This is a genomic window from Ruegeria sp. BHSC276 (genome assembly GCF_059612945.1).
On record NZ_JBXWRP010000003.1, the window covers coordinates 112599 to 226846 of the forward strand.

The 114248-nt window shown below is 64.0% G+C and carries 101 protein-coding genes, 1 tRNA gene, 1 pseudogene, 1 CRISPR repeat array and 1 riboswitch (2 of these 105 cut by a window edge); of the genes and pseudogenes, 38 read left to right on the top strand and 65 right to left on the bottom strand.

Annotated features, from left to right (window positions below; translation table 11 throughout):
• A protein-coding gene (locus AC2FMD_RS04245; protein ID WP_496794718.1) for a tyrosine-type recombinase/integrase crosses the window boundary here: on the bottom strand, positions 1-413 show its 5' portion. 751 nt of this gene lie to the left of the window's left edge; the window shows 413 of its 1164 coding nt (coding positions 1-413); its start codon is at positions 411-413; its stop codon lies off the left edge, out of view.
• Between the two features lie 555 nt (positions 414-968).
• Here AC2FMD_RS04245 and AC2FMD_RS04250 point away from each other — a divergent pair.
• Positions 969-1817, top strand: coding sequence for a fumarylacetoacetate hydrolase family protein (locus tag AC2FMD_RS04250; RefSeq protein ID WP_496742717.1), 849 nt, complete (start codon positions 969-971; stop codon positions 1815-1817).
• 135 nt (positions 1818-1952) lie between these two features.
• Here AC2FMD_RS04250 and AC2FMD_RS04255 read toward each other — a convergent pair whose 3' ends face one another.
• The 8 genes from AC2FMD_RS04255 to AC2FMD_RS04290 all read right to left on the bottom strand — a co-directional run bounded on the left by AC2FMD_RS04255 (position 1953) and on the right by AC2FMD_RS04290 (position 11228).
• On the bottom strand, positions 1953-3173 hold the full coding sequence (locus AC2FMD_RS04255) for an aminopeptidase P family protein (RefSeq protein WP_496713630.1): 1221 nt from the start codon (positions 3171-3173) through the stop codon (positions 1953-1955).
• Positions 3174-3336: 163 nt separating this feature from the next.
• Positions 3337-4548: an ABC transporter permease gene (locus AC2FMD_RS04260; RefSeq protein ID WP_496713628.1), complete on the bottom strand. Its 1212-nt coding sequence runs from the start codon at positions 4546-4548 to the stop codon at positions 3337-3339.
• Between the two features lie 5 nt (positions 4549-4553).
• Entirely contained in the window at positions 4554-5828 is a 1275-nt protein-coding gene (locus AC2FMD_RS04265; protein WP_496713626.1) for an ABC transporter permease, read from the bottom strand.
• 76 nt (positions 5829-5904) lie between these two features.
• Positions 5905-6999 carry an extracellular solute-binding protein gene (locus AC2FMD_RS04270; protein ID WP_496687336.1) on the bottom strand — a complete coding sequence of 365 codons (1095 nt, stop codon included), beginning with the start codon at positions 6997-6999 and terminating at the stop codon, positions 5905-5907.
• Positions 7000-7099: 100 nt separating this feature from the next.
• Positions 7100-8200, bottom strand: a complete 1101-nt coding sequence (locus AC2FMD_RS04275; protein WP_496678447.1) for an ABC transporter ATP-binding protein — start codon at positions 8198-8200, stop codon at positions 7100-7102.
• Between the two features lie 129 nt (positions 8201-8329).
• The gene (locus AC2FMD_RS04280) at positions 8330-9046 is read right to left on the bottom strand and encodes a maleate cis-trans isomerase family protein (RefSeq protein WP_496743578.1); all 717 of its coding nucleotides are present in this window, start codon (positions 9044-9046) and stop codon (positions 8330-8332) included.
• A complete protein-coding gene (locus AC2FMD_RS04285) occupies positions 9043-10188 on the bottom strand; it encodes a M24 family metallopeptidase (RefSeq protein WP_496712691.1) in 1146 nt (381 codons plus the stop codon). Before AC2FMD_RS04285 ends, AC2FMD_RS04280 begins: the two co-directional genes overlap by 4 nt.
• A complete protein-coding gene (locus tag AC2FMD_RS04290; RefSeq protein WP_496794719.1) occupies positions 10185-11228 on the bottom strand; it encodes a pyridoxal-phosphate dependent enzyme in 1044 nt (347 codons plus the stop codon). Before AC2FMD_RS04290 ends, AC2FMD_RS04285 begins: the two co-directional genes overlap by 4 nt.
• A 241-nt stretch (positions 11229-11469) precedes the next feature.
• On the opposite strand from AC2FMD_RS04290, the gene AC2FMD_RS04295 reads away from it, so the two are divergent.
• Positions 11470-11555 (top strand) — tRNA-Leu (locus AC2FMD_RS04295).
• A gap of 301 nt (positions 11556-11856) precedes the next feature.
• Here AC2FMD_RS04295 and AC2FMD_RS04300 read toward each other — a convergent pair.
• Positions 11857-12246, bottom strand: a complete 390-nt coding sequence (locus tag AC2FMD_RS04300; protein WP_496794720.1) for a helix-turn-helix domain-containing protein — start codon at positions 12244-12246, stop codon at positions 11857-11859.
• Between the two features lie 655 nt (positions 12247-12901).
• On the opposite strand from AC2FMD_RS04300, the gene AC2FMD_RS04305 reads away from it, so the two are divergent.
• The 9 genes from AC2FMD_RS04305 to cas2e all read left to right on the top strand — a co-directional run bounded on the left by AC2FMD_RS04305 (position 12902) and on the right by cas2e (position 21883).
• Positions 12902-13288 (top strand): terminase small subunit, encoded by a 387-nt coding sequence (locus tag AC2FMD_RS04305; RefSeq protein ID WP_496794721.1) that lies wholly within the window; start codon positions 12902-12904, stop codon positions 13286-13288.
• Positions 13289-13594: 306 nt separating this feature from the next.
• Complete coding sequence (gene cas3 / locus AC2FMD_RS04310; RefSeq protein ID WP_496794722.1) at positions 13595-16147, top strand: CRISPR-associated helicase Cas3'; 2553 nt, start codon at positions 13595-13597, stop codon at positions 16145-16147.
• Positions 16148-16215: 68 nt separating this feature from the next.
• On the top strand, positions 16216-17697 hold the full coding sequence (gene casA, locus AC2FMD_RS04315) for a type I-E CRISPR-associated protein Cse1/CasA (protein WP_496794723.1): 1482 nt from the start codon (positions 16216-16218) through the stop codon (positions 17695-17697).
• Complete coding sequence (gene casB / locus AC2FMD_RS04320) at positions 17694-18224, top strand: type I-E CRISPR-associated protein Cse2/CasB (protein ID WP_496794724.1); 531 nt, start codon at positions 17694-17696, stop codon at positions 18222-18224. The genes casA and casB overlap by 4 nt, the downstream gene beginning before the upstream one ends.
• Positions 18221-19288 carry a type I-E CRISPR-associated protein Cas7/Cse4/CasC gene (gene cas7e, locus AC2FMD_RS04325; protein WP_496794725.1) on the top strand — a complete coding sequence of 356 codons (1068 nt, stop codon included), beginning with the start codon at positions 18221-18223 and terminating at the stop codon, positions 19286-19288. The genes casB and cas7e overlap by 4 nt, the downstream gene beginning before the upstream one ends.
• Positions 19281-19982, top strand: coding sequence for a type I-E CRISPR-associated protein Cas5/CasD (gene cas5e, locus AC2FMD_RS04330; protein ID WP_496794726.1), 702 nt, complete (start codon positions 19281-19283; stop codon positions 19980-19982). The genes cas7e and cas5e overlap by 8 nt, the downstream gene beginning before the upstream one ends.
• Positions 19979-20677, top strand: coding sequence for a type I-E CRISPR-associated protein Cas6/Cse3/CasE (gene cas6e / locus AC2FMD_RS04335; protein ID WP_496794727.1), 699 nt, complete (start codon positions 19979-19981; stop codon positions 20675-20677). The genes cas5e and cas6e overlap by 4 nt, the downstream gene beginning before the upstream one ends.
• Positions 20638-21612, top strand: a complete 975-nt coding sequence (gene cas1e, locus AC2FMD_RS04340; RefSeq protein ID WP_496794728.1) for a type I-E CRISPR-associated endonuclease Cas1e — start codon at positions 20638-20640, stop codon at positions 21610-21612. The genes cas6e and cas1e overlap by 40 nt, the downstream gene beginning before the upstream one ends.
• Complete coding sequence (gene cas2e / locus AC2FMD_RS04345) at positions 21593-21883, top strand: type I-E CRISPR-associated endoribonuclease Cas2e (protein ID WP_104009060.1); 291 nt, start codon at positions 21593-21595, stop codon at positions 21881-21883. Before cas1e ends, cas2e begins: the two co-directional genes overlap by 20 nt.
• Before the next feature lie 90 nt (positions 21884-21973).
• Positions 21974-25789: a CRISPR direct-repeat array (repeat unit 29 nt; unit sequence GTGTTCCCCGCACCCGCGGGGATGACCCG).
• A gap of 57 nt (positions 25790-25846) precedes the next feature.
• Here cas2e and AC2FMD_RS04350 read toward each other — a convergent pair.
• The 3 genes from AC2FMD_RS04350 to AC2FMD_RS04360 all read right to left on the bottom strand — a co-directional run bounded on the left by AC2FMD_RS04350 (position 25847) and on the right by AC2FMD_RS04360 (position 28455).
• Entirely contained in the window at positions 25847-27067 is a 1221-nt protein-coding gene (locus AC2FMD_RS04350; RefSeq protein WP_496794729.1) for a tyrosine-type recombinase/integrase, read from the bottom strand.
• A 184-nt stretch (positions 27068-27251) separates the two neighbouring features.
• Entirely contained in the window at positions 27252-27749 is a 498-nt protein-coding gene (locus tag AC2FMD_RS04355; protein ID WP_496794730.1) for a hypothetical protein, read from the bottom strand.
• Complete coding sequence (locus AC2FMD_RS04360; RefSeq protein WP_496794731.1) at positions 27742-28455, bottom strand: response regulator transcription factor; 714 nt, start codon at positions 28453-28455, stop codon at positions 27742-27744. The genes AC2FMD_RS04355 and AC2FMD_RS04360 overlap by 8 nt, the downstream gene beginning before the upstream one ends.
• Before the next feature lie 645 nt (positions 28456-29100).
• On the opposite strand from AC2FMD_RS04360, the gene AC2FMD_RS04365 reads away from it, so the two are divergent.
• From AC2FMD_RS04365 to AC2FMD_RS04385, 5 genes are all read left to right on the top strand, one after another.
• On the top strand, positions 29101-31392 hold the full coding sequence (locus AC2FMD_RS04365; RefSeq protein WP_496678415.1) for a hypothetical protein: 2292 nt from the start codon (positions 29101-29103) through the stop codon (positions 31390-31392).
• 132 nt (positions 31393-31524) lie between these two features.
• Entirely contained in the window at positions 31525-33486 is a 1962-nt protein-coding gene (locus AC2FMD_RS04370; RefSeq protein WP_496794732.1) for a type I secretion protein, read from the top strand.
• Between the two features lie 194 nt (positions 33487-33680).
• Positions 33681-35807 (top strand): type I secretion system permease/ATPase, encoded by a 2127-nt coding sequence (locus tag AC2FMD_RS04375; RefSeq protein ID WP_496794733.1) that lies wholly within the window; start codon positions 33681-33683, stop codon positions 35805-35807.
• A gap of 12 nt (positions 35808-35819) precedes the next feature.
• A complete protein-coding gene (locus tag AC2FMD_RS04380) occupies positions 35820-37160 on the top strand; it encodes an HlyD family type I secretion periplasmic adaptor subunit (protein ID WP_496687347.1) in 1341 nt (446 codons plus the stop codon).
• A gap of 93 nt (positions 37161-37253) precedes the next feature.
• Positions 37254-37430, top strand: coding sequence for a hypothetical protein (locus AC2FMD_RS04385; RefSeq protein ID WP_496687349.1), 177 nt, complete (start codon positions 37254-37256; stop codon positions 37428-37430).
• A gap of 12 nt (positions 37431-37442) precedes the next feature.
• Here AC2FMD_RS04385 and AC2FMD_RS04390 read toward each other — a convergent pair whose 3' ends face one another.
• Positions 37443-38243: an alpha/beta fold hydrolase gene (locus AC2FMD_RS04390; protein ID WP_496712685.1), complete on the bottom strand. Its 801-nt coding sequence runs from the start codon at positions 38241-38243 to the stop codon at positions 37443-37445.
• 47 nt (positions 38244-38290) lie between these two features.
• Here AC2FMD_RS04390 and AC2FMD_RS04395 point away from each other — a divergent pair, with 47 nt between their 5' ends.
• Complete coding sequence (locus AC2FMD_RS04395; protein ID WP_496678406.1) at positions 38291-38665, top strand: hypothetical protein; 375 nt, start codon at positions 38291-38293, stop codon at positions 38663-38665.
• Positions 38666-38731: 66 nt separating this feature from the next.
• Here AC2FMD_RS04395 and glyA read toward each other — a convergent pair whose 3' ends face one another.
• Positions 38732-40027, bottom strand: a complete 1296-nt coding sequence (gene glyA, locus AC2FMD_RS04400) for a serine hydroxymethyltransferase (protein WP_496712684.1) — start codon at positions 40025-40027, stop codon at positions 38732-38734.
• Between the two features lie 169 nt (positions 40028-40196).
• Here glyA and AC2FMD_RS04405 point away from each other — a divergent pair, with 169 nt between their 5' ends.
• On the top strand, positions 40197-40958 hold the full coding sequence (locus AC2FMD_RS04405; RefSeq protein WP_496678402.1) for an NAD kinase: 762 nt from the start codon (positions 40197-40199) through the stop codon (positions 40956-40958).
• Positions 40959-41213: 255 nt separating this feature from the next.
• Here the strand turns inward: AC2FMD_RS04405 and AC2FMD_RS04410 are convergent, their stop codons facing one another.
• From AC2FMD_RS04410 to AC2FMD_RS04425, 4 genes are all read right to left on the bottom strand, one after another.
• On the bottom strand, positions 41214-42662 hold the full coding sequence (locus tag AC2FMD_RS04410) for an amidase family protein (protein ID WP_496742181.1): 1449 nt from the start codon (positions 42660-42662) through the stop codon (positions 41214-41216).
• A gap of 90 nt (positions 42663-42752) precedes the next feature.
• Positions 42753-44642 (bottom strand): propionate-CoA ligase PrpE, encoded by a 1890-nt coding sequence (prpE, locus tag AC2FMD_RS04415; RefSeq protein ID WP_496712683.1) that lies wholly within the window; start codon positions 44640-44642, stop codon positions 42753-42755.
• Between the two features lie 228 nt (positions 44643-44870).
• Positions 44871-45260 carry a GFA family protein gene (locus AC2FMD_RS04420; protein ID WP_496742179.1) on the bottom strand — a complete coding sequence of 130 codons (390 nt, stop codon included), beginning with the start codon at positions 45258-45260 and terminating at the stop codon, positions 44871-44873.
• Between the two features lie 46 nt (positions 45261-45306).
• A complete protein-coding gene (locus tag AC2FMD_RS04425; RefSeq protein ID WP_496678395.1) occupies positions 45307-47580 on the bottom strand; it encodes an NADP-dependent malic enzyme in 2274 nt (757 codons plus the stop codon).
• Positions 47581-47724: 144 nt separating this feature from the next.
• Between AC2FMD_RS04425 and AC2FMD_RS04430 the strand changes: the two genes are divergently transcribed.
• The 6 genes from AC2FMD_RS04430 to upp all read left to right on the top strand — a co-directional run bounded on the left by AC2FMD_RS04430 (position 47725) and on the right by upp (position 53439).
• Positions 47725-48810 (top strand): cupin domain-containing protein, encoded by a 1086-nt coding sequence (locus AC2FMD_RS04430; RefSeq protein WP_496742177.1) that lies wholly within the window; start codon positions 47725-47727, stop codon positions 48808-48810.
• A 106-nt stretch (positions 48811-48916) separates the two neighbouring features.
• Complete coding sequence (locus AC2FMD_RS04435; protein WP_496742175.1) at positions 48917-49300, top strand: cytidine deaminase; 384 nt, start codon at positions 48917-48919, stop codon at positions 49298-49300.
• A gap of 11 nt (positions 49301-49311) precedes the next feature.
• Positions 49312-50619 (top strand): thymidine phosphorylase, encoded by a 1308-nt coding sequence (locus tag AC2FMD_RS04440; protein WP_496712680.1) that lies wholly within the window; start codon positions 49312-49314, stop codon positions 50617-50619.
• A complete protein-coding gene (locus AC2FMD_RS04445; protein ID WP_496742173.1) occupies positions 50616-51827 on the top strand; it encodes a phosphopentomutase in 1212 nt (403 codons plus the stop codon). The genes AC2FMD_RS04440 and AC2FMD_RS04445 overlap by 4 nt, the downstream gene beginning before the upstream one ends.
• A complete protein-coding gene (locus tag AC2FMD_RS04450; protein WP_496742171.1) occupies positions 51824-52810 on the top strand; it encodes an adenosine deaminase in 987 nt (328 codons plus the stop codon). The genes AC2FMD_RS04445 and AC2FMD_RS04450 overlap by 4 nt, the downstream gene beginning before the upstream one ends.
• Positions 52807-53439, top strand: a complete 633-nt coding sequence (upp, locus tag AC2FMD_RS04455) for a uracil phosphoribosyltransferase (protein WP_490361960.1) — start codon at positions 52807-52809, stop codon at positions 53437-53439. The genes AC2FMD_RS04450 and upp overlap by 4 nt, the downstream gene beginning before the upstream one ends.
• A gap of 4 nt (positions 53440-53443) precedes the next feature.
• On the opposite strand, the gene AC2FMD_RS04460 is transcribed toward upp, so the two are convergent.
• Positions 53444-54460, bottom strand: coding sequence for a hypothetical protein (locus AC2FMD_RS04460; protein ID WP_496794734.1), 1017 nt, complete (start codon positions 54458-54460; stop codon positions 53444-53446).
• A gap of 131 nt (positions 54461-54591) precedes the next feature.
• Here AC2FMD_RS04460 and AC2FMD_RS04465 point away from each other — a divergent pair.
• Together AC2FMD_RS04465 and AC2FMD_RS04470 are read left to right on the top strand one after the other, a co-directional pair.
• Positions 54592-55239: pseudogene (locus AC2FMD_RS04465) on the top strand (sulfotransferase family 2 domain-containing protein).
• A gap of 177 nt (positions 55240-55416) precedes the next feature.
• Positions 55417-56193 (top strand): Hint domain-containing protein, encoded by a 777-nt coding sequence (locus AC2FMD_RS04470; RefSeq protein ID WP_496794735.1) that lies wholly within the window; start codon positions 55417-55419, stop codon positions 56191-56193.
• A 55-nt stretch (positions 56194-56248) separates the two neighbouring features.
• On the opposite strand, the gene AC2FMD_RS04475 is transcribed toward AC2FMD_RS04470, so the two are convergent.
• The 7 genes from AC2FMD_RS04475 to AC2FMD_RS04505 form a co-directional block, all read right to left on the bottom strand.
• On the bottom strand, positions 56249-58450 hold the full coding sequence (locus tag AC2FMD_RS04475) for a 3-hydroxyacyl-CoA dehydrogenase NAD-binding domain-containing protein (RefSeq protein ID WP_496742165.1): 2202 nt from the start codon (positions 58448-58450) through the stop codon (positions 56249-56251).
• 23 nt (positions 58451-58473) lie between these two features.
• Entirely contained in the window at positions 58474-59685 is a 1212-nt protein-coding gene (locus AC2FMD_RS04480) for an acetyl-CoA C-acetyltransferase (RefSeq protein WP_496742163.1), read from the bottom strand.
• A gap of 10 nt (positions 59686-59695) precedes the next feature.
• Positions 59696-60334, bottom strand: coding sequence for a glutathione S-transferase family protein (locus tag AC2FMD_RS04485; protein WP_496742161.1), 639 nt, complete (start codon positions 60332-60334; stop codon positions 59696-59698).
• Positions 60335-60470: 136 nt separating this feature from the next.
• A complete protein-coding gene (locus AC2FMD_RS04490; protein WP_005981899.1) occupies positions 60471-60683 on the bottom strand; it encodes a hypothetical protein in 213 nt (70 codons plus the stop codon).
• 56 nt (positions 60684-60739) lie between these two features.
• Positions 60740-62521, bottom strand: coding sequence for an acyl-CoA dehydrogenase C-terminal domain-containing protein (locus tag AC2FMD_RS04495; RefSeq protein ID WP_496742159.1), 1782 nt, complete (start codon positions 62519-62521; stop codon positions 60740-60742).
• Positions 62522-62570: 49 nt separating this feature from the next.
• Entirely contained in the window at positions 62571-62972 is a 402-nt protein-coding gene (locus tag AC2FMD_RS04500) for a MerR family transcriptional regulator (protein WP_005981908.1), read from the bottom strand.
• A gap of 261 nt (positions 62973-63233) precedes the next feature.
• On the bottom strand, positions 63234-63602 hold the full coding sequence (locus tag AC2FMD_RS04505; RefSeq protein WP_496678371.1) for a MerR family transcriptional regulator: 369 nt from the start codon (positions 63600-63602) through the stop codon (positions 63234-63236).
• 115 nt (positions 63603-63717) lie between these two features.
• On the opposite strand from AC2FMD_RS04505, the gene AC2FMD_RS04510 reads away from it, so the two are divergent.
• Genes AC2FMD_RS04510 through AC2FMD_RS04520 form a run of 3 tightly spaced genes read left to right on the top strand, consistent with a single transcriptional unit; the run spans position 63718 to position 65979 of the window.
• Positions 63718-64137: a PaaI family thioesterase gene (locus AC2FMD_RS04510; RefSeq protein WP_170358398.1), complete on the top strand. Its 420-nt coding sequence runs from the start codon at positions 63718-63720 to the stop codon at positions 64135-64137.
• Between the two features lies 1 nt (position 64138).
• Positions 64139-64657, top strand: coding sequence for a PaaI family thioesterase (locus tag AC2FMD_RS04515; protein WP_496687376.1), 519 nt, complete (start codon positions 64139-64141; stop codon positions 64655-64657).
• A 5-nt stretch (positions 64658-64662) separates the two neighbouring features.
• Positions 64663-65979: an MATE family efflux transporter gene (locus AC2FMD_RS04520; RefSeq protein ID WP_496794736.1), complete on the top strand. Its 1317-nt coding sequence runs from the start codon at positions 64663-64665 to the stop codon at positions 65977-65979.
• On the opposite strand, the gene arsC is transcribed toward AC2FMD_RS04520, so the two are convergent.
• The 4 genes from arsC to AC2FMD_RS04540 are packed head-to-tail and all read right to left on the bottom strand — an operon-like array spanning position 65976 to position 68135.
• Positions 65976-66317 carry an arsenate reductase (glutaredoxin) gene (arsC, locus tag AC2FMD_RS04525; protein ID WP_496794737.1) on the bottom strand — a complete coding sequence of 114 codons (342 nt, stop codon included), beginning with the start codon at positions 66315-66317 and terminating at the stop codon, positions 65976-65978. The two genes, AC2FMD_RS04520 and arsC, sit on opposite strands and share 4 nt — an antisense overlap.
• A complete protein-coding gene (locus AC2FMD_RS04530) occupies positions 66314-67372 on the bottom strand; it encodes a quinone-dependent dihydroorotate dehydrogenase (protein ID WP_496794738.1) in 1059 nt (352 codons plus the stop codon). The genes arsC and AC2FMD_RS04530 overlap by 4 nt, the downstream gene beginning before the upstream one ends.
• Positions 67369-67800: a DUF1330 domain-containing protein gene (locus AC2FMD_RS04535; RefSeq protein WP_496794739.1), complete on the bottom strand. Its 432-nt coding sequence runs from the start codon at positions 67798-67800 to the stop codon at positions 67369-67371. The genes AC2FMD_RS04530 and AC2FMD_RS04535 overlap by 4 nt, the downstream gene beginning before the upstream one ends.
• Complete coding sequence (locus AC2FMD_RS04540; RefSeq protein WP_496794847.1) at positions 67797-68135, bottom strand: DUF952 domain-containing protein; 339 nt, start codon at positions 68133-68135, stop codon at positions 67797-67799. Before AC2FMD_RS04540 ends, AC2FMD_RS04535 begins: the two co-directional genes overlap by 4 nt.
• Before the next feature lie 107 nt (positions 68136-68242).
• Here AC2FMD_RS04540 and AC2FMD_RS04545 point away from each other — a divergent pair, with 107 nt between their 5' ends.
• A complete protein-coding gene (locus tag AC2FMD_RS04545) occupies positions 68243-69820 on the top strand; it encodes a bifunctional metallophosphatase/5'-nucleotidase (RefSeq protein WP_496794740.1) in 1578 nt (525 codons plus the stop codon).
• A 60-nt stretch (positions 69821-69880) separates the two neighbouring features.
• Here the strand turns inward: AC2FMD_RS04545 and AC2FMD_RS04550 are convergent, their stop codons facing one another.
• Positions 69881-71533 carry a tetratricopeptide repeat-containing sulfotransferase family protein gene (locus tag AC2FMD_RS04550; protein WP_496742149.1) on the bottom strand — a complete coding sequence of 551 codons (1653 nt, stop codon included), beginning with the start codon at positions 71531-71533 and terminating at the stop codon, positions 69881-69883.
• Between the two features lie 50 nt (positions 71534-71583).
• Here AC2FMD_RS04550 and AC2FMD_RS04555 point away from each other — a divergent pair, with 50 nt between their 5' ends.
• Both AC2FMD_RS04555 and mnmH read left to right on the top strand, forming a co-directional pair.
• Positions 71584-72252, top strand: coding sequence for an SOS response-associated peptidase (locus tag AC2FMD_RS04555; protein ID WP_496684391.1), 669 nt, complete (start codon positions 71584-71586; stop codon positions 72250-72252).
• 51 nt (positions 72253-72303) lie between these two features.
• Positions 72304-73407, top strand: a complete 1104-nt coding sequence (mnmH, locus tag AC2FMD_RS04560) for a tRNA 2-selenouridine(34) synthase MnmH (protein ID WP_496742147.1) — start codon at positions 72304-72306, stop codon at positions 73405-73407.
• On the opposite strand, the gene selD is transcribed toward mnmH, so the two are convergent.
• The 7 genes from selD to AC2FMD_RS04595 are packed head-to-tail and all read right to left on the bottom strand — an operon-like array spanning position 73347 to position 81457.
• Complete coding sequence (gene selD, locus AC2FMD_RS04565) at positions 73347-75506, bottom strand: selenide, water dikinase SelD (protein ID WP_496742145.1); 2160 nt, start codon at positions 75504-75506, stop codon at positions 73347-73349. The genes mnmH and selD overlap by 61 nt on opposite strands.
• 5 nt (positions 75507-75511) lie before the next feature.
• On the bottom strand, positions 75512-75898 hold the full coding sequence (locus AC2FMD_RS04570) for a Na+/H+ antiporter subunit G (protein ID WP_496687391.1): 387 nt from the start codon (positions 75896-75898) through the stop codon (positions 75512-75514).
• Positions 75899-75905: 7 nt separating this feature from the next.
• Entirely contained in the window at positions 75906-76175 is a 270-nt protein-coding gene (locus AC2FMD_RS04575) for a K+/H+ antiporter subunit F (RefSeq protein WP_490359877.1), read from the bottom strand.
• Positions 76172-76669 (bottom strand): Na+/H+ antiporter subunit E, encoded by a 498-nt coding sequence (locus AC2FMD_RS04580; RefSeq protein WP_496794741.1) that lies wholly within the window; start codon positions 76667-76669, stop codon positions 76172-76174. Before AC2FMD_RS04580 ends, AC2FMD_RS04575 begins: the two co-directional genes overlap by 4 nt.
• Entirely contained in the window at positions 76669-78228 is a 1560-nt protein-coding gene (locus AC2FMD_RS04585) for a monovalent cation/H+ antiporter subunit D (RefSeq protein WP_496742143.1), read from the bottom strand. Before AC2FMD_RS04585 ends, AC2FMD_RS04580 begins: the two co-directional genes overlap by 1 nt.
• A complete protein-coding gene (locus AC2FMD_RS04590) occupies positions 78225-78584 on the bottom strand; it encodes a Na+/H+ antiporter subunit C (protein WP_496680150.1) in 360 nt (119 codons plus the stop codon). Before AC2FMD_RS04590 ends, AC2FMD_RS04585 begins: the two co-directional genes overlap by 4 nt.
• The gene (locus tag AC2FMD_RS04595; RefSeq protein WP_496794742.1) at positions 78584-81457 is read right to left on the bottom strand and encodes a monovalent cation/H+ antiporter subunit A; all 2874 of its coding nucleotides are present in this window, start codon (positions 81455-81457) and stop codon (positions 78584-78586) included. Before AC2FMD_RS04595 ends, AC2FMD_RS04590 begins: the two co-directional genes overlap by 1 nt.
• A gap of 258 nt (positions 81458-81715) precedes the next feature.
• On the opposite strand from AC2FMD_RS04595, the gene AC2FMD_RS04600 reads away from it, so the two are divergent.
• On the top strand, positions 81716-82150 hold the full coding sequence (locus AC2FMD_RS04600) for a rhodanese-like domain-containing protein (protein ID WP_496742139.1): 435 nt from the start codon (positions 81716-81718) through the stop codon (positions 82148-82150).
• Positions 82147-82965, top strand: coding sequence for a CE1 family esterase (locus AC2FMD_RS04605; RefSeq protein WP_496742137.1), 819 nt, complete (start codon positions 82147-82149; stop codon positions 82963-82965). The genes AC2FMD_RS04600 and AC2FMD_RS04605 overlap by 4 nt, the downstream gene beginning before the upstream one ends.
• On the opposite strand, the gene mdoH is transcribed toward AC2FMD_RS04605, so the two are convergent.
• From mdoH to AC2FMD_RS04625, 4 genes are read right to left on the bottom strand one after another with little or no spacing between them, the layout of a single operon-like run.
• Positions 82966-84837 carry a glucans biosynthesis glucosyltransferase MdoH gene (gene mdoH / locus AC2FMD_RS04610; protein ID WP_496742135.1) on the bottom strand — a complete coding sequence of 624 codons (1872 nt, stop codon included), beginning with the start codon at positions 84835-84837 and terminating at the stop codon, positions 82966-82968.
• Complete coding sequence (locus AC2FMD_RS04615; RefSeq protein ID WP_496794743.1) at positions 84834-86333, bottom strand: OpgD/OpgG family glucan biosynthesis protein; 1500 nt, start codon at positions 86331-86333, stop codon at positions 84834-84836. The genes mdoH and AC2FMD_RS04615 overlap by 4 nt, the downstream gene beginning before the upstream one ends.
• Positions 86330-87547 carry an OpgC family protein gene (locus AC2FMD_RS04620; protein WP_496794744.1) on the bottom strand — a complete coding sequence of 406 codons (1218 nt, stop codon included), beginning with the start codon at positions 87545-87547 and terminating at the stop codon, positions 86330-86332. The genes AC2FMD_RS04615 and AC2FMD_RS04620 overlap by 4 nt, the downstream gene beginning before the upstream one ends.
• A gap of 29 nt (positions 87548-87576) precedes the next feature.
• Positions 87577-88947 carry a tetratricopeptide repeat protein gene (locus AC2FMD_RS04625; protein WP_496794745.1) on the bottom strand — a complete coding sequence of 457 codons (1371 nt, stop codon included), beginning with the start codon at positions 88945-88947 and terminating at the stop codon, positions 87577-87579.
• 295 nt (positions 88948-89242) lie between these two features.
• Here AC2FMD_RS04625 and AC2FMD_RS04630 point away from each other — a divergent pair, with 295 nt between their 5' ends.
• A complete protein-coding gene (locus AC2FMD_RS04630; protein WP_496687404.1) occupies positions 89243-90034 on the top strand; it encodes an inositol monophosphatase family protein in 792 nt (263 codons plus the stop codon).
• Positions 90035-90037: 3 nt separating this feature from the next.
• Here AC2FMD_RS04630 and AC2FMD_RS04635 read toward each other — a convergent pair whose 3' ends face one another.
• The 5 genes from AC2FMD_RS04635 to AC2FMD_RS04655 all read right to left on the bottom strand — a co-directional run bounded on the left by AC2FMD_RS04635 (position 90038) and on the right by AC2FMD_RS04655 (position 96672).
• Complete coding sequence (locus tag AC2FMD_RS04635; protein ID WP_496742129.1) at positions 90038-90604, bottom strand: histidine phosphatase family protein; 567 nt, start codon at positions 90602-90604, stop codon at positions 90038-90040.
• Positions 90605-91678, bottom strand: coding sequence for an ABC transporter ATP-binding protein (locus tag AC2FMD_RS04640; protein WP_496742127.1), 1074 nt, complete (start codon positions 91676-91678; stop codon positions 90605-90607).
• A complete protein-coding gene (locus AC2FMD_RS04645) occupies positions 91675-93891 on the bottom strand; it encodes an ABC transporter permease (protein ID WP_496742125.1) in 2217 nt (738 codons plus the stop codon). The genes AC2FMD_RS04640 and AC2FMD_RS04645 overlap by 4 nt, the downstream gene beginning before the upstream one ends.
• Complete coding sequence (locus AC2FMD_RS04650) at positions 93892-94917, bottom strand: ABC transporter substrate-binding protein (RefSeq protein ID WP_496680169.1); 1026 nt, start codon at positions 94915-94917, stop codon at positions 93892-93894. It abuts the gene before it with no gap.
• A 93-nt stretch (positions 94918-95010) separates the two neighbouring features.
• Positions 95011-96672: a Na/Pi cotransporter family protein gene (locus AC2FMD_RS04655; protein WP_496680171.1), complete on the bottom strand. Its 1662-nt coding sequence runs from the start codon at positions 96670-96672 to the stop codon at positions 95011-95013.
• A 167-nt stretch (positions 96673-96839) separates the two neighbouring features.
• On the opposite strand from AC2FMD_RS04655, the gene AC2FMD_RS04660 reads away from it, so the two are divergent.
• Positions 96840-97655: a DeoR/GlpR family DNA-binding transcription regulator gene (locus AC2FMD_RS04660; RefSeq protein WP_496680173.1), complete on the top strand. Its 816-nt coding sequence runs from the start codon at positions 96840-96842 to the stop codon at positions 97653-97655.
• A gap of 130 nt (positions 97656-97785) precedes the next feature.
• Here the strand turns inward: AC2FMD_RS04660 and AC2FMD_RS04665 are convergent, their stop codons facing one another.
• The 3 genes from AC2FMD_RS04665 to AC2FMD_RS04675 all read right to left on the bottom strand — a co-directional run bounded on the left by AC2FMD_RS04665 (position 97786) and on the right by AC2FMD_RS04675 (position 101117).
• The gene (locus AC2FMD_RS04665; protein WP_496742123.1) at positions 97786-98970 is read right to left on the bottom strand and encodes a CaiB/BaiF CoA transferase family protein; all 1185 of its coding nucleotides are present in this window, start codon (positions 98968-98970) and stop codon (positions 97786-97788) included.
• On the bottom strand, positions 98957-100576 hold the full coding sequence (locus AC2FMD_RS04670) for a thiamine pyrophosphate-binding protein (RefSeq protein ID WP_496794746.1): 1620 nt from the start codon (positions 100574-100576) through the stop codon (positions 98957-98959). The genes AC2FMD_RS04665 and AC2FMD_RS04670 overlap by 14 nt, the downstream gene beginning before the upstream one ends.
• 79 nt (positions 100577-100655) lie before the next feature.
• Positions 100656-101117, bottom strand: a complete 462-nt coding sequence (locus AC2FMD_RS04675) for a DUF302 domain-containing protein (RefSeq protein ID WP_496742119.1) — start codon at positions 101115-101117, stop codon at positions 100656-100658.
• Between the two features lie 144 nt (positions 101118-101261).
• On the opposite strand from AC2FMD_RS04675, the gene AC2FMD_RS04680 reads away from it, so the two are divergent.
• Positions 101262-101606 (top strand): DUF1636 family protein, encoded by a 345-nt coding sequence (locus AC2FMD_RS04680; RefSeq protein ID WP_496742117.1) that lies wholly within the window; start codon positions 101262-101264, stop codon positions 101604-101606.
• Here AC2FMD_RS04680 and AC2FMD_RS04685 read toward each other — a convergent pair.
• From AC2FMD_RS04685 to cbiE, 9 genes are all read right to left on the bottom strand, one after another.
• Entirely contained in the window at positions 101594-102088 is a 495-nt protein-coding gene (locus AC2FMD_RS04685; protein WP_496711728.1) for a hypothetical protein, read from the bottom strand. The two genes, AC2FMD_RS04680 and AC2FMD_RS04685, sit on opposite strands and share 13 nt — an antisense overlap.
• A 64-nt stretch (positions 102089-102152) precedes the next feature.
• A complete protein-coding gene (locus AC2FMD_RS04690) occupies positions 102153-102851 on the bottom strand; it encodes a CbtA family protein (protein WP_496742115.1) in 699 nt (232 codons plus the stop codon).
• Between the two features lie 4 nt (positions 102852-102855).
• On the bottom strand, positions 102856-103026 hold the full coding sequence (locus AC2FMD_RS04695; RefSeq protein WP_496680184.1) for a CbtB domain-containing protein: 171 nt from the start codon (positions 103024-103026) through the stop codon (positions 102856-102858).
• Between the two features lie 36 nt (positions 103027-103062).
• Positions 103063-103271: riboswitch (cobalamin riboswitch) on the bottom strand.
• A 43-nt stretch (positions 103272-103314) separates the two neighbouring features.
• A complete protein-coding gene (gene cobF / locus AC2FMD_RS04700) occupies positions 103315-104058 on the bottom strand; it encodes a precorrin-6A synthase (deacetylating) (RefSeq protein WP_496794747.1) in 744 nt (247 codons plus the stop codon).
• Positions 104051-104779, bottom strand: a complete 729-nt coding sequence (cobA, locus tag AC2FMD_RS04705; RefSeq protein WP_496794748.1) for a uroporphyrinogen-III C-methyltransferase — start codon at positions 104777-104779, stop codon at positions 104051-104053. Before cobA ends, cobF begins: the two co-directional genes overlap by 8 nt.
• On the bottom strand, positions 104776-106092 hold the full coding sequence (locus AC2FMD_RS04710; RefSeq protein ID WP_496794749.1) for a cobyrinic acid a,c-diamide synthase CobB: 1317 nt from the start codon (positions 106090-106092) through the stop codon (positions 104776-104778). The genes cobA and AC2FMD_RS04710 overlap by 4 nt, the downstream gene beginning before the upstream one ends.
• Complete coding sequence (gene cobM, locus AC2FMD_RS04715) at positions 106085-106879, bottom strand: precorrin-4 C(11)-methyltransferase (RefSeq protein WP_496794750.1); 795 nt, start codon at positions 106877-106879, stop codon at positions 106085-106087. Before cobM ends, AC2FMD_RS04710 begins: the two co-directional genes overlap by 8 nt.
• Positions 106876-107244, bottom strand: coding sequence for a cobalamin biosynthesis protein (locus AC2FMD_RS04720; RefSeq protein ID WP_496794848.1), 369 nt, complete (start codon positions 107242-107244; stop codon positions 106876-106878). The genes cobM and AC2FMD_RS04720 overlap by 4 nt, the downstream gene beginning before the upstream one ends.
• Entirely contained in the window at positions 107241-108440 is a 1200-nt protein-coding gene (gene cbiE, locus AC2FMD_RS04725; RefSeq protein ID WP_496794751.1) for a precorrin-6y C5,15-methyltransferase (decarboxylating) subunit CbiE, read from the bottom strand. Before cbiE ends, AC2FMD_RS04720 begins: the two co-directional genes overlap by 4 nt.
• On the opposite strand from cbiE, the gene AC2FMD_RS04730 reads away from it, so the two are divergent.
• A complete protein-coding gene (locus tag AC2FMD_RS04730) occupies positions 108439-109188 on the top strand; it encodes a cobalt-precorrin-6A reductase (protein WP_496742103.1) in 750 nt (249 codons plus the stop codon). The genes cbiE and AC2FMD_RS04730 overlap by 2 nt on opposite strands.
• Here AC2FMD_RS04730 and cobJ read toward each other — a convergent pair.
• The 5 genes in view from cobJ to cobN are tightly spaced (each overlapping or abutting the next) and all read right to left on the bottom strand, a layout consistent with a single transcriptional unit that may run on beyond the window.
• A complete protein-coding gene (gene cobJ / locus AC2FMD_RS04735) occupies positions 109161-109913 on the bottom strand; it encodes a precorrin-3B C(17)-methyltransferase (protein ID WP_496688981.1) in 753 nt (250 codons plus the stop codon). The two genes, AC2FMD_RS04730 and cobJ, sit on opposite strands and share 28 nt — an antisense overlap.
• On the bottom strand, positions 109910-110638 hold the full coding sequence (locus AC2FMD_RS04740; RefSeq protein WP_496742101.1) for a precorrin-2 C(20)-methyltransferase: 729 nt from the start codon (positions 110636-110638) through the stop codon (positions 109910-109912). Before AC2FMD_RS04740 ends, cobJ begins: the two co-directional genes overlap by 4 nt.
• Positions 110635-111264 carry a precorrin-8X methylmutase gene (locus tag AC2FMD_RS04745; protein ID WP_496742099.1) on the bottom strand — a complete coding sequence of 210 codons (630 nt, stop codon included), beginning with the start codon at positions 111262-111264 and terminating at the stop codon, positions 110635-110637. Before AC2FMD_RS04745 ends, AC2FMD_RS04740 begins: the two co-directional genes overlap by 4 nt.
• Positions 111264-112391, bottom strand: a complete 1128-nt coding sequence (gene cobG, locus AC2FMD_RS04750) for a precorrin-3B synthase (protein ID WP_496742097.1) — start codon at positions 112389-112391, stop codon at positions 111264-111266. The genes AC2FMD_RS04745 and cobG overlap by 1 nt, the downstream gene beginning before the upstream one ends.
• Positions 112388-114248, bottom strand: the 3' portion of a protein-coding gene (gene cobN, locus AC2FMD_RS04755; protein WP_496742095.1) for a cobaltochelatase subunit CobN. The gene runs 1433 nt beyond the window's last position; only the last 1861 of its 3294 coding nucleotides appear in the window; its start codon lies beyond the right edge, outside the window; the stop codon is at positions 112388-112390. Before cobN ends, cobG begins: the two co-directional genes overlap by 4 nt.

Sequence of the window (114248 nt, forward strand, 5' to 3'; positions counted from 1 at the left end):
AGCTTGGGGAGAATGTATCTGTCCAGCATTGACCGATCATTCCGAACGCTACCGGGACGTTTCTTCGGTTCCGCATGTTCGGTCATGTATTGCGTGGCAAGTGAGTTCACCGTTGGTGAATGCCTTAGGCTTTGAGCATCGGCGACAGGATCTGCGCCACGTACCACGTCAGCAAGAAGCGCGCGTGCTATTTCGCGGGCGGCGCCCAAAGACAAGGTCGGCCCATATCGTCCAAGTGTCTTGCGTTTCGACCGACCGGTTTGTTTGTTGCGATATTGAACTAAGAAGCTTTTGACGCCGGTCGTTTTCACGCGAAGTCCAAAACCCGGCAGACCGTCGTCCCAATATATCGTGTCCCGGTTTGTTGCTGAAAGGCGATCGACAGTTGATTTTGTTAATCTGACGTTGGGCATATTGGTCTCGGACGGCTTGGGTAAGCACAAGGTAAGCAAAGTGCGGAGAGTTGGGAAGGGTCTTATAGAAACCTCTGCACGCAAAAACTTTTGTTATTTAAGAGAATATGCTGTCCAATCGAATTGGCTATAATGCTATCGAAAAAAGGGTGATAAGATTTGTAATCAGTAGGTCCGCGGTTCGAGTCCGTGTGGGGGCACCAGGATCTTTTCTCTGAGCCCCTGTACATATTGGCAACAACCTCCTGCTTTGTTGATGCCAAGCCATTTGGGAACATCTGCACTGCCTCCGAGCCGGCTTGCAGACCGGCAGTGATCTCTTCGACATTCAGGGTATTTAGCACGGTCTTGCCCGTCGCGTTGACAATCGGCACGCTGCAAATTGCAGCATGCGTCACTACCCGGGTCTTGCCGGAGAATAGCTCAATCCGCTCTGGAAGATCCAATCCGGACGAGTGGTTGACCACCATGTTCGAGGTGTGATTTTGGTTTCGTCGCATCCCATTCGGCAATATGGCAGAGGGGAGAAAAAAACGACGGTGGAGGGTCGGGCACATGAAACTTGTACGCTACGGAGATGCCGGGGCAGAAAAACCAGCGCTGTTGGACGGCGAAGGCAGATTGAGGGATCTTTCGGCGCATGTTGCGGACATCTCGGGGGACACTCTGGATGATGCCAGCCTGGCCCGGTTGAGCCGCCTGGACCCCGAGGCCCTTCCTTTGGTCGAGGGCAACCCGCGGATCGGCCCGTGCGTCGGGAATATCGGAAAATTCCTGTGCATTGGTCTGAACTACTCGGACCATGCCGCCGAAACCGGCGCAGCCATTCCCGAACATCCCATTCTGTTCCTCAAGGCAAATTCGGCCATCGTCGGTCCCTATGACGACGTGGTGATCCCGCGCGGGTCGACGCATACCGATTGGGAAATCGAGCTGGGCGTGGTGATCGGCAAGACGGCCAAATACGTCGGCCGTGAAAACGCGCTGGACCACGTCGCCGGATATTGCATCGTCAATGACGTGTCCGAGCGCCATTTCCAGATGCAGTTGACCGGACAATGGACCAAAGGAAAATCCTGCGACACGTTCGGGCCGACCGGCCCCTTGCTGGTGACGCGTGACGAAATCGCCGACCCGCAGACCTTGGGAATGGCGCTGGAAGTCAACGGCAAGCGCATGCAAACCGGAAACACGGCGACCATGATCTTTACAGTGGCCGAGATCATCGAGCATTTGAGCCAACTGTTCACTCTGCATCCGGGCGACGTGATCTCGACGGGTACGCCGCCGGGGGTCGGGATGGGAATGAAGCCTCAGCCGGTCTACCTGAGGGATGGAGACGTGATGGAACTGAGGATCGACGGTTTGGGGCATCAGCGTCAGAGGGTGCGCAGTGACGACTGATCCGGGCATGGATCAGCGCCGTGGCACGCGGGCGGCAGGCAGGGTACGCTTGCGCGCCGCAACCGGTCTGAACAAAGGCCCCTCTCGGACTGGCTTGGCCGGCGCGCGCTTCTCACGCGCCGGCGATCTTGGCTGTCACGCTGCGATGATGTTGTGTTCCGGTCCGTAAGGAAAGCCGGTGATATTCTCGGCCCCGTCCTCTTGCACCACCAGGATGTCATGCTCGCGATAGCCGCCCGCGCCGGGCTGACCTTCGGGAATCCACAGCATCGGCTCGATGGACACGACCATGCCCGGCTCGAGCACCGTGTCGATGTCCTCGCGCAGTTCAAGACCGGCCTCGCGGCCGTAATAGTGGCTGAGGATGCCGAAGGAATGCCCATATCCGAACGAGCGGTATTGCAGCAGGCCCTGATCGGCGAAGAACCGATTGATCTCGGCGGTGATGCTGGAACAGGTGGCGCCGGGTTTGATCAGGCTCAGCCCCAGTTCGTGGGCGGCGACATTGGCCTGCCAAAGGCGCAGGCTGTCTGCGTCGGGCTCGCCCAGGAACAGGGTGCGTTCCAGCGCTGTGTAATAACCCGAGATCATCGGGAAGGTGTTGAGTGACAGAATATCGCCTTTCTGCAACGCCCGTTTTGTGACCGGGTTGTGCGCGCCGTCGGTGTTCAGCCCTGACTGGAACCAGACCCAGGTGTCGCGGTACTCGGCGTCGGGATAGGCGCGGGCGATCTCGATCTCCATCGCGTCGCGGCCCGCCATGGCAATCTCGATCTCGGTGGCACCTTCACGGATCGCGGCATGGATGGCCGCGCCGCCCACGTCCGCCGTGCGTGCACCGCTCTTGATCAACTCGATCTCTTCGGCCGATTTGACCATCCGCGCGGCCATCGTGTCGGGGGCGATGTCCACAAGCTCGGGCTGGTTCAGCATGGACAGGGCCGTATCGCGTGCGGCCAGCGTCATGTGGTCGCTTTCGATGCCGATCCGGCGGGCATTCCCGATCAGGCTGGCTACGGCGCGCCAGTAGTTGTCGCGCTTCCAGTCGGTGTAGATCACGTTGTCCTCGACCGACCGGCGCCAGGGCTGGCCCGCGTCGATATTCGCCGACACGGTGGTGCAGCTGTCCTGCGTCACCACACAGCCATAGGGCCGGCCGAAGGCACAGTACAGAAAGCCCGAGTAATAGGCGATGTTCTGCATCGAGGTCAGCAAAACGACCGGGATGTCCCGCTGCGCCATGATGGCGCGCAGTTTGGTCAGCCGGCGGTCGTACTCGGCCCGGCTGAAGGGCAGGGGCGCCTTGTCGCCGTTGTGGCAGGTGAAGAATTCGGGGCGATTTGAAAGGTCTGTCATGTGCTCTCTCGTTTCTTTGCCGGACGTGCAAAGCCCGGCCACATGTCCCGGCGTACAGGACAGGCGGTCTCGGGGTCCGAGAGCCGATCACCCCTTTGGGTGCTGCGACGCCATCGCAGCAGAGGGTGAACAGAAAAATCGTTAGATCAGCAAATGCCGCCGGTCAAGCCGGTGTCAGCCCGCGCAGACGTTCTGACCGCCGCCGCAGCAGCTCGACCGTGGTCAGCAGCGCGATCGAGATGACGACGAGGATCGTGGCCACGGCCAGGATGGTGGGGCTGATCTGCTCGCGCAGGCCGGTGAACATCTGCCAGGGCAGGGTCTTCTGGCTGGCCGATCCGACGAACAGCACCACGACCACCTCATCGAACGAGGTGATGAAGGCGAACAGCCCGCCCGAGATCACACCGGGCAGGATCAGCGGCATCTGAATCTTGAAGAAGGTCCGCACCGGACCCGCGCCCATGTTCGCGGCGGCCCGCGTCAAAGACCGGTCAAAGCCCACCAGGGTGGCGGTCACGGTGATGATGACGAAGGGAATGCCCAGAACCGCGTGGGCCAGGATCACCTTGAGGTAGCCCACGAAGGTCTTGTTCATGCCCAGAGTGCCCTCGAGGAACCGCCCGATGTCGCTGTAGAAGAAGAACATGCCCGTGGCTGAGATGATCAGCGGCACGATCATCGGCGAAATCAGGATGGCCATGATCGCCCGCCGCCCGGGCACATGCGACTGGCTCAGACCGATGGCGGCCAGCGTGCCCAGCGAGACCGAGATGATCGTGGCGATGGGCGCGATGATCAGCGAGTTCTTGAAGCTGCGCTGCCATTCGTTGTTGGTAAAGAAGTCCTGATAATGCTTCAGCGAGTAGCCCTCGGGGTCCAGTCGCAGCATTTCCGGGGTGAAGGTAAAGAAGTCCTGCGCGTTGAACGACAATGGCAGTACCACCAGGATCGGGGTGATCAGGAATACGAAGATCGCGCCGCAGATCACTCGGAACAAGTAGTGATAGAACACCTGCTGCGCCGTCAGGTAAGGCAGCAGTTTGCGGCGATACCGGCCCTCGTACAGCCAGTATGTGAACCAGACAAAGAACCAGCCGCCCAGCAGACCCAGAATACCGCCCGCGATGCCCGCGAACAGAAAGCCAGCCAAGCCGAAGCCAAGGATGTTTATCCAATAGGCCAGCCGCTCGCTCTTCAGCAGCGCGATGTAGATCCAGGCAAGCCCGGCGATCAGAATGGCGCCGCCGATCATGCCGGTCGGCACCGAACCGTTGCCCGCGCCGACAAAGATACCGGCGAAGGCTCCGGCCAGGGCGACGCTGGGCAGGACCATCGACAGGGGTTTGCGCGAAATCGGAGTCAGAGCGGCCATGTCGGTTATCCCAGCTTCACGTTGTCGATGCCCACGATCTTGTCGTAGACCCAATAGAGGATCAGAACCACCGCCAGCAGGATCGTTCCCAGCGCCGCGGCCAGCCCCCAGTTCAGCGACGACGAGATGTGGTAGGCGATCCGGTTCGAGATGAAGACGCCCTTGGTGCCGCCGACGATTTCGGGCGTGATGTAATAGCCGATGGCCAGAATGAACACGAGGATCGAGCCCGCCCCGATGCCCGGAATGGACTGCGGGAAATAGATCCGCCAGAACGTGGTCCAGTTCGTCGCGCCCATGGATTTGGCCGCGCGAGTGTAGGATGGCGGGATCGTCTGCATCACCGAATACATCGGCAGGATCATGAACGGCAGCAGGATATGCGTCATCGCGATGATCGTGCCGATCTGGTTGTTGATGATGATCAATCGCGCGTCATCGGCCACAAGGCCCAGCCAGACCAGCGTGTCATTGATCACGCCCTGTTGTTGCAACATGACCTTCCAGGCGGAAGTTCGCACCAGAAGCGATGTCCAGAACGGCAGCAGAACCAGGATCATCAGCATGTTCGACACGCGCATCGGCAGCGTCGCCAGCAGGTAACTGACTGGATAGGCCAGCAGTATGCAGGCGCCGGTGATGACCAGCGACATGAACAATGTGCGGCCGAACAGTTTTACCAGAATGCGCTTGTCTTCGGGTTGAGGCTGCGCGCCTTCGGGGGTACGTCGCATGTCAATTGCGTTCAGGAAATACCCATTGGTGATCGGCACCGCGTGGGTCTTGATCACCTGCCAAGTCTTCACGTCACCCCAGCCATCATGGATGTCGATCAGCTTGTCCTTGAACGGCCCGTCGGTTTCGGGGTCCAGCTTTTTGATTTGCCTGCCCGAACGACGGAACAGCGACGACATGCCGGTCTCTTCATAGTTCAACCGCGTGCCAAGACGGGTATGTTCCTTGTTGTCGATCGCGACGATCATGTCGCGGACAAAGGCTTCGTAAACGTTTTCGTCCGGCAGTTCACCGCTTTTTTCGTCCCAGCTTTGCAAGGCCTCGACGGTCAGCGGCAGCGTGTCCTTTACGATGTTGTTTTCCACCGACCGGAACAGCATCGAGCCGATCGGGACGATAAACGAGACCAGAACGAAGATCAGCAAGGGGGCAATCAACAACAGTGCGCGCAGTTTCTGTCGCCTCAGCGAGCGCGCCAGAGACTGTTTCAGTGGCGTTCCATCCGCCGCCAGCATTGGCCCTGCGGTTTGGCTTGCGTCAGTCATTCGTGCCCCTTGGGTTAGCTTGGGTCGGGTTGGGGCGGCAGGCCGCCCCAACCGTTTTTAGTTGTGTAAGCTGCGCTTACTGCGCCAGCCACGCCTGAAATTTGGCGTCGATGTCATCGCGGTAGTCGGCCCAGAACTCGTAGTTGTACAGGAAAGTGTTCTGGGCGTTGTTCGGATCGGTCGGCATGTGCGGCGCCATGTCGATGCCCAGTTCGGCGTGTTGACCGACCAACGGGGCCGACGATTTGCGTGCCGGGCCGTACGAGATGTACTTGGCCTGATCCGCCAGACGCTGCGTGTCGGTCGCGAAGTAGATAAAGTCCAACGCGCGCTGCTTACGCTCGTCGCTGAGGCCCGCGGGAATGATCCATCCGTCCAGATCGAACACCTGCGCATCCCACAGCATTGCGACGGGCTGCTTCTGCTCTTCGATCAGGCTGAACAGACGGCCATTGTAAGTCGAGCCCATGACGACCTCGCCATCGGCCAGCAACTGCGGAGTGTCAGCCCCGGCTGACCACCACACGACGCTGTCCTTGATGGTGTCCAGCTTCTTGAGGGCACGGTCCTGACCTTCGTCGGTTGCCAGAACGTCATAAACTTCGTCCTTTGCCACGCCGTCGCACAGCAGCGCCCATTCCATGTTGTTGATCGGGCGCTTTTCCAGCGAGCGCTTGCCCGGGTAGGCCTCGAGGTCGAACACGTCGCAGATGTCGTCCGGCGGCGTGTCGCCGACCAGATCGGTGCGATAGCCGAAGGTGGTCGAATAGACGATCTGCGGGATGAAGCAATCACTGACCAGCAGATCGCCGAAATCCTCGGATGCTGTGGTGCCATCGGGTGCCGGGGCCAGTTGGGTGTCCGGGTCGATTTCCATCGCCAGACCTTCGTCACACAGGCGAATGGCGTCCGAGGCGACCACGTCGACCACATCCCATGTGATGTTGCCCGCCTCGTTCATGGCGCGCAGCTTGGCCACGGCCTCGGCCGAGCTTTCATCCCAGACGATGTTCACGCCCGGGTTCATTTCCATGTACGGCTCGGCATAGGCTTTTTGCTGCGATGCCTGATAGGCGCCGCCCCAGGACACGAGGGCCATGTCCTGGGCCGAAGCCGCGCCGGCCGTGATGGCTGCGGCCGCAGCCGACAGCAGGAATTTTGTTGGTTTCATGTTCAGCTCCCAGTTTTCCCCGTTGTTGTCACTGGTCGACCGACGCACGGGTTTTCGTCGGCCGATCCTTCCAAGTTGACCGTCTGGCGCGGCAGGACGCTCACGCGTCCAGCGCGCGACAGTCTCGTGCCAGCCAGCCGATCTCGATCTCCTGGCCGGGTTGCAGGCGGACCGCATCCGGGGCGTTGCGGGTCTTGACGATGAACTCGTCATTGCCGGCCACCGACATGCGGAAACGGAATACGTCGCCCATATAGATGAACTCGCGAACCACCGCCTTGAGCGTATGCGCGTCCGGGCTCAGACGATCCTTGTTGAACTCGACCCGCTCGGGCCGGATCGACACCTTGGTGCGCTCGCCGGGCTGGCGGACGTTGATCGGCACCGCGTCGATTTCCGATCCGTCGTCCAGGGTCACGATGCAAGTGTCCCCGTTGATGGACTTCACCACACCTTCCAAGGTGTTGTTTTCGCCGATGAATTGCGCGACGAAACTGTTTTCCGGTTCCTCGTACAGTCGATCGGGCGGGGCCAGCTGCTGGATGCGGCCGTCATCGAAGACTGCGACACGATCCGACATCGTCAGCGCCTCGGTCTGGTCATGGGTCACATAGACCGTGGTGATGCCCAGCTCGTGTGCCAGGCGGGTAATCTCGAACTGCATGTGTTCGCGCAGTTGCTTATCCAACGCGCCCAGCGGCTCGTCCATCAGCACCAGTTCCGGCTCAAACACGAGCGCCCGCGCCAGGGCGATGCGCTGTTGTTGGCCCCCCGACAACTGCGCCGGCCGGCGATTGCCGAATGCGCCCATCTGTACCATGTCCAGCGCCCGCTGCACCTTCTGTTCGCGCTCGGATTTGCCGATCTTGCGCACTTCAAGCGGGAACGAGAGGTTCTCGGCCACGGTCATATGCGGAAACAGAGCGTAGTTTTGGAACACCATGCCGATCCCGCGCTTGTGCGGCGGAATGTTGTTGATCGGCTTGCCGCCCAGAAGAATTTCGCCATGGGTGGCGGTTTCGAACCCGGCCAGCATCATCAGGCAAGTCGTCTTGCCCGAGCCCGACGGGCCCAGCATGGTCAGAAATTCGCCTTTCGGCATGGCAAGATTGAGATCTTTCACGACGAGCGTTTCGCCGTCATATGATTTTTGCACGCGCCGAAATTCGACAAACGCGGCGTCGCTGGTTGTTTCGGTCACAAGACCCCCTGTCGCGTCAATTCCAGATCCGGTTGGCCCGGATTCCATTGATCCTGCACCAAATTAAAACGTAGCGTCCGGCGGCTTGCAACCAATTTAATCGTCCCAGCGCGGAAACGGCCGTGAGTTTCAGGGGAACCGATCATCGTTTAGCCGTGCCATATGCCATGCAAGCGCCGTGTTGCTGGACAGGACCGGCTTGCGGATGAGGGCCTGAACGTGAGGGATCGCATCCAGGGTTCGCAAGTTCGTGCAACTCAGAAATACCGCATCAACCGCGCTGTCTTGCCCAAGTGCAACCGCCGCCTCGACGATCGACGAACACGAAATCCGCGCCACTTTCGACTCTTCTGCCACGCAGAAAGTGCCGAATACATCGGTCGAAAGCCCGGCGGTCGAGAAGGCTGTCCGCAACGAGTCGCTGACTTCCTCGACATAGGGGGACAACAGGGCAAACCGCGAAACGCCCAAGTCGCGGGCGCGGGCGATCGTCGCACGCAGTGGGTCGGTTACCGAACGGGTGACGCAGGATCCGCGGACAAGAGATTCGACCTCGGCCGATCCGATCACCGAACTGGCCGACGTGCAGCCATAGCCCACAACGCCGTATTCGCGGCCCTTCGGAAACAGGTCCGCGGCCGCCGGCAGGGCCTGCTTCATTCGGCTCAGCGTCTGGGTCGTCACCTCCAGCCCGCTGGGGATGCGCGCAACATGAAGCGGTGCGGAGCTTTCCGCGAACAGACGCCTGAAGTCGCCTTCGATGGTTTCGTCGGCCTGCAGAACGATCAAGCCCATCGGTCGGTTGGCGTGGTCTTCCACGTCGAGTGCGTAGGGCAATGTGGTCATATCCGGGGCACCTCGCGCCCGGCGCGCGGGCTAAGAAACCGGGCGCCGTTCTCGGTGATCACAATGTTTTCTTCGTGAACGAGAATCCCGCCCGGGACGGCGATACCCGGTTCGAGCGTCAGCACCATCCCTGACCGCAGAACCGTTGTGTCGGTGGGAATCAGCGATGGCCATTCGGTCAGGGACATGCCCAGCCCATGCCCCAGGCGCCCGGCCTGGGTGCCGGGTCCGCCATCGGTCAGAATGTCGTTCATCGCTTGGAACAGGTCTGCGGCCGTCGCTCCGGGCCGTGCCGCGCCAAAACCTGCTTCGATCGCGTCGACCAACCGCGCATGCGCCGTGCTGACGGCCGGTTCGGGCGGGCCGACCGACCAGTTGCGGTCGAAATCGCAAAAGTAGCCGTCCCATACCAGACCGGTGTCCAGCATCAGTATGTCCCCTGGCGCCAGGGGGCTCTCGGACGCGGGCGAGATCACGTCGCCATAGCCGCCATGGCCAGCCCCACCGGCAAGGTACGGCACCCAATCGGCCCCCTCCTCGAGGCACAGCATCTGGAAGGCGCGGAAAACCTGCGCCAGCGGCACACCTGCGGATGCAATTTCGGGCACCCGGTCGAAGGCGCGTCCGGCTATAGCGCAGGCGGTCTGGATCTTGGCGATTTCGGTGGCGGATTTAACCATCCGCAGGTCGCGCAGAATACCGTGATCGCCGGTGATCCGACGTTGGCCGATTTGGTCCTGCAACCGACGGAAATCGGACAGAGGCATGCGCAGATGGGTTTCGTGCCCGTCGGGGCAGCCGATCCGGCCCTTGTCGGCCACGACTTCGCGCAGCGTGTCGGCCAACAGCGATACGCCGTCGTCGGACAGGTCGGGTGCGCTCCAGGTGCGGATGTCTTTGATCCAGGTTCGCCCCATCAGCGCGGCCCCGATCGACGGGATCACGGCGACAGGGTCGCCCTGGGCCGGGATGACCAGAAACCATGGACGCGTGGGGCTTTCCCAGAACCGGGTAAGAAACCCCGAGAAATACCGGACTTCGGGCTCCGTGGTCAGAAGCAGAGCATCGACCTCGAGTTCTGCCATCCGACGTTGTGCGCGCTGGGTGCGGGCCTGGTATTCTGTTCGGTCGAACCCCCTCATGCGGGTCGCTCGGTCAGGATGCATAGTACGCGGTCATCGGTGCCGATTTCCAGGGCCGAGCGCATTGTGTCGTCCATGACCGCAGCAAGCCCCGCGCCGCCCGAAGCCGTGGTTGCAAGCCCGGCCCGCGCCATCGCTGGAAGCTGCGCGACGACGTCCTCGTCCGTCACAGTCAGGAACACATCAGCATCCCGCGCGAGACCGTTCAGTGCGATCAACGAAGGTTCCTTGCAGTCCAGCCGCCCCATGATGCTGTCCGGGCCGTCGGCAAACACGCATTGCCCGGCGGCGATACTTGCCTGAAGGGCAGGCGCGGCGTCAGGTTCCACCACGACGATCCTGGGGACATCACCCCAAACCTTGCGGAAATAGGCCGCCGCCGCGGCAGCCATGCCGCCGACCCCGGCCTGCAACAGGATCACCGTCGGCACCTCGGGGCATTGCCCGACCGTTTCGACCGCCATCTGCAGATAGCCCTCCATCAGCAGATGAGGCAGGTCGGTGTATCCCTCCCAGGAACTGTCCGACAGCAGGGTCCAGCCATTCCGCGACGCGGCAGCGCTGGCGGCGGACATGCTGGCGGCATAGTCATTCCCCGCCCGGACGACACTGGCCCCTTGATCACGCAGGCGCTCGGCAAAGCTTTCGGGTACCGTGTCCGCGATGAAGACGACGGCCCGGGCGCCGAAGACGCGCGCACCGGCCGCCATGCTGAGCCCGTGATTGCCGGCGCTGGCGGTGACATAGGTGCGCCCATTCAGGGTGGTGCCGTCGGGTTGCCCGGACACAGCATTCGCGTGACTTGCGATCACGTAGGCTGCGCCCAAGGCTTTGAACGACCCAAGATTCATCCGCGCACGCTCGTCCTTGATCCAAAGGCTGGCCACGGGCGCCAGCGCGCTGCCGTCCACCAGAGGAGTGCGGGACGCGACCGGACACCGGGCGATCAGATCCGACACCTTTTCAGGATCGGTCGATGGGTATGGGGCCGATGGTATCAGCTTGGATCCGGCCCTATGTTCGTTCTTGGCGACTTGCATCTCGGTTTTCCAGCGTGTTCCGGATGACGAGATGCGACGCAGTTCGTTCTGTCAAGGCGACTTCAGCCTGCATATGCGGGAATCCTCGATCTGGCTGGGTTCGGGTGGGGGCCAAGGTTGATGCACCCACTACGCCGAGAACCCGCCGACGGTGCCCCTTCCCTCACGGGCTTTGCAATCCCGCAAGTTAGCTGTAAGTGTTCCGCAGTTCGGCCCCGGTGTTTCGCTCCGCTGGCCGGTTGCGGGCGTGATGGAATGGTAGACATATCGGACTTAAAATCCGAAGGCCTTGGCGCCGTGTGGGTTCGAGTCCCACCGCCCGCACCACGAAAATCAGCCAAATACCTGTAAAACAAAGACAAAAAAGAGGGGCCGCTTTCGCAGCCCCCCCATTGGCCCCCCCCATCTTGAAGTATTAGGCCGCTCTTCCTTCGATCAGGTTTTCCAGATCCTCGACCTTCACCAGACTGGCCCTAGAGTCCTTCAGAATCTGTCGCTGACTATTGGTCGGTCGCCGCGAGCCCCGTATCGCAAAGAGGAGTCGAGAATAGAAGGGGTGTTTCCATGGCAGCGGCGAGTTTTGGCTTGGTTAGCAGTGGGTCAGAGCGAGGCTACCGGCTGCCAACCTTCACTTAGCGTCTTCCTTGGATCCTATCGCTACCCGCGCCCACTCAAGCCAAGCTTTTCTTTGTTCTGGGGACAGCGAGCGGAAGGCTTCAATGAGAAGGGCCTCGTCATCCTTGTCGGGAGCGCTGAAGTCGACAAGATCGGTTGGATCTACGCCGAGAACTTCCGCGATAGCGACCTGTTTTCGCGGTGTAAGCTGTCGAGTTCCGCTTTCCAATTGCGCAAAATACGAGCGAGACAAACCGATCCTTTCCGCGACTTCCTCTTGGTTCAGGCCTTTTGCGAGGCGAGCTTCCTTGATGCGTAGTCTCATATTCTGCTCCGTACGTCCTTCGCCGTCAAAATTCGCCGGCGTTCGTTTGGTACTTCTTCCCATTGCTTTCTGCAGCATTGCGGTGTGTTGGATGTGGCTCAGTGTTTATTGCGACTGCTTTTTGAAGGGAAAGGTGAGTGTTCTAGGGGTGACGATACCAAGCTGGTGCGCAACGATTCGATCGGGCGTTTGGGCTTGTTCCTACAGTGCCAAAGCGACCAACTCGGTTCGATGATCTTTTCCATTTTCTCCCTCTAGTGTTTCACTCTTGGAGGGCCTTGTTGCAATTTGCAACAAATAGATAAGGGCCGCGGGCGAAAAAATGGGACGCATGCTGGGGTCAGGCTAGGGGTCAAGGTTGGGGTCAAGATCGGGGTCAGGTAAATTCCTGATATAAAATAGTATTTTACGCTTCCGGGGTCGGGTCGGGGTCAAGCCAGGGTCAGGATCGGGGTCAAGCCGGGGTCAAGCCGGGGTCAAGATCGGGGTCAGGATCGGGGTCAAGCTGGGGTCAGGTTCGGGGTCAGTTATCCGTATGATTTTGTTAGTTAAAATGTAACTCCGGGGTCAAGTCGGGGTCAGGATTGGGGTCAAACAGGGGTCGCCTCGGGGTCACTAAAGAAAGAAGTAAACAATATTGGTGGTGGTGATGGGCGCATGAAGATTGTTGCCCGATTGCGATTTGTCGCTTACTGTGACAGCGATCTTGAGGCGCAAGAGGCCCGCCCCCGGAATGAGCAGCACGACCGACAATCCCGCACTCGCAGACACCACATGGCTAGATCAGTTCGATCTGACCGTGCGGCAGCGTGATTTCGTGCTGGCATACCTGGCCGACCCCAACGCCACCGGAGCGGCCCGTACAGCGGGCTACAAGCAGCCCCACGTCCAAGGCCCCCGCCTGTTGGACAATGTTAGAGTTTCCGAGGCCATCGCGGAGGGCCGCAGGCAGGTCGAGAGCAAGGCCATGCTGGACGCTGAGGGCGTCGTAGAGCTTTGGACCCAGATCGCCACAGCAGACCCACGCGAGCTGACGCAGCACGTCTATGCGCCCTGCCGTTACTTTAGATTGGATTCGAGTAGGACCAGTGTCATTGGCGACAGCAGATTTCATTCATGAAGATATTTGTTGCCGTACTTCGAGATGCAGCTCCACTGCGGTCCGATCTCGGATAATCTAGGTCAAAGCTGGTGTCATTTATTTGTGGTGTGAAATAATGAGGCATCGCCTAGTGTGAGTAGTGAAGTTCGTAGCTTCAACCTATTGACGCGCGCTGATCCGGACTTTCCTAAGCTAAGGGTTTCTAGGAGCGGCCTTGTTGATTGAATGTTTGACTCAATTTTCGACTCTGTTGCGATTTGCAACTAAGTTCGCTCTGAATATCTTCCGGTTGATTCTGAATGGGCAGTCTTAGAAGAGGTTCCTTTGGACAATTCTGCCACTCGTGTCCTAGCTGAAAAATGGCCCGGAAAATCGCACCCGTCCGAGCACCCTGCCTTGTGGCACATGCTGGATGTCGGCGCCGTGGCCCGGCATCTGCTGACCGCCCGTCCGATCCGCGGCGGCGCCACTGATGCCGCGCTGGCGCTGCTGGTGGCGCTGCATGATCTGGGCAAGATCAGCAATTCCTTCCAGGCGATGGTGCGCGAGGTCCGTGGGCAGATCTGGCGCCATTGGGAACACAGCGCCCTGCTGCTGCGGCACCACGATGCGGTGCTGGCGGACCTGCTCGGCGGGTCGGACATCGTGCGCCGGATCCTCTATGAGGCGATCGCAGGCCATCACGGCGGCCCGCGCAAGACACCCACGGCCAGCGAACGTCAACAGCAACTGCAAGAGATCGGCCCTGAGGCCGTGGCAGATGCCGAACAGGCGATTCGGGCCGTTGCTGGGCTGTTTCCCGGCGCGTCGCTGGATGGCATCGATGCGACCAGCGCCAAACCCCTGTCCTGGCTTCTGAACGGGCTGGTGGTGCAAAGCGACTGGATCGGCTCTAACCCCGAATGGTTCCCGCCCGCCGCGCCCGACATGCCCGTGGCCGCATACTGGGCGCGGGCCTACGCGCAGGCCGACCGTGCAGTGGCGGCAACGGGGTTGTACGCGGCCTCGGTGACCGATGCGGGAGACGCGCGTATCCTGCCGCCCGACGTTTCCCCGCGCCCAATGCAGCAGGCCGCCCGCGACTGCGCCCTGCCTGACGGCCCGGTTCTGGCGGTGATCGAGGACGCCACCGGCGCAGGCAAGACCGAGGCCGCGCTGATCCTGGCCTCGCGGATGATGAAGGCCGGCAAGGCGGATGGCTTGTTTCTCGCCCTGCCCACCATGGCCACCGCCAACGCGATGCTGTCGCGGGTCCAGGCCGCCGCGCCCGCCCTGTTCGACGGCGCGCCGACGCTGGGTCTGGCCCATGGCCGTGCCTCTCTGTCCGAAGGGTTCCGCAGCCTGATCAGTGGCGATGGCGCCAACCCCGAACCCGGCCCGCATTGCACCCGCTGGCTGGCCGATGACCGCCGCCGCATCCTGCTGAGCGACATTGGCATCGGCACCATAGATCAAGCGCTGTTTGCCGTTCTGCCCACCCGGTTCAACGCGCTGCGGCTGCGGGCCCTGGCGCGCAAGGTGCTGATCGTGGACGAGGCGCACAGCTATGACCCCTACATGGAGGCCCAGTTGAAGCGCCTGCTGACCTTTCAAGCCCGCTTGGGCGGATCGGCGGTGGTGATGACGGCAACCCTGCCGGGGCGGATGAAACAGGGCTTCGTCACCGCATTCCAGGCCGGTCTGGCCCCGCTGCGCCCCAGCCGGGGCTGCCGCCGTTCGGCCGAACCGGCCGCCGACCCGCCCGCCGCGCCCTATCCGGCCCTGACCATCGCCACCACCACCGCCGAGTTGACAGCTGTCAGCCCGGCCGAACCCACCGTGCGCCGGGTTGGCGTGACCCGCCTGCCGGATCCCGCGCAGGCGGTGCAGTTGATCGCCGAAACCAGCGCGCAGGGGGCCGCCTGCATCTGGGTCCGCAATGCGGTGGATGACGCGATCGAGGCGGTCGAGGCCCTGCGCACCGCCGGGGTTGAGGCCGACCTGCTGCACGCCCGCTTTGCCATCTGCGACCGGCTGGAAAAAGAACGCGCCTTGCAGGCGGTGTTCGGCAAATCGGGACAGGGTCGGGCAGGGCGGGTTCTAGTGGCGACCCAGGTGGCGGAACAGAGCCTCGATCTGGATTTCGACGTGATGGTCAGCGACCTTGCGCCGATCGGCGCTCTGATCCAGAGGGCAGGGCGGTTGTGGCGGCACATGGATGTGCGGCCCGCGCCGACCCGACGGGTGCCTGAGCCTGTCTTGCATGTGCTGTCGCCCGATCCCGACCGGGTGGACAACGCCCGCTGGCTGCATCAGGTGCTGGGGGCGGGGGCCTATGTTTATCCGCCCACTGTGACGTGGCGCAGCGCGCGGGCCCTGTTCGACGCCGGCGAACTGCACGCCCCGGACGGGCTGCGCTCCCTGATCGAGGCAGTCGAGGGCGCCGACCCGCTGCCCCTGCCCGAGGCGCTGGAGGGGGCGAGCTTTGAGCATATCGGGCAGCAGATGGTCGAGCGGCAATTGGCCGAGAACTGCCTGATCTCGGCTGCCGAGGATTTTGCCCAGGACGCCATGCGCAAGGTGTGGGACGACGAACAGTTCCCGACCCGGCTGGGCGTGCCGCAGGTTACGCTGGCGCTGGCGCGGTGTGGGGCAGGGGGAGTGGTACCCTATGCCGGTGACGGGCCGGACGGCTGGGCCATGTCGGAACTGCAAGTCTCGAAACCACGGTTCGACAAGCTGACCCCGCCCGACCAGACCGACCCGGCCATCGCACGCATCAAGCAGGGCTGGTCCGAGGCTCGCGCGACCTACACGCTGATCGCCCCGCTGGGGCCGGACGGGCGGATTTGCGAGGGGCTGCGCTATGATCCCGAGTTGGGCGCGATTTGGGATTGAAAATATCAAAATGATAGCGCATCCTCAGGTTGAGTGAAGAGGAACGTTCATTTAAAGGTTTGTATTTGTTGAATCTTATTACCGATGCTTGGATTCCGGTTCGCCGGACCGGTGGCCGCGATGTGATCCGTCCCGACCAGATCGCCGAGCCGGATGTTCTGTTCCCCGACTGGCCGCGCGCTGATTTGAATCTGGCCTGTCTCGAGCTGCTGATCGGGCTGGTCTATCTGGCCTGCCCGCCGCAGGATGCCGACGACTGGAAAACCCGCCAGCCCGACCAACGGGCGCTGCGCACTGCGCTGGCGCCGCTGGCCCCGGCCTTCAACCTGCTGGGCGATGGCCCGCGTTTCCTCCAGGATTTCGACCCGATCGACGGCAGCCTGAACCCGCCCGACATGCTGTTCATCGACAGCGCGGGCGAAAGCACCGCGAAAAAGAACGCCGACCTGATGGTCAAACGCGCCCGCTATTCCCGGCTGGACCCGGCGTTGGCGGCGATGGCGCTGTATACGTTGCAGGCCTTTGCGCCCTCGGGCGGGGCAGGCAACCGGACTTCGATGCGGGGCGGCGGGCCGATGGTGACGCTGGTGCGTCCCGAGGCGCCGGGGCTGTGGCCGCTGATCTGGGCCAATGTGCCCGACGGGGTGCCGCTGGGCGCGGACGAGCTGGACGAACTGCCCTGGATGCGGCCCACCGAGACTTCAGAGAACGAACAACTAACTGTGCCGCCTGACGGTGACATACCGCATCCAGAAGTGTTCTTTGGTCAGCCGCGCCGTCTGCGGTTGGAACACTCCGAGGGCAAGATTCGAAAGGTTGTGCAGAAAAAACATGGAACCATGTACTACGGTTGGCTGCACCCGCTGAGTCCGTACTATCACGACAAAAATGAAAAGCGTTGTAAACACCCCAAGCCCGGCGCCTTCGGCTATCGCAACTGGCGCGGCATCGTGCTGATGAATGACGGGGCGGACCGGGCGCAATGCTTGGAAACCTTTCTGAACCGCACCGACAGCGCGCCCTGCCGGCTGCTGGTGGGCGGCTGGGCCATGTCGAACATGAGCCCGCTGGACTTCATCTGGTCCGAAGCGCCGGTCTTTCCGCTGGACCCACAGGGCGAGGATCTGGCCGGGCGGCTGGTCGAGGCGGCCGAGCAGGCGGGCTATGCGCTGGCCAGCGCGGTGCGGCAGGGCAGGGGAGAGGACGACCTGACCTCCGGCGCCGCGGCGCGGTCGCGCGAGATGTTCTTTGCCGCCACCCAGGCCCCGTTCGAGGCGCGGCTGCGCGACGTGGTGAACGGGCAGGGCGACCGGGTGCCGAGCGACTGGCTGAAGGATCTGCGCAGCGCGGCGCTGCGGATCTTCGACGCCGAGGTGATGCCTGGGCTGGCCGATCTGTCCGAAACCCGGCGGCAGGCAGCGGTGGTGGCGCGCAAGAGCCTGCTGTCAACTTTCAGTGGCTATGGGGGCGTGGGCGTGAAGGTCTTCAAGGCGCTGCGGATGCCCGCGCCCAAAACCAAACGCAAGGCCAAAGCGGAGGCACGCACATGAGCACAGACAAAAGCGGCGATTTCGGCACCATCTGCCTGGGCTGGTGGCGCGGGCTGACCGACCCGTCGATCGGCCGGTCGCGGGCCGATCTGGCGCGGCTGAAACGGGCGGGGGGCGCGGTGGACGCGCTGGCCATCCGGGCGGTGCATGACCTGAACCGGAAACTGGCCGCGGCGGGCCTTGACATGCGGTCCGCGCCCGACCGGCTGGCGCTGATCGCGATGGTGCTGGCGCAGGTCAAGGAACACACGGGGCCGCGGCTGGCGCAGCGGATGGGGCAGGGCGATCCGAAACCCTTCAGCGAGATCCGGTTCGACCGGCTGATCCGCACCCGCGACCCGGCCGAACTGGCCACCCAGCTGCGCCGGGCGCTGGCGGTGGTGGGGCAGGGGGCAAACGTGGCCCGTCTGGCGCAGGATCTGCGCTGGTGGACCGACGCCACCCGCGCCAGCTGGTGTTTCGACTATTACGGGGCGTCGCAGGCGGCGCCCGAAACAGAACAGATGTCCGAGGAGAGTGAGGCATGAGCCGTTTCGTCCAATTGCATTACCTGACCGTCTATCCGCCGTCGAACCCCAACCGCGACGATCAGGGCCGCCCGAAATCGGCCGTGTTCGGGGGTCAGCCGCGGCTGCGGATCTCGAGCCAGTCGATCAAGCGCGCGGCGCGGATCTCGGACGTGATGCAGCAGGCGCTGCAGGGCCACATGGGCGCGCGCACCCAGCGCATCGGCGAGGTGATCGAACAGGCGCTGAAGGAGGCCGGGGCTGAGGGCGACGCCGCCCGCGATGCCGCCAAGCAGATCGCCGACGTGTTCGGCAAGCTGGATGCCGAGGCCGAAAAGAAGGGCCATGTGCGCACCCGCCAGCTGGCCTTCGTGTCGCCGCAGGAACAGGCGCTGGCGACCGAACTGGCGCAGAAGGCCATCGCCGGCGAGCCTCTGCCCGGCAATGCCGAGCTGAAGAAGATGGTTCTGCGCACCGCCGACGGCGCCGCCGACATCGCCATGTTCGGGCGGATGCTGGCCGATGACCCGGATTTCAATCGCGAGGCCGCCGTGCAGGTCAGCCACGCCATCACCACCCACCGCGCGCTGGTCGAGGATGATTTCTATACCGCCGTCGATGACCTCAAGACCGCGGCCGAGGATGCCGGGGCGGGGTTCGTGGGCGATGCGGGGTTCGGATCGGGGGTCTATTACCTCTATGCCTGCATCGACCGCGATCTGCTGCTCGAGAACCTCGAAGGGGACCGCGATCTGGCCGCCCGCGCCGCCGAGGCGTTGGCCGAGGCGCTGGCGGTGTCCACGCCCTCGGGCAAGCGCAACAGTTTCGCCCACCAGACCCGCGCCGGGTTCATCCGCGCCGAACGCGGGGCGCAGCAACCGCGCAGCCTGGCCGGGGCGTTCTTTCAGCCGGTCGAGGGCGCGCTGATGGCCGGATCGGTCGCGGCGCTGCAACAGATGGCCGAGCGGATGGATCAGGCCTATGGCCCCTGTGCCGAGGCCAGCGCGCTGATGGATGTGGAACAGGGCATCGGCAGCCTGGCCGAGATCAAGGCCTTCGTGCGGGGTGCGGTGCTGGATGACTGAATATCTGGTCTTTGCGCTGACCGCGCCCATGGGCAGTTTCGGCGGGTTGGCCGGGCATGAACGGCGCGGGTCGGGCGGCTGGCCGGGGCGGTCGGCAATTCTGGGCCTGCTGGGCGCGGCGCAGGGCGTGCGGCGCGACGATGCGGCGGGGCAGGGGGCCTTGCGGCGGTGGCAGGTGGCGGTCTCGGTGCTGTCCGAGGGCGTGCCGCTGCAGGATTTCCACACCGTGCAGACGGTTCCCAGCGCCAACATCAAGCGCCCCGATACCCGACGGCAGGCCCTGAAAGCGCTGAAATCAAAAGACAATCCCGTGATCACAAGGCGCGACTATCGCTGTGACTGCGCCTTTGGCGTGGCCCTGTGGGGCGGGACGGATTCTGGGGGCGGAGACGACCTTGAGGCGGCCAAAGCCGCGCTGGAACGGCCCGTGTTCACCCCCTATCTGGGCCGCAAATCCTGCCCGCTGGCCGCGCCCATGGCCCCGCGCATCGTGCAGGGGGCGGATGTGGTGGCGGCGCTGGATCAGGTCGTGCTGCCGCTCTGGCTGGCGGGGCGGCGCCCGCTGGCCATCGCCTCGGATGTGGCCATCGACGGGGCGATGCAGGAAACTGTCTGGGATGAACCTCTGGATCGCACGGGCTGGCATTACGGGCCGCGCATCGTGCATGTCCACCGACCGGAGGCCAAGGCATGAGCCTGTATTTCTCGCGCCTGACGCTGAACCGATACGCGCCCACCCGCGCCCTGTCGGGCGTGCTGGACCCGGCGGATGAAAACGCCCGCGCCGACGCCCATCACCGCCTGATCTGGACCCTGTTCGGCGACGCGCGCGACCGGCCCCGCGATTTCCTGTGGCGGGCCGACGGGCGGGGGCGGTTCTTTACCCTCTCGGCCCGTCCGCCGCTGGCCAACGATCTGTTCTGCCCGCCCGAAACCAAGGAATTCGCCCCGCAGCTCGCCCCCGGCGACCGGTTGCTGTTTTCCCTGCGGGCCAACGCCACCCGCGACCGGGCGGTGGTCAGCCGGATGGAGAAATCCGCCCGCCGGGGCCAGAGCCGCCGCGTCGACGTGGTGATGGACCTGCTGCGCGACGTGCCCGGCCCCGACCGCGCGGCCGAACGGATGCGGCTGGCGCAGCAAGCGGCCGAGGGCTGGATGGCGCGGCAGGGCGCAGCCAAGGGGTTCACTCCGCACAGCGTCGCGGTGCAGGATTACCGCGTGCTGACCCTGGGCCGGGGCGCGCGCCGGGGGCTGACCCACGGCGTGCTGGACCTGACCGGCGAGGTCGAAGTCACCGACCCCGCCGCCTTTCTGCCCGCGCTGGCCAGCGGCTTTGGCCGGGCCAAGGCGTGGGGCTGCGGGCTGATGCTGATCCGCCGGGCGCGATGAGCCTGCCGGGCCTGCCGCCGCCCAAAGCCATCCCGCTGAGGGAACGGGCGGCGATGGTTTTCGTCGAACGCGCGCAGATCGACGTGAAGGACGGCGCCTTTGTCGCCATCGACGCCGAGGGCATGCGCACCCATATCCCCGTGGGCGGCATCGCCTGCCTGATGCTGGAACCCGGCGCGCGGATCAGCCACGCGGCGGTGTCGCTGGCCGCACAGGCGGGCACGCTGGTGACTTGGGTGGGCGAGGGCGGCGTGCGGCTCTATTCCGCCGGGCAACCGGGCGGGGCGCGCGCCGACAAGCTGCTGTGGCAGGCGGCGCTGGCGCTGGACGAGGGCGCCCGCCTGCGGGTGGTGCGGGCCATGTTCGCCCGCCGCTTCGGCGAAGATCCCCCGGCCCGCCGCTCGGTCGACCAACTGCGCGGGATCGAGGGGCAGCGCGTGCGCCATGGCTATGAACTGTTTGCACGCAAATTCGGGGTCAAATGGAAACATCGCCGCTATGATCCGGGCCAATGGGACAGCGCCGACATCCCCAACCGCTGCCTGTCGGCGGCCACCGCCTGTTTGCACGGCTTGTCCGAGGCGGCGGTGCTGGCCGCCGGATACGCGCCCGCGATCGGGTTTCTGCACCGGGGCAAGCCGCGCAGCTTCGTCTATGACATCGCCGATCTGTGGAAGCTGGACACCGTGGTGCCCGAGGCTTTTCGCATCGCCGCCCAGGCGCAGAAGGGCAAGCTGGACATGCCGCCCGAACGCGCGGTGCGGCTGGCCTGCCGCGACGCTTTCCGCAAGAGTGGCCTGTTGAGCAAAATCATTCCCGGCATCGAAGAGGTCCTGTCGGCGGGCGACCTGCCCAAACCCGCGCCCGCGCCCGAGGGCGTCGGCCCGGCCTTCAGCGACGGCGAGGGAGGCGGCGATGATGGTCATCGCGGTTGAGAACGCCCCGCCGCGCCTGCGGGGGCGGCTGGCGGTGTGGCTGCTGGAAATCCGCGCCGGGGTCTATGTGGGCCGCTACTCGGCCCGGGTGCGCGATCGCATCTGGGCGCAGGTCGAGGCCGGCATCGCCGAGGGCGACGCGGTGATGTGCTGGGCGGCGCCGACGGATCAGGGCTTTGCCTTCCGCACGGTGGGCCGCAACCGCCGGATGCCGGTGGATTTCGACGGCCTGACCCTGGTGCAATTCGCCCCGCGCGACGGCCCTGGCTGAGGCCCCGGGCGGTTGAAAAATCCGGCCAAGATCATCGGTGGAAATTCGACGGGTGACAAACTCGTTGTTTTTCAATATGTTCCAGCCAGAGTGTTCCCCGCACCCGCGGGGATGACCCGATCACCAGATGCCAGACGCCCTTGTTCCGGTAGTGTTCCCCGCACCCGCGGGGATGACCCGCGTTACAACCGTGGGCACGGGCAACACCGGGCGTGTTCCCCGCACCCGCGGGGATGACCCGGCCGGTGTGCCGCTGCAAATCACATCCGCATAGTGTTCCCCGCACCCGCGGGGATGACCCGTCATGCCTGGGACTTTTTCGGGCTGGAAAAACGTGTTCCCCGCACCCGCGGGGATGACCCGAACAGGCTGCGGGCTATTGCTTCTTCTTTGATGTGTTCCCCGCACCCGCGGGGATGACCCGCCTTGGCCAGCCTTTCCAGGCTGCGGCCATTGAGTGTTCCCCGCACCCGCGGGGATGACCCGACATACAGGCACCGCCCGATAAAGACAAGTGGGTGTTCCCCGCACCCGCGGGGATGACCCGGCACATGGCATAACCTCCGAATATACGGTTTCAGTGTTCCCCGCACCCGCGGGGATGACCCGACCCTGACCGCTGCCAAGATCATTGATGGCGCGTGTTCCCCGCACCCGCGGGGATGACCCGGAAACAGGGGGTTACATTGAAAGCGGCAATATGTGTTCCCCGCACCCGCGGGGATGACCCGCCTAAATGCCAGGGCGGCTTTGCCGCCCTAGCGTGTTCCCCGCACCCGCGGGGATGACCCGCCTGCGGCGTACCTGACCGCAAGGTGCGGGCTGTGTTCCCCGCACCCGCGGGGATGACCCGAAAAAGACGAATTCGACCTCTGGGACTGGCAGGTGTTCCCCGCACCCGCGGGGATGACCCGCGAAATCACCAAACGGATCGGCATTGAACCCCGTGTTCCCCGCACCCGCGGGGATGACCCGCTGAACGGGGCCACGATTTCCCGCACCACCTACGTGTTCCCCGCACCCGCGGGGATGACCCGAACGATGTTGAACAATGACGACATGCGCAAGGGTGTTCCCCGCACCCGCGGGGATGACCCGAAAACCACCCCAAGACACCACCACCACGAAGTGTGTTCCCCGCACCCGCGGGGATGACCCGGAAACATCAATGCAAATCGTGATGGATAGCAAGTGTTCCCCGCACCCGCGGGGATGACCCGCTGCGCGAGGCAAAGGGGCTGACCCAAGAGCAGTGTTCCCCGCACCCGCGGGGATGACCCGCGCAGGGGGTCGCACGGTGACGGGGGTAGAGCGTGTTCCCCGCACCCGCGGGGATGACCCGCACTGACGCAATGGCAAATGCTTCAATCGATGGTGTTCCCCGCACCCGCGGGGATGACCCGGCTCAGGTCACGGAGATAGTCGCCTTTCCAATGTGTTCCCCGCACCCGCGGGGATGACCCGGACTGGGCAGAGGCTTTGCGTCGTGCTGTGCAGTGTTCCCCGCACCCGCGGGGATGACCCGCTGGATGTGTTGGCGCTGGCGAAAATGGTGGGGTGTTCCCCGCACCCGCGGGGATGACCCGAACTCGATCCTGCTGCCCGAGAACGATTGTTCGTGTTCCCCGCACCCGCGGGGATGACCCGGCATACCTTCAACCGTGTAGCACGGTGATTCCGTGTTCCCCGCACCCGCGGGGATGACCCGGTCGGGTTTTCCCTGCCCCGCGTTGAATGTTGGTGTTCCCCGCACCCGCGGGGATGACCCGCGGGCGTGATCCTATGTATAGGGGGCCGGGGTGTGTTCCCCGCACCCGCGGGGATGACCCGCACAAAACCCCCGCAAGTTTTGCGGAAAACCCGTGTTCCCCGCACCCGCGGGGATGACCCGGCCGTGGTCCTTGCTGTTGAAGACCAGCTTTTGTGTTCCCCGCACCCGCGGGGATGACCCGCCTGCCGTAACCACGTCCACGGTTTCATCAAAGTGTTCCCCGCACCCGCGGGGATGACCCGGCGACTTGGACAACATGCAGCAGGCGATTGCGGTGTTCCCCGCACCCGCGGGGATGACCCGCGCGACATGGTTTCCCCTTTGGGCCGATGCGCGTGTTCCCCGCACCCGCGGGGATGACCCGCCGCCCTCGGACAGCCCGATCCAGTCCTGTATGTGTTCCCCGCACCCGCGGGGATGACCCGGCGTCGGGCGCGCGAATACCCCTCTTGATCCTGTGTTCCCCGCACCCGCGGGGATGACCCGCCAGATTCTCTGACGTGGTGGGCGTCTGTCGTGTGTTCCCCGCACCCGCGGGGATGACCCGCCGGACCCCTGGTATCTGGCAGAGGTGCGCCGGTGTTCCCCGCACCCGCGGGGATGACCCGCCGGACCCCTGGTATCTGGCAGAGGTGCGCCGGTGTTCCCCGCACCCGCGGGGATGACCCGGCACGGGGCACCATGCGGGAAGCGAAAGCCGAGTGTTCCCCGCACCCGCGGGGATGACCCGGGCAAGCAGGAGCGCAAGCCAAAGGCCGAAAAGTGTTCCCCGCACCCGCGGGGATGACCCGGCCGAGGGGTACGGCGCAAATTGGCTTAGCGGGTGTTCCCCGCACCCGCGGGGATGACCCGATTGCCGACCGGGTGTGCAGATTGTCGCCAAAGTGTTCCCCGCACCCGCGGGGATGACCCGGGGATTGACGCATGGACGGAAACAAAGGGGAAGTGTTCCCCGCACCCGCGGGGATGACCCGTATTCTTCTGCGGCGCTCAGGCGCTGGGGATCGTGTTCCCCGCACCCGCGGGGATGACCCGCCACCGTCACCCGCCATGGCGGACAGTTCGCCGTGTTCCCCGCACCCGCGGGGATGACCCGAACGACTGCGCGCACCTTCGGGAACGGGGGCTGTGTTCCCCGCACCCGCGGGGATGACCCGAACGACTGCGCGCACCTTCGGGAACGGGGGCTGTGTTCCCCGCACCCGCGGGGATGACCCGATGCGGCGTTGCAGTGCGTCCAGCCGTTTAATGTGTTCCCCGCGGGTGCGGGGATGACCCGGACTACACGAAATTCCGGTCCACCTTCGCGCGGTGTTCCCCGCACCCGCGGGGATGACCCGCCATACCGGTCATACGTCAGGTTGATAACGCTGTGTTCCCCGCACCCGCGGGGATGACCCGCACGGTGGAGCAGGAAGCCGGATTGGCGCAAAGTGTTCCCCGCACCCGCGGGGATGACCCGTGCTCCCCACCCGTGGCCGCTGCCAAGGCCGCGTGTTCCCCGCACCCGCGGGGATGACCCAGAACATGCCGCAATAACATGGGCAAAGACGCTCGTGTTCCCCGCACCCGCGGGGATGACCCGCCGTGGAATACATCCGCGACCAATACCGGCGCGTGTTCCCCGCACCCGCGGGGATGACCCGTCGGCAGGAATGCCGCCCGGATCGTCTTTCAGTGTGTTCCCCGCACCCGCGGGGATGACCCGCCTGCCCGCAAGCCCAAGCCGCGCCGGGATCCGTGTTCCCCGCACCCGCGGGGATGACCCGCCAACCATCCGACCGTCGACATCCTGCATTACGTGTTCCCCGCACCCGCGGGGATGACCCGAAGCCGCACAAGCTCTGTTGGCCGAGGCACCCGTGTTCCCCGCACCCGCGGGGATGACCCGAACCCGGCTGCGTCCCATGTGCTTGCGCCATTGTGTTCCCCGCACCCGCGGGGATGACCCGGAATACGGTGTGTCCATTCGCAGCTTCGAAGGGTGTTCCCCGCACCCGCGGGGATGAACCGTTATTCGGAGTGGGGAACGTTCGGCCTGCGGCGTGTTCCCCGCACCCGCGGGGATGAACCGCGGACACAGTTCGCCGGCCGATGGGGCGCAAAGTGTTTCCCGCACCCGCGGGGATGAACCAGAGTACCGAGATAATGCAGATTTTCTTATCTGTACTACCATCACACTTTGAGGTTTCTCACGCGAACGTTTTGTCCGTTGGCTTGCATCCCCGGAGCTGCACCACATTGCTTTCCGCCTGGGTGACGAAATCCGCCCATTTCTGCATGAGGATGCGCCGCTTTTCGAGTAGGTCTGACCGAGCATAAGCGCGCTCGACCTTGTTCCCGACGATGTGGGCGAGGGCGGTTTCCGCAACCTCGTAGCTGGCCGCCTCGTTGTCTTGAATCCACATGCGGAAGGACGACCGGAACCCGTGTATTCGGCCCTCTTCGCCCAGATGTTTCAGAACCTTTGCCATGGCCACGTCGCTGACGCCCTTGTTGGCGCGCGGGCTGGGGAACAGGAAGTCATTGCGGCGCAGGGACCGGCACAGATCCACGACGCGCATGGCCTCGTCCGAGAGCGGGATGCGGAAGTCCTGCACCTTGCCGCGCTGCCCCTTCATGCGTTCTTTCGGCACCGTCCAAACATCGCCGTCGATTTCATCGAACCGGGCGCCGCGCACTGGCATCCCGCGCGCCGCGGTCAAGATCGTGAAGCGCAGGGCGAGATATGACGGGTGCAGATGTTCGGACAGGCGCGCGTACAGGTCAGGTATTGCCGGCCAAGGGGTTGCGGCAATGGGCTTTTGGTCCCGATCAACATAGCCGAGCATGTGGCGGGCCGCATCGCAGATGAACGGTTCAGCCTCGAATCCCATCAACTTCGCCTGCCGCAGCACCATGCGCGTCCGGTACATGGCCTTGTCGGCAGTCTCGTGCTTTGTGCGCCAGATCGGCTTGAGCGCGTCGTGAATGTCCCGCTGGGTCAAGGTGCTGATCCGCCTGTTGCCGATTTTGGGGATGATGTGCAGTCGAAGCGGCGAGAACCAGCGCCCCCTATATCCATCGCCGCGCAACCGTTCCTTGCGCCCCTCGAACACGACCTGCGCCATTTCCGAGAACGTCGGATCTTCTTGACCGGCCTCGGCCTCACGCCGCAGGCGGTCGCGCTCTAAGATCGGGTCGATTCCGTGTTGCTTGACGCCTTCCCATTTCAGCCGTTCTTTCCGGGCCTCGGCCAAGGAGATTGCCGGGAACGAGCCAAGGCCCATTTCCCTGCGCTTGCCCTGGAACCGATAGCGGTAGATCCATTTCCCGCCCGAGTCCGATTTGATGAAGAATAGCCCGTCGCCATCCAAGAGCTTGTCACCCGGTTTGGCGTTTTTGATTTTGACTGCTGATAGACCGCCTGCCATTCAGCCCCCCCCTCTAGCCCCCCCACTTGGGGTGCGTTGATTAGCGACACTCTGCAACACCGTGCTACAGTCGGCGGTCGCGTTTTGCAACCTGCATTGGGTTGTTCGGACAATTTGCGACATGTTGCAACAGCGACATGGTGCCCACCGCCCGCACCACCAACCGGTTCCACTGTCCTTTGCCCTAGACAGGAAACCCTAGCCTGGAAATCAGGCTCCAGATGTCCCTGTTGGCGGCAGACAGTTGGGCCAGAACATCTTCGATGTCGGCCAACGCCTGATCGTCGACGGTGTCTTCCCGACCCAGCTTGATGTCGGTCTTGCGGTCGGCGATGCGCATCAGAATTGTTTTGGGGTTCCCGCTTTCCTGATCGAAAGAATAGATGCAGTGGTTGAACCGGTTGCGTATCGCCGACAACCGACCGAGGCGTCGGGTATGCAAAAGGATGGGGTCGCGCACACCGGCCGGACGGCCGTCCATCTTGGCCAGACGTTCGACCAGGTCGATGCGCGCTCGGGTGGTGTTCAGAGTCAGAAAGATGATGACCGCCACATCCTTCGAAGTGCCCGACAGCCCCGCGATCAGGTGTATCAGCAGGCTTTCGGTGTTCGTCCACATGTAGTTCAACCGTCCGACCAGCAGGATCAGGCGATCGAATTTTTCTTCGAACCTGTCAGTCACGGCTGGCCTTTCCGTTCGCTTGTGGCGCGGCCTCGAAATAGAAATGCGCGGCGGCGGTCCGGTTGCTGACTCCGATCTTGCCCGAAACGTTGTGGACATGCAGTTTCACCGTGTGTTCGGTGATGCCGAGTTGCGCCGCGATTGCCTTGTTGCTCTTGCCTTGCGAGACGAGCTCCAAGACCTGCATTTCCCGAGGAGTCAGGGTGGAAAGCAGGTCACCGGGCGCATGTCCGGTCGAGCGCGCCGAGACCTGAGGCTTCTGCTTGTCGTCGGGATCGGAGCGGGCGGCAGGTTGTGTCATGCAGGTCGCGACAAAGCCGGGAAGGTACAGTTCCTCGTGCATCAGCAGCCTCAGGATTGCCCGCCAGGCATCTGGAGCGATGTTCATGGGAAGATAGCCGATCGGGCCATGTGTGTCGCGTAGCCAGTTGTTGAACAGGGTCAGAGCCATCTCCTCTTTGCGGTAGGCGAAAGCCAGGCACCCGGACCGCGCTGCTTCGGCATAGGCTTCGGGGCGGGTCAGCAGGTCATCAATAAGGATCTGGTCGACCACAAGAATCTTGCCGGACCCAGAGGTCGCCTTTTCTGCTTCCGACAGGTAAGCGTCCAGGGTTTCGAAGCGATGGACCGCGACGCCGAATTCGTTCTGGACGTTTCTGAGCGTTTGGTTGGAAAAAAACAGTTCTTTTCCAAGAAAGACAATCATGAAGTCTTCATTTTCAGAAATTGTGTCTGAAATCAGATTCCCGGAAGGCATTCGAAATTACCTCCTCAAACCAAGTGACCAGGCGGTTTCACAATATTTTGCGATCGGGCGCGTACGTAATTCGATTAGTCAAATTCAATGAATATCTTATACCAGAAGGTAGTGGTTTTTTCAACATTTTATGTCTGGTCAATTTAGGGTTTATAGAACTTTTGCATAGGATCTTTGGTAGGGCTTGTGGCATAAGTCGCGGGAAATAATGGGATAATTATTTACGCCTCGGTTCAGTCCTTCGTTCGTCCCGGGACCACGAGAAAAACCGGGCCTGTCTTGAAAAAAATTATTAAAACAGCAGCTTGATCGAAACTGTGCTTTCGGCCAGCTAGTCATGCGCGCTCTTGTATGTAGGCTATTCGACGCCTCAATTACCGAGGCTCTGATACAGACGTGACTGCGCTGCGCAGTATTTCGCGCATCAAGGCAGTCCCGGATTCGGCTTGGCCGAGAAAGGGGGGCACGACATCCAAACACCACAGACGCGTATCCGCGCAGATTTGGCGGGACTACGCGAATTTTTGACTCAATCGCGCCGAATGCCGTTTTGTAGATGAATTGCGGTCTGGCGCTCCGAAAAAGGATATTGAAATGCGACGCAATGTTAACAATACCAACGTCACGACCGTCGACGAAATCAATGTTGAAAATCTGGACGCTCCGATCAACGCGGAAATTCCCGTCGAGGAAGCTTTCATCGAGGCCGACCTGACCGCGCAGCAACAGCAGCAGGGTCAGGATGTCTCGAATGCCGCGAACAATGCGGACAATCAGGACCAGTCTCAGACCTCTGACAATGACAATTCGCAGGGTCAGGACCAGGGTCAGGGCCAGGATCAGGGCCAGGATCAGGCCCAGCAGCAACAGAACACCAACGGCGGTGACGACAGCAACTCGAACTCCAACAACAATGCGATCAACATCGACTTCGGCGGTGGCGAATGGATCCCGCGCGATGATGACCAGGTTGATCTGGATGTCGGGGACTCGGCCTCGATCGGTGATGTGATCACCGGCGGCCGCGATGTGAACTATGATCCAGGCGACGATCTGAACCTGGACATCTCGCTGAACGGTCCGGGCAATGACATGTCGTCGATCAACAACCAGCTTGCCAACCTCAGCGACGACGACACGCTGGATTCGGTTTCGCTGTCCAATGACGGCGAGTTCTATCAGAACGGCAGCGCGACCGGCGGCAACGCCCATGCCGAAGAGGGCATCGGCTCGTCCGTGGCCGGTGGCGATTCCGGCGCAGGCGGCACCAACAACGGTGGCTCGGCGGATGGCGATACCAGCGGCAGCCACGCGTTTTCGATGGGTGGTCATACCGGCAGTGCCGACAGTGATGCGGCTGGCGGAACCGGTGGCGCAACCGGTGATGCAAGCAACGGCAGCATGGGTCTTGGAATGTCCGGTGCGCATGCCGACGGTGACAGTGCCGGTGGCGATGGCGGTGCTGCCGACAGTGCATCCAGCTCGGACAATGCAGGCACATCCAGCACCGATGGCGACTCGACCGGCGGTGACGGCGGAAGCGCCGATTCGACCTCGCACGCGGCAGGCATGGGCATGTCGGGCGCGAGCGCGTCGGGCGATGCCGATGGCGGTGACAGCGATTCGGATTCGACAGGAACCGGCGATGGCAATGCCGACAACTCGACCGATGCTTCCGGCGCCGATGGCGGTGACGGCGATGCCGCCGCCGACGGTTCGGCGTCGAACAGCAGTGATGCTGACACCGAAGCCAACGACGCGACCGCCGGCAGCAATGCCGCGGAAGGCGCGGCTGACAGCAGTTCCGACAGCTCGGCCGACGGCGATGGCGGTGACGGCACCGGTGGCGACGGCGACGGCGGTGACGGCACCGGCGGCGACGGCGACGGTGGAGATGGCACCGGTGGCGATGGTGAAGGTGGTTTCTCGGCCCTGGTCGAAGCCGCGATCATGGCGCTGCAGGAAGAGATCCTGGGTGTTGATGCCGAAGCTGGCGAAGGTGGCGACGGAACCGGCGGTGACGGCACCGGTGGTGACGGCGACGGCGGTGACGGAACCGGCGGCGCGGGCTCGGGTGGTCCGGGTACCGGCGGTAGTTCCGCGGCGGATGCCGACTCGCAAGGTGTTGGCGATCAGAGCGCCAGCGGGCCGGATATCGACCAGAGCCCGGGCGACGTGAATGGCGCGGCCAGCAACTCGCAAAACGCCAATGCCAATGGTGGTGCCGGTGGTACGAACGACGCTGACGGGTCCTCGACCGGAACCGGTACCGGGACTTCGGCTGCGGATGGCGACGGCGGAGCCGGTGGCACGACGACGCCCACGGCAAGCTCGTCCGGCAGCGGCGCAGGATCGGCGGATGCTGCGAACACCGCTGGAGCAGGCGGGGCGTCGGACGTCTTCGGCGACTCGGATGTGAACGGCGCGGCCGACAGCTTGGCCGAAGCCATCGCGGGTTACGGTGGCGCAGCCGACTCGGACAACGACGCCGACTCGGCCGGATCCGGCAGCGCCGATGGCGCAGCCGGCTCGGGCGCGGGCGGGGCCGGTGGCGCATCGGCCGCCAATGGCGGCACCAGCGGCTATGCCATGGGCCAGTCCACGGCGGGCGACACCATGGGCGGCACCGTCAACGGTGGCAGCGCAGCCGGCGCCTATTCGGGTGATGGCGGCGCGGCCGGCAACGGCGGCACCTGGGGTTCCAACAACGGCGGCGATGGCATCGTCACCGGTGAATCCTACGCATCGGCGGCTGCGGTGGTCGATACCTCGGCCTTCAACCAGTCGATCGTCATGGGTGCCAACGTGCTTGGCAACTCGGTGGACACGACGATGGTCGGCGGCTCGATGACCTCGAGCTACGCCAGCGACGACACCGAGGCATAAAGCCAACTTTGCCGAGGGCCGCTTTACCGGCCCTTGGGTTTTGACGACATTGCCGGGGCCGTTCAGGCGGCCCCGGCCCAGCACAGCCGAAACCGGAAATTTCCGCCGGTGAACGCGACAGGGAACATTCAGATGTCACTAGACAGCATTACTGAAACAATTGCCCATTTCATCGGAACCTTTGAACTGACCATTGAACAGGCCCGCCTGCGCGACCAATACGACGAATTTACCGCGCTGCGGCGGAAGGTGGACCTTGATGAACTGGAAGACCCGACGCGGATCCAGATCAAGGCCGAACTCGAACTGGCGCCCAGGGATTACGATGCGCTGCCGTTCCGCTTTCCCGCTCCTCCGGCCGACCCGCAGCTGCCGCCGGCGCCGGATGGCCCCTCGATCAAGACCGAGATCACCATCGGTACCCCGCCCGCGCCCGGTCGCATTCTGCCGGACTCGGAACTGGCGGGCAGTGGCCCGGAATACATCGTGCTGCGGCCCGAGCTGACAAGCGAAGTGATTGGCTCGGCGGTGACCTACACGTTCCAGACCATCGTCCTGAGCGACAACGACACCGTTGGTGTCGGTGATTTTCGCGATGTGGGGCTGATGACTGCTCAGGCCGAGGCCGCGCTCGACACCGCGCTGTCGCTGCATGCGATGGCCGCGCCGTCTTTTGCGATTTCCGACTATGCATCTGCGGAATATGTCCAGGACCTAGCCGCCCAGATGCAAGCGCCGCCCGGCACACATGTCGAAGGCGCCACGGTTCATCAGTTCCACGGAGACGACGCGCTGGGCGTCATCGTAAATGGGCAACACGTGGCCGAGGCACCCGTCTGGAGCGATCTTTTGCCGGCCTATCACCAGCCCGACGAGACGTCAGATGAATTGCCGCTCTCTGTGGCCGTTCCCGCCGAGTGGGACCAGTCGAAAGATCCCGAGTTCGACGACGGCCACACTGTCGTCGCCGGTGGAAACCTGGCCATCAACGAGGTCGCATTGACCGTGGGATGGGTGGATGCGCCCTTCATCGCAGTCGGAGGTCAGGCGGTCAGCCTGACGGCAATCAGCCAGGCCGCGCTTGTGTCCGACATGGATGTCGGCACGCCGGGCGGGGGCTCGGGCACGATGGTTGTCCAGTCGTCACAGATCGACACGCAGTCCAACCCGGCGCCCTGGCTGGCCGGAACCACCTCGGCCGCGGGCACCGGTAGCCAGCCGGCGCAGATGACGGTCGACTGGATTCACGGCGACCTGGTGGTTGCGAACTTCTTTAAACAGGTCATCGACGCCACCGACATCGACCACATCCAGGCCGACATTTCAGCGTCTTCGACGATGTACGCCCTGGGGGCCAACCAGATGGTCAACGTGGCCGATGTGGTGCAACTGGGCAGCTTCTATGACCTGATCATGATCGGTGGCGACATGGTCTCGGTCGACATGCTGTTCCAGACGCTGGCGCTGGTGGATGACGACATCGTCTCGGGCGGGCTGGCGGAAGGCGCGTCCGCAGGCGCGGACGGCAACCTGTTGATGAACCAGGCCTCGGTCACGGGGCAGGGGCAGGATACCCAGCAGGCGCTGGACGCGGGCTTGGCCAATGCGCTGGCCATGGAAAAGATGTACATGACAGCGCTCGAGGACGCACTGCTGAACGATCCGATGTTCGCCGGCATGGAACAGATGCGCGTGCTGAAGATCGACGGCGACCTGATGCAATTGAATATCGTCCAGCAGGTCACGATGCTGGCCGATCAAGACGATGTTTTCCTGTCCGGGCCGCATGCGGCCAGCACCGAAGTCATTGCCGGGTCGAATGCCATGTTGAACGCGGCCAATATCAACAAGCTGGGCGTCGACTCGACCGTCATGGCCGCTGGCGGCGCCTATTCCGATCTGTTGCTGCATCAGGCCAGCCTGATCGACACGCCCGACGACCAGATCAGCCCGGCCCTGGCCAACGAGGCGATCGCCATTCTGATGGATGACGCGATGACGGCGGCAGCGGGCGCTGGCGCCGTGACCGGGCCGGACCTGACGCCGACGGAGGTACTGAATTCTCATGATGGCCTGCAGACCATGCTGGCCTGATTTGCCTTTTTTGTAGCGAGTGACCGGAAGTTCAGTTCATGTCGATTGTATTTTCATCGTGCCGTCCCCGATATGCCAGCCCGCTCGACAGGTCAGGAGGTGGTCGGCCCCTGACCCTCAAACCGGCTGACAGAGTGCCCGACAAAAGCCGCAAGGAACCCGCTCCGATGTACTGTCTGAGATTGGGAAAAGAAATGCGTGTCACAGGCGACCTGGCACCTGGGAGCGGCGGCGTCTCCGAAGGTGACGCGGCCGCGAAAAAAGAGCCCCGAGCGGCCAGCAAGTCCGGTGGGGAAACCACCCGGAAAACCGATCAGGCGACCCAGACCGATGCCGGCAGTGTTGCGCAAGACAAACACCGCGCCGGTTCTTCCCCTCGGCGCAACCTGTCGTCTCCTGCGGCTGAAACCGCCGGAGATGACGCTGGGGTGGCCGATGCCGACGGCCCCGATCCGCACCGTGTCCAGGCACCGACTGCGCGAATGACCCCCTCGACCCAGTCTGGTGAAACGGAGCGCATGGGCACCACGATCGAAGGCGAAGCCAACAAGCCGCTGCTGCGCACCGGAACCGGCGGCGGCGACGGCAAAGGGCCACCCCAGACCTTCCACAAACGGACACCGCCGCAGGATTTTCAGCGCACGCTGCAGACGTCGATGCGCGCCATCTGGCGCAACCTTGCCTTCGTGTTGGTCCTGACCTGCGCGACAAACATCCTGATCCTGGCGATCCCGATCTATCTGTTCCAGATCAGCGACCGGGTCCTGACCAGCCGGTCGCTGGACACGTTGATCATGCTGACGGCGATCGTTGCCGGCGCGGTCATCTTCCAATCGGCCTTCGACGCCGTGCGCCGGTTCATGCTGATGCGCACGGGGGTCGAGGTCGCGGCCCGTCTGGGGGCACCGATTCTGAGTGCGGCGGCTCATGCTTCGCTGCACGGGACCGGGCGCGAATACCAGACCCTTGGTGATCTTCAGCAGTTGCGGGGCTTTCTGGTATCGGGAACCTTGATCTCGTTTCTGGACGTGCCGTTCGCGCCGCTGTTCATTCTGATGATCTTTCTTGTCCACCCCGAACTGGGAAGGATCGTGGTGGTCACGGCGCTGATCCTGATGACGATCGCGCTGATTAACCAGAGAATGACGGCAAAACCCTTCGCCGAAGCCAATAAGGCGCAGTCCATGGCGAACCAGCACCTGGACTCGATGGCCCGGAACAGCCAGATCATCAACGCCTTGGCCATGATCCCCGAAGCGGTGCGCATCTGGGGCCGCGACACGGCGTCGTCGCTGACATGGCAGGTGCGCGCGCAGGATCGTAACGTGATCTTTGCCGCCATTTCGCGCACCGTACGCCTGTTGACCCAGATCGGCATACTGGGCTGGGGTGCCTTTCTGGCGCTGCAGGGCGAAATCACCGGGGGCATGGTCATCGCGGCCTCGATCATCGCGGGGCGGGCCTTTGCCCCGATCGAAGGCTCAATCGAGGGCTGGAACACCTTCCTGTTAACCCGAGGCGCCTATGGCCGGATCCGAAACCTGTTAGCCAATTCGGCACTGCAGTTCGAAAAACTGCGCCTGCCGCGCCCCGAGGGCCGCCTGGATGTGGAAAGGCTTTTGTATGTGCCCGGCGGAACCAAGCGGGTGGTACTGAACGGGATCAACTTTTCGCTCAACCCCGGCGAGACGCTGGCGATCATAGGCAATTCGGGCGCGGGCAAGACGACGCTGGGCAAGACGCTGGTGGGGTCGATTCTTCCGACCTCGGGCAGCGTGCGCCTGGACCTGATGGACATCCGAAACTGGGATCCGCGCCAGTTCGGCGAAAGCATCGGGTACCTGCCTCAGGACGTTCAGCTGTTTCCGGGAACGATCAAGGACAATATCGGCCGCATGCGTGCGGATGCCACCGATGAACAGATCCACGACGCCGCGGTTCTGGCCGATGTGCACAACATGATCGCAACGCTGCCGCAGGGCTATGAGACTGTGGTCGCGGCCGATGGCTCGCCGTTGTCGGGCGGGCAGAAACAACGCATCGCCCTGGCGCGTGCGTTCTTCGGCAACCCCAGGCTGGTGGTTCTGGACGAGCCGAACTCGAACCTAGACGTGGCGGGCGACAAGGCGCTGGCGCGGGCCATCGAACAGGCCCGGTCCAACAAGATCACCGTTGTCGTGATCACGCAAAAACCTGCGCTGTTGAACGTGGTGGACAAGATCATGCTGCTGACCGACGGACGCGTGGCGCTGTTCGGGCAGCGCGAACAGGTGTTGCAGCAATTGGCCGGGTCGCGAAAGCAGCCCGAGTTGAAAGGCTGACAGGGGGCAACGATGAACGAAATCGCGAAGATCGATGATCCGACACTTTGGTATGCCGAGGTTCCCAGATCCATCAGCCGACTGATCGTATTGGGAATGATCCTTCTGGTCACCTGTTTCGGCGGGTTTGGCGTCTGGGCGTTCAGCGCGCCACTGGCGGCGGCGGTCATCGCCCAGGGCAGTTTTGTGGCGACCGGGCGTAACAAGATCGTTCAGCACCTGGAAGGAGGAATTATCGAGGACATACTTGTGTCCGAAGGTCAGACAGTGAAGGCCGGTCAGGTGTTGATGACCCTTGACCAGACCTCGGCCGAGGCAAATCAGCGCGAGCTCTATGTGCGCAAGATGCGCCTGCAGGCGATGGTTGACCGTCTGCTGGCCGAATATGGCGAGCGCGAGAAGCTGGTATTCTCGCACGAGCTGATCGAAGCGTCGGACGATGTCGAGGTGATGACGATCCTGGACAACCAGCGCCTCAGCTTCGAGGTGTCGCGCAAGACCTTACTCAACGACATCGCCCTGCTTGAACGCAACATCGAGGCGCTGAAGATCCGGGTCAGCGGGTTCCGTGCGCAACTTGAAAGCATGGAACGCCGCCGCGACATCCTGCAGGAAGAATACGAGACCAAGAAGTCGCTGTATGAAAAGGGCCTGGTCCGAAAAGGTGAACTGAACACGATCCGGCGCGTTCAAGCCGAGGCGGACGGCCAGTTGGCCCGGCTGCAGTCCGAGGCGTCGGAAATCGACCAGATGCTGCTGAAATACACCGAACAGATCGCCCGGACCCGGTCGGCCTATCGCGAGGCTGCCCTGGACGAGCTCAGCGTTGTCGAGGCCGACCTTGAAAGCGTGCGCGAAAAATCCCGGCAGGCCAGCAGCGTCCTTGCGCGCGCGGTTGTACGGGCGCCGGTGGATGGTACGGTCGTGCGTCTGCACTATCACACGCCGGGCGGCGTGATCGAAACCGGTGAGCCGATCGCCGAAATCCTGCCCGCGGATGCGCCCCTGATCATCGAGGCCCAGATTCCCCGCACCGACATCGACAGCGTTACGACGGGCCAAACCGCGACCGTGCGGCTTGTCGCGTTGAACCAGCGCACCACGCCTGTTCTGACCGGCGAGGTCTTCTATGTTTCGGCGGATGCGGTTCTGGAAGAGGCCGGCGGCATTCCCAAGGAAGTCTATCTGGCGCGGGTCTCGTTGCCGCCCGAGGAGTTGGATCGGATCCGTGGGTTTGTCCCGACACCGGGCATGCCGGCCGAGATCATGATCCAGACCGAGGAACGCACCTTTGCCTCCTACATTGCCAAGCCGGTGGTCGACAGCATGTCACGCGCCTTCCGCGAACAATGATGGGCCGCGCTTGTGGGATCTTGTTCCAGATCACGGTTTCCGTTTTCTGAATGTGTCATGATCGGCCTGATCGTTCACAAAGGGTGGTGACACATGTTGCGGCTTGCGTTCCTGCTCTATTCGCTGATTGCCACCGCGCTGGCGGGGTCGGCGGTCATTGCGGTTCTGGTGGCCGGTTTCGTCTCGGTTCAGACGATTCTTGCCGGTGCCGCCATCGGCGCGGTGGCGGCTGCGCCCGCGTCGTGGCTCGTGGCCAGGAAGCTGTATTGACCTGCGCGGTTGTCAGGCGTTGAGAAACGTCCTGACGGCGGCTTCGAACTCTCTGGGTTTCTCGGCGTGCAACCAGTGTCCCGCACCGGGGATCTTGGCGAAACGGGTGTTGGGGAACAGCGACCTGATCGTGTTGCGGTGTTCCGGCCGGACATAGTCCGACTCGGCGCCCGACAGGAACAGCGCCGGGCCATCCCAAACTGCGTCAATATCCGGAAAGCCCATGATTCTGGGCATTTCTTTTGCCAGCACGTCCAGGTTCAGCCGCCAGCGTTTACCGGCCACGTCCAGTGACTGCGTGAAAAAGCTTTGCAGGGCCTTTTCGACGCCCTGTTCGGCCAACAGCCGTTCGGCATCCGCCCGCCGATGAACCTGCGCCATGTCCACGGCGCGCATCGCTTCGATATAGGGCATCTGGCTGTGGCCGTAGGTCACCGGCGCGATGTCGGCCACCACCAGCTTGTTGACCCGTGCGCCATGGGTCAGGGCCAAGGTCATGGCCGCCTTGCCCCCCATCGAGTGCCCCAGCACATCTGCCCGCCCGCCCAGGTTGTCGATGACCTCGGCCAGATCGTCGGCCAGGGCCTGATAGTCGTGCCGGTCATCCCATTTGCTGTAGGCGTGGTTGCGCATGTCCACGGCCACGACCTGCCGTTCGTCGGCCAGTCTTCGGGCAATAACCCCCCAGTTCCGGGCCGATCCGTACAGGCCGTGGGCAATCAGCAGGGGCGGGAGCGATGTCGGGTCGCCATGTATGATCGTGTTCAACATGGCGTACTGATACCGCCAGCCAAACCCGACAGCCAGCCCCATTGTCGCGCCGCATCGGCAAGGCTAGATTGTCGGCTCAGGAGGCGCGGATGTCGCAGGAAACCGAAATTCAAACCCTGATCGCCCAGACCATCGCCCTGCTGCGGAAAAAGCTGGGCACCCGGGGCAAGACGCTGGCCGAGTCGGTGCGGCGCGCAAAACGGCGACTGCCGCGTCGCGTCTACAAACAGGCGATGGAACTGGCCCGCGCCGAACCGATGGCCGCGCACCCCCGGTTGCGCCTGATCCTGGACACGCCTCGGCTGGAAAAAGCCGCGCACGAAGTCCAGGCACATCTGCGCTCGATCAGCCTGGCCGATCGCCGCTGGGGCTGGTTTCTGGACACCCTTGGGGCGTTGTCGTTCAACCTTTTGGCACTTGCCGTTCTGGTGCTGGTCTTTCTGCTGTGGCGCGGCCTGATCTAACGCGGACATCGCCAAGAAAAATGGCGCCCAGCGGGGCGCCATTTCAGGTCAGGGTCGCTGACGAACTCAGAGGTTGGGATAGATCGGGAACCGGGCGCACAGCTCGGCCACCTGGGCCTTGACTTTGGCCTCGACCGCATCGTTGCCATCCTCGCCGTTGGCGGCTAGCCCGTCGACAACTTCGATGATCCAGTCGGCGATCTGACGAAACTCCGGCTCGCCAAAACCGCGTGTTGTGCCGGCAGGTGAACCCAGTCGGATCCCGCTGGTCACGGTCGGTTTTTCGGGGTCGAACGGCACGCCGTTCTTGTTGCAGGTGATGTGCGCGCGGCCCAATGCCTTTTCGGTCGCGTTGCCCTTGACGCCCTTGGGGCGCAGGTCGACCAGCACCACATGGGTGTCGGTGCCGTGGGTCACCGTGTCCAGACCGCCCTTGATCAGCTGATCCGACAGCGCCTGCGCGTTGGTGATCACCTGCTTGATGTAGTCTTTGAATTCCGGACGCAGCGCTTCGCCAAAGGCGACGGCCTTGGCCGCGATCACATGCATCAACGGGCCGCCCTGAATGCCGGGGAAGATGGCCGAATTCACCTTCTTGGCGATCGTTTCGTCATTGGTCAGGATCATGCCGCCGCGGGGGCCGCGCAGGGTTTTGTGCGTGGTGGTCGTGGCCACATGCGCGTGCGGGAAGGGCGACGGGTGTTCGCCTGCTGCCACCAAGCCCGCGAAATGCGCCATATCCACATGCAGGTAGGCGCCGACCATGTCGGCAATCTGACGCATGCGGGCAAAGTCGATCTGGCGCGGAATGGCCGAGCCGCCGGCGATGATCAGCTTGGGCTGGTGTTCTTTCGCAAGCGCCTCGACTTGGTCATAGTCCAGCATGTTGTCCTGCTTGCGCACGCCGTATTGCACCGCGTTGAACCACTTGCCCGACTGGTTGGGCTTGGCACCATGGGTCAGGTGGCCGCCGGCATCCAGGCTCATGCCCAGGATGGTGTCGCCAGGTTGCAGCAGCGCCTGGAAGACGCCCTGATTGGCCTGCGACCCCGAATTCGGTTGAACATTGGCGAATTCGCAGCCGAACAGTTGCTTGGCCCGGTCGATGGCCAGATTCTCGGCGATGTCGACAAACTGGCAGCCGCCATAGTAGCGACGGCCGGGATAGCCTTCGGCATATTTGTTGGTCATCACCGAGCCCTGCGCCTCCATCACGGCGGCCGAGACGATGTTTTCCGAGGCGATCAGTTCGATCTCGTCGCGCTGACGGCCCAATTCAGACCGGATCGCGCCGTACAGTTCGGGGTCGCGCTCGGCGAGAGGCTGGGTGAAGAAACCGTTATCACGAAGGTTGGCGTTCATGGGCGCTCCGCATGGCTGAGGTTGGTTTGGCGGATTTCCTATAGGAAACCGCGCAAATGAAAAAGACTTTAAAGCGACGAATTGGCCATCTGCGGCGTCAAGTCTGGCCTAAGAGGGAAAGGTATGTTTGTTTCGGAACCAAATGCGCAGCACCGGAAACCAACAGAACATGACAAAGAGAATCGCTTTTCTCGCCAGCGACGCGGATGTCGCACAAACTGCGCGCAGCACGCTGGTGGACCGTTACGGCAACGCCGCGCCACGGGACGCGGATGTCATCGTGGCGCTGGGCGGGGACGGGTTCATGCTGCGCACGCTGCACAATACGCAGCATCTGGACGTGCCGGTCTATGGCATGAACCGCGGAACCATCGGTTTCTTGATGAATGAATATGACGACGCCAATCTGCTGGACCGTCTTGCCGCCGCCGAGGAAGAGGTGATCAATCCTCTGGCCATGCGCGCGATGGACCAGTCCGGCAAGCTGCACGAGGCCCTTGCGATCAACGAAGTATCACTGCTGCGGGCCGGACCGCAGGCCGCACGCCTGCGGATCAGCGTCGATGGGCGTCTGCGCCTGGCCGAACTGGTGTGCGATGGAGCGCTGCTGTCTACGCCCGCCGGGTCCACCGCCTACAACTATTCGGCGCATGGGCCGATCCTGCCGATCGGTTCGGACGTTCTGGCCCTGACAGCGATCGCAGCCTTCCGGCCGCGCCGGTGGCGGGGGGCGCTGCTGCCGAAAACGGCGCATGTCCGGTTCGACGTGCTCGAGGCCGACAAGCGCCCGGTCATGGCCGATGCCGATTCGATCTCGTTCCCGGATATCGACTGGGTCGAGATCCGCTCCGAGCCCAAGGTGCGGCATCGCATTCTGTTCGATCCGGGCCACGGGTTGGAGGAACGCCTGATTTCCGAGCAATTCACCTGAAGGCATGGGAAAACAGAGATTTGGCCCGCTTGTGTGATGCAGTTCACAGGACGCGGAAGATCAATGTGATACTCTCAATTTGCCCGGAGAACGCGCCAAGGTGGAAGTGAGTGGCCGCCTGAAAATGGTGTTTTCGAATGAATGCGCAGATTATGCGCTGGCGAGAGTGGGTGGTGCTACGCTCGTCATCAAAAATCCGGGCTTATTTAAGTAGGCGGGCCCCGGGCACAATACCCCGGGGTCTATTTTTTGGTGTCAGCCGGCATGATTGGTCGGGTCCATGCGGCCCCACAGAGTTTCGCACATCCGGCCCACGCGCGCCTCGATCGCGGCGGCGGCGTCAACGGCCAGATCCTCGCGCCAGCGGCGGGCTGCGATTTGAACATTGATGGGTTGCGGGCCGCTCGGCAATTCGGCCAGCCGTGCCGGCACGCTGGCGGCCGGAAGGCCCAGAAAGTTCATCGCATAGGAATAGACCGCGCAGCCCAGCACTTCGTGCACGCCTTCCGAGCCTTCCGTATCACGGTCGGGTCTGAAAAAGGGTTGCGGTAGGAAGGGCGACAGCACCAGCGGATAGTCCTCCATGAACAGCGCCCATTCCCGCGCATGGTGGCTGCGCTGCGCCAGTGCCCGGATCAGGTCCGGGCCCGTGATCGGGGGAAATTCCTGGAAGTAGGTGGCAAAGATGCGTTGGATGGTCTCGGATCCGGCCGCCTCGACATCGGCTTTCATCAGGGTCAGAACCTCGCCCATCAAGGCGCGATACCCGAGCCGTCCGCATTCGAAAACGTTCGGAGGGTCGATCTCATCAACGGTGTACCCAGCATCAACCAGTGCATCGCGGGCCGTGTTCAGCGCCTTGTCGACCTCGGGGTGGAGATCGTAACCAAAAGTGTTCTTGGTGAAAGCCACCCTCGGCTGCTGGTCAGGCTCGGCTATGCGCCATGGCAGCGGAACGTGAAACGGATCGCGCGGATCCGAAGCGATCAGGCTGGGCATTGCCAGGTGCAGGTCAGCTGTGCTGCGGGTGATCAGTCCTTGCACCGACATCAGTTGCGCCAGCAGACCGCGTTCGGCGGTTTGGCTTGGGTTCCATGCTGGGACGCGGCCAAGGCCCGGCTTGACCGTCACCGCGCCAACGGCCGAGGCCGGGAACCGCAGGCTGCCGCCGATATCGTTGCCATGCGCCAGGGCACCCATGCCGGTCATCACAGCCGCGCCGGCCCCGCCCGAGGAGCCGCCGGCCGAGATATGTCGGCCCCAGGGGTTGTGCGTGCGCCCATACAGCGGGTTGTCGGTATCGGCGCGGAATGAAAACTCGGGCGTGTTGGTCCGGCCGATCACCACCGCCCCGGCCTTCAGCAGGTTCGACACGACGGGCGCATCGTCGGGGGCAATCACATCTTTCAGAGCGGCCACACCATTGGTCGTGGCATGGCCTTTTTGGTCGATATTGACTTTGATCGTGACGGGAACGCCGTGCAGAGGGCCGATCGGTTCGCCGCGCGCCCGCGCGGCGTCCAGCGTCCGGGCGCGCTCCTGCGCCTCGGCGCTAAGGTCTTCGACGACGGCATTCAACGCCGGGTTCAGCGCGTGCATCTGGTCGATCGCACTTTGTACAGCCTCAGTTGCGCTCAGGTCCCCGGAACGGGTGCGGTCTGCCAGTTCGGTGGCGCTCAGGCGCCAGATGTCGTCATTTGCCATATGCCCTCCGTCAAGGGCACAGTAGGCGGTCTGCCAAAGGTTGCAAGCCCGCAGGGCAGGGCGGGCGGCCCAAGGCCGCCCGATGCCCGGTTACTGGGCGTAACCGATTGATTTCAGGGCTTCGGTGATTTCGTCCAGAATGGCCGGGTCGTCGATTGTGGCAGGCATTTTGTAGTCCTTGCCATCGGCGATCGCCACCATCGTTCCGCGTAGGATCTTGCCCGAGCGGGTCTTGGGCAGGCGGTCCACCACAACGGCTTTCTTGAAGGCGGCGACGGGGCCGATTTTGTCGCGCACCATCTGCACGACCTCATTCGCGATCTCGGCATTGTCACGCTTGCATCCGGCGTTCAGGCACAGGAAGCCGACCGGGGCCTGCCCCTTCAAATCATCCGATACGCCGATGACCGCGCATTCAGCCACGTCGGGATGGGCGGCCAGAACCTCCTCCATCGCGCCGGTGGACAGGCGGTGGCCTGCCACGTTGATCACGTCATCGGTGCGCGCCATGATATAAAGGTACCCGTCCTCGTCGATCATCCCGGCATCGCCGGTTTCGTAGTAACCCGGGAAGTGCTCAAGATAGGATTTCCTGAACCGCTCCTCGGCATTCCACAGGGTTGGCAGCGTCCCCGGGGGCAGCGGCAGCTTGACCGCGATCGCGCCCAGCTCGCCCGGTTTCATCGGGTGGCCGCCTTCGTCGAGGATCTGCACGTCATAGCCGGGCATCGGCTTGGCGGGCGAGCCCAGCTTGATCGGCAGTTCCTCGATCCCCAGCGGGTTGCCGGCGATGGTCCAGCCGGTTTCGGTCTGCCACCAATGGTCGACGACCGGAACCTTCAAGGCGTCCTGCGCCCAGGTGATCGTATCGGGGTCGGCGCGTTCACCGGCCAGGAACAGGGCCTTGAGGCAGGACAGGTCGTATTTCGCCAGCATTTCGCCCTTGGGGTCCTCGCGCTTGACCGCGCGGATCGCCGTTGGGGCGGTGAAAAAGCTTTTGACCTTGTGCTCGGAAATCACCCGCCAGAAGGTGCCCGCATCGGGGGTGCCGACGGGCTTGCCCTCGAACACGATGGTGGTGTTGCCGTGGATCAGCGGGCCATAGCAGATGTAGGAATGCCCCACGACCCAGCCCACGTCCGAGGCCGCCCAGAACACATCGCCGGGATCGACGTTGTAGATGTTCTTCATCGTCCAGTTCAGCGCCACAAGGTGCCCGGCCGTGGGTCGTACGACGCCCTTGGGCGCGCCGGTGGTGCCCGAGGTGTATAGGATGTAGGCCGGATCATTGCCTTCAACCGGGACACATTCGGCCGGCTCAACGCCGTACTGGAAGCCGTGCCAGTTGAAGTCGCGCCCCTCGACCAGCTTGGCCACTTCCTGTTCGCGCTGGAAGATCACACAGAACTCGGGCTTGTGGCTGGCCATCTCAATGGCGCCGTCCAGCAGCGGCTTGTATTGCACCACGCGACCGGGTTCCAGCCCGCACGACGCCGCGATGATCGCCTTGGGTTTGGCGTCGTCGATCCGCACCGCCAGTTCGTTGCTGGCAAACCCGCCAAAGACCACCGAATGCACCGCTCCCAGCCGCGCACACGCCAGCATCGCCTCGAGCGCCTCGGGGATCATCGGCATGTAGATGATGACGCGGTCGCCCTTTTCGACACCCTTGGCGCGCAGCGCGCCGGCGAGGGTCGCCACGCGATTGCGCAGCTCCATGTAGGAGATCTCGCGCTTGGTGTGGGTGATCGGGCTGTCATAGATGATGGCGGTCTGCTCGCCCCGACCGTTTTCCACGTGGCGGTCCACGGCGTTCCAGCAGGTATTCACCTTGGCATCGCAGAACCATTCATACAGCGGCGCGTTGTCGTCAAACAGGGCCTTGCTGGGTTTCTCGATCCAGTCGATGCCTTCGGCCGCCTGCATCCAGAATGCTTCGGGATCTTTTTTCCAGCTCTCGTATACGTCCTGATACGCCATTTGTCCTCCTCCAGACAGTCTTGGGGAATGTGTTAGGCTCCTGTGTCCAGCCGAGCAAGCGGCGCGCATGACGGCGCGTCAGTTTATCGCGAAATCTTTGCAGAAGCGTGCCAAAAGGTCTGCAAATTTTTGCAAATATACGGAATTTTAACCCCTTGAGTGGGGCTTTTTTCTGTTGTTGCAAATCAGCAAACCCCTGGGTGCAAACGCGAGTCCGTCAGATTCGGATCAGGTCGCCTTTCCGGCATATCGGGGCAGGCTGTCCTCGATGTTCAGCCAGTGCAGATGCTCGGCGTGAAAAACGTGAAAGCGGGGTGCGGCATCTTCGGGGTTTTCCAAGGTGGCGGTATAGAGGTGAATGTTCGCCCGGTCTCGGGCATTGCGATATGCCATCGGTGTGCCGCAGGTGCCGCAGAACAGGCGTTCGACATCCTCGGACGATCTGTACACGCACGGCGCATCCCCCGACCACGTCACAGAACCATGGGGCAACCCGATGAACGCCGTAACCGGGGCAGCGCAGTTACGGCGACAATCCGCGCAATGACAGTAGCAGCCCCACGCGATCTCGGCATCGCTGGCCCATCGCACGGCGCCACAGTGGCAGTGACCTTTCATGATGACCTCCCTCGGCGGGGCGGCCAGACCGGTCGGGCCGCCGTGTTCAACCGTAATGCGCGACGGGTGTTCCGGCAATTGCCGCCATGTTCAGCAGCCCGCGTGCGGTGATCGAGGGTGTTACGATATGCGCCTTGTTGCCCATGCCCATCAGGATGGGGCCGACCTCGATGCCGTCGGCCTTCATCTTCAGAATATTGCGCACACCGCTGGCCGCGTCCGCATGGGCAAAGATCAGAACGTTGGCAGCCCCCTCCAGGCGCGAGTTGGGGAAAATACGCTCGCGCAACTCGGGGTCCAGGGCCACGTCCAAGTTCATTTCGCCTTCATAGATGAAATCGCGGGGCTTGCTGTCCAATATCGCGATCGCTTCGCGCAGGCGTTTTCCCGAGCCCTCGGCCTGATTGCCGAATTGAGATTGCGAGCAGAAGGCGATCTTGGGTTCAACCCCAAAGCGCCGCGCATGCCGCGCCGCGCCGATCGAGATCTCGGCCAGTTCCGCCGGGGAAGGCAGTTGATGCACATGGGTATCGGCGATGAACAGAGGCCCGTCTTCGAGGATCATCAGCGACAGCGCGCCATGCGGGCGCAGATCGCCATCGCCCAGAACCTGTCCGACATAGTTCAAGTGCCAGCGATACTCGCCGAAGGTGCCGCAGATCAGGCTGTCTGCCTCGCCGCGATGCACCATGATGGCGCCGATGGCGGTGGTGTTGGTGCGCATGATGGCCTTGGCCAGGTCGGGCGTCACGCCGCGGCGCTGCATGATCTGGTGATAAGAGTTCCAGTAGTCATAGTACCGCGGGTCGTTTTCCGGGTTCACGATCTGGCAATCCTGACCGGGGCGTATGGACAGCCCCAGCTTTTCGCAGCGGGCCTCGATCACCTCGGGGCGACCGATCAGAATGGGCGTTTCGGTGGTTTCCTCCAGAATGGCCTGGGCGGCGCGCAGCACGCGCTCGTCCTCGCCCTCGGCAAAGACGATGCGGCGCGAGGCGGCCTTGGCGGCCTCGAACACCGGCCGCATCAGCAGGGCCGATTTGAACACGGTCTGGTTCAGGCGCTCCTTGTAGGCTTCGAGGTCTGCGATCGGGCGCCTGGCCACGCCGCTTTCCATCGCGGCGCGGGCCACAGCCGAGGACACCACGCCCACCAGCCGCGGATCGAATGGCTTGGGGATCAAGTAGTCGGGGCCAAAGGTCAACTGCTCGCCCTTGTAGGCGGCTGCGGCCTCGGCGCTGGTGGTGGCGCGTGCCATTTCGGCGATGCCTTCGACGCAGGCAATCTGCATGGCATCGTTGATCTCGGTCGCGCCCACGTCCAGCGCGCCGCGGAAGATGAACGGGAAACACAGGACGTTGTTCACCTGGTTCGGGAAATCGCTGCGCCCGGTGGCGATGATGGCGTCGGGGGCTACTTCGCGCGCGGCATCGGGCAAGATCTCCGGGGTCGGGTTCGCCAGCGCAAAGATGATCGGCTGTTTGGCCATGCGCGCGACCATCTGTGGCTTCAGCACGTTCGGCCCGCTGAGGCCCAGAAACAGGTCGGCGCCGTCGATCACCTGATCCAGCGTGCGCAGGTCGGTCTTTTGGGCGAATTGGTCCTTGTGCGGGTTCATGTCCTCGTCCCGGCCTTCATAGACCAGCCCGTGAATGTCGCACAACCAGATGTTCTCGCGCTTGACCCCCAGCTTGACCAGCATGTTCAGGCAAGCGATCCCCGCCGCGCCGCCGCCGGTGGAAACCACCTTGATATCCTCGAACCGCTTGCCGGCTACGTGCAGCGCGTTGCGCGCAGCGGCCCCCACCACGATGGCGGTGCCGTGCTGGTCGTCGTGGAAGACAGGAATGTTCATCCGCTCGCGGCACAGTTTCTCGACGATAAAGCAGTCGGGCGCCTTGATGTCTTCGAGGTTGATAGCGCCGAAGGTAGGCTCCAGCGCGCAGACGATATCGGCCAGTTTCTCGGGATCGGGTTCGTTCAACTCGATGTCGAAACAGTCGATGCCGGCGAATTTCTTGAACAGGACGGCCTTGCCCTCCATCACCGGCTTGGAGGCCAGCGCGCCGATATTGCCCAGCCCCAGCACCGCAGTGCCGTTCGAGACGACGGCCACAAGATTGCCGCGCGCGGTGTACATCTCGGCTGTCGTCGGGTCGTTTTTGATCTCCAGGCTGGCCTCGGCCACGCCGGGTGAGTAGGCGCGCGCGAGGTCGCGGCCGTTGGCCATGGGTTTGGTCGCCTTGACCTCCAGTTTCCCAGGCTTCGGATGCGCGTGGTAATCAAGTGCGGCCTGGCGCAGGCTGGGTTTGTCGGACATGTCAAAACTTCCCGTTTTGGAATTTAGTTTAGTGTTAAACTATTTCTTACGCAGGGGAAACCACGAATTCGCGTGTCGGCCGGTTCGACCCTGGCTTGCAAATTTCCGAAACGCCCCCCACTGTCCCGCGCAGAGGAGACCAGCATGACCGACACCATAGCCGAATTCCGCATTCCGACCCAAGAGTTGCGAGACGACATTCCGTTCTACACCAAGGTTTTGGGCATGCGGATGGACATGATCTATCCGGCGGATGACCCTCGGGTTGCGGTGTTTTCCGGGCATGGACTGCGCCTGCGTGTGGAAAAGGACGCGCCCGAGGCGCCGGGCACCTTGCGTATCCTCACCGAAGACCCGGACGGGTTCGCCGGCGGTCAGCGCAGCCTGGTCGCCCCCAACGGCACCCGCATCGAGATCGAGGAGCGCAACCCGCCCCTGGTGATGCCCGAGACGGTTCATTCCTTCGTCGTCCGCAGGCTCAAGGATCAGGCGCCCTGGATCATCGGGCGCGCGGGCATGCATTACCGCGATCTGGTGCCCGACCGGCTGGGCGGGTCGATCATTGCCAGCCACATCCGCATTCCCGACGGCGGCCCGGTCCCGGACATGGTCCATTTCCACAAGGTCGGGTTCCAGCTGATATTCTGCATCTACGGCTGGGTCGATGTCGTCTACGAAGATCAGGGCGACAAGATGCGCCTGACCGCCGGTGATTGTTTCATCCAGCCGCCCGAGATCCGGCACCGCGTACTCGAAGCGTCGGACAACGTGCAGGTAATCGAAATCGGCGTTCCGGCCGAGCATGTCACCGAGATCGACCACGAAATGCAACTGCCCACGCCGCATTACCGCCCCGAGCGGGAATGGCAGGGGCAGCGGTTCGTCTACAACCGGGCCGAAGGGGCAGAGTGGCAGCCATTCCGCCTGCCGGGCTATCAATGCCGCGACACGACGATTGCCAAAAACACCAAGGGAGTGGCAGGCGTTCAGGTGGTGCGCCGGGGGCAGGGCGACCCGGTCTGGGCTAGCCATGATGCCGATATCCACTTTACCTTCGTGATGAATGGGGCCGTCACCTTGGAAGGTGAAGGCCGCGAACCCTATCGCCTGGAGCAGGGCGACGCCTTTGTCATCCCACCCGGAATGCGCACGCGGCTGGCCGATCCGAGCGACGATGTCGAACTGCTTGAAGTGACGCTGCCGGGGTATTTCAAGACCGATCTGGGCTGACGCGCGGGCGCGCCGACTTTCCGTGCAGATGGGGCTTCAATTCCCCGGCGGATTTCCAGTAGGGTATGGCATTCTGACCAGTTGATCAAAAAATCGGGGAATCGCCATGTCGTTGAAAGAAGCAGCCCTCAAGGTGCGTGAAAACGCCTATGCGCCCTACTCTAATTTCAAAGTGGGCGCCGCGGTCCGCACCCCGTCGGGCGCGGTGTTCGCGGGCTGCAACGTGGAAAACGTGGCCTATCCTGAAGGCACCTGCGCCGAGGCCGGGGCGATCGCCGCGATGGTCGCCGCCGGAGAAAACATGCTGGCCGAGGTCTATGTCGTGGCCTCGAGCCCGCAACCGGTGCCGCCCTGCGGCGGGTGCCGGCAGAAACTGGCCGAGTTCGGGGACAAGGACGTGGTGGTCACCATGGCGACGGTGGACGGGGTTGAGACCCGCACGACCATCGGCGAGCTGCTGCCCGGCGCTTTCGACGCTTCGTTCATGTAAGGGCCGCGCCCATGGACGCCCGCTCGATCATCGCGAAACTACGCCGCCGCGAGGTGCCGGATGCCGGCGAGCTGGCGTGGTTTGCCCAAGGTCTGGCCGATGGAAGCGTCAGCGACGCCCAGGCCGGAGCCTTTGCTATGGCCGTCTGCATGGGCGGGCTGGGTCCCGAGGGCCGCGCCGCGCTGACGCTGGCCATGCGGGACAGCGGTGAAGTTCTGACCTGGGATCTGGACGGTCCGGTGATCGACAAGCATTCGACCGGCGGTGTGGGGGATTGCGTCAGCCTCGTGCTGGCCCCGGCGCTGGCGGAATGCGGGGCCTATGTGCCGATGATCTCGGGCCGCGGTCTGGGCCATACCGGCGGGACGCTCGACAAGCTCGAGGCGATCCCCGGCGTGTCGACCCAGATCGGCCAGGACCGGTTGGCCCATATTTTGGCCGAGACCGGTGCCGCCATCGTCGGCGCGACGGCGCAGATCGCCCCGGCGGACAAGCGGCTCTATGCCATCCGCGACGTTACCGCCACGGTCGAAAGCCTCGATCTGATCACGGCCTCGATCCTGTCCAAGAAACTAGCGGCCAGCCCCGATGCGCTGGTGCTGGACGTCAAGGTTGGCAGCGGGGCCTTCATGAAAACGCTGGACGAGGCGCGCATGCTGGCGCAGGCCTTGACCGAAACGGCCAATGCGGCCGGGTGCCGGACCTCGGCCCTAATCACTGACATGAATCAGCCGCTGGCGCCCGCGCTGGGCAACGCCTTGGAAATCGCCGAAGTGATGAAGGTGCTGACCGGTGGGCAGCCCTCGCCCCTGGCCGAGATTTCGGTCGAGCTGGGCGGTGTTCTGTTGTCTGACGCTGGTATGGTCGGCGACGTGCAGACGGGGCGGGACATGATCGCCGAGGTAATCCGCGATGGCCGCGCAGCCGAGCGGTTCGGCCGGATGATGGCCGCGGTGGGCGGACCGCTGGGCCTGGTCGAGGACTGGACGCGCTATCTGCCCGAGGCCAGCGTGATCCTCGAGGTGACGGCGCAGGACGAAGGCTATGTCACCGCGATGGATGGCGAGGCGCTGGGCCTTGCGGTCGTGGCGTTGGGCGGTGGCCGGCAGGTGGAAAGCGACGTGATCGACCCGGCGGTGGGCCTGTCGGCTCTGGTGCGGCTGGGCGACAAGGTCTCGGCCGGAATGCCGCTGGCCGTGGTCCATGCCGCGCGCGAGGATGCCGCACAGCGGGCCGCGCAAACCGTGCGCGCCGCAATCACCATCGGCCCGGCGGCCGTTCCGGTGCCGGAGCTCGTACAGGAAAGGATCCTTGCATGAGGCGCGCGTTCCTTGTGGTGATGGACTCGGTGGGCATCGGCGGCGCGCCGGATGCCGACCGGTTCTTCAATGGCGACGTGCCGGACACGGGCGCCAATACGGTGGCCCATATCGCGCAGGCCTGCGCCGAAGGGCGGGCCGAGGATGGCCGGTCCGGGCCGTTGCGCCTGCCCAACCTCGATGCGCTGGGGCTTGGGGCGGCGGTGCGACTGGCTTCGGGCGCGGATGCGCCGGGGTTGGAGGCCGACCCGACCGGCCTGTGGGGCTGCGCGCGCGAGCATTCGCCGGGCAAGGACACACCTTCGGGCCATTGGGAACTGGCCGGGCTGCCGGTGCCGTGGGACTGGCACTATTTCCCCGACACGGTTCCCGCGTTCCCTAAGGATCTGACCCGCGCCGCCGCACAGGCCGCCGGAACCGAGGGCATTCTGGGCAATTGCCATGCCTCGGGCACCACGATCATCGCCGAACTGGGCGCGGAACACATGCGCACCGGCTGGCCGATCTGCTATACCTCGGCCGACAGTGTGTTCCAGATTGCTGCGCATGAGGAGACTTTCGGGTTGGAGCGCCTGTACCAGATGTGCCGGACCCTCGCCCCCATTCTGCACAAGATGAAGGTGGGCCGGGTGATCGCCCGCCCCTTCGTGGGATCGCCCGAACAGGGGTTTGTCCGCACCACCAACCGCAAGGATTTTGCCATCACGCCGCCCGCACCGGTGCTGACCAACTGGGCGCAGGATGCCGGGCGCAATGTGCATGGCGTGGGCAAGATCGGTGACATCTTCTCGATGCAGGGGATCGACACGCTGGACAAGGGCTCGGACGCCGATCTGATGGGTCACCTGTCGCGCCTCGTGGACAGCGCCGGGGACGGCAGCCTGACATTCGCAAATTTCGTCGAGTTTGACAGCCAGTACGGCCACCGGCGCGACATCTCGGGCTATGCCCGCGCGCTGGAATGGTTCGACGCCGAGATCGGGCGTATCCTGCCCCGGCTGCGCCCGGGCGACCTGTTTCTTCTGACCGCCGATCACGGCAACGACCCCAGCTGGGTCGGCACCGACCACACCCGCGAACAGGTGCCGGTGCTGATCGCCGGCCTGGGGGCCGGACAGATCGGGCAGGTCAATTTCGCCGACGTGGCCGCCAGCATCGCACATCACCTGAGCATTCCGGCGCAAGGGCCGGGAAGGACCTTTCTATGACCGTCGCAGACCTGCCCAAGATCGAACTGCACCTGCATCACGAAGGCGCGGCTCCGCCCGGCTTCATCCGCCAGCTGGCGCAGGAAAAGAAGGTTGACCTGAGCGGCATCTTCAAGCCCGACGGCAGCTATGACTTCCGTGATTTCGGGCATTTCCTCAGCGTCTACGAGGCCGCCTGCGAGGTCTTGAAAACGCCCGAGGATTTCCGCCGCCTGACGTTGGCGATCCTGGAAGAAAGCGCGGCGAACGGGGTGGTCTATTCCGAAACCTTCCTCAGCCCCGATTTCTGCGGCGGGGGCGATCGGCACGCCTGGCGCGACTATCTGGCCGCCATTCAGGATGCCGCCGACGAGGCCGAGCGCAAGTTCGACATCACTCTGCGCGGTGTGGTGACCTGCGTGCGCCATTTTGGGCCCGACAAGGCCAAGCGCAGCGCGCTGTGCGCCGCCGAAACCGCGGGCGACTGGATCACCGGGTTCGGCATGGGCGGGAACGAGGCCATGGGCCAGCAGGCCGATTTCAAATGGGCCTTCGACTGCGCGCGCGAGGCCGGATTGCGCCTGACCACCCATGCCGGCGAATTCGGCGGCCCCGAAAGCGTGCGCGATGCCGTACGCGCGCTGGGGGTCGAACGTGTGGGCCACGGCGTGCGAGCTATCGAAGACCCCGATCTGGTGCATGAACTGGCCGACCGGGGCGTCACGCTCGAGGTCTGCCCGGGCTCAAATGTGGTGCTGGGCTTGTACCCGGATTTCGCGACCCATCCGATCGCGCGGCTGCGCGAGGCGGGCGTGAAGGTCACGGTTTCCACCGATGACCCGCCGTTTTTTCATACCACCATGCGCCGCGAATATGAGATGCTGGCCCAGGCCTTCGGCTGGGACGCCGAGGATTTCGCCGCGCTGAACGACACCGCCCTGAACGCCGCATTCTGCGATGAAGAGACCCGCGCAAGGGTCAGGAAAAGACTGGAGAACACATGAGCGAACATCTGACCGTCGTCGACCACCCACTGGTTCAGCACAAACTGACGCTCATGCGGGACAAGGGCACCTCGACCGCCTCGTTCCGGCAACTGCTGCGCGAGATCACGCTGCTGCTGGCCTATGAGGTGACCCGCGATCTGCCGCTGACCACGCGCAACATCGAGACCCCGATGGAGGAGATGGACGCGCCGATTCTGGCGGGCAAGAAGCTGGCGCTGGTGTCGATCTTGCGTGCAGGCAACGGGATGCTGGATGGTGTTCTGGAATTGGTGCCCTCGGCCCGGGTCGGTTTCGTCGGCCTGTATCGCGACGAAGAAACGCTGCAACCGGTGCAGTACTATTTCAAGGTTCCCGAGGGGCTGAAAGACCGGCTGGTGATCGCGGTTGACCCGATGCTGGCCACGGGTAACAGCTCGGCCGCGGCGGTTGACCTGCTGAAGCAGGCCGGCGCCACCGACATCCGGTTCCTGTGCTTGTTGGCCGCCCCCGAAGGTGTGGCGCGCATGAAAGAGGCGCATCCCGATGTCAAAATCGTGACCGCCGCGCTGGACCGCGAGCTGAATTCCAAGGGCTACATCATGCCCGGCCTCGGCGATGCCGGCGACCGGATGTTCGGCACCAAATAGGCGCCTAGTCGCTGCAGATGTTCTGCAGCCGCACCCAGTCGCGGTCGGGCAGGACCTGGTCCAGAGGCTCAGTTGCCATCGGGTCGGCCTCGATCAGGGGCAGAACCGTTTCGCCGGTGATGTCGCGCGCATAGGCATAAGGCGTCGAAGGCAGTCGGGCGTGGGCAAAGCTCTGCAGCAGGGTCTCATCCGCGATTTCCGGGCGCGGGTCCGACAGGACCTGCTCGGTATAGGCGTCGATCTGCCCGGTCGTCAGCCCGCCTGTGGTCAACAGGTGAAACGCGGCGGCGCTGCCCGTCCGGTCCAGCAGTTCGTCCAGAGGGTCCTGCTGTGCGGCACGGGCGCGCTCGGCGATTATGTATCCCGCGGCGACGGCCGGGTCCTCGTAGTCTTCGACAAGCGCCCGGTTCAGCAGAACGATGCCACCGGGCAGGCCTAGGCTGTCTTGCACGCCCGCGGGCAAGATCACGACCCGGCGCACCCCGGTCCGCTGCGCAAGCGCCCGCAGCGACGCCTGCGCGTCGCGCGTGTTGCAGGCCCGACCCGAAACGCGTTCGATCCGGCGCAGGACCATCTCGCCGATTTCCTGGCGCTTGATCTGCGGCAGAACGCTCACGACATGGGATTGCAGCGCGCCCGGTAACCAGAAAACAAGCAGCGCCACCACCGCGGCCGCGACGCCGCCGACGCTGGCCCAGCGCAGGCGTCCGGGGTGGGGACGGGCACGTTCGATGGCACGCTGCAGCTTGTCGATGGCCTCGATCATGGTCGTTTCCGACTGGTCGAGCTCCAGCGTCTCGCCCGGGTCGCCGTCGGGGTTGTAGATGGCCGGAAAGACGCCGGGGTTCTGGCGCTCCAATGCGGCCAGAGACCAATGGGTCAGCGGTCGGTCGTTGAAGTCGGAAATCGTCAGTGTCGCTTCGCCGATTGACACCACGACCTCGCGCCGTTGTTCGTCCGGCGACGGGCGCCACAGACCGGTGGCTTCGATCCGTTGGTATTGTTTGAATGCCGTCTTCACGGTGGGCTGCTCGTTATGATTTGGCCAAGTCCTATCACGTTCGGACCGAACGGCGCAAACCTGTTGCACAACCGGTGCCGGGCATGTTCCACTGAACCACTTGAAAGTACCAGAATACCAAAGGGGCCAGGGTGATCCTATCGACGGGGCGGTCTTTCATCTTCATTCATATCCCGAAAACCGGGGGAACGTCGCTGGCGCTTGCGCTCGAGGCGCGTGCGATGAAGGACGACATTCTGGTGGGAGACACGCCCAAGGCGCAACGGCGACGGCGGCGTCAGCAGTCGCTTGTGACCGCGGGCCGCCTGTGGAAACACGCGCGTCTGTCCGATATCGAGGGGCTTGTACCGCCCGACCTAATGCCCGCCATGTTCGTCTTTACGCTGGTGCGCAACCCTTGGGACCGGATGGTCAGCTACTATTACTGGCTGCGCACACAGACGTTTTCGCACCCGGCGGTCGGCTTGGCCCGGACGCTGGATTTCGCTGGTTTCGTACAGCACCCGGACATCCGCCGATCGTTCCGGCAGAACCCGGCGCGTAGCTAGGTCACCACCGCCAAGGGGCAGGATCTGTGCAAGGCTTATGTTCGGCTCGAGCATTTCCACGAAGATGCCTGCCCCTTGTTCGATCATCTTGGGTTTGAATTCTGTCTGCCGCATGCAAACCCGTCGAACCGATCGGCAGACTATCGGGACTATTATTGCGCCCAGACCCGCGATGCCGTGGCCGAGGCCTGTTCAGAAGATATCGAGAGATTCGGGTATCACTTCGAATAAAGTAACTGTTTCCCATTTACGTTCAACGGCGGGGCTATTGGTGGAACTGTTCCTGAAACTTGGCCTGATACTCGGTGTGATGGCGTAAAGCCGGCGGAAAAAAGGCAGAAATGAGGCGTCGCTTGGCCTGCCGTGCTACACCTGTTTCAGTTGACAGGTGCCAGAAGGGGGCGGCGCATGTTTGAAGTAGTGAGTGTTTCAGCGGACGAGATGTCCTTTGAAAAAGGGGTTGCAACAACGACGCGCAAGGCTGTTTCGGTGCGGCGCGGAGGGTTGGTGCATGGAACGCGGGTTCTGACCTATGGCGGGTGGGTGCCCGTCGAGGCGCTGACACCCGGAGATCCGGTGCGCACGGCGGACAACGGGTTCCAGCCCGTGCGGCGGGTGTCACAAGACCTGATTTCGGTGCCGGCTGATGAAACCCGTCCGGACTTCCTGCCGGTCCGGGTGCCGGCCGGCGCGGCTTACAACAAGCGGCCGGTCTGGCTCATGCCCGAGCAGGGGATTGCCGTCGCCGCGTCCTGGCTGGATGCGCCGCCGACGGACAGCGCCATCGTCGCCGCGCGGTTGCTCAGCGGGTCTTTTGCCTTTGGTTCGGCGATGCCGGCCACCCGTTTCCCGGTGACTACATTGTTTTTCGATCAGGACGAGATCATTTGCATCGAAGGCGGTCTGAGGGCCTATTTCCCGGCCTGCCGCATCGGGGGCAGAGGGCGTGTAGCGGGGCAAAGCGGTTACCCGGTTCTGGATGCAGAGAGTGGCGCGGCACTGGTAGCGTCCGTCGCGGCGGCGCGCGATCTGTCAGCGCTGGCCTGCCCGGTGTCGGCTTCGGCTGTTGCGGTTCCCGGGGCGCCGGTGGTTCCGGTCAGACCCCTCCGGGGCGAGCGGCGCCCCGGACGCCCGGGGCGGCCCAGACAGCCGGTCCTGCTGTTGCGCGCCGACTGGCAGAGCTGACCCGGTCGAGCCAGCGGGCGGCTGGCGCGTTCAACCACGCGCCAGCACCTGTACGTCAGGCCGCTTTGGCCTCGGGGGCGAAGCGGCCATAGAAGGTCTGACCCTTCTCGGCCATCTCGCGCAGCAGCGGCGGGCAAGCGAAGCGGTCGCCATATTTCTCGGTCAACTGGTCGCAACGCTCGGCGGCGTAGGGCGCGCCGATCATGTCAAGCCAGCTGAACGGACCACCCGACCACGGCGCAAAGCCCCAGGCCAGGATGGCGCCAACATCGCCTTCGCGGATGTCTTCCAGAACGCCTTCCTCCAACGCGCGCACGGCTTCCAGAACCTGTGCGAACATCAGGCGGTCCTGCACTTCCTGCAGCGAGGGCTGCTGTTCGGCCAGCCGATATTTCTCGTGAAGACCGTGCCAGTAGCCGATGCGCTTGCCGTTCTCGTCATAGTCGAAGAACCCGGCCTTGGCCTTGCGACCCAGACGGCCTTGCTCCTCCATCCAAAAGATCAGCTCGTCGGCGGGGCTTTCGGGATAGGCGTCGCCCATCGCGGCCTTGGTCGCCCGCGCGATCTTGGCACCCAGGTCGATCGAAGTTTCGTCGGTCAGCTGTATCGGACCAACCGGGAAACCCAGCTGACGCGCCGCGTTGTCGATCAGCACCGGCTTGACGCCCTCGGTGATCATCCGCGCGCCTTCGTTGATGTAGGGGATGATGCAGCGGTTGCAGTAGAAGAACCGCGCGTCATTGACCACGATCGGCGTCTTGCGGATCTGGCGGACATAGTCCAGCGCCTTGGCCACGGCCCGTTCACCGGTTTCCTTGCCCTTGATGATTTCCACCAGGAACATCTTCTCGACCGGCGAGAAGAAGTGGATGCCGATGAACTGATCTGGCCGCTTGCTGGCCTTGGCCAGTTCGGTGATCGGTAGGGTCGAGGTATTCGAGGCAAAGATGCAGTCCTCGGGGATGATCGCCTCGACCTTCTGGGTCATCTCGGCCTTGACCTTGGGGTCCTCGAACACGGCTTCGATGATCAGATCGCAGCCCGCCAGCTTTTCAAGATCAGGCGTGGCGGTGATGCGGCTCAGCATGGCCTCTTTCTTCTCGGCCGTGACCTTGCCACGCTTCATGCCCTTGTCCAGATAGGCTTCGGTATAGGCCTTGCCCTTGTCTGCGGCGGCTTGATCGCGGTCGATCAGCACGACCTCCATCCCGGCCTGCGCCGAGACCAGCGCGATGCCCGCGCCCATCATGCCGGCACCCAGAACGCCGATCTTCTTGACCGACTGGTCCGGAATGCCATTCGGACGAACGGCGCCTTTTTCCAGCGCTTCCTTGTTCAGGAACAGCGAACGGATCATCGCGCCCGAGGACGGGTTCATCAACACCGAGGTGAACCAGCGCGCCTCGATCTTCAGCGCGGTGTCGAAATCGACCAGTGCGCCCTCATAGACCGCACTCAGCAAGGCTTTGGCCGCCGGGAAGGCGCCCTGGGTCTTGCCGTTCACCATCGCCGAGGCACCCACGAAGTTCATGAACCCCGCCGGGTGATAGGGCGCGCCGCCGGGCATCTTGTAGCCCTTGGCGTCCCACGGCTTGACCAGATCGGCATCCTTGGCGTTCAGCACCCATTCCTTGGCCGCGGCCAGCGGATCGGCTGCGATCTCGTCGATGTAACCTGCGCCCTTGGCCTTTTTCACGTCCAGCATCTTGCCTTCCAGCAGCAGCGGAGCCGCCGCGATGGCGCCCACCTTTCGGACCATACGCGTGGTGCCGCCTGCGCCGGGAAAGATGCCGACCATGATTTCCGGCAGGCCGTATTTGGCCTTGGAGTTCTCGGCGGCAAAGATGCGATGGGTCGCCAGCGGCAGCTCCATGCCGATGCCGGCGGCAGTGCCGGGCAGGGCGGCCGCGATCGGTTTGCCACCTTTCTTGGTCTTGGGGTCCATGCCGGCCAGTTCGATCTTGCGCAGCAGGGCGTGCATCTTCATCGTGCCTTCGAACAGGCCCTTGGCCGGGTCGTCACCCGCCTGTTCATTCATCACCGCCAGCAGATTCAGGTCCATGCCGCCGGCAAACGATCCTTCCTTGCCGCTGGTAATCACGATGCCTTTGATCTCGTCATCGGCGAGGGCCTGATCGATGCAGTCGTTCAGTTCGGACAGGCCGTCGAATGACATCACGTTCATGGTCTTGCCGGGGACGTCCCAGGTGATGATGCCAACGCCGTCGGCGTCTTTGGTCAGTGTAAAATCAGCCATTTTTCTTCTCCTGATCCCCGCCGTTACACACGTTCGATTATGGTTGCCGCGCCCATGCCGGATGCGATGCACAAGGTGGCCAGACCGGTTTCCTTGTCCTGACGCTCCAACTCGTCCAGCAGGGTGCCGATGATGATCGCGCCGGTGGCGCCCAGCGGGTGGCCCATGGCGATCGAGCCGCCATTGACGTTGACCAGCGCCGGATCGACGTCAAATGCCTGCTGGAACCGCAGCACGACCGAGGCAAAGGCCTCGTTGACCTCGAACAGGTCCAGATCGCTGATCGTCATGCCGGTTTCGGCTAGGATCTTTTCGGTCACCGGAACCGGGCCGGTCAGCATGATGGTCGGGTCGGTGCCGATCTTGGCGGTGGCCTTGATGCGGGCGCGCGGCTTCAGGCCGTATTTCTCGCCGAATTCCTTGTTGCCGATCAGAACGGCCGCTGCGCCATCCACGATGCCCGAGCTGTTGCCGGCGTGGTGGATGTGGTTGATCTTTTCCAGATGCGGGTATTTCAGCATCGCCACCTTGTCGAAACCGGGCATCTGCTCGCCCATCATCTGGAACGAGGGGTTCAGCGCGCCGAGGCTCTGCATGTCGGTGCCGGGGCGCATGTATTCGTCGCGGTCCAAAATGGTCAGGCCGTTGCGGTCCTTGACAGTGATCACCGACTTGGCAAAGCGGTTCTCTTCCCACGCCTTGGCCGCGCGTTTCTGCGATTCAACGGCCAGCGCGTCGGCTTGATCGCGGGTAAAGCCGTATTCGGTCGCGATGATGTCGGCCGAGATGCCCTGCGGTACGAAATAGGTCTCCATCGCCAGCGACGGATCGACCGCGATGGCGGCGCCATCGCTGCCCATGGGCACGCGGCCCATCATCTCGACGCCACCGGCGATATAGGCCTCGCCCGCGCCGCCCTTGACCTGATTAGCGGCCAGGTTCACGGCCTCCATTCCACTGGCGCAGAAACGGTTGATCGCAAGGCCGGGGATCGATTCATCCAAGTCCGAGGCCAGAACCGCGGACCGCGCCAGGCATCCGCCCTGTTCCATCACCTGGGTGACGTTGCCCCAGATCACGTCCTCGACGGCGTGGCCTTCCAGGTTGTTGCGTTCCTTGATGGCGTTCAAGGCCACCGCCGACAGGCGCACCGAGGTCACCTCGTGCAGGCTGCCGTCCTTGCGGCCCTTGCCGCGCGGGGTGCGCACAGCGTCATAAATGAAAGCTTCGGTCATGCTTCTCTCCTCAAGCTCGATCCGACGGATTGCCGGGCATCAGGTCATAGGGGTGTTTCCAGCCGGGCTGCTCGGACAGGCGGGTCAGCCAGGCGTCGATATGGGGCCATTCGGCGCGGTCAAAGCCGAAGGGTTCGGGGTAATAGAGGTAGCCGCAGCAGCTGAGATCGGCGTTGGTCACGCTGTCGCCGACGATCCAGTCGCGTCCCTCAAGATGCGCGTTTAGCACCTGATAGGCGGCTTTCAGGCGGCCTTGGTTGAAGGCGATCACATCCGGGTTGCGGTGCTGTTCGGGCAGAAAGTTGATCAGGAACCGGGTCATGCCAGCCATCGAGCTGAACTTGTGGTTGTCCCACAGCACCCAGCGCAGGATGTCATAGTTCTCTTCCCGCGTCTTTCCGCCGAATTTCCCGGACTTCTCGGTGACATAGGCCTGAATCGCGCCCGATTGGCTGGTCCGGAAATCTCCGTCGATCAACACCGGCGCTTCGCCCATTTCGTTGACTTCGGCGCGGTATTCGGGGGTTCGGGTCTGGCCGTTGAAGAAATCGACAAAGACCGGCGCCCACTCCAGCCCTGACATCTCAAGCGCAAGGGCGGCCTTGTACGAGTTTCCGCTTTCTCCGAAGCAATGCAGTTTTATCGTCATGCACTCACCCCTCCCAAGGCGGTTTGTACGGTTTCGTCACGCACGTGTCTTAAGAAAGACCTGACCGCGGGCCGCAGCCGCGTTCGGACTTGTCTTGCTGAAAACACGCCGGGCCTGGGCCAGGCATCGGGGTCGTCTAGCGTTTGCGCGCCTCAAGCTCGGAATTGAAGATGCGCAGCCGGTGGGTCAGGTTCTCCTCGTCGATCACGCTGTTGAAATTCTCGAACAGGAATGACAGCGCCTCTCCTTCGTCCAGCCCAGCCTCGCGGGCAAACCCCTTGAGTTTTCGATATCCGTCCTCGGTCATGGCGACGGGAAAGCGGCGGGTCAGGCGAAAGCGTTTGGGCATGTCAACTCCTCGGTGAGCGCTGGTTCCAGGCGGGGTCGCCCGGAACCAGACTGGGATCAGAAGTTCGCCGCGTCCAGTGCCATCACCGTGTCGGCGCCGGTCTGGATCCGCGCCAGGTGCATGCCCGTGGCCGGTAGACGGCGTGCCATGTAGTAGCGGCCGGTGGCGATTTTTGTCTCGTAGAAGTCCTTGTCGGTCGCGCCGGCATCCAGCGCCTCTTGCGCGGCCTTTGCCATCTGCGCCCACATCAGGCCCAAGCAGACATGGCCGAACATGTGCATGAAGTCATAGGAACCCGACAGGGCGTTGTTCGGGTTGGTCATGCCGTTCTGCATGAAATACATGCCGGCGGCCTGCAGGTCCTTCGAGGCGGCCTTCAGCGGTTCGATGAACGCCTTGTCATAGGCTTTGTCTTTGCCGCTGTTTTCCTTGCAGAAGGTTTTGACCATGTCGAAGAAGGCCATGACATGCTTGCCGCCGTCCTGCGCCAGCTTGCGGCCGACGAGATCTAGCGCCTGAACGCCGTTGGCGCCTTCGTAGATCATGGCGATGCGGGCGTCGCGGGTGTATTGCGACATGCCCCATTCCTCGATGTAGCCATGGCCGCCATAGACCTGCTGGGCCCGAACGGTCATGTCGTAACCTTCATCGGTCAGGAAGCCCTTGATGACCGGGGTCATCAGCGAGATCAGCCCGTCGGCGTCCTTGTCACCTGCGCGGTGCGCCCTGTCGATCAGAGTCGCACCCCACAGAATGAAAGCCCGCGCGCCTTCCACAAAGCTTTTCTGGTCCATCAGGCTGCGGCGGATGTCGGGATGCACGATCAGCGGATCGGCCGGGCCATCGGGGTTCTTGGCGCCGGTCACGTCACGGCCCTGCAGGCGGTCCTTGGCGTATTCCAGCGCGTTCTGATAGGCGGCCTCGGCCTGGGCCAGCCCTTGCATGCCCACACCCAGACGCGCTTCGTTCATCATGGTGAACATGGCGCGCATGCCCTTGTGTTCCTGCCCCAGCAGCCAGCCGGTCGCGCCGTCATAGTTCATCACGCATGTCGAGTTGCCGTGGATGCCCATCTTTTCTTCGATCTTGCCGACCGAAACGCCGTTGCGCTCACCAAGGCTGCCGTCTTCGTTCACCAGGAACTTGGGGACGATGAACAGCGACACGCCCTTGATGCCCTCGGGGCCGCCGGGGATCTTGGCCAGCACCAGGTGGATGATGTTGTCGGCCATGTCGTGATCGCCGGACGAGATAAAGATCTTCTGGCCGGTAATCTTGTAGCTGCCATCGCCCTGCGGTTCGGCCTTGGTGCGCATCAGGCCCAGATCGGTGCCGCAATGCGGCTCGGTCAGGTTCATGGTGCCGGTCCACTCGCAACTGACCATCTTGGGCAGATAGGTGCTTTTCTGCTCGTCGGTGCCGTGCGCCAGGATGGCCGAGGCAGCGCCGTGGGTCAGGCCCTGATACATCGTGAAGGCCTGGTTCGCGGCCGAGAACATCTCGCCCACGGCCGTGCCAAGAACATAAGGCATGTTCTGGCCGCCATATTCCTCGGGCATGTCCAGGCCGGTCCAGCCGCCTTCCTTGACCTGCTCGAACGCGTCCTTGAACCCGGTCGGGGTATAGACCACGCCGTTTTCGAACCGGCAGCCTTCCTTGTCGCCAACCACGTTCAGCGGGTGCAGCAGGTTGACGGCGACCTTGCCTGCCTCTTCCAGCACGGCGCCGGTGAAATCGGGCTCGAGCTCGGCATAGCCCGGAATGTCGGATTGCGAGACCTTGAGAAACTCTTGCAGAACGAATTGCGTGTCTTTGGTAGGCGCGTTGTAGACGGGCATTTGAAGCTCCCTTAAATTCAGATGTCCGGGTGGCTGGCGGCCGGGTGGCTTACTCGGCAGCCTTCTTTTCCTGTTTCATCGAGGCGATGACCTTTTCGCCCCAGCGCAACTGTTCCTTCAGATCGTCGATCGCCTGGGTCAGTTCCTCACGGCGGGCTTCCATGTCGGCCAGACGCTCGCACGCGATTTCATAGGTGCGGGTCATCTGGGTCAGTTGCTGGTCGCCGACATGGTACAGATCCAGAAGCTGGCGAATCTCTTCCAGGCTGAAGCCAAAGCGCTTGCCGCGCAGGATCAGCTTGAGCCGCGCCCGGTCACGTTTGGTGAACAACCGTTTTTGACCTTCCCGGATCGGAAACAGAAGCTCCTTGGCCTCGTAGAACCGCAGGGTCCGCGGCGTGACGTCATACGCCTCGCACATTTCGCGGATCGTCATCAGGTCTTCGGTCATGGGTCATCCCCCTCGTCACTGGCGTCATGCAGTATGAGTCAGTATGAGTTGCGCAGTCGATGGCCGCTTTACAACATGAGAGTGACGTTGACGTAATTCAAACGCTGCGTCACTTTCAAATTGACGTAACATCCGCTCGCGTAAAGCGCGGTCCCGGCAATTTCCTTGCCCCGGTTCAGGCGAAATCGAGGGTGGCAGCGACAAAAAAGAAAGCCGCGCAAGGCAACGCGCGGCTGTCTGTCAAGATGATCAGGCCGGGGGTCAGTTCAGCATTTTTGCGGTTTGATCGCGCAGGCGCTGCAATTCGTCCATGGCTTCGTCCAGTTGCTGGCGCTGCTGGCGCAACTCTTCCATCTGCCGGTCGGCCATCTCGACGAAGGTCGCCATCTGGGCCTCGTTGCCCTGATCCTCGTAGATCAGCAGCCATTGCCGGATCTCTTCCAGCGGAAAGCCAAACTTGCGGCCGCGCATGATTAGCTTCATCCGCGCCCGTTCGCGCGGGCCATAGAACCGCGACCGGCCTTCGCGGTCGGGTTGCAGAAGCTCGATATATTCATAGTAGCGCAGGGTGCGCGGAGTCACGTCGAACTCGGCGCACATCTCTTTGAATGACAAACGATCGTCGGACATTCCTGTTCTCCTCGGCTGCAACCTAGGGCGTTGCGCGGACAAGCGCAACAGGCGGGCTTGCCCTTTGCGTCAACACCAGACCATAAAGAAGGCAACGAAAAAGGACAGAGCACCAATGGTCGACAAGACAGTACTCGCCCGCCAGTTCATCGAAGCGATCCCCCATGCGCGGGCCTTGGGCCTGACCCTGACGCATATCGGCGAGGGCGAGGCCGAGATCACCATGCCCTACAACGAGGATCTGATCGGCGATCCCCGCACGGGCGTGATTCACGGAGGAGCGGTGTCGGCCAGCCTTGATACCTGCTGCGGGGCCGCGGTCATGAGCCACCCGGCAGCCCCCGGCGGTACCGCCACCATCGACCTGCGCATCGACTACATGCGCGCCGCAACGCCCGGCCAAACGATCACCACCCGGGCAACTTGCTATCACATCACGCGCAACGTAGCCTTCGTGCGCGCCACCGCCATGGACGACGATCAAGATCGCCCTGTGGCCACCGCCTCGGGCGCCTTCACGGTCGAGGGGAAGTGAGATGACAAGACCCCGTCCCGAGCCGATGCAGGTGGTGAAACAGCGGCGCGACGCGGCCCTCAAGGCGCTGGTCGAGGGGGTTCCGTATATCCGGTTCCTCAACATCAGCTTCGACCGGCGCGGAGACGAACTGACCAGCGTTCTGAATTTCGACGAGAAGCTGATCGGCAACCCGTTCCTGCCGGCGATTCATGGCGGCGTCACGGCGGCCTTTCTCGAGGTGACGGCGGTGATCACGCTCAGCTGGGAGCACCTGTTCCCGCGCATCGAAAGCGGTGAGATCGACGCCGATGACATCATCTCTGATCACAGTATCCGCTTTCCCAAGACCATCGACTTCACGGTGGATTATCTGCGCTCGGGCCTGCCGCGCGATGCCTATGCGCGCGCTTTCATCAGCCGGGCGGGACGGCGGTATGCCTCGGTTCGCGTCGAGGCCTGGCAGGACAACCACGCCAAGCTGTTCGCGCAGGCCAGCGGGCATTTCCTGATGCCGCAAGAGCCTTCGGCCAAGGGCTGAGCAAAATGCGGGACGCCTCGGCACCCATCACGCACAGGCGGGTGCTGAAGATCGCGGTGCCGATTGTGCTGTCCAACGCGACGGTGCCGATTTTGGGCGCGGTGGATACCGGCGTGGTCGGCCAGATGGGGCAGGCCGCCCCGATCGGAGCGGTTGGCATCGGCGCGGTTATTCTGGCCACGATCTATTGGGTGTTCGGCTTTCTGCGCATGGGCACGACCGGATTGGCGGCGCAGGCCCGAGGCGCAGGGGACACGGCTGAAACCGGAGCTCTGCTCATGCGCGGTCTGCTCTTGGGCAGCGCTGCGGGACTTTTCTTTATCGTAGCGCAGGTGGCGGTATTTGCAGGGGCCTTCGCCCTGTCGCCCGCCAGCCCCGAGGTCGAGGCGCTGACGCGCGATTACCTCGAGATTCGTATCTGGGGCGCACCGGCGACCATTGCGCTTTATGCGGTGACGGGCTGGCTGATCGCGGTCGAGCGCACGCGCGGAGTGTTCGTCCTGCAGGTTTGGATGAACGGGCTGAACATCCTTCTGGACCTATGGTTCGTGCTGGGTCTGGGCTGGGGCGTCGAAGGTGTGGCGGTAGCCACGCTGATCGCCGAATGGACCGGTCTAGCGCTGGGCCTGTGGCTGTGCCGCGATGCGTTCGGTGGCAATCAATGGCGCGATTGGGCGCGGATCTTCGACCCCGCCCGCCTGCGCCGGATGATGCAGGTCAATGGCGACATCATGATCCGATCGGTCCTGCTGACCGGGTCCTTCACCACCTTTCTGTTCGTGGGCGCCGATCTGGGCGATGTGACGCTGGCTGCCAACCAGGTGCTGCTGCAGTTCCTGGAAATCACCGCTTTTGCATTGGACGGGTTCGCCTTTTCCGCCGAGGCGCTGGTGGGCAGCGCCGTCGGGGCCAAGGACCGATACCAGGTCCGGCGCGCCTCGATCATGGCGTCGCAATGGGGCGTCGGTGGGGCTCTGGTGCTGGGGGTCACGTTCTTCGTGGCGGGGCCCGCGTTGATCGACCTGATGGCCACCGCACCCGAGGTGCGGATCGCGGCGCGCGAATACCTGATCTGGGCGGCGCTGGCCCCGGTGATCGGCGTCGCCAGCTGGATGTTCGACGGCATCTATATCGGCGCCACCTGGACCCGCGCCATGCGCACCGCCATGGTCCAGTCGGTGGCGATCTATGTGGTGGCGCTGTTCCTGCTGGTGCCGAGCTTTGGCAATCACGGGCTGTGGGCCGCGCTGATGGTGCTGAACACCGCCCGCGCGGTGACGCTGGGCCTGCGCTATCCCCGGCTCGAGGCGCAGGTAGTCTAGAGAAGGGTCAGCAGGTTCTCGGGCGGCCGACCGATGGCGGCCTTGTCGGCAGTGATCCCGACGGGGCGTTCGATGAGGATCGGGTTCTCGGCCATCGCGTGAATCAAGGCTTCCTCGGGCGAATTCTTGCTCAGCCCCAGTTCCTTGAACCGCGCTTCGCCCCGGCGCATCATCTCGATCGCCGGGATGCCCAGCCGGGACAGCACCGCCCGCAGCTCATCCGCGCCGGGCGCGTCCTCGAGGTATTTGCGAATGGTGACTTCGGCGCCGCGGTCCTGCAGCAGGGCCAGCCCGGCGCGCGATTTTGAACAGCGTGGGTTGTGCCAGTATTCGATCACAGCCAATCCTCTCGTTTGCTGCCGACGGCGTCGGCCACCGACTTGAACCCGTCCCGCGCCAGCAGGGCATCCAGCCCCCGCGCGATCTCGGCCGCCAGCGACAGGCCGCCATAGACCATTGCGGTATAGAACTGTACGGCCGAGGCCCCGGCGCAGATCTTGGCATAGGCCTGTTCGGCGGTGCCGATGCCGCCCACGCCGATCAGCGGCATCTGCCCGTCGGTCAACTGGCTCAGCCGGGCCAGAACGCGGGTCGATTTCTCGAACAGAGGCGCGCCGGACAATCCGCCGGCCTGATCCTTGTGCGGGCTGCGCAGTCCTTCGCGCGACAAGGTCGTGTTGGTGGCGATGACACCGTCGATGCCCGTGTCACGGGCGACATCGGCGATGTCCCGCAGTTCGTCATCCGTAAGGTCGGGGGCGATTTTCAGAAACACCGGGATCGGCCGCGCCAAGGCTTCGCGGGTGTCCAGCACACCTGCCAGCAAGGCGCTCAGCGCCTTTTTTCCCTGCAGGTCGCGCAGCTTTTCGGTGTTGGGCGACGAGACATTCACCGTCGCGAAATCCAGCCATTGCGCGCAATGGGCCAGCACCTGCGCGAAGTCCCGCGCCCGGTCGGTGCTGTCTTTGTTGGCGCCCAGGTTCAGGCCGATCACCGCGTCCTTGGGGCGGTGCGCCAGACGCCGGGCCATCGCCTCCATCCCTTCGTTGTTGAAGCCGAACCGGTTGATGGCGGCGCGGTCCTCGGTCAGGCGGAACAGGCGCGGCTTGGGATTGCCCGGCTGCGGGCGCGGTGTGACGGCACCCACCTCGATAAACCCAAAGCCCGCGCGTGACAGCGAGCCCAGGACTTCGCCATTCTTGTCGAACCCGGCGGCCAGACCTACCGGGTTGGGCAGGTCGAGCCCGGCCAGCTGCGTGCGCAGGCGCATTGAGGTGACGGGACCGGGCGCCGGGGTCAGCCCCGATTTCAGCGCCTTGATCGACAGGCCGTGCGCGGTTTCAGGATCCACGCGATGCAGCGCGGCCAGGGCCAGTTTCTCGGTCAGTTTCATCCGAAGGACGCTCCGTTTGGGCTAGGGGCGGTGCGGATCAGGCGCGAGTCGGCCACCGCCGCCTGCCGGTGAATCACCGCTGCCCGATAGGCCGGGTCGGTCACCATCTCCAGGAACGCATGGGCCGAGGGGTAACGGGCGATGAACATCTCGTCCCACGCTTCGCCCTGCGGGCCGATCAGCGTGGTCTGGAACGTGCCGCGCCAGATGATCGAGGCCCCCAGCCGCGCGATGATCGGCGCCGTTTCGGCCCCATACCGGCGATAGGCTTCGGCGCCGCTCAGCCCCGCGGCGGCCAGTTCGTGGCTTTCGGGATAGGCCGCCTTGGCGCGGAACCGCACAAGGTTCAGCATCTCGATCGGGTGATCGCGGTCCAGCGCCTTGAACGCCTCGAACTGGGCGCGGTCGGGGTCGATATGGCCGGTCATTGCATTTCCTCGGGGAAGCGGTGCGCGCCGTTTTCCAGCGACAGCGGCTTGGCCCAGACCACATCCGCCATGCGCATGTTGCGATAGAGATGCGGGAACAAGGCACCCCCGCGCGAGACCTCCCATTTCAAATCATCGCCCATTTTCCGGGCATCGCAGGCCACGAGCGTCAGGTTTTCGGCCCCGGCAAAGTGTTTGGCCGCGGTTTCCGCCGCCTGTTCGGCGGTGGAAAAATGCACGAACCCATCCGCCACATCGACCGGCGCGCCCCGGGTTTCGCCCTGTGCCTGCAGGGCCGCCCATTCCTCGGCCCGGAATATCTTGTAGATCAGCATGGCGCCGTGATGCCCCGCGCGCGGGGTAGAATCAAGCCGCATTTCCCCCTTTGACTCTTTGCCGCCCTCGGCGCACGATCTTGGCAATCAATAACAGGGAGTTTCAAATGATTACCCGTTTCCTGACATCCGTCGCGGCCCTTGGCCTGACTGCAGGCATGGCGGCGGCCGACTACAAGCTGACCATTCTGCACACCAACGACTTCCATTCCCGGTTCGAGCCGATCAACAAATATGACAGCGGCTGCAGCGCCGAGGACAATGCCGAGGGCAAGTGCTTCGGCGGTTCGGCGCGCCTGGTCACCGCGGTCAACGATGCGCGCGCGCGGGCCGAGAACTCGATCCTCGTGGACGGCGGCGATCAGTTCCAGGGGTCGTTGTTCTATACCTACTACAAGGGCAAGGTCGCGGCCGAGTTCATGAACAAGCTGGGCTATGACGCGATGACCGTGGGCAACCACGAATTCGACGACGGCCCCGAGGTTCTGGCGGGCTTCATCGACACCGTCGATTTCCCGGTTCTGATGTCGAACGCGAATATCGAGAACGAAGAACTGCTGACCGACAGGATCATGCGTTCGACCGTGATCGAAGTGGGGGGCGAAAAGATCGGCCTGATTGGCCTGACCCCCGAGGATACGGATGAGTTGGCCTCGCCCGGCCCCAACATCACCTTCTCGGATCCGGTGCCCGCAGTTCAGGCGCAGGTCGACAAGCTGACGGCCGACGGCGTCAACAAGATCATCGTGCTCAGCCACTCGGGCTATGGCGTCGACCAACGGGTCGCGCAGGAAACCACGGGCGTCGACGTGATCGTGGGCGGACACTCGAACACCTATCTGTCGAACACGTCGGACAAGGCGGTTGGGCCGTATCCGACGGTTGTGAACGGTGTGCAGATCGTTCAGGCCTATGCCTACGGCAAGTTCCTGGGCGAGCTGAACGTGACCTTCAATGACGACGGCAACGTGGTCGAGGCGGTGGGTGAGCCGCTGATCATGGACAACACCGTGACCGAGGATCAGGCGGCCCTTGATCGCATCGCAGAACTGGCCAAACCGCTGGAGGAGATCCGCAACAAGGTCGTGGCCAGCGCCGCGGCACCGATCGAAGGTGACCGGTCAATCTGCCGCGTGCAGGAATGCGAAATGGGCAACCTGGTAGCCGATGCCATGCTGGCGCGGGTCGCCGATCAGGGCGTTCAGATCGCCATCGCCAACTCGGGCGGCCTGCGGGCTTCGATCGACGCGGGCGACGTGACCATGGGCGAGGTGCTGACCGTTCTGCCCTTCCAGAACACGCTTTCGACCTTCGAGATCAGCGGTCAGGGCATCATCGATGCGCTGGAAAACGGGGTCAGCCAGGTGGAAGAGGTCAAGGGCCGCTTCCCTCAGGTGGCTGGGTTGAAATTCACCTGGGATCCGTCGGTTGCCCCCAACGAAGGCCGCGTGACCGAGGTCATGGTGGCCGAGGGTGATGGCTATGTGCCAATCGATCCGGCCAAAACCTATCTGGTGGTCACCAACAACTATGTCCGGAATGGCGGGGACGGGTACAAGATGTTCACGGGCGACGACAAGAACGCCTATGATTTCGGCCCTGATCTTGCGGATGTGACTGCTGAATATCTGGAGGCGAATGCACCCTACACGCCTTACCTCGACGGTCGTATTCAGAAGAAGTGATTATTTGCTAAAAGAAGAAAGGCCGCATCCGGGGATGCGGCCTTTTTTCGTTGGCGGGTCTCAGTCGAACTCGTATTCCGGCCACAGTTCTGGGTCGAACCCGTCCAGCATGGAGCGGACGTGATCGGCGACCTTGCGCCAGCCGCCGATCGACTTGGTCGAGATTTTTTTGCGTACCTGGTCGATACTGGCAGTGCGCACCTGTTTCTTGTTTTCCTCCGGGTGCATCATGCTTTCTTGCCAATCGATCCCGCAGAACGCGGCCACCTGCTTGCTGTAGGTCTCAGGGTCGGCCACCAGTTTTTCGTAGGGCACCGTCAGGATGCGATCCCCGAAGATGGCATCCCAATGCTGCATGTAGCGCCGATACAGGTTGGCCGAATGCGCGATGGAGTCCAAGTTTGACGCGTAGCGCATTCCACTCGCGGGAAAACGGCGAATCCATTTTGACAGACCTACGTCGCGCGGGTCGCGTAGCATGTGCACGATCTTGGCATTCGGGAAGGCCGAGAGGATGAAGCCCACGCGCTGATAGTTGTGAGGCATCTTGTCTACAAAGGCGATGGAGCCGTCAGGGATTGGCGGCATCAGTTCGCGAAACTCTTCGGCGAATTTGCGGGCCTCGGTATCGCCGAACGGCTGATTTTCATCCGAGTAGACCGCCGACAGATCGGCGGCAAGGGTCAGTTCTCCGCAACCGGCGACATCCGGGACCGCACTCAGCATCATCTCCATCAGCGTGGTACCCGAGCGCGGCTGTCCGACTACGAAGATGGGCAACGGTACGTCTTCGACGCCGGAACTGGGAACGGCCTCCGGGGAGGGGAACAGGAACTTGATCCGCTCGAGTTTCTTCTCCTCGGCGCCGAAGTCGTAAGGGTTTTCCGCGTGTTGGGCGGCATTGGCGCGCGCAAACTGCGGGAGTGCGGCCTCCAGGCCCTCGATTTTCGACTCAAGCTGGGCCTTGGCGAATTCCAACGTCGAATCCCTATGGTTGATCTCGGCCATCGCCGCCTCGACCTGCGGCATCAGTGACTTGGCCTGCTCCCGGTCGACCATCGACGACAGCTGATACAAGGCCGAAATGTGGTGCGGCTCCTGTTCCAGAATGCGCCAAAGAATCTCGGCACACCCCGTCTTGTCACCCGCCTGATGCAGATCGACCGCCTTTCGGAAGGCGATCCCCATGTCGTCTGGCGCCAGTTCATACGCCCGCGTGATGTCGCGCGAACTGGCCTCGACAAAGCCTAGTTTGCCGTAGGCCCGGCCGCGCGAGGCCAGAAGCTTGGGGTTGTCGGGGTCGTTCTTCAGCTTTTCGGTGGCGTTTTCGACGATGCTGCGCCAGTTCTGCCCCTTGAGCTTGATTTCATCGATGACGCGGATGATTTCCGTGTTGCCCGGGAATTTGTCCAACATCCGTTCGGAATAGGCCAGGGCCTGAGCGATCTGCCCGGTCTGCATCAGAGCATTGGCGATGTTTTCCACGAATTGCGGGTCATTCGGCTTCAGACGTGACGCCTCCTGAAAATGGGGGATGGATTTCTTGTACTGCTTCATCTCGGTCAGCACGAAACCCGCAATGGCGTGAAAGTCTGCATCCTGCGGAAATTTCTTGGTGCCCAGCGTCGCTTTTTTCAAAGCCTGGGGCAGTTTGCCTGTTTCCAGATCGGCCAATGCCTTGGCCTTGAGGGAATTTGGTGCTTGAGTTGCCATCAGACTATGCGCCGCTCGATCCTGTTTTTCCGCTGCTAGGTTCATTGCCCATGTGTGGACGGTTTGCAATAACTCTTCCCAATGATGCCATGGCACAGTTGTTTGCCGCGCGCCCGGCGAATGACTTGCCGCCGGTGCCCAACTTCAATGTGTGTCCCACCAACCCGGTGCATGTGGTCCGCGCCGGGGAAACGGGGCGCAGGCTGGATCCGTTGCGATGGGGGTTTCTGCCCCATTGGTACAAGTCCGAAAATGACGGCCCGCTTCTGATCAATGCGCGCGCAGAGACCCTGGCGGACAAGCCGGCCTTTCGCGCCGCCTGCCGAGATCGGCGCTGCATCGTCGTCGCCACGGGTTTCTATGAATGGACCAAGGACGCGGACGGCGCGCGCCTGCCGTGGTATTTCCACCGCCGCGACGGTGCCCCCATCGCCTTTGCTGGGATCTGGCAGGAGTGGGGGCCGCCTGACGCCCGCCGCGTCACCTGCGCCATCGTGACCACTGCCGCAAACACACGGGTCAAGGCCATCCATCACCGCATGCCTCTGATCCTCGAGCCACAAGACTGGGCGCTGTGGCTGGGCGAAGTGGGCAAGGGGGCCGCACGCCTTATGCGCCCCGGCCCCGAGGATCTGCTGGAGTTCTACCGGGTCAGTACCGCGGTCAACTCGAACCGGGCCAGCGGCCCGCAGCTGATCGCGCCGATCGCCGAGGGCTGATCGCTCGGTCGCGGGTTTCCATTGAGCCCTCGCGGCGCTAGACCATGATCTATGGCAATCGAGTTTCCAGACCTTACCGCGTTCTACACCCACGGGTTCGACACGGTTATCGACGTGCGCAGCCCGGCGGAATATGCCGAAGACCACGCGCCCGGCGCCATCAACCTGCCGGTTCTGAACAACGAAGAGCGCGCTCGGGTCGGCACCATCTATGTGCAGCAAAGCCCGTTTCTGGCCCGCAAGCTGGGCGCGGCGCTGGTGTTCCGCAATGCCGCCGACCATATCGAAAACCGCCTGAGCCATCACGATGGCGGTTGGCGCCCCCTGGTCTATTGCTGGCGCGGGGGGCAGCGATCGGGGTCGTTCACCTGGATGCTGCAGCAGATCGGCTGGCGCGCCGAGGTCGTCTCGGGCGGGTACCGCACCTATCGGCGGCTTGTGAACCGGTTTCTGTATGACGACCCGCTGCCGCACCGGCTGGTGGCGTTGGACGGATATACCGGCACCGCCAAGACCGAGCTTCTGGAGCGCTTGCGCCAGAGGGGCGTGCAGGTTCTGGACCTCGAGGCGCTGGCCAATCACCGGGGCTCGCTTCTGGGCGAGCAACCGGGCGGCCAACCCAGTCAAAAGGCTTTCGAATCCTCACTCGCCGCGGCGCTGATTGCGCTGGACCCTTCGCGCCCGGTCGTGGTCGAGGCCGAATCCTCGAAGATCGGTACGCTGATCCTGCCGCCCTCGGTTTGGAAGGCGCTGCGGATCGCGCCGCGTATCCGGATCACCGCACCCATCGAGGCGCGCACGGCTTATCTGGTGTCGTCCTATGACGACATCCTGTCCGATGCCGAGCGGCTTAAAGAGCGTCTGTCACCGCTGCGCCATCACCGCGGCCATGACGTGGTGGATAGCTGGTTCGATCTGATCGCCCAAGGCGACAAGCCCGGGCTGACCCGTGCCCTGATGGAGCAGCACTATGACCCGGCCTATGAAAAATCGCGCCGGGTCCACAAGGTGGACTTGATGGCGCAACTGCAAGCGGAGTCGCTCACCGCAACAGCGCTGGACAGTCTGGCATCGCAAATCGAAGAGCTGTTGGTTCAACCCCGAAGCTTCAGCCCCGGATCCTCGATCAGTTCACCCACGATTTCGGCCGGATAACCCGCAGCTCGCAGCCGGTCGCGCAGGGCCGTGGCGGCGTCGGGTTGGACGGCAGCCAGCAGGCCTCCGGCGGTCTGGGGGTCGAACAGCAGATCGGCTTTGTTGCCTTCGGGCAATTCGGGAACGATCGCACGGTTGTCGGCAAACAGGGTCGAGCGGATGCCGGCGCGGCTCAGCTGGTCCGCCCCATCCATGACCGGCACCGCGTTCAGGTCCAGAATTGCGCCGCAACCCGAGGCCTCGCACAGCCCGGCCAGATGCCCGGCCAGCCCAAAGCCGGTGACGTCGGTCATTGCATGCGCCGCGCTCAGTATACGCGCCGCCTCGCCCTGGGGCTGCGTCATCAGATCATATGCCGCCTTCACCCAGTCGCCGCGTGCATCACCGGACATTTCGGCGGCCATGAGGACCCCGCTGCCCAACGGTTTGGTCAGCAACAGCGCGTCGCCCGGCCGTCCGCCGGACAGGGTGATCGGGTCGGTGTCGCACAGGCCGGTCACCGTGAAGCCGATGGTCATCTCGTCGCCCATCGAGCTGTGGCCGCCGACGATCTCGGCCCCGGCCTGCCGCATGACATGGGTCGCGGTTTCCATGATTTCCGCCATCGTCCGGTTCTGCAGTTGCGCCGACATGCGCGGCAGGATCAGGGTCGCCGTAGCGGCCTGAGGTGCCGCGCCCATCGCCCATACATCCCCAAGCGCGTGAACAGCGGCGATCCGGGTCATCAGAACCGGGTCGGCAACGAAGGCCCTGAGGTGGTCGGTGGTCATCACCATCCGGGCCGTGCCGACGGTCAGCAGCGCGGCGTCATCGCCGGGCAAAGGTGTGATATCCGGGCGGTCGCTGCCGGGCACGACCGAAAGGGCCGCGCGCAGCGCGCCGCGCCCGACCTTGGCCCCGCAGCCGCCGCACATCGGCTTTTCTCCCAACGTCTCGCGCAGGCCGGCGGCGTGGTGACGCGGCAGGGGTGGGGCTTTCGTGCGTGGCAGGTCGCGAAACCGATCCATGAACTTCTGGTCGATGTGGTCCTTCCATCTCCACATCAGCGGGCCGCTGAAAGATGTACCCAGCCGCTCGGCCAGCGCCGATTTCTCGCCCATTGAAATCAGTTTGAGGTAGTCCTTCTGCGGCCGATAACTCCGCATCCGCCCGGCCCCCAGCGCGGCGCGCAGGTTGTCGAACAACACTGGTGCTTCGCGGACCGCAAAGACTCCCGCCTTTGGCCGGGGATCTTCGGACAGGTGCGCGCAGTCCCCGGCCGCAAAGATCAACGGATCGCTGGACTGTAGGTGGCTGTTCACGCGGATGAACCCCTCGTGCAGGGCCAGACCGGTCTGCGCGATCCAGTCATAGGGGCGGGCGCCTGCGGCTCCGGTCACGAAATCTGCGGCGATGTGGCGACCATCTGCCAGTTCTAGGTAATCCGGTCCGACGCGAAGAATGCCGGCTTGTTCGATGCAGTCGATACCCAGGTCGTGCATGGTTCGACGAAGGGTCGCCGCCGCCTTGGAACCAACCGCCGACAAGGCCCGGTCGCGGTCGATAAGCGTCACTAGCGCCTTGCGGTTGCGCGCACGCAAGGCATGGGCCATGGCCATGACCAGTTCAACCCCGGCGACCCCGCCGCCGATGACCGCAACCGAGGCCGGGCCCGAGCCGTTCAGATAAGCGGCCCAGTGCGCGGCAAACGGACCCAGAGGCTTGGCCGGCACTGCATGTTCGGCAAAACCGGGCAGGTCGGGCATGTCGGACGTGATCCCCACATTGACCGAGGCCACGTCAAAACCGATCTCGGGGTGGTCGGGCACCTGAACGACGCGACGTTCGGGATCAAGCCCGGTGGCGGGGCCAAGGATGAGCCGAGCGCCCGCGAACCGCGCCAGGCGCACCAGGTCGATATCGAGATCTTCCCGTGCGTAGTGCCCCGCGACAAATCCCGGCAACATGCCAGAATAGGGGGCCGTCGGCCCCGGGTTTATCACGGTTAAACGCACGCCTGGCAGCGGGTTCATGCCCCATTTGCGCAGCACCAGGGCATGGGTGTGGCCTCCGCCGATCAGAACCAGATCGCGGGTCAGGGGCAGGGACGGCGTTTGCATGCGGCTCAGTTCTTGCTGTGGTCCGGGACGTCTTCCATCTGCTCGACCGCGTGGGTGGCCCACAGGCCATCCTCGCCGGCATCGGGCAGGTTCTCGGGCTTTTCATGGCGGTGAATATGCCATTTGGCAATGAACAGGGCCGTGATCGGCGCGGTCAGGAACAGAAACAGGGTAATCAGCAGTTCGTGCATCGACAGGCGCCCCTCGATCAGAACCGAATGGAAGATAGAGGCCAGCAGAACGCCGCCCACGCCCAGCGTGGTTGCCTTGGTGGGCGCATGCAAGCGCGACATCGGGTCTTTCAGCTTGATCATCCCGAATGAGCCGACAAAGCCGAAGATGCCTGACACGATCAGGAAAAAAGCGATCAGCAGTTCAAACAGAAACTCCATGCCGGCCTCACTCGATGATGTTTCCGCGCAGCATGAAGCGCGCGTAGGCCACGGTCGAGACAAAGCCCAGCATGGCGATGATCATCGCGGATTCAAAGAAGATCTCGGTTCCGACGGCAAGGCCATACAGAATCATCAAGGCGATGGTGTTGATGACCATGGTGTCAAGCGCCAGTACGCGGGTTCCGACGCCGTCGGCGGTGATGATCCTCCAAAGGCACATCATGATCGCGGCGCCGAAACAGGCAAAGGCAAAGTATATTGCATACTCGATCATTCGAAGATCTCCTTCAGGCGGCGCTCGTACCGCTGTTTGATCTGGTCGCGGACGGCGCCCGGATCGGGGGAATCCAGACAATGCACCAGCAGGCAGCGGCCCTGGGCGGACAGGTCGCAGCTGACGGTCCCGGGTGTCATCGTGATGGTACCGGCCAGTACGGTGATCGCCTCGGGGGTGCGCAGTTCAAGCGGGATCGAGACCCAGTTGGGCTGGCGCTCGGCATCCGGCTTGAACAGGATGATCCGGGCGACGGTGATGTTGGCCACCACGATGTCCCACAGCACGACGAGGATGTATTCCACCACCATCGGCCAGTTGCGCAGCACTGGACGGTCGGGCCAGTAGGGCTGCGTAATGAAGGGGATGACGATACCCAGAAGCAACCCGAAAACCAGCGAATTCAGCGACGGCGCGTTGGCCAGCAGCACCCAGACGATCGTCAGCAGAAAGCTCAGATGCGGGTGAGGAAATATCCGGCGCAATAGTTTCATCAGTCTTCCCTTCCCAATACGGCCGAGATGTACTGTTCCGGCGCAAACAACTGCGCCGCCGTGCTGCGAGTGTAGTCCAGCGCCGGCCCGGCGAACAGGGTCAGCAGGACCAGCCCCGCGACGAGGCCGAAGACCGAAGTGAAGGCAAGGCCGGGCTGCGGCTCGGGCGGCGGCGGTGGCGCGGGGTCTGCGTCTTCGGGGGCGGTTTCCGCTTCGGGCGTCGGATCATCCTGCGTGCTGGCGTCGTGGCTTTTCCAGAAGATCAACGAGCCGGCACGCGCCAGCCCCACGATGGTGACGAACGAGCCGATCAGGACCACGGCCCAGATGGCGGTGGCATCAGGCGCGTTCCGCGCGGCATCCAGCACCAGCAGTTTTCCGATGAAGCCTGACAGGGGCGGCATGCCGGCCATGGCGATTGCGCCGACGAAAAACAGAGAAGCTATCAGCCCGTTCTGCGGCATCGGCGGCCGCGGCGCGATTGCCCCGCTGCGGCGTTGCATGACCAGATCGGCCACAAGAAACAGCAAGGCGGTGGCTAGGGTGGAGTGGTAGACATAGTACAAGGCCGCGGCGGTCGCCGACTCGGTGAACAGCGATATGGCGACCAGCAGCGTTCCCATCGAGGCTATGGCGCAGAAGGCCACCATTCGGGCGATGTGTTGGGTTCCCAATATACCGATGGATCCTATGGCCAGCGTCACCAATGCGGCGGGTTGCAGCCAGTCGCCGACCAGTCCCTGCGAGACCGGGACGTCCGGGCCGAAGACCAGCGTATAGACCCGCAGGATCGAGTAGGCCCCCACTTTGGTCATGATCGCGAACAAGGCGGCCACCGGCAATGGTGCATTGGCGTAGCTTGCCGGCAGCCAGAAATGCAGCGGCAGGACGGCGGCCTTGATGCAGAAGACCAGTAGCAGCAGAACCGCGCCCACGCGCAACAGGGCGGTGTCTTCGGTCGGCATCTCGGCCACGCGCAAGGCCAGATCAGCCATGTTCAACGTTCCGGTCACCGAATAGATCGTGCCCAATGCAAACAGGAACAGTGTCGACCCCAGCAGGTTGTAGGTGACGTATTGAACTCCGGCCTTCAGACGCACAGCGCCGCCGCCATGGGTCATCAGACCGTATGATGCGATCAGCAGCACCTCGAAGAACACGAACAGGTTGAAGGCGTCTCCCGTCAGGAAGGCGCCGCAAACCCCCATCAGCTGAAATTGGAACAGCGGGTGGAAATGATCACCGCGCTCGTCCCATCCGGACGCGATGGCGTACAGCACGATGGGCAAGGCCAGCAAGGCGGTCAGCAGCACCATCATCGCCGAGAGCCGGTCAAGCACCAGCACGATGCCGAACGGGGCGGGCCAGTTGCCAAGCTCGTAGACATGGATGTCGCCACCCGCCGCCTGCGCGGTGATGGTCAACGCGATACCCAGCAGGCCCACCACGCCCGCCACCGAAAAGATGCGCTGCAGGTCCAGATGATAGCGCAGGACCATGATGATGAACGGGGCCAGGATCGCGGGCAGGACGATCGGCGCAACGATCCAGTGGTTCATGCGTCTTCTCCCGCGCCGTCCACGCTGTCGCGCGCGGCCATGTCGATGTGGTCATCCTTGGCCGAGAGATAGGCCCCCAACGCGATCATCACGATAACCGCCGTCATCCCGAACGAGATCACGATGGCCGTCAGCACCAGCGCCTGCGGCAGCGGGTCGGTGTAGGGAACCTCTTCGTATTTGTTCAGAACTGCAGGTGCATTCACGGCCAGCCGTCCCGTGGCGAATAGAAATACGTTGACCGCATAGGTCAGCAAGGACAGGCCCAGGATGACCGGAAAGGTCCGACGGCGCAGGATCAGAAAAATCCCGGCGGCGGTCAGCACGCCAACGGCCGAGGCGACGAGAGCTTCCATCAGCCCTGCTCCTTCTTTTCTTGTTCTTCTTCGATCGGGTCATTGCGCAAAGGGTTGATGTCCATCGGGAATTCTTGCGCCATGCCCGGCCGCCACGCAAAGCGCGACAGGCTGTCCAGAGCCAACATCACAGCGCCCAGAACGGCAAGGAACACGCCTGTGTCGAACAGCATGGCAGTGGCCCATTCGAACTCTTCCAGTGGTGGCCAATGCAGATAGCCGAAATCGCTGGTCAGGAAGGGCCGCTCGTTGAACCAGGCGCCCAAACCCGTGGCCGCAGCGATCAAAACGCCCCAGCCGATGGTGCCATGGTAGTAGAACCGTTGCCGCTCGATCGCCCAGGTGTAGCCGCTGGCCATGTACTGCATCAGGAAGGCGATCGCGACTATGAGACCGGCGATGAACCCGCCTCCGGGTTGGTTGTGTCCCCGGAAGAAGATATAGGCACCCACCATAAGGGCAATCGGCATCATCACACGTGTCGCAACAACCATCATCAGCGGGTGAGAGTCGCCCGATTGGGGCCAATGTGGCTTGCGGTTCAGCAGGTAGGCGCGAACACTGGTGCCTAGCACGGCCTCGGTCAAAGCAAAGATGATCAGTGCCGCGATCCCCAGCACGATGATCTCGCCGAAGGTATCAAATCCCCGGAAGTCCACCAGGATCACGTTGACCACATTGGTGCCGCCGCCACCCTTGTAGGAATTGGCCAGGTGGAATTCCGAAATCGTCGGGAAGGCGAAATCGCGCAGCATGAGCGCATAGATCAAGCCCCCAGCTCCGATACCGGCCACCACCGAAATGGCAGCATCACGCCAGCGCCGTGCCGCGCTGCTGTCCCATGGGGTCTCGGTCGGCAGGAAGTTCAGCGAAAGCAGCAGGAGGATCATCGTGACAACTTCGACCGAGATCTGTGTCAGAGCCAGATCAGGCGCGGACAGATAGTTGAAGGCCATCGACACGATCAGCCCCACCACCCCGATCAGGACCAGAGACAGCAGACGGTTGCGGTGGAACCACATGATGCCCATCGTCGCTACGATCAGGCACAGCCAGCCGATGATCGGGATGATGGGGGCCTCCAGCGGAACCCGCGTTTCCAACCCGATCGTGCCGGTTGCGAAAGCATAGTACCCCAGCCCGACGGTGAAGGCGATCAGGATGATCGCATAGCGGCTGATGACACCGTTGTGCAGCTCGTCCGTGATCCAGCGACTGGCGGCGGTCAGCGCACCGATGACGGCGTCGAAGATGGACTTGGCCTCGGGGCGGGGGAGGGCGTTCCAGGCGGTTTCGCCGCGACGGTGCAGGGCCAGCAGAAACAGACCGCCCAGCGTAGCGATGACCGACATATACAGCGCCGGCGTAAACCCGTGCCACAGTTTCAATGAATAATAAGGCAGCTTCTCGCCGCCGATCACCGCGGAAGACACAACCGCGACCAAGGGGCCGACGATGACAGCCGAGTTCAGGCCGATCAGGACGACCAGAACCACCAGGAACGCGGGGGCCAACCACAGGCCTGCAGGGGGGTCGTGTGGATGGGCGGGATAGTCGTCACGCTCGGGGCCCAGAAACACGTGGCTGATGAAGCGGAAGGAATAGGCCGCGGAAAAGATCGCTGCCAGCAGAGCCAGACCTGGCACCAGATAGTGGGAATTGCGCCAGACGGTGTGGACCGTCTCTTCCAACATCATCTCTTTCGACAGGAAGCCGTTCAGCGGCGGAATGCCGGCCATCGACAGCGCGGCGATGGTGCCAATGGTGAACGTAATCGGCATCAGGTGGCGCAATCCTCCCAGCCGCTTGATGTTCCGAGTGCCGGTTTCATGGTCGACGATCCCCGCGGTCATGAACAGGGCGGCCTTGAAGGTGGCGTGGTTGATGATGTGGAAGATGGCGGCCACGACGGCGATCTTGGTGCCGAACCCCAGCAGCATCGTGACCAGTCCCAGATGCGAAACCGTCGAAAAGGCCAGCAACGCCTTGAGGTCATCCTTGAACAGCGCGATCACTGCACCGATCAGCATTGTTACAAGACCGGTGGTTGCGACGATGTAGAACCACGCCTCGGTCCCCGCCAGAACCGGCCACATGCGTGCCATCAGGAACAGGCCGGCCTTCACCATCGTGGCCGAGTGCAGATAGGCCGAAACCGGCGTTGGCGCGGCCATGGCATGAGGCAGCCAGAAATGAAACGGGAACTGGGCCGACTTTGTGAAACACCCCAGCAGGATCAGCACCAGCGCCGGCAGGTAATAGGGTGAGGCCTGGATCAGCTCGCGGTTTTGCAAGATCACGCTCAGGTCATAGGACCCCACGATGTTGCCAAGGATCAGCATACCTGCGATCATCGCCAGCCCGCCGGACCCGGTCACGGCCAGCGCCATCCGCGCGCCCTGGCGACCTTCGGGCAGGTGCTTCCAATAGCCGATGAGCAGAAACGAGCTGAGCGAGGTCAGCTCCCAGAAAATCAGCAAAAGCAGGATGTTGTCCGACAGAACGATGCCAACCATCGCGCCCTGGAACAGCAGCAGATAGGTATAGAACTGCCCCATCGGATCCTCGCGCGACAGGTAGAACCGCGCGTACAGGATGATCAACAGACCGATGCCAAGGATCAGCAGGGCAAACAGGAACCCCAGCCCGTCCAGCATGAAGTTGGCGTTTAGCCCCAGTCCGGGAATCCAGTCGAAACGGGCGGTCACGACCTCACCCTGCATGACGGCGGGGATGTGGATCAACAGCCCCATGAGCGCCAGGAAGGTGGTTAGCCCGGCGGCCGAGGCTGCCGCATTGCGACCGGCCCGGACCAGTAAGGCCGGAAAGACAGCGCCAAGAAACGGAAGGGCCGCGATGAGGAATAGGGACAAGTGCGATACTCCGGGCTGAGCGGTCAGTGTGGGCTTGAATTTGTAAGGATAATTTATTGGCTGTCCAGCTATTGCAAGTTTTTCACCTTGCCCTAACGCCCGTGGATTCCGCCGACCCAAATGCGAAAAAATGACGCAAACTTGATTTCCGCGCGCGAATTTGGCGCGGCGGTGAAAGGGCCCTTGTGCTAGAAACGGGCCATCCCATCCGGAGGGTTCGAGTTGGTAGAGCAAAGGTTGAAACGGCGCAGATGGGTGTTGCTGGTTGGAACGGCCGCTTTGGCCGTGGGGTTTGCGATCCGCGAGTACCGTCTGATCCCAGAGGAGTTTTCCGGCGGCAAGCTGAGCGTCGCGCAGGCGCAGGCCAGCGCCGTGTCCGGCGAAGTTCTTCTGATCGACATCCGTACACCGCGCGAATGGCAGGCGACGGGTATCGGGCGGGGCGCGATCCCCTTGGATATGCGGCGCGACGATTTCGTGGCCGCACTCGACCGTCTGACCGGCGGCGACCGCAGCCGTCCGGTTGCCCTGATCTGCGCGCGCGGTGTCCGGTCGGCCCGGCTGAGCAACGCCCTGACCCGCGCCGGGTTTTCCAACATCATCGACGTCCCCGAGGGCATGTTGGGCTCGGCGGCCGGGCCGGGCTGGATCCGGGCCGGGTTGCCGGTCGACAGCTACGAGGTGCAATCGTGAGTGCCGTTGCCCGGTGGCTGTCGGTCTGGGCCGCGTTGCTTGCCGGACCGGCGCTGGCGGCCTGCGATGGGGTCGAAGGGGCGTGTGAAACCGCGCGGGGTACCTATCTGATCGAGGTCCCCGACCAGGACCATCCGCCCTTGGTAGTGTTCCTACATGGTTACGGCGGCAGCGCGTCGGGGACCCTCAGGAACCGCGGAATGGTCGAACCGCTGCTGGCGCGCGGATACGCGGTGATGGCACCCGACGGCGCGCTGCGCAACGGGCGCAAAAGCTGGAACTTCTATCCCGGTTGGGAGGGCCGCGACGAAGCCGCATTCCTGGCCGAAGTGGTCCGGGATGCCGTCCGCCGGTTTGACATCGACCCCGACCGCGTCATCCTTGGCGGGTTTTCGGGCGGCGGGTTCATGGTGAACTACCTGGCCTGCGCCAAGCCCGACGCGTTTTCGGCCTTTGTTCCGGTATCGGGCGGCTTCTGGCGCCCGCATCCCGACGGCTGTGCCGGGCCTGTCCGCCTGTTCCACACCCATGGCTGGACCGACAACGTGGTGCCGCTCGAGGGGCGGGCGCTGGGTGGCGGCCGGTTCCTGCAGGGTGATATTTTTGCCGGTCTGGAAATCTGGCGGCAGGCCAATGGTTGCGCCGATAACCGCCCGGACGGGATTTCCACTACGGGGCCGTTCCTGCGCCGCAAATGGACCCGCTGCGCCGATGGCAGCGCGCTTGAATTCGCCCTGTTCCCCGGTGGCCACACTGTGCCCGCAGGCTGGGCCGACATGATGCTGGATTGGTACGAAGGCCTCCCGGGCGGCTGATCATTCCGCCGGGGTCAGCGTTCGTTTGCCCTTGATCAGGCGCTTCAACTCGTTGCGGTGGGCACGGGCGGCGCGGCTGATCGCTGGTTCCTTGACATCCTCAGGCATCCGCAGCAATCGCCGAGCCCGGGCCGCCGAGACCCCGCTGAGCGCCGAGAGCGGCACCGCGAAGGTCAGGCTGACGGCGATCGGGGCCAGCCAGACCGAGACCAGCCCGGACAGGATGCCGACGCTCAGCGCCACGCCGCTGACCGTCTCCAGCGCATGAAACAGGAGCAGCGTGCGCAGCCCGAATCGGCCACCCGCGCGCGCCTGGGGCGCCCAGCCCTTTTGCACCCCGAACATCGTGCGGAATACCGCGATCATCTGCTGGACCATCAGGATGGGGGCGAACAGGATCGACAGGATAACCTCGAACAGGAAGGACGCAAAGAAGCGCGCGGCGCCGCCGAAATCGGAATAACGGACACCGCTCAGCGGCAGGGCCAGCGCACCAAGGATCTTGGGCGCCAGCAGCATCGCGTACATCACTAGGATGATCAGAACGTGGCGCGTCTCGGTCATTTCCGGCCATTGCGGGAACAGGGGATTGTCGGGGCTGAAGTAATGCAGGACCGAGGCGTCCTTGCCCTGGCCGATCAGCGCCCACATGAGAAGCAGAGCGAACCACAGGGGTGACATCAGATATCCGACGGCCCCGTGGAACAGGTGAAAACGCGATACGGCCTTGAAACCCGCCGACCCCAGCAGCCGCAGATGCTGCAGGTTGCCCTGGCACCAGCGACGGTCGCGTAGGGCATGGTCGATCAGGGTAGGGGGTGTTTCCTCGTAGGACCCGCGGATGCGGGGCAGGAACCGGACCCCCCATCCGGCCCGGCGCAGCAGGCCGGCCTCCACGAAATCGTGGCTCATGATCAATTGCTCGCGTCCGTTGAGAGCGCGCAGTTTTGGCAGGCCTGCGCAGGCCGCAAAGGCCTTGGTGCGGATGATCGCGTTGTGGCCCCAGTAATTGCCTTCTTGCCCGCACCAGCGGGCCAGCCCCTCGGCAAAGGCGATGCCATAGACGCCGTTGGCGAATTGCTGCATCCGGGCAAAGACCGACTGGGCGCCGATCAACTGCGGATAGCTTTGGATCAGCCCGGCGCCGGGGTCACGGGCCAATGCGTCGGTCAGCCGCGCGATGGCGCGCCCGGTCATCAGGCTGTCGGCATCCAGAACCAGCATCGCGTCCCAGGCGCCGCCCCAGCGGCTGACCCAATCGGCGATGTTGCCCACCTTGCGGTCGGTGTTTTCGGCGCGGCGGCGGTAATACAGTTCAAGCCCCGGGGCCAGCGTGGTGCGCAGCGCCTCGACGCTGGCCTGTTCCTGGGCGGCGATATCGGGATCGCGCGTGTCAGACAGGATGAACATCGCATAGTGATGCTGACCGCCGCGCGCGCGCAGGTCTTCCAGCATCGTGCGCGCATTGCCCAGAACGTTCCACGGCGCTTCGTTGTAGACCGGCATCAGCAGGGCCACGCGCAACGGCTGCGGCCGGGCCGCGCGCCGGGGCCGGTCTTGGCGGGACAAGGAAACCATTCCCAGCAGAACCGTACTGACGGTGAATGCGATCCAGAAGAAGTTGAACGAAATAAGCGTTAGCAGAATGGCCTCGACCAGGTTGATGCCCTCGGTGTCGAACCAGTCCACCAGAAACCACAACAGGGCCAGCGTCGCGCCCATGGCGGGGGAAAACGCCATTGCCCGCCACAGGCCCGCAGACCGGTCGCCGGGCCGTTCGGGCACTTTCGCGTCGCGAAACCCGGCGCGGAAGTCCTGCGCGGGCATCGGCAGGGGGGCCTGAGGCGGCATGATATGAAGATCGGGGCTCATGCGGTCCACCGGTAAAGCCAGACCTCGGAGGCCGGGGCCTCGCCCAGACGCAGCTGCGCCCGCAATTCGACATGGTCGCGGTCGCCCGGCTGGAAGGAAAATGCCAGCCGCAGCCCGCCGGTGTCGGGGTTGCGCTGCAGTACGCCATCCGACGTTTCGGCATGGGGTGACTGCACGAAGACGCTCAGCGCGTCGGGGTCTTCGAACAATTCGCTGGGCTCGAAGTCGATCACGGCCAGCCGGCCCTCGCCAAAGGTGTTCTCACCCATGGCCGTGCGGATCACCCGGGGCATGGCCGTGCGCTGTGGCTGCTCGCCCCAAGTCAGGCGATAGGCCAGATCGACCTGCGTGCCCGCCGCCATCGGCTCGGCCGGGCGCCAATAGGCGACGATGTTGTCATAGATCTCCTGGTCTGCCGGAATTTCCACCAGCGTCACGGTGCCCTTGCCCCAATCGCCGATCGGTTCGACCCACAGACCCGGGCGTTTGTGGTATTGCGCCTCGAGATCGGCATAGTCGGAAAAGGCGCGCTTGCGCTGCATCAGGCCAAAGCCGCGCGGGTTCATGTCGACGAAAGATGAAATCTGCAGCCGCGTGGGGTTGGCCAGTGGCCGCCAGATCACTTCGCCGGCGCCATTGCGGATCATCAGCCCGTCGCTGTCATGCACGGCGTGGCGGAAATCGTCGAACCGGTTGTGGTTGGTCTGGTCGAACAGGAACATCGAGGTGCCCGGCGCGATGCCCACATGGGTCAGGTCGGTGCGCGGGAACAGGGTTGCCTCGACCTGCATCTGGCAGTCTTCTCCGGCGGTAATGTCAAACCGGTAGGCCCCGGCCACGCTGGGGCTGTCCATCAGCGCATGCACGATCATGTTGCGTTGGCCGGGCCTGGGCCGTTCCAGCCAGAACCGGATGAATTCGGGGAATTCTTCGCCCTCGGGGTCGCCGGTTTTCAGCGCCAAACCACGCGCCGACAGGCCATAGACCTCGTGCAGCCCGATGGCGCGGAAATAGCTGGCGCCTTGGAACACGCAGAACTCGTCGGTCTTGCCGGGGCGGTGCATCTCGGTGCGCAGACGGAACCCCGAGAAGCCAAGTGTGTCGCTGACAGGCAAGGGCGGTACGTCCTCGGCCCGGTCGAACATCTCGAGATCGAAGGGTACGGCCTCGACCCGGCCGCCCTCGACGGTCGAGATCTGGACCGGGCGGGGGAAGTACAGGCCGGGTGCAAAGAAATCCACGTTGAACGGGGTGTCGGACCCGAACCAAAGCCCGTGATCCAGCCGGAACCGGATCGACCGGTACTGCTCATAGGTCAGGTCCAGCCACTCTTGCGGAACCTGGGCGCGCGCCTGATAGGGGCGGCTGGCCAGGTCTCGGGCCATGGCGATGACATCGGCCCGGTCAAACGCAACGTCGCCGCCCGTGGCCCATGCGGCCCGGGCGAAGGCGAGCGCCGTTGTCGACGCCAGAAAGGAACGACGCGTAAGCTTCATGTCTTCGACTTCCACGGGTGTGATTTGAACCAAGCGGCCAGATAGGCAACGCCGATCAGCATTGCAAATCCAAAAAGATTGGCGGTCAGAACGGCGGCGAAATCCCGCCCGAATTCATCCAGGAAAACGCCGATAAGTCGTGCCACTGCCATGGAAAATACGAACACGGCAAGCGATTGCTGGCCGACCTTGGTGATCAGCTTCAGGATCACTTGCCAGATCCGCGCGCCGGCGCCGTGTCCGGTTGCGATCAGCCGGTGCCCATGGGTGCCCGCTGCGACCCAGCCCAGATAGGCCAGCGACAGAAAGTGCACATAGCGGAACAGGCCGAAATCCGTCTTTTCGCGCAGTTCGGCCGTCAGCGGCCAGACCTTGCGGATTTCGGCCGCCAGGTCGGGGGCTGCGGCCTGAACCCACAGAAACACTTTCCATGATCCGAAGGGCGCAGACAGGACCAGAAACGCCACCGCCGCCCAGATCAGGGTCTTGGACACCGGGGGCGCCGGCAGCCAGCCGCGCATGAAGGCAAAGCCTGTGAAGAACAGAAGCTGCCAGCCGAACGGGTTGAAGAACCACTGCCGGTCCGACCACGGCTCGGCCGGCAGGGCCAACGCGCCGGTTTGCGCGACCAGCCAGATCGCGACCGAAACCAGCCCGACCGCCCAGACCCCGACCCGAGACAGCCCCATGAACAGCGGCATCATCGCCAGAACCACCAGGTACATGGGCAGGATGTCGAAATAGTTCGGAACATAGGTCAGCGTGAAAAGACCCACCATCTGCGGCGCCGGGTCGTTGAAGAAATGCTGCAGGTTCAGAGCGTTGACATAGCTTTTGTCGAAAGCGCCCGACAGATCCAAGGCCGCCATGGACATGGCGACGAAGAAGAACAGGCAGATATGCGCCCAGTAGACCTGCCAGATGCGGAAGCTGACCCGCGCCGTGCCCATCCACCAGCCCTTGCGCAGGAACGCTCCGCCAAAGGCGATGGCCGAGGCCATGCCCGAACAGAAGACGAAAATCTCTGTGGCGTCGGAAAAGCCGAACCGCGCCGGAATCCAGCGCGACCACGGGTTGTTCGGAATATGTGCGATCAGGATGATGAACATCGCGATGCCGCGATAGAAATCCAGCCGCGGGTCCCGCGTCGTGGAGCGGGCTGCGGCGGGGGTTTCCACCGGGGCAAAATCAGAAACGGGCGATGCGGTCGCCATGCGGTCTCGGGTCCTTCTTGGTCTTGTCGTTATTCTGCAGGCACGCTTTGCGCATCCGACTGGTCGCGCGCGGCGTCGATCAGCGCACGCCGGGCTAGGGCATAATTGTCCTCGGCGCCTCCGCGCTTGGCCCGCCTGTCGTCCAGAATGCGCTCGACCGCGTCGAACCGCCCCGCGCGCAGGCCGGAATCTATGGTGATGCGTTCGAAGACGTCGCGTTGCGCGTGGCTGCCGCCCGCCAGCTGCATGCTGTCGCGCGCGGCCAGCAGGTGGTCAAAGGCGCGGGCATGGTCGCCCTCTCCGAACGCCTCGAGCCCCTTGGCAGCCGCTAGGCCGGGATCGGCCATGCGCCTTGCCGTGTCGGTCTCGGGGGTCTGGGCATCCTTGTGAATGCGCCCCAGCAACTTGGCCGTGGCATCGGCGCGGCTGTCTCCGGTAAGGGCCAGCAGATAGTGCAGATCGGCAAAGATCAGGCAACCGTCCTCGGTGCGCGCCGCGCTCAGATCGGCCAGTTCTTCCCACCTGCTGCCGACATCGACGCCTTCCAGTTCAAGCCGCGACAGCAGCGAAGTCGCGTTCGAGATGTCGCGGTAATCATCCGTCTTGTCCTTGCGGATCTCGTGATCGTAGAGCGCGATCACCTGATCGACCTGACCCAGATCCAGATGCATCAGCGCCTTGTGCCACCAGACGTGATAGCGGAAATTGTTGCAATGCGCCCAGGCTGCCTCGCGCCCCGCGAACCAGTCCAGGCCGGCCTTGGCTTTGCCGGTCATCTCGTGCACATGCGCCACCGCGTGCAGGCCCCAGGCATCGTCCGACACCATCCATAGCGCCTGCCGGCCCGCGATCTCGGCCTTGTCATAGTCGCCGGTTTCCTCGAGCGCGAAGGAATGGCAGCCCAGCAGATAGCCGCGGCCCGGATGATCGGGCGCATAGGCGGGCAGCACCCTCTCGATCGAGCGGCGCATGCCAGCCGCGTCGCCCAGAACGAACCGGGTGGCATGGCTGAGCTTCATGGCCAGCGCGTCCTCGGGGTGGGCGCGCAGGATGGTCTCGAACGTCTGGATCGCGCGCGACGGATGACCCGCCAGCCACTGATCCAGGGCGTCCAGATACAACGCCTCGCGCGGGGTGATCGGCTGGTGATCGGCGGCGGCGCGGGCGGTTGCGGCGGCCTCTTGGGCGACGGCCGTCATTTCGCGCCGGCCCAGCAGCACCATGAACAACCCCTTGACCGCATGGCCCAGCGCAAATTCCGGTTCCAGTTCCAGCACTCTGCCCAGATGCTGGGGTGTTACGGCCGCGTGGGCCAGGAAACCAAGCAGCACACCGTTCCACGCCTCGACCGCGATCGGGTCGGTCAGGGTGTTCATCTGTCCAAAAAGGTCTTGTTTCATGCTCGGGTCCAATCCGGCTGCGCAAAGTGACACCTCTGGGCTTAGCAGAGTGTTCGGGTGCGACGTACCAGTATCGGGCCTGCTCTCGAATTGGTGAAAGCCCGTGTGCGGCAAACGCGAAAAAATCCGCCTGTTCCGGCACATTTTCAGCAACTTGCCGCCGAAACGGGCCAGAGTGTTTCAGTTGCAGGCTGTGTTTGCCGCGCGATTACCCAGAGGTATCTCGCAAGGGACGGTCGGTTTGCCTTTCGGGGCCACAGTTGCCACAGTACGGCGCATAACATGGAGGTGCCCCGTGACAAACGACCTGACCCGCAAGGATTTTGCCGTTGCAATCTGCAAGCAGGCCGGTGAACTCGCCATGCGCTATTTTGCGGATCGCAGTGCGCTGGTCGTCGACCGGAAGGGTGCGCAGGACTGGGTGAGCGAGGCCGACCGGAATGTCGAGACCTTCATTCGCCAGAAAATCGCAGAGACATGGCCCGAGGATGGGGTGGTGGGCGAGGAACACGGCCGCACGCCGGGGACCAGCGGCTTTGACTGGGTGATCGACCCGATAGACGGCACAACGAATTTCGTCAATGGAATCCCGGTCTGGACGGTGGTTCTGGCCGGGGTCGCTGATGGGCGGACCCAGATCGGCGTGATCCATGATCCGAATGTGCACGAAACCTTTGCGGCCGCGCGCGGTGGCGGCGCCACGCTGAACGGAGCACCGATGCAGGTTGCTTCCGGCGTCGCGTTGAACTCGGGCACGGTGGCGGTGGGCTATTCGAACCGGATCGAGGCGCGCCATGTCGTGCCGATCGTGTCAGACCTGATTGCGCGCGGGGCGATGTTTCACCGCAATGCCAGTGGGGCCTTGTCCCTGGCCTATGTCGCGGCGGGGCGGTTGTTGGGCTATGTCGAAGAGCACATGAACGCCTGGGACTGCCTGGCGGGGCAACTGATGATCGCCGAGGCCGGTGGCTGTGTCGAAGATCAGGATGCCGATGCCATGATCCGCCAGGGCGGCCGCGTGATCGCGGGCACGCCCGACGTGTTCGACACCCTGCGCGAGATCGCCGAGCAGGCCTGGGCGGACTGACCGCTAGCCGATTGAGCGCCACCCGGTCCGAGGCCGCAAGGTTGCCAGATCCGCGCGCCAGAAATGTCCTTGGAAAGGTTGGTCGAATTGGCGGTCGATGGGCCGGTGCGACAAGGCACACCACAATAGCGTGCCGACGGCCCCATGGGTCACGACCGCAAGATCCGCCCCGTCATGCGTTGCGACAATCCGGGAAACGGCACCGAGCATCCGGGTCTGCGCGGCGCGAGCGGTTTCCCATCCGCAAAAGCTCTGGTCGGGCTGGGCAAAAAACGCGTTGGCCGCGCTTTCGAACACGGTGTGGGGCAAATATCCTGTGGCGCTGCGATCATTTTCGCCCAAGGCCGCGTTTTGTGCCACAGGCAAGGCGCGAGGCGCCGCAAGGATCGCAGCGGTTTCGCGGGCCTTTCTTTCGGTGCTGACCCATATATGTGAAACTTTGTCCATTTCGGGGCTGGCGGCGAATGTCTTGGCCCGGCGGCGGCCCCGGTCGCACAGAGGCCAGTCCACCACCAGGATGTCGGGGTCGACGACGACTTCGGGGTGCGTGATCACCAGCAGGTCGGGCATCTATGCCTCGGGCAGCAGGACCGGGCCTTTGTCGGCGAAGGCCATCCGCACCTGCGCGCCAGGGGCCAGCGGGGTGTCCACGTCCTCGTGCACCGCGAAGACCTGGCCGAAATTGCCGGTCAGCGTGTATTCCATCCGCACACCGACATAGGTTGCTTTGGCCACCGTGGCCGGAATTCCCCGCTTGGCCCCGATCACCAGCCGCGACGGGCGGACGGCGACGGTGCCCGGCCCTTGGGGCAGCCCGCGGGATGGCAGGGAATGGCGATAGCCTTCGATTTCGATCGTTGCGGTTTCGCCTTCGATGACAACGATCTGACAGGCCAGCAGGTTGGCCTCGCCGATGAAATCGGCCACGAAGCGGTCGTTGGGGGCATCATAAAGCTGTCGGGGCGTTCCGATCTGGGCAATGGCGGCGTTGCGCATCACCACGATCTCGTCCGATACGGCCAGTGCTTCTTCCTGGTCATGGGTGACATAGACCACTGTCAGGCCGAGATCCTGCTGGATGGCGCGGATGTCCTCGCGCACCTGGCGGCGCAGCTTGGCATCCAGATTCGAAAGCGGCTCGTCGAACAACAGTACTTGCGGTTCCAGAACCAGCGCACGCGCCACGGCGACCCGCTGCTGCTGACCGCCCGACAGTTCCGATGGCAACCGCGCGTCAAACCCCTTGAGGCCCACCAGATCCAGCCCCTGCAACGCGCGGCTGCGGGCCTCGTCCTTGCCGAAGCCCGAAAAGGTCAGGCCATACATGACGTTTTCCAGCACGCTCATGTGCGGGAACAGGGCATAGGACTGGAACACCATCGACACGTCGCGGTCGGTCGCCGGTAGCTTTGTCACGTCGCGGTCGCCGATAAGGATGCGGCCCGAACTGGCCATCTCGAGCCCCGCGATCATGCGCAGGGTCGTGGTCTTGCCGCAGCCCGACGGACCCAGCAACGTGACCAGCTTGCCCGCTTCGACATGCAGGTCGATGGCGTCGACGGCGACGACATCCTTTCCGAAAACCTTGGACACGCGGTCAAAGCGGACCGGGGCGGCCTTCGAGCCGATATGAGTGTCGGTCATGGCAATGTCTCCGTTTCGTGCACTGTGCGCCGCCCGATGCGGACCCGGCCCACCAGAAGTTGCAGCAGCCCGACCGCCGCAAGCATCACGAAGATCAGGGTCGTGGAATAGGCGATGGCCAGGCCGTAATCGTTGTTCTCGACCCGCCCGATGATATAGCTGGTGGCCATGTCATATTCGGCACTGACCAGGAAGATCACGGCCGAGATGGCGGTCATCGCGCGGACGAAGCTGTAGACCAGCGCAGCCAGGATCGCCGGCCGCAGCAGCGGCAGGATGACCCGCCGGAAGGTCTGCCAGGAATTCGCCCCCAGCGTCAGCGAGGATTCATCCAGGCTGCGGTCCAGCTGTGACATGCTGGCGATGCCGGCGCGCACACCCACCGGCATGTTGCGAAAGATGAAGCTGACCACCAGGATGACACCGGTTCCCGTGATCTCAATCGGGGGCACGTTAAATGCCAGAATATAGCTGACGCCGATCACCGTGCCGGGAATGGCAAAGGACAGCATGGTGCCGAATTCGAAGGCGTTCTTGCCCGCAAAATTCTGCCGGGTCAGAAGGTAGGCCGTCACCAGACCCACGGCGGCGGTCAGCGGGGCGGCGATGGCGGCGATGGTTATGGTGGTCCAGAAACTGTCCCAGGCGGCGCCGGTCCAGCGGATGCCTTCCGCATCCAGCCGCACCGAGAAGGCGGTGACGTAGTGCTTGAAGGTCAGCGTGTTGTTGACCCCCCACAGCTCGACCACGCTGCCATAGACGATCATCGCATAGACGACTACCGTGAACAGCGCCCAGCCCAGCGCGATTACCGCTACCGGGATCGACAGGCCCGTGGGCATCAGCGGATGCACACCGGAATCGCCCTTGCCGGTCACGGTGGTATAGCTTTTCTTGCCCAGCCACACGCGCTGAGCGTAGAAGGCCGACAGGGTAAAGAACAAAAGCACCATCGCCAGCACCGCCGCGCGGCCCTGATCGTACTGGGCGCCGACGATGGCAAAGAAGATCTCGGTCGACAGCACGTCGAAATTGCCGCCTAGAACCAGCGGGTTGCCGAAATCGGCCATGCTCTCGATGAAGCCCAGCAGGAAGGCGTTCGCCAGGCCCGGTCGCATCAAGGGCAGCGAGACGGTTCTGAAGGTCTGCCACCGGTTGGCCCGCAAGGTCTGTGCGGCCTCCTCCATCGAGGGCGAGACACCCTCGACCACGCCGATCAGCACCAGGAAGGCGATGGGCGTGAAGGCAAGGGTCTGTGCGATCAGGATGCCGGGCATCCCGTACAGCCAGCGCGTGGGCTGGGTGCCGAACAGATCGGCGACGAAGCGCGTTACCGATCCGGACAGGCCGAACAGCAGGATCAGCGCCAGTCCGATCACGAAGGGCGGGGTGATGATAGGCAGCACCGTCAGGGCGCGCAGCGCTCGTTTGTAGCGAAAGCCCGACCGGGTGACGACCAGCGCGAAACACAGGCCCAACGCGGTGGTAAGCAGCCCGACCAGAACCGCCAGCACCAGCGAATTCCAGGCCGCACCGCATTTCGCGCCCCATAGGCACCCTAGCCCCCACAGCCGGTCGTCGAAGAATTTCCAGAAGAAGACCGCCACCGAATAGGCCCCGTCCTCGGTCACGAAGGCGGCAAACAGCATTCTGGCGATCGGGAAGAAGACAAAGGCGGTGACGATGGTGATGACGCCGCCGATGGCGCTGACGACGAACACGTCTCCGTTCACGGCGCCGCGCGCAGCGATCCCCTGGGTCAGCAAAAAAAGAAAGCTCGAGGCGCAGATCATCGCGCCATAGCCCATGCCGAACTGCCGGTCGCCCAGCTCTCCGAACAGGGCGGTCAGCCAGTCGAAGTTGAAACCGCGGATGCCGATGCCGAACCCCTGCGCGATCAGCCAGGCAAAGCCGAACGCCCCCGACAGGATCAGGATGCGGGCGTGCAGCGGGTCGGATTTCGGCCGGCCCAGCGCCAGCAGTGGCAAGGCCAGCGCAAGGACCATCGGCGCCAGCCAAAGCTTCTTGCCCTGTGCAATCAGAAAGGCCGCGGGGGCATAGTCGTCGTCAAACGGATAGCCATCGACCAGCCAGTGGAACGACCAGAAGCCGTCCTCGACCATGTACCACGGCAGCAGGCAATAGCCGACCCACCCGGCGGCGATCCAGAAGATCAGCACCGAATGGGCCGTTTTTGTGGTGGAACGCGTCATTTACTGCGGCAGAACCGAAACCTCTTCGTCCCATTTCTGCAGCAGGCGTTTGCGTTCGTCGGACGAGCCGTATTTCTTGAAATCATAGTCGATCAGCTTGATCTGGCTCATGTCCGGCGCGCTGTCCGAGGTCTTGGCCGCCTTGTTCGACGGTACTTGGAAAGCGTTGACCTCGAGCGCCAGGTTCTGCGCCTCGGCGCTCAGGGCCCAGTCATAGAATTTCTTGGCTTCTTCGACGTTGCGGGCGCCGTCGATGATCGACATCGACCCGATCTCATAGCCGGTGCCTTCGCACGGGGCGACCACCTGGATGGGAAAGCCCGCCACGGCTTGTTTTACCGCGTCATGCATGAAGACGATCCCGATGGTCGTCTCGCCACGGGCCGCCGCCTTGATCGGGGCCGAGCCCGATTTGGTGTATTGATTGATGTTCTTGTGCAGGCCCTTCATGAAGTCGAACCCTTCGTCCTCGCCGAAGATCTGCACCATCGAGGCCAGCGTCGTGTAGGCGGTCCCCGACGAGTTCGGGTTCGCCATCTGGATATGGCCCTTGTATTCGGGCTTCAGCAGATCCTTCCAGCAGGACGGCTCGGCCAGGTTGTTGGCTGCCAGCAACTCGGTGTTGTAGCCATAGCCCAGCGCGCCCGAATAGATGCCGATCGTCCGGTTTCCGGCACTTTCGGCCTGCGCGAGCGCCCAGTCATGCAGCTGGTCGCGCATGGGCGAGAGATACTCCATCGTCAGGCCCTCTTCTGCGGCCTGCAAGTGCGGATCACCCGTACCGCCCCACCACACGTCGCCCTTGGGGTTGGACGCCTCGGCGCGGATCTGGGCAAAGGTCTCGCCCGAGGATTTGCGGGTCATGTTGACATCGATGCCGGTGGCGTCCTCGAAGCTGCGCGCCATCAGCTGGCACCAGTCTTCCTGCGCCGAGCAGTACAGGGTCAGCTTGTCCGCGTAGGAGGCCGAGACCGAGGTGGTCAGGGCCACGAGTGAACCTGCGAATGTCAGTGTGAGTCGTTTCATGTCTTTCCTCCCAGTTGCATGTCGGTGGCCGGGTTGGCCGCCTCGTACTCGTCCTCACACGGTCTTGCGCCGCTTTGTTTCAGTCAGTTTCCTTCAGGATGCGCCTCCGATCTTGCGGGGGCGGGCCAGTCGGCTGCCCAGCAGATCACCGGTTTCCTCGGCGATCGGATAGGCCACGAAGGCGAGGGCCGCGTTCACCTGCTTGAGCAGGCGCAGTGTTTCCTGATGGATGTTCGTGGTTTCAATGCTGGCCGCCGCGCCGTTCTGCAGACGTTTCAGGTGCCGTTCCTGCAGGTTCTGTTCCTCGATCCGGATCCGGTCCTTCTCGGCCACCAACTGACGAGCGGCCTCGGCGTCGCCGGTTGTCAGAACGCTTAGCGCCAACTGGCCGTTCGTAACGACCTGATCGTGGAAATGTTCGATGTCGGCCAACCCTTCCTTGGAAAAGGTCAAGGCTTCGTCGGCCAGTTTTTGCGCCACCGCCACCAGGTTGACCGCGAGCCGGTCGGCGGCCTCTTCCAGGTTGTTGGCCGTGGCCACAATGCCCAGCGATTTCTTTTCCTGCTCCGGCGTCAGGTCGTTTTCGCGCATGCGCGAGATGTAGATCTTGATGGCGAAGTGCATCCGGTCGACCTCGTCCTCGCGCAGCTGGATCACCCGGGCCAGTTCCGGATTCCAGTTCCGAAACAGTTGAACCACCGGCACCAGCATGGCCTGCACCGTTTCTGCCATACGCAGCAGCTCGCGCTGTGCGCAGGCCATTGCCAGGGGCGGGTGGTCGAGGGCGCCGGGATCCAACGCCGAAACGCTTTCGGTGGTTGACGCCGCGTGGCGCGGCAGAAACCTGTCGACCAATGCAACCAGAGGTTCGGTCAGCGGCAGTGCGACCACCAGAAGGATGGCGTTCAGCAGGATATGCAGCAGGACAACCTGCTGGCCCGGCGCAGCAGCGAGCATGTCCATGTTCAGTATCCCGGCCAGCAGCAGTGTCAGGGCAACCAGCGTCAGACCCGCACGTGCCACGAGGTTCGATAGAACCACCAGCCTGGCCGGGCGCTCGTGTCCCCACAGCAGGGCTACCGGAATCACCGCTCCGCCCAGATTGGCCCCGATCACCAGTGCGGCCGCGACCGGGGCGGCGATCAGTCCCGATGCAGTGAAAGTTGCGAAAGTCAGTACCGAGGCCAGGCTGGAATGCATCACCCAGGCCAGCAATGCGCCGATCACATAGGCGCTGAGCAGATCGTTCTCAAAATAGGCGGCAATGCTCTGGACGATCGGGTTGGCCCCGATCGACGCGGTGGCCTCGCGGATCATGCCAAGCGACAGCAGCACCAGGGCAAATCCGATCACGATGCGGCCGACCTGTTTGGTCTTGCGGCGCTGCGCCTTCAAGAAGGTGACCACGCCCGCAAGCAAGGCAAAGGGTATCACCGCCTCGACCGGCAGGAACAGAACCTGCGTCATCAAGGCCGAGCCCAACTCGGCCCCCAGAATCAAGGCCAGAGCCGATTGCGCCGCCAACATCCCCGATACGGCGAATCCCGCGCCGATCAGGGCCACCGCAGTCGCGCTTTGCATCAGCATGGCCGTCAGGCTGCCGCCAAGTGCGGCCGACAGCTTGCGTTCGGACAAGGTTTTCAGTCCACGCTTCAGTTCTGGCAGAAAGGCGCGTTCGATGCCCGTTCGGATCAGCCGGACTGACCACAACAGCAGCGCCACCGCCGCCGCCAGATGTGTGGCAAGTACGATCATGTGGAGGTCGCCCGCTTCAGTCTTTGGTGGCGCATTGTTGACCAACCGCGTTTGTATTCTCGAAGTTTGGCAAGTGTCACCACCAATTTGAGGGTTTTGCAACAAAATATTTGCAAAAATGCTGGAAAGCCCACAGTTTTGCCTTGTTGACCGGGCCGGAGTTAAAGATGTCAAACACCAAGGCAAAACAGAAAGACGCCAGGAAGGGAAAGGACCGGCTGAAGAAATCAGACCGGCGGCGCCAGATCCTGCTCGAGCTGAAATTGCGGCCGCATGTCCGGATCAGCGATTTGGCCCGCAGCTTCAACGTCTCGACCGAGACCGTCCGGCGGGATTTTGACGCCCTCGCCAAGGATGGCCTGCTGGCGCGCGCGCATGGCGGGGCCTCGACCGCGTCGCAAGGCCATTACCCCAGCCTTGACGAGCGTACGGCCGCCCGCGCCGCCGAGCGGACGCGTATCGGGGAAACGGCGGCTGCGCTGGTGCAGGAGGGCGACACGGTAATGATCGACTCCGGGTCAACAACGATTCAACTGGCCCGCGCTCTGGCGTTGCAGGGGCGGTCTTGTACGGTGATCACGAACTCGATTCCGGTCGCCGCAGCGCTGGGTGACAGCGCGGCCGACGTGATCCTCTGTCCGGGGGAATTCCTGCCGGCTGAATCGGCCGTGATCGGCGCCGATACGCTCGAGTATCTCTCGCGGTTCAATGTCGATCGCTGCCTGATCGGCGCGACGGGCCTGACCGACGAGGGGGTGTCAGAGGCGATCAGCGGCTTTGCGGCGATCAAGAGGACGATGCTGCAGCGCGCGGCCAACAGGCACCTGCTGATCGATGCACAGAAATTCGGCTGCAAGGGTTTGGTCCGCGCCGGCGCGCTGGCCGATTTGGACAGCGTCGTGGTCGATACCGCGCCGACGGGGCCGCTGCGCGCGGCGCTCGACGCTGCAAACGTCGAAATCGTGTTGGCGGACTTTGGCTGAAACCGGCAAGCTCTGGTCCAAGAAGGGCAGCACAGAGCCACGCCAAACTTCCGTTGTCCAACTTTGCGCCCAGTTCAGTGTGATCGTCAGGGCGATGGCCGCACATACGCCCGATCAAGGCAGTTCCTGATCATGCTTCGAACGGGTCGTCCGCGTCCAGGACGGCTTGGGTATCCGCCCCAAAGGTCGGAGGTGCCGTTCGATAGGTCACGGGCGTGCGGGACAGCTTCAGCGGGTTTCCGATCAGATTGACGGGGGCGGAGCCGGCCTGCATGTCGATCTGCATCTGCCGCGCGGCCACCTGGTCCGAGGCAAAGACCTGATCCAGTGTCTGAACCGGGCCGACCGGCACTTTCAGCGCCTCGAGGCCATCGATGATGGCCTTGGTGTCCAGCCGCTGCAGCGCGGGCCGCAGAACCGCGTTCAGGGCATCGCGGTGTTCCAGCCGGGCCGGGTTGGTGGCGAACCGCGCATCGTCGGGTAGGTGATCGAGGTTCAGAAAGCCGCAGAAGCGCCGGAACTGGCTGTCATTTCCCACGGCCAGAATGACGTGGCCGTCGGCGGTTTCATAAACATCGTAGGGCACGATGTTGGGGTGCCCATTGCCGCGCCGCTGTGGAACCTGGCCCGAGGTCAGATAATTCACGCCCTCGTTGATCAGCCATGCGATCTGGCTGTCGACCAGTGCGATGTCGATCTGCTGGCCTTCGCCGGTTTGATCCCGGTGGCGCAGCGCCGCCAGAATGCCGACGGTCGCGTACATGCCGCACATTACGTCGGCGATGCCCACGCCCACTTTCATCGGGGCTCCGTCCGGCTCGCCCGTCAGCGACATAATCCCACCATAGCCCTGCGCCATCAGGTCATAGCCAGGCTTGGCCGCGTTCGGGCCGGTCTGGCCGTAGCCCGAGATCGAACAGTAGATCAGCCCCGGAAAGTCGCGCGAGAGGGTTTCATGGTCCAGCCCGTATTTGGCCAGCCCGCCGGGTTTGAAGTTTTCTATGAAGATGTCGGCATGGGAAGCCAGCCGCCGGATCTGTTCCTGCCCCTCTGGCGTGGCGATATCGATGGCGACGGACTTCTTGTTGCGGTTCGCGGCCATGAAATAGGCGCTTAGGTCGGTCGGGTTGCCATCCGCATCGGTGACATAGGGCGGCCCCCACTGGCGGGTGTCGTCGCCACCGGTGGCCGGATTTTCCACCTTGATCACGCTAGCGCCTAGATCGCCCAGCAGCTGCGTACAGGTCGGGCCGGCCAGAATGCGCGACAGATCCAGAACCTTGACGCCCTTCAGCGGCCCTTCAGATGCGGCCATCATAGCCTCCGCGGTCGATCTCGGCGGCGATCACGGTGAACGTGTCGGCGGCCATCGCGGCCTTCAGCGCCGCCCGCAGTTCGGCGCGGTTGCGCACGGTGTGGCCGTTTCCGCCGAACGCCCGGCCCATCGCGGCATAGTCATGCCGGTCGAAATCGACGCCCCGGTTGCCCATCTGGCGCTGGCGTTGTTTCAATTCGATCAGTGCCAGGCTGGCATCGACAAAGACCAGAAAGATCGGGTTTCCGCCCATTTCTGCGGCGGTCGACAACTCACCGGCCACCATCAGGAAACCGGCATCGCCGGAAAAACTGATTACCGGTCGGTCTGGTTCGGCCAGTTTCAAGCCGATCGCCATTGGAACGGCGCAACCCATCGTGCACAGCGCCGACGACTGGATCAGGCCGCGCGCTTCGGAGCATTGCCACATCTGACTAAGGAGGATGCGGTGCGCGCCGCTGTCGGCGGTGGCCAGTGTTTCGGGGGGCAGGGTGTCGCGGGCCTCGGCGATCACGGCGGCGGCGCCCCAGTCGTCATCGGTCGGAAAGGCCGCAGCCAATGCGGCCTTGACCTGCGCCGGTTGGCCTTGGGGCCAAGTCGGTCGTGCAGGGTTGCCCTTGGCGATCGCCTCAAGCGTGGCGCCGGTATCGGCCACCAGGTTCAGCCCCGCCTGGTGCATGTAGTGGTCATTCGCCACGGCCGAGATGTCGATCACGCGTTTCTCGTCCGGGTCCCAGATCTCGCGCCAACCTGGGCGCATTTCGATCGGGTCGTAGCCCAGACACAGGATCAGGTCGGCCTGTTCGACCAGCGGCACAAGGAGCGTGTCGGCCAGGGGCGACAGGCCCGCACCGCCCAGGCACAGCGGGTGATCCTCGGGCACCACGCCCTTGGCCTTGTAGGTCGTGACGAACGGGATGCCGAAATGTTCCAGAAACGCCCGCACAACGCTGCGCGAGTCGTCATACAGCACGTCCAGCCCGATGATCGCCAGCGGACGCTCGGCCTCGGCCACCCAGCGGCGGGCCTTCTCGAGGCATGTCCCCTCGGGCGCGACGCGGGCGGCCCGGGTCAGCCGTCGGCGTTTGGTGACCGACACCCGGGTATCGGCGACGGAAATCGGCACGTCGATATGCACCGGTCCCGGTCGAGGCTGCGTGGCCAGCGACACGGCCTTGTCGGCGATGATGTCGGCGCCCATGGCCGTCAGGGTGAACGTGCCCTTGGTGATCGAGCGATAGACCTGCGCGTGATCCATGACCTGATGGGTATAGGTCAGCGCCTCGTCGGCATCGACGCAGCCGGTCAGCACGATCATCGGCACCCGATCCTGCAGCGCGTTGGCCACGACATTGATGCCGTTCATTGCCCCCGGCCCCAGAGTCGCCACCAGAATCGCTGGCGCGCCGTCGCGGTGGTGCACCGCCTCGGCCATGAAACCAGCGGAGTTTTCGTGCTTGGTCAGGTGAAAGGTGATCCCGGCCTGTTCCAGTGCATCGACCAGTGTCAACACCTCGCCTCCGGGCATGCCGAAGGCGTGGCGGCACCCGGCCTCGTACAGCCGTTGCGCCAGAAGGTCCGCAGCGCGGGGGGACAGGTCCTGCATCGAACAAGCTCCGTAAGTTCCGTTGCGCAGCAGATTGCGGAGGTTCCGGGCCGGCGCAAGCCGCATCACGTCAGTGTGACTAATTGACAGCCATCTCGGCGATGGCGGCGAACTTGGCGTCCAACTCTGCGGCGATCGCGGTCAGGGCGCCGGTGCCATCGGTGTAAGGGGTAAAGACCAGGCTGGGCGTCTTGTAGGACAGCGTAGCGGTTCCGTCCTCGTTTTCCGTGACATAGAGGCGGATCGGCGCCTCGATCATCGCGGGCACCGATTGTTCCAGAACCCGCACCGCATAGTCGTTGTTGAAGACGCCGATCACCCGGTTGCCCGGAATGGTGATGCCGCGCGCGGCGGCGGCCTTGGTCGGCCCGGCCTGGGTGACCACGGCCATCCCGTTTGCCTTGACCGCTGCGATCGTGTCGGCCACCAGCGCGTCATGGGCCTTGGCCGACGGGTGGACGGCCCAACCCGGCCGGGGTTCGATATCGGCCGCCAGCGCGGGAAGCGCCTGCAGGCCGAGGAAAAACACAAGATGTTTCATCGCGGGCTCTCCAAGTCGTGGTTGGCTCGAGTCTTGCCGAAATCACGGGCGCGTACAGTCACAATATCGTGGGTGGCGGGCTTGCGCCGGGGTTGCGAAACCCGCACAAGCGACAGTGTGAAACGAAAAAGGCAGGCGAGGGGCATGCGTGTTTTGATCTGCAGCAGCTGCGCGGGCGAGCGCGACCAGCCGGCCGAGCGACAGGCCGTATTGGACGCCCTGCGCGCTGCGGGACTGGACGGGCAGGTCGAGATCGCCGAGCACGCCTGTTTCAGTGGCTGCAATGAACCGACCGTGGTGGCGATTCAGGGGGAAAGCTTGGCGTCTTACGTGTTTTCGGGGATCGATCCGGTTGCCGATGCCGATGACATTGCGGCGACCTGCCGGACCATTCTGAACAGCCCGAATGGCTGGATCGAGGACGCCCGGCCGTGCGGGCGGCTTCGCTTGTGTCTGCGGGCGCGGATCCCTGCGCTTCAGTCCACCTGAACCGTGACCGAGGCGCTGACAGGCACCCCATCCACGGCGAGCGGGCTGTGGCTGTTGGCGTTCAGCGAGACCTCAATGGTGGCTTCGCCCTTGGGCAGGTCCGGAAGGTGCATCCAGTCGCCATAAAGCCGCGCTAGCTTGACGCCGTTCACATAGACATGCGCATGGCCTTCTCCAGGCCTGTCCGCCAAAGAGGCGTTCTCCGGAGAGAAGTGGAAGTTCTTTGGCACCACATGCAGGTTCCAACCCGCCATCGGGTCAGGGGTGACGGCGATCTCCAGCCCCGGCGCATCCGGTCCGGCGGGCAGGTTGATGGCGGTGCTGTGATCATGGGCCGTGGCCTCGACGTGATGGCCGCCGTGTTGAGCGGGGTCGGTATGGTCGTGACCGTCGAAGGTGACGCCGTTGGCTGCGGCCAGCACGAACCCGGCGCCCCCGCCAAAGACCAGACCGATCGCAAATAGTGCAAGCGAGCGTGTCATCTTGTTTCCTTCAAAAGCAGATGATCCGCCAGTTGGTCGCCGGCGGATCGTGGGATTTCGGGGATCAGGCCGCGGCTTCGACGCGCTTGCCCTCGCTTTGCCAGAAATACCCGGCAAAAGCACCCAGCAGCACCCAGGCCGCAAGACCCACGCCGAAGGCGCGCGCGGCGAACAGGGCCCCGATCTCGGTCGGAACCGGCCCGGTGAACACGTCGGGTTCCGGCGTGCCGATCAGGTGCGGGGCCATCAGCAGCACGGCCGCGACCAGATAGCTGACGATGTTGCCACCAAAGGCGATCAGCCACAGCGCCACCACGGCAGCCGCGACGGTTGCCCACCACCAGATTTGCCGCGCGAACACATCGGCTGCGGCTACGCCCGGAACCTCGGGGGCCAGGGTGAAACCCGGCGCCAGATGAAAGGCGATGAAACCGGCCAGGCCCCACAACACGCCCGTGCGCCCGTCAACCGGGTGGCCCAGCGCCTCGGCCAGCGACATCAGGGCGACCAAAACCAGCGCATAGCCGGTATAGGTCAGCATGGTGAACACCACGCTCAGCCCGTCGCGGGTCAGGTCCGAGAACATGCTCGGCAGCTCGGGATGGGCCGACACGGCCTCGGCCCCGAAATGCACCAACTCCCCGGATTCATAGAGTTCAGCGTGCAGCAACACGGGCTGCACGAATAGCAACTGCAGCAGGGCGACGATCAACCCGGCTGCGGCACCAGCGAACAACGCGCTGGTCAGAATGCGGCTGAACATTGGTTTAGTGGCAGGGGAAGCCGGTAGCGTGGCGCACGTCATGGGCGGCGTCATGCAGCGCCGATGCCTGAACGTGACCGGCCACGGTAATGATCCCCAGGCCCAAGGCCGCCGCGAACACTGCCGAAAGCATGCCGGCGCGTACCGTTGATGCGGTTTGCGTTTGTGTCGTCATTTTCTGTCCTCCTGTGCCGCCGCACCCGACGGCCGGTGTTTCATTGTTCGCCTGGCAGGTCTCCTGGCTTGCGGGTCAGCGCCTCTGTTCGCCTTCCCCCCGAACGGATCGGGAGTGGCTGGTTGAACAGGGCTCACCGCTTACAGTCGCGGGGGCGGCTTTGGATTTGACCTGCGCGCAGGCCGCACCAAATTCCCTCTTAGCATCCGGATGTCTCCGGCAGGACCAGACCCGTCCATTTAGACGTGAATGCCGCTATGGCGCAATCGCCATTTGCGACCTTTCGCGTCAAATCCCGCGCTTTTTGAGGACATAGATATCCATGATCCACCCGTGCCGGGCGCGGGCTTCGGCGCGCGTGCGCAGAATCTCGTCGGCCACATCGGCCAGTGGACCCTTGATCAGGATCTGCTCGGGCATACCCACGTAAGCCCCCCACCAGATGTCAAAATCGGCCATGTTCAGCGTCTGGAACGAACACGCGCCATCCAGCATCACCGCAACCGTGTGCGCGTCTCTGGGCCAGCCCTCGTCGCGGATGCGCCGGCCGGTGGTGACCAGATAAGGCGCGCCGATCTCGTTGATGGGCATGGCATGGGCCGCCGTCAGCGCCTGCAGCGCCGTGATGCCTGGGATCACGGTGGTGTTTGGCTGCGGGTCCAGCCGCGCCGCGATTCGCAGCGAACTGTCATAGAGCGACGGGTCGCCCCAGATCAGCAGGGCGACGGTGCGTGCCTCGGGGTGCCGAGCCATCGCCTCCTGCCAGCGCAGGGCGATTGCGTCGTGCCATTCATCCACGCCGCGCAGGTAGCCGTCCTGTGACCGGCGCTCGGGGATGTCGAAATAGGCAATTTGGGGCGGTATGTCGGTGACCTTGCGGATGATTTCCTCGCGTACCCCCGCCAGATCGGCCTTGTTGACGCCCTTACGCGGGATCAGGATCAGATCGGCGGCGCGGATCGCCTGCGCGCCCTGAAGCGTCACATGATCGGGGTTGCCGGTGCCGATCCCGACCAAGACCAGATCAATCATCGTCGCTCTCCGCCAGCGGACCATAGAGGATCAGCGCCGGCGCGGTACCGATCTCGGAGTTTAGGCGCTCGGCCAGGGCGCCGACGGTGGACCGGTGCAGCGATTGCTGAGGCGTCGAAACCGATTCTGCCATCAGCGCAGGGGTGTCCAGCGGCAGCCCATGCGTGTGCAGAACCCGTGCCAGCAGGGGAAAGGTGCGCTTGCCCATGAACACCACCGTCGTCGCGCTCGGGTCGGCCAGCGCGGGCAGGTTCAGGTCCTCGGGCAGCTTGCCGCTGACATCGTGGCCGGTGACGAATTGCACCCGCCGCGCGGTCAGGCGCCGGGTCAGCGGGATGCCTGCCGCGGCAGCCGCGGCAATCGCCGAGGGGATGCCCGGAATGATCTCGTATGCGATCCCGGCGGCGCGCAGGGCCACCAGTTCCTCTTCGAGCCGCCCGAACAGGCCGCCATCGCCCGATTTCAGCCGCACGATTCGTTGGCCGGTCTGGGCGTACTCCACCAGTAGGCGGCTGACGTGGTCCTGCTTGGGCGAGGGCCGCCCGGCGCGCTTACCCACGCCCACAAGGTCGGCCTCTTTGCGCGCATGGCTCAGGATCGGCCCGCTGCTGAGATCGTCGAACAGCACCGCGTCGGCCTTTTGCAGCCGGTCCACGGCTTTGAGGGTCAACAACTCTGGGTCGCCGGGACCGGACCCGATGAAGGAAACGAAACCGTTCATGCGCTGGCCTCTGCGATCAGATGGAAGAACGTACCGGTGACATGCCCGCGGCGCGATCCGGTCTGTGGGCCTTCGGCGCCTTCGGCGTCAAAAACCCGTGCCAGGGGCGCATCGGGCTGCTCGACGATCGAAGAATAGTGGAACTCGTGCCCCCGCAGCGCGGTTCCAGCAGAGAATCCGGGCATGTCGGCCAGCAACTCGGCCCGGCGATAGCCCAGGTTGAATTTGCGCTTTTCGTACGAAGTGACCAGGCCCAGCAGCCCGGCCATCCGGTGGCGGGTGCCGTCCTTGTCGATCAGCCCTTGTCCCAAGGCCATGTAGCCGCCGCATTCGCCATGCACGGGCCGCGTTTCGGCATGTTTGCGCAAGCCGGTCAGGAACCGCTCTGCCGCAGCCAGGGTTCCGGCGTGCAGTTCGGGGTACCCGCCGGGCAACCAGACCAGATCGGCATTCGGGGCCGGCGCCTCGTCCGCCAGCGGAGAAAACGGCAGGATCTCGGCCCCGGCCGCCCGCCAGCCTTCCAGAAGATGCGGGTAGGTAAAGGAAAACGCCGCGTCCTGGGCCAGCGCGATCCGTTGCGCCGGAGGGCGCGGCAGCGCGGCCGACGACGGCCCCATCGGGCCCGAGGAGGCCGCCCGCTTGATCGCCTCGAGATCCACATGTTCGCGCAGAAAGGCCGCGTATCCGGAAATCGCGCTTTCCAGATCGGGGTGCTCGACCGCCTGGATGAGACCCAGATGCCGCTCGGGCAGGGTCAGGTCGCCGCGCCGGGGCAAAACGCCCATAACCGGCAGGCCCGCGCGCTCCATCCCCAGGCGGGTCAGGCGTTCGTGGCGCTGGCTGGCGCAGCGGTTCAGGATCACGCCAGCAAAGGGCAGGTCGGGGTTGTACATCCGAAACCCCAGCGCCGTGGCCGCAGCCGACTGAGCCTGGCCACCCACATCCAGCACCAGTACCACCGGCCAGCCCATGCGCAGCGCGGTCTCGGCGCTGGACCCATGGCCCAGCTCGCCCGGCTTTGCGACCCCGTCGAACAGTCCCATCGACCCTTCGGCAACCACGATGTCGGCGCCTTTGGCCTGCGCTGCAATCGCGCCCAGTAATGGCGCGCCCATCGCCCAGCTGTCCAGGTTGAACGAGGCCCGCCCCGCCGCCGCCCGGTGAAAGGCCGGGTCGATGTAGTCGGGACCGCTCTTGAAGGGTTGCACGGTCAGCCCGTCCTCGGCCAGCGCGCGCAGCAGGCCCAGCATCACCGTGGTCTTGCCCGTCCCCGAGGATGGGGCCGAGATCAGCAGTCCGGGCGGGTTAGTCATCTCCGTGACTCCAGCTCGACCACGGGCTGTCGGCGCTTTGTGGGCGGTAACGGCGGTCATAGGTCTTTGAATACAAACAGCTTTCGTCGAAGCCTTCACCGGCCAGCGCCGGTCCGACCAGGATCAGCGCGGTGCGCGAGATGCTCTCGTCCAGCGATTCCTTCAACGTGCCCAGGGTGGCGCGGACGATCCGCTCGTCCGGCCAGCTGGCGCGGTACACCACGGCCACGGGGCAATCGGCGCCATAGGCGGGGGTCAGGTCGGCAATGACTTTGTCGAGATTGCCGATCGACAGGTGGATGGCCAGTGTGGCGCCAGTGCGGGCGAAGTTTTCCAGCGTTTCGCCCTCGGGCATGGACGAGGCGCGCCCCGGGGTCCGAGTCAGCACCACCGATTGTGCCAGCCCGGGCAGGGTCAGTTCGGTGCCCAAAGCGGCCGCGGCAGCGGCAAAGGACGGAACGCCGGGGGTCACGCTGACGGGAATGCCCATCTGTTTCAGGCGTCGGATCTGTTCGCCCATCGCCGACCAGACCGACAGGTCGCCCGAATGCAGGCGGGCCACGTCCTGACCGGCGTCATGGGCGGTTTTGATTTCAGCCATGATCTGATCCAGATCCATCGGCGCGGTGTTCACGATGCGCGCGCCTTCGGGGCAGTGCGCCAGGATCCCCTCGGGCACAAGCGACCCGGCATACAGGCACACCGGGCAAGCGGCGATGATGTCGCGTCCGCGCAGGGTCAGAAGGTCGGCGGCGCCCGGTCCGGCGCCGATGAAATGAACGGTCATGTCTGTCCTCCGATGGCGACCGCGCAGGTGGCAAGCCGGTCGTCCGAGATCTGTCGGGGTGAAAGCAGCCGCGCGCCCGGTCCGGCGGCGGCAAGGGCGGAAGCTTCGGCCACGCTGCCGGTGCCATGACTGGCGCGGCTGCGGAGCGAGCAGGTGAGCGTGCGTTGCCCGGCCAGATCGGCCGGGTTCGCGAAATGCAGGGGCAGGGCGCAGGCGGCGGCAAATTCGGCCAGCGCCGGATGGCCGGCCTTGTCAGCGGCGGTGGCCAGCGCGTCCACCGCCTGCCCGGCAGTGGCGCGGTCGAACGCGGCGCGCAGGCTGGCGCAGGTCGCGGTGGACGAAAACCCAAGCCCGGCCACGATCATAGGGTCACGCTCCACTGAACGACCGGATAGGCCGATTTCCAGCCACGCCGCGGGCCGAGGTCGCCGGCCTGCGCCAGCTCGATCCGCAGCAGGTCGCCGCCCAGCTTGGCGTGCCATCGGCTCAGCACTGCTTCGCTTTCCAATGTCACGGCGTTGGCCACCAGCCGGGTGCCCGAGGGCAGGTTGGCCGCAAGCCAGTCCAGCAGCGCGTCGCTCAGCCCGCCGCCGATGAACACCACGTCAGGCAAGGGTAGGCCGTCCAGCGCGTCAGGCGCCCGGCCATGGATGATCTGCAACCGATCCTGTCCCAGCGCGTCGGCATTGGTGCGGATGCGCGCGGCGCGGTCTGCGCGCGGCTCGATCGTGGTGGCGGTCAGGGACGGGTCGCACATCAGCCACTCGATGCCGATCGAGCCGCTGCCGCCGCCGATGTCCCACAGATGCTCGCCCCGAGCGGGCGCCAGCGCCGACAGGGTCAGCGCGCGCACCGGCCGTTTGGTGATCTGCCCATCGGTTTCGAAGATCTCGTCGGGTTTGCCCGAGGCCAACGGTAGCGCACGCCCGTCGCCCGAAACCTCGAGCGCAACGCAGACCGGATGCCCGAACGAACCCAGCAGGGCTTCGGTCAGGGACATGCTGCGCGCGCGTTCCCGAGGGCCGCCGAGGGCCTCCATCACGTGCAGGGTCGTATCGCCGAATCCGGTCTTGGTCAGATAGCGGGCCAACTCGGCCACCGCGGCACCGTCGCGCAGCAAGATGATGGCGCGCAGGCCGCGGGACAGATGCGGACGCAGGCGGGTCAGGGGGGCGGCGTGCAGGCCGAAGGTGGCAGTGCTTTCCAACGGCCAGCCCAACCGCGCGGCCGCCAGCGAGAAGGTCGACTGCCCAGGCCGTGCCACCCAGTCTTCGGGGGCGAAATTGCGCGCGATCACCGACCCGGAGCCAAACCAGAACGGATCACCCGAGGCCAGCACCACCGTGCGCCGGCCCTTCAGCCCCTGCAGAAAGGGCAGCCCGTCGGCGAACGGCACCGGCCATTCGATGCGTTCGGCTCCGGTTTCGGGAACCAGTGACAGGTGCCGGGGCGGGCCCATGATGACCTCGGCGCGCTCGAGCTCTTGACGGCTTGCGGCCGACAGGCCATCCAGTCCATCCTCGCCCAGGCCCAGAATGGTCAGCCACGGAGTTTCAGACATGCCCAACCTCCTGATCCTTGGCGGCACGACCGAGGCCAACGCATTGGCCCGCGCCGTGGCGGATTTGGGTGTGGCGGCAACCTATTCCTATGCGGGCCGGGTCGACAACCCGCGGCCGCAACCGCTGCCCACGCGCGTGGGTGGCTTTGGCGGGCCCGAGGGTCTGGCGCGTCATATCCGCGACACCGGCGTGACCCATGTGATCGACGCCACCCATCCCTTTGCCGCGCAGATGAGCCGCAATGCCATCGCCGCCTGCCAGCAAACGCAGACGCCGCTGGCCGCGCTGACCCGCGCGGAATGGACGGCCGCGCCCGGCGACCGGTGGCAACGCGTGCCCGACATCGCCGGCGCCGTCGCCGCGCTGGCCGGGCCGCCGCGTCGGGTGTTCCTTGCGGTCGGGCGCATGCATCTTGAGGATTTCGCGGCGCAGCCCCAACACCACTACCTTCTGCGGCTGGTCGATGAACCCGGCGCGTTGCCCTTTGCCGATTGCGAGGTCGTCGTGTCGCGCGGGCCGTTCTCCGTTCAGGACGACACGGCGCTGATGCGCTGGCACCGAACCGAACTGGTGGTGTCTAAGAACGCTGGCGGCACCGGGGCCCGCGCCAAGCTGGACGCCGCGCGAGCGTTGGGCATCCCGGTGCTGATGATCGACCGGCCCAGGCTGCCCCGCCGGGTCGAGTTGACAAGCGTGCCGCAGGTTCTGGACTGGCTGGCTCATTCCGGCGTGGACCTTGGAGTATAGACGATGGGGCCGATGGGCCGGTCGATGACGCGGGTCAGCGACGAGCCGACGATCACCACCGTCTGCATGTCGGCCATGTCGGGCGTTGCCTCGGCCAGGGTCGCGATGCGGATTGCCTCATCTGGGCGCGATACGGCGCGAGCGAACAGGATCAGACGCTCGGGCTCGCATTCCTGCCGCAGGATTTCCAGCGTTTTTACAAAGCCTTCAGGCCGCGACTTCGAGCGCGGGTTGTAAAAGGCCATTGCGAAATCGGCCTGCGCGGCCAGCCGCAGGCGTTTCTCGATTACGGCCCAGGGCTTGAGGTTGTCGCTGAGGTTGATGGCGCAGAAATCATGGCCCAGGGGCGCGCCCGCCCGGGCTGCGGCGGCCAGCATGGCGGTGATGCCGGGCAGAACCTCGACAGGGATCTCGTGCCAGGTGTCGGGGCCGTTTTCCAGCGCCTCGAACACGGCGGCAGCCATGGCAAACACGCCCGGGTCGCCCGACGAGACCACGACCACCCGCTTGCCCTCGGCCGCCATGCGCAGCGCGTGCTGCGAGCGGTCGATCTCGACCCGGTTATCGCTGGCGTGCAGGGTCAGGCCCGGCCGTTCGGCCACCCGCGCGACGTAGGGAATATAGCCCACCACATCAGTCGCATCGGCCAAGGCGGCGGTCACCTCGGGGGTCACCAGCGCCTCGTTTCCGGGGCCAAGCCCGGCGATCTTGACCCAGCCGTTCATGGCCGCCGCCCCTGTCCGTGCACGATGATGATCGAGAAATAGGGCGTGACCTCGGTGCAGGCGTCGCTCAGCTTGCGGACGGTCTGGTTGGGCATCTGCGCGTATTCCACGATCCAGGCCCGGTCGAACAGGCCCGCCGTTTTGAGCGCGCGTTTCACCTTGTCGATGTTGCGGCCGATTTTCATCACCACCAGCGCGTCGGTGCGCGCCATTCGGTCGGCCAGAACCTCTTCGGGCAGGGTGCCCATCAGCACCGTCAGGATGTCGTCGCCCCAGGTGATCGGATCACCCGAGGCCGTCCAAGCGCCCGACATGCCGGTGATCGCCGGCACCACCTCGACGGGCACCACGTCGCGCAGGCGGGTGTAGAGATGCATGAACGAGCCATAAAAGAACGGGTCTCCCTCGCACAACACCACCACGTCCTCGCCCTGATCGGCCAGTTCTTTCAAGCGCGCGGTGCAGCGTTCGTAGAACTCGGCCAGAAGCGCGTTGTAGCGCGGATCGGTGACCGGGATCTCGGTTGTGACTGGGTATTCCATGGGAAACTCGACCGCATCGTTGCGGATCATCCCGTTGACGATCTTGCGCGCCTGCCCGCTTCGGCCGGGCTTGCGGAAATAGGCCACGTGTTTCGCGTTGCGCAGCAGGCGGTCGGCCCGGACGCTCATCAAATCGGGATCGCCTGGGCCGAGGCCCACGCCATAGATCGTGCCCATGGTCATTCCGCCCGGCTTGCGATGGCGTTGATCGCGGCGACGGTGATGGCGCTGCCGCCCAAGCGGCCCTTGACGATGCAGCTGGGGACGGGCTGCGCCTCCCACAGCGCGTCCTTGGATTCGACCGCGCCGACAAATCCCACCGGGCAGCCGATGATCGCGGCGGGGCGGGGGCAGTCTGGGTCCTCGAGCATGTTCAGCAGGTGAAACAGCGCCGTGGGCGCGTTGCCGATGGCGACAAGCGCGCCTTCAAGGTGCGGGCGCCACAGTTCCAGCGCGGCGGCGGATCGGGTGTTGCCCATCTTCTCGGCCAGCGGGCGCACGCGCTCGTCCTGCAGGGTGCAGATCACCTCGTTCTCGGCGGGCAGGCGAAAGCGGGTGACGCCTTCGGACACCATCCGCGCGTCGCACAGGATCGGCGCGCCGTTCTCCAGCGCCGCGCGCGCGGTGCGCACGAAGCCGGGTGAGAAATGGATGAACTCTTCCAAACCGACCATCCCGGCGGCATGGATCATGCGGACGGCGACCTGCTCTTCGTCGGGGTCGAAACGGGCCAGATCGGCCTCGGCCCGGATCGTGGCGAAGGATTGCTTGTAGATCGCCGCGCCGTCGGTTTCGTATTCATAGGGCATCAGGTCAGGTCCATGGTCTTCAGTGTTTCGGGGTCCAGCCCGCGCTGCAGGGGCTCATCTCCCGCGCGGCCGTGTTTTACAAGATCAAAGCGCCCGTCGCGGCCCACCAGCGTCAGATCGGCTGCGCCCATGCGCGCGCAGCCTTTTGCGCAGCCCGAGACATGCAGGCTGCCGGACACGCGCGGAGCCAGCGCGCGGGCGATGGCGCGGGTCTCGGCCTGCGCCTGCGGGCAGAATGGCGCGCCGGGGCAGGCGTCGGTGGCCAACAGGGGGTCGGCGCCGTCGGTCACGAAGGCCGGGGCGGGGATCGCCGCCCCGCCTTCCAGCAGGAACAACCGCCAGGGTGTTACGCGCAGGGCGGTGGCGCCCGAGGCCTCGACCATCGCGCGCAGGTCGTCGGCGGGCAGTTGCCCGAAGGCCGCGCCGTAGATCGGGCCGATTGCGCTGTTGCCGGGTTGCAGCGGGTGGGCCGTGGGGCCGGGGGCGTGGCCCTGCCATTCCTTGGGCAGCTCCTGCGCTGCGATCAGACGGGCCATGCGGCGGGTGTCAGAAGTGAAGCGCTCGGCGAACCACTGGGCCAGTTCGATCACGCAGTCGATCGCCGCGTCCTCGGTCACCAAACGGCCGGTCTCGGCCCCGTCGGCGCGCAGGATCAGGCCCGAAGGTCCCCGCTCCAGCCGAATATCGGCCGAGTCCCCGGCCAGCAGCCGCGCCTGGTCGGTATCCACCGCAAAGCCGAACTTGGCGGGCAGGGCGGGCAGGTCGCCCAGCCGGTCGGCCAATGCCTGTGTCAGGCGCGCGGTCAGGTCGCCCGGCTGGTACAGCGGCGACACAAGGATGTTGCGCCGGGTCTCAAGCCCCGGTTCAGGATCCAGAAGGTTCAGCGCCGACAGCTCGGCCAGCAGCGCATGATGGTCCGTCTCGGCCACGCCGCGCAGTTGCAGGTTGGCGCGGTTGGTCAGGTCGATGGTCCCGTTGCCGAACCGAAGGGCCAGATCACACAGCCCCAGCGTCTGCGCGGCGCTCAGCCGGGCCAGACGCGGGCGCACCCGCACGACCAGCCCGTCTCCGGACATCATCGGGCGATGCGCGCCGGGGCACCAGCCCTGAACGACCGGGGCGCTCATCCCAGCCCCTCCAGATCGGCGCGGATCGAGTTGCGGCGGGTGTTCCACAGCCCGGCCTCGTACAGCGCGCGGAACCGATCCTGCATGGCTTGATGGGCCTGCGGATTGGCCTGCTGCAGGAACGCGTCCACCTCGGGGTTGCCGAGGGTCGCATCGTGGTAGAGGTCGAACAGATGCGGGGCGACGCTGCCTGACAAATGCGCGAAAGACGCCATGTGGTCGAGCGTTGCCGCGATCTCGGCCGCACCGCGGAAGCCGTGGCGCTGCATCCCGGCGATCCAGTCAGGATTGGCGGCGCGCGCATGGACCACGCGGCTGATTTCCTCGGGCAGAGTGCGCGCGCGGGGTGTTTCAGGGCGCGTATTGTCCAGATGATACAACTGCGCCTGCCCGCCGGTCAGCTTTTTAGCGGCGGCAAAGCCGGCCTCGTGCGTGGCATAGTCGTTTGCCAACAAAAGGTCGGTCTCGGTCAGGTCCTGCAGGTGCACGAAGCTGTCGGCCTGCGCCACTCGCTGGGTGATCCCGTCGGGGTCGTGGGCGATGTGCTCGCCCTCGAAGGCAAAGGCGCTGGCGTCCAGCCAGGCCTGACCGGCCTGCGCGCGCGCCTCGTCTGTATAGGTTTCAGACAGGTGGGTCATCTTCAGCCCATAGCTGCCTGGCGCCGGGCCATAGACGCGGGCGGTGGGCGGCTGACCCGCATAGGGGTTCCAGTCGGGCGCCTCGTCGCGTTCCGACAGCGCCCGGACCGCCTGTCCGAACAGGGCCGACAGGGTCGGGAACACGTCGCGGAACAGGCCCGAGACGCGCAGAGTCACGTCCAGCCGGGGGCGCTCCAGATCGGTGATCGGCAGAACCTCGATCCCGCTCACGCGCTCCGACCCCGGATCCCAGTCCGGTTTGACGCCCAGCAGGTGCAGCGCCATGGCGAATTCCTCGCCCGCCGTACGCATCGTGGCCGAGCCCCACAGATCGACGATCAGGCCCTTGGGATAGTCGCCTTCCTCTTGAAGGTGGCGACGCACCAGTTCTTCGGCCAGTTTCACCCCCTGCGCATAGGCCGCGCGGGTCGGGACGGAGCGCGGATCGGTGGTGAACAGGTTGCGCCCCGTGGGCAGCACGTCGGTGCGCCCGCGATAGGGCGAGCCGGACGGCCCGGCCTCGATCCGTTTGCCGGCCAAAGCATCCAGCAGGGCCTGCCGTTCGGCCTGTGCTGACGCGGCAGTGTCGAAATTGCCTGCACTCTGCGGCGCGCGGCCAAAGACATGCAGCCCGTCGCCGAACTGGCTTTCTTTGATGTCACAGACGAAACGGTCGATGCGGGTGATCGCCTCGGCGGTGCTGGTGGCCTGATCCAGCCCAAGATCGGCCTCGAGCCCGATGGCGCGGGCCTCGTCACGGATATCGGCCTGCAGCCGGTCGCGCCGCTTGGGGTCCAGCCCGTCGGCGTTCGAGAACTCGTCCAGCAGCGATTCCAACCGCACCATGCGGTCGGGCGTGCTGCTCTGCTTCATCGGCGGCGGGATGTGGCCCAGCGTGACGGCCCCGATCCGGCGCTTGGCCTGCGCGGCTTCGCCCGGATCGTTCACGATGAACGGGTAGATCACCGGCAGATCGCCGATCAGCGCCTCGGGCCAGCATTCCGCCGAGAGCGCTACCGATTTGCCCGGCAGCCATTCCAACGTTCCGTGTGCGCCGATATGAATCAGCGCATCCGTCCCCAAACCGTGCCTCAGCCACAGGTAAAAGGCCACATATCCGTGCCGGGGCGTGCGCGACAGGTCGTGATATTCGTCGTCCCGCAATTCCGGCGTGCCGCGTTCGGGCTGCAGCGCCACCAGCGCCTTGCCGCGCCGAAGC

Coding starts and splice junctions, on each gene's coding strand:
- AC2FMD_RS04250 (WP_496742717.1), top strand. CDS start 969: ATGAAACTTGTACGCTACGGAGATGCCGGGGCAGAAAAACCAGCGCTG.
- AC2FMD_RS04255 (WP_496713630.1), bottom strand. CDS start 3,173: ATGACAGACCTTTCAAATCGCCCCGAATTCTTCACCTGCCACAACGGC.
- AC2FMD_RS04260 (WP_496713628.1), bottom strand. CDS start 4,548: ATGGCCGCTCTGACTCCGATTTCGCGCAAACCCCTGTCGATGGTCCTG.
- AC2FMD_RS04265 (WP_496713626.1), bottom strand. CDS start 5,828: ATGACTGACGCAAGCCAAACCGCAGGGCCAATGCTGGCGGCGGATGGA.
- AC2FMD_RS04270 (WP_496687336.1), bottom strand. CDS start 6,999: ATGAAACCAACAAAATTCCTGCTGTCGGCTGCGGCCGCAGCCATCACG.
- AC2FMD_RS04280 (WP_496743578.1), bottom strand. CDS start 9,046: ATGACCACATTGCCCTACGCACTCGACGTGGAAGACCACGCCAACCGA.
- AC2FMD_RS04285 (WP_496712691.1), bottom strand. CDS start 10,188: ATGAGGGGGTTCGACCGAACAGAATACCAGGCCCGCACCCAGCGCGCA.
- AC2FMD_RS04290 (WP_496794719.1), bottom strand. CDS start 11,228: ATGCAAGTCGCCAAGAACGAACATAGGGCCGGATCCAAGCTGATACCA.
- AC2FMD_RS04300 (WP_496794720.1), bottom strand. CDS start 12,246: ATGCTGCAGAAAGCAATGGGAAGAAGTACCAAACGAACGCCGGCGAAT.
- AC2FMD_RS04305 (WP_496794721.1), top strand. CDS start 12,902: ATGAGCAGCACGACCGACAATCCCGCACTCGCAGACACCACATGGCTA.
- casB (WP_496794724.1), top strand. CDS start 17,694: ATGAGCACAGACAAAAGCGGCGATTTCGGCACCATCTGCCTGGGCTGG.
- cas7e (WP_496794725.1), top strand. CDS start 18,221: ATGAGCCGTTTCGTCCAATTGCATTACCTGACCGTCTATCCGCCGTCG.
- cas5e (WP_496794726.1), top strand. CDS start 19,281: ATGACTGAATATCTGGTCTTTGCGCTGACCGCGCCCATGGGCAGTTTC.
- cas6e (WP_496794727.1), top strand. CDS start 19,979: ATGAGCCTGTATTTCTCGCGCCTGACGCTGAACCGATACGCGCCCACC.
- cas2e (WP_104009060.1), top strand. CDS start 21,593: ATGATGGTCATCGCGGTTGAGAACGCCCCGCCGCGCCTGCGGGGGCGG.
- AC2FMD_RS04350 (WP_496794729.1), bottom strand. CDS start 27,067: ATGGCAGGCGGTCTATCAGCAGTCAAAATCAAAAACGCCAAACCGGGT.
- AC2FMD_RS04360 (WP_496794731.1), bottom strand. CDS start 28,455: ATGATTGTCTTTCTTGGAAAAGAACTGTTTTTTTCCAACCAAACGCTC.
- AC2FMD_RS04365 (WP_496678415.1), top strand. CDS start 29,101: ATGCGACGCAATGTTAACAATACCAACGTCACGACCGTCGACGAAATC.
- AC2FMD_RS04370 (WP_496794732.1), top strand. CDS start 31,525: ATGTCACTAGACAGCATTACTGAAACAATTGCCCATTTCATCGGAACC.
- AC2FMD_RS04375 (WP_496794733.1), top strand. CDS start 33,681: ATGCGTGTCACAGGCGACCTGGCACCTGGGAGCGGCGGCGTCTCCGAA.
- AC2FMD_RS04380 (WP_496687347.1), top strand. CDS start 35,820: ATGAACGAAATCGCGAAGATCGATGATCCGACACTTTGGTATGCCGAG.
- AC2FMD_RS04385 (WP_496687349.1), top strand. CDS start 37,254: ATGTTGCGGCTTGCGTTCCTGCTCTATTCGCTGATTGCCACCGCGCTG.
- AC2FMD_RS04390 (WP_496712685.1), bottom strand. CDS start 38,243: ATGGGGCTGGCTGTCGGGTTTGGCTGGCGGTATCAGTACGCCATGTTG.
- AC2FMD_RS04395 (WP_496678406.1), top strand. CDS start 38,291: ATGTCGCAGGAAACCGAAATTCAAACCCTGATCGCCCAGACCATCGCC.
- glyA (WP_496712684.1), bottom strand. CDS start 40,027: ATGAACGCCAACCTTCGTGATAACGGTTTCTTCACCCAGCCTCTCGCC.
- AC2FMD_RS04405 (WP_496678402.1), top strand. CDS start 40,197: ATGACAAAGAGAATCGCTTTTCTCGCCAGCGACGCGGATGTCGCACAA.
- AC2FMD_RS04410 (WP_496742181.1), bottom strand. CDS start 42,662: ATGGCAAATGACGACATCTGGCGCCTGAGCGCCACCGAACTGGCAGAC.
- prpE (WP_496712683.1), bottom strand. CDS start 44,642: ATGGCGTATCAGGACGTATACGAGAGCTGGAAAAAAGATCCCGAAGCA.
- AC2FMD_RS04420 (WP_496742179.1), bottom strand. CDS start 45,260: ATGAAAGGTCACTGCCACTGTGGCGCCGTGCGATGGGCCAGCGATGCC.
- AC2FMD_RS04425 (WP_496678395.1), bottom strand. CDS start 47,580: ATGTCCGACAAACCCAGCCTGCGCCAGGCCGCACTTGATTACCACGCG.
- AC2FMD_RS04430 (WP_496742177.1), top strand. CDS start 47,725: ATGACCGACACCATAGCCGAATTCCGCATTCCGACCCAAGAGTTGCGA.
- AC2FMD_RS04435 (WP_496742175.1), top strand. CDS start 48,917: ATGTCGTTGAAAGAAGCAGCCCTCAAGGTGCGTGAAAACGCCTATGCG.
- AC2FMD_RS04440 (WP_496712680.1), top strand. CDS start 49,312: ATGGACGCCCGCTCGATCATCGCGAAACTACGCCGCCGCGAGGTGCCG.
- AC2FMD_RS04445 (WP_496742173.1), top strand. CDS start 50,616: ATGAGGCGCGCGTTCCTTGTGGTGATGGACTCGGTGGGCATCGGCGGC.
- AC2FMD_RS04450 (WP_496742171.1), top strand. CDS start 51,824: ATGACCGTCGCAGACCTGCCCAAGATCGAACTGCACCTGCATCACGAA.
- upp (WP_490361960.1), top strand. CDS start 52,807: ATGAGCGAACATCTGACCGTCGTCGACCACCCACTGGTTCAGCACAAA.
- AC2FMD_RS04470 (WP_496794735.1), top strand. CDS start 55,417: ATGTTTGAAGTAGTGAGTGTTTCAGCGGACGAGATGTCCTTTGAAAAA.
- AC2FMD_RS04475 (WP_496742165.1), bottom strand. CDS start 58,450: ATGGCTGATTTTACACTGACCAAAGACGCCGACGGCGTTGGCATCATC.
- AC2FMD_RS04480 (WP_496742163.1), bottom strand. CDS start 59,685: ATGACCGAAGCTTTCATTTATGACGCTGTGCGCACCCCGCGCGGCAAG.
- AC2FMD_RS04485 (WP_496742161.1), bottom strand. CDS start 60,334: ATGACGATAAAACTGCATTGCTTCGGAGAAAGCGGAAACTCGTACAAG.
- AC2FMD_RS04490 (WP_005981899.1), bottom strand. CDS start 60,683: ATGCCCAAACGCTTTCGCCTGACCCGCCGCTTTCCCGTCGCCATGACC.
- AC2FMD_RS04495 (WP_496742159.1), bottom strand. CDS start 62,521: ATGCCCGTCTACAACGCGCCTACCAAAGACACGCAATTCGTTCTGCAA.
- AC2FMD_RS04500 (WP_005981908.1), bottom strand. CDS start 62,972: ATGACCGAAGACCTGATGACGATCCGCGAAATGTGCGAGGCGTATGAC.
- AC2FMD_RS04505 (WP_496678371.1), bottom strand. CDS start 63,602: ATGTCCGACGATCGTTTGTCATTCAAAGAGATGTGCGCCGAGTTCGAC.
- AC2FMD_RS04510 (WP_170358398.1), top strand. CDS start 63,718: ATGGTCGACAAGACAGTACTCGCCCGCCAGTTCATCGAAGCGATCCCC.
- AC2FMD_RS04515 (WP_496687376.1), top strand. CDS start 64,139: ATGACAAGACCCCGTCCCGAGCCGATGCAGGTGGTGAAACAGCGGCGC.
- AC2FMD_RS04520 (WP_496794736.1), top strand. CDS start 64,663: ATGCGGGACGCCTCGGCACCCATCACGCACAGGCGGGTGCTGAAGATC.
- AC2FMD_RS04530 (WP_496794738.1), bottom strand. CDS start 67,372: ATGAAACTGACCGAGAAACTGGCCCTGGCCGCGCTGCATCGCGTGGAT.
- AC2FMD_RS04535 (WP_496794739.1), bottom strand. CDS start 67,800: ATGACCGGCCATATCGACCCCGACCGCGCCCAGTTCGAGGCGTTCAAG.
- AC2FMD_RS04540 (WP_496794847.1), bottom strand. CDS start 68,135: ATGCTGATCTACAAGATATTCCGGGCCGAGGAATGGGCGGCCCTGCAG.
- AC2FMD_RS04545 (WP_496794740.1), top strand. CDS start 68,243: ATGATTACCCGTTTCCTGACATCCGTCGCGGCCCTTGGCCTGACTGCA.
- AC2FMD_RS04550 (WP_496742149.1), bottom strand. CDS start 71,533: ATGGCAACTCAAGCACCAAATTCCCTCAAGGCCAAGGCATTGGCCGAT.
- AC2FMD_RS04555 (WP_496684391.1), top strand. CDS start 71,584: ATGTGTGGACGGTTTGCAATAACTCTTCCCAATGATGCCATGGCACAG.
- mnmH (WP_496742147.1), top strand. CDS start 72,304: ATGGCAATCGAGTTTCCAGACCTTACCGCGTTCTACACCCACGGGTTC.
- selD (WP_496742145.1), bottom strand. CDS start 75,506: ATGCAAACGCCGTCCCTGCCCCTGACCCGCGATCTGGTTCTGATCGGC.
- AC2FMD_RS04570 (WP_496687391.1), bottom strand. CDS start 75,898: ATGGAGTTTCTGTTTGAACTGCTGATCGCTTTTTTCCTGATCGTGTCA.
- AC2FMD_RS04575 (WP_490359877.1), bottom strand. CDS start 76,175: ATGATCGAGTATGCAATATACTTTGCCTTTGCCTGTTTCGGCGCCGCG.
- AC2FMD_RS04580 (WP_496794741.1), bottom strand. CDS start 76,669: ATGAAACTATTGCGCCGGATATTTCCTCACCCGCATCTGAGCTTTCTG.
- AC2FMD_RS04585 (WP_496742143.1), bottom strand. CDS start 78,228: ATGAACCACTGGATCGTTGCGCCGATCGTCCTGCCCGCGATCCTGGCC.
- AC2FMD_RS04590 (WP_496680150.1), bottom strand. CDS start 78,584: ATGGAAGCTCTCGTCGCCTCGGCCGTTGGCGTGCTGACCGCCGCCGGG.
- mdoH (WP_496742135.1), bottom strand. CDS start 84,837: ATGAGCCCCGATCTTCATATCATGCCGCCTCAGGCCCCCCTGCCGATG.
- AC2FMD_RS04615 (WP_496794743.1), bottom strand. CDS start 86,333: ATGAAGCTTACGCGTCGTTCCTTTCTGGCGTCGACAACGGCGCTCGCC.
- AC2FMD_RS04620 (WP_496794744.1), bottom strand. CDS start 87,547: ATGGCGACCGCATCGCCCGTTTCTGATTTTGCCCCGGTGGAAACCCCC.
- AC2FMD_RS04625 (WP_496794745.1), bottom strand. CDS start 88,947: ATGAAACAAGACCTTTTTGGACAGATGAACACCCTGACCGACCCGATC.
- AC2FMD_RS04635 (WP_496742129.1), bottom strand. CDS start 90,604: ATGCCCGACCTGCTGGTGATCACGCACCCCGAAGTCGTCGTCGACCCC.
- AC2FMD_RS04640 (WP_496742127.1), bottom strand. CDS start 91,678: ATGACCGACACTCATATCGGCTCGAAGGCCGCCCCGGTCCGCTTTGAC.
- AC2FMD_RS04645 (WP_496742125.1), bottom strand. CDS start 93,891: ATGACGCGTTCCACCACAAAAACGGCCCATTCGGTGCTGATCTTCTGG.
- AC2FMD_RS04650 (WP_496680169.1), bottom strand. CDS start 94,917: ATGAAACGACTCACACTGACATTCGCAGGTTCACTCGTGGCCCTGACC.
- AC2FMD_RS04655 (WP_496680171.1), bottom strand. CDS start 96,672: ATGATCGTACTTGCCACACATCTGGCGGCGGCGGTGGCGCTGCTGTTG.
- AC2FMD_RS04660 (WP_496680173.1), top strand. CDS start 96,840: ATGTCAAACACCAAGGCAAAACAGAAAGACGCCAGGAAGGGAAAGGAC.
- AC2FMD_RS04665 (WP_496742123.1), bottom strand. CDS start 98,970: ATGGCCGCATCTGAAGGGCCGCTGAAGGGCGTCAAGGTTCTGGATCTG.
- AC2FMD_RS04670 (WP_496794746.1), bottom strand. CDS start 100,576: ATGCAGGACCTGTCCCCCCGCGCTGCGGACCTTCTGGCGCAACGGCTG.
- AC2FMD_RS04675 (WP_496742119.1), bottom strand. CDS start 101,117: ATGAAACATCTTGTGTTTTTCCTCGGCCTGCAGGCGCTTCCCGCGCTG.
- AC2FMD_RS04680 (WP_496742117.1), top strand. CDS start 101,262: ATGCGTGTTTTGATCTGCAGCAGCTGCGCGGGCGAGCGCGACCAGCCG.
- AC2FMD_RS04685 (WP_496711728.1), bottom strand. CDS start 102,088: ATGACACGCTCGCTTGCACTATTTGCGATCGGTCTGGTCTTTGGCGGG.
- AC2FMD_RS04690 (WP_496742115.1), bottom strand. CDS start 102,851: ATGTTCAGCCGCATTCTGACCAGCGCGTTGTTCGCTGGTGCCGCAGCC.
- AC2FMD_RS04695 (WP_496680184.1), bottom strand. CDS start 103,026: ATGACGACACAAACGCAAACCGCATCAACGGTACGCGCCGGCATGCTT.
- cobF (WP_496794747.1), bottom strand. CDS start 104,058: ATGATTGATCTGGTCTTGGTCGGGATCGGCACCGGCAACCCCGATCAT.
- cobA (WP_496794748.1), bottom strand. CDS start 104,779: ATGAACGGTTTCGTTTCCTTCATCGGGTCCGGTCCCGGCGACCCAGAG.
- AC2FMD_RS04710 (WP_496794749.1), bottom strand. CDS start 106,092: ATGACTAACCCGCCCGGACTGCTGATCTCGGCCCCATCCTCGGGGACG.
- cobM (WP_496794750.1), bottom strand. CDS start 106,879: ATGACCGTTCATTTCATCGGCGCCGGACCGGGCGCCGCCGACCTTCTG.
- AC2FMD_RS04720 (WP_496794848.1), bottom strand. CDS start 107,244: ATGATCGTGGCCGGGCTTGGGTTTTCGTCCACCGCGACCTGCGCCAGC.
- AC2FMD_RS04730 (WP_496742103.1), top strand. CDS start 108,439: ATGCCCAACCTCCTGATCCTTGGCGGCACGACCGAGGCCAACGCATTG.
- cbiE (WP_496794751.1), bottom strand. CDS start 108,440: ATGTCTGAAACTCCGTGGCTGACCATTCTGGGCCTGGGCGAGGATGGA.
- cobJ (WP_496688981.1), bottom strand. CDS start 109,913: ATGAACGGCTGGGTCAAGATCGCCGGGCTTGGCCCCGGAAACGAGGCG.
- AC2FMD_RS04740 (WP_496742101.1), bottom strand. CDS start 110,638: ATGACCATGGGCACGATCTATGGCGTGGGCCTCGGCCCAGGCGATCCC.
- AC2FMD_RS04745 (WP_496742099.1), bottom strand. CDS start 111,264: ATGCCCTATGAATACGAAACCGACGGCGCGGCGATCTACAAGCAATCC.
- cobG (WP_496742097.1), bottom strand. CDS start 112,391: ATGAGCGCCCCGGTCGTTCAGGGCTGGTGCCCCGGCGCGCATCGCCCG.